At 56.6% G+C, this 94049-nt stretch carries 76 protein-coding genes and 1 pseudogene (1 of these 77 cut by a window edge); 50 read left to right on the plus strand and 27 right to left on the minus strand.

Annotated elements, in window-relative coordinates:
• Positions 1-664, minus strand: partial view of a branched-chain amino acid ABC transporter permease gene (locus LARV_RS19405; protein WP_075075459.1) — the 5' portion only. Its footprint begins 212 nt before the window's first position; the window shows 664 of its 876 coding nt (coding positions 1-664); its start codon is at positions 662-664; its stop codon lies off the left edge, out of view.
• Between the two features lie 213 nt (positions 665-877).
• Complete coding sequence (locus tag LARV_RS19410; protein WP_075075460.1) at positions 878-2047, minus strand: ABC transporter substrate-binding protein; 1170 nt, start codon at positions 2045-2047, stop codon at positions 878-880.
• Positions 2048-2398: 351 nt separating this feature from the next.
• Here LARV_RS19410 and LARV_RS19415 point away from each other — a divergent pair, with 351 nt between their 5' ends.
• Positions 2399-3052 carry a DNA alkylation repair protein gene (locus LARV_RS19415; RefSeq protein WP_075075461.1) on the plus strand — a complete coding sequence of 218 codons (654 nt, stop codon included), beginning with the start codon at positions 2399-2401 and terminating at the stop codon, positions 3050-3052.
• A gap of 207 nt (positions 3053-3259) precedes the next feature.
• Positions 3260-3895, plus strand: coding sequence for a cytidylate kinase-like family protein (locus tag LARV_RS19420; RefSeq protein WP_075075462.1), 636 nt, complete (start codon positions 3260-3262; stop codon positions 3893-3895).
• A gap of 88 nt (positions 3896-3983) precedes the next feature.
• Here LARV_RS19420 and LARV_RS19425 read toward each other — a convergent pair whose 3' ends face one another.
• The 5 genes from LARV_RS19425 to LARV_RS19445 all read right to left on the minus strand — a co-directional run bounded on the left by LARV_RS19425 (position 3984) and on the right by LARV_RS19445 (position 7579).
• Positions 3984-4844 (minus strand): DnaA N-terminal domain-containing protein, encoded by an 861-nt coding sequence (locus LARV_RS19425; RefSeq protein ID WP_075075463.1) that lies wholly within the window; start codon positions 4842-4844, stop codon positions 3984-3986.
• Between the two features lie 39 nt (positions 4845-4883).
• The gene (locus tag LARV_RS19430) at positions 4884-5735 is read right to left on the minus strand and encodes a phage antirepressor N-terminal domain-containing protein (protein ID WP_075075464.1); all 852 of its coding nucleotides are present in this window, start codon (positions 5733-5735) and stop codon (positions 4884-4886) included.
• A 14-nt stretch (positions 5736-5749) separates the two neighbouring features.
• Positions 5750-6199 (minus strand): HNH endonuclease, encoded by a 450-nt coding sequence (locus tag LARV_RS19435; RefSeq protein ID WP_075075465.1) that lies wholly within the window; start codon positions 6197-6199, stop codon positions 5750-5752.
• Positions 6200-6425: 226 nt separating this feature from the next.
• Complete coding sequence (locus LARV_RS19440) at positions 6426-6758, minus strand: hypothetical protein (protein WP_075075466.1); 333 nt, start codon at positions 6756-6758, stop codon at positions 6426-6428.
• On the minus strand, positions 6755-7579 hold the full coding sequence (locus tag LARV_RS19445; protein WP_075075467.1) for an ExeA family protein: 825 nt from the start codon (positions 7577-7579) through the stop codon (positions 6755-6757). The genes LARV_RS19440 and LARV_RS19445 overlap by 4 nt, the downstream gene beginning before the upstream one ends.
• A 216-nt stretch (positions 7580-7795) precedes the next feature.
• On the opposite strand from LARV_RS19445, the gene LARV_RS19450 reads away from it, so the two are divergent.
• The 9 genes from LARV_RS19450 (at position 7796) to LARV_RS19490 (ending at position 16271) form a co-directional block, all read left to right on the plus strand.
• Positions 7796-8650 carry a ParA family protein gene (locus LARV_RS19450; RefSeq protein ID WP_075075468.1) on the plus strand — a complete coding sequence of 285 codons (855 nt, stop codon included), beginning with the start codon at positions 7796-7798 and terminating at the stop codon, positions 8648-8650.
• Positions 8640-9773: a hypothetical protein gene (locus LARV_RS19455; protein WP_075075469.1), complete on the plus strand. Its 1134-nt coding sequence runs from the start codon at positions 8640-8642 to the stop codon at positions 9771-9773. Before LARV_RS19450 ends, LARV_RS19455 begins: the two co-directional genes overlap by 11 nt.
• A gap of 391 nt (positions 9774-10164) precedes the next feature.
• A complete protein-coding gene (locus tag LARV_RS19460; RefSeq protein ID WP_075075470.1) occupies positions 10165-10530 on the plus strand; it encodes a hypothetical protein in 366 nt (121 codons plus the stop codon).
• A gap of 760 nt (positions 10531-11290) precedes the next feature.
• Positions 11291-11680, plus strand: a complete 390-nt coding sequence (locus tag LARV_RS19470; protein WP_075075472.1) for a hypothetical protein — start codon at positions 11291-11293, stop codon at positions 11678-11680.
• Positions 11665-11802, plus strand: coding sequence for a hypothetical protein (locus LARV_RS20490; protein WP_172797953.1), 138 nt, complete (start codon positions 11665-11667; stop codon positions 11800-11802). The genes LARV_RS19470 and LARV_RS20490 overlap by 16 nt, the downstream gene beginning before the upstream one ends.
• Before the next feature lies 1 nt (position 11803).
• Entirely contained in the window at positions 11804-13288 is a 1485-nt protein-coding gene (locus LARV_RS19475) for an MBOAT family O-acyltransferase (protein WP_075075473.1), read from the plus strand.
• Between the two features lie 12 nt (positions 13289-13300).
• Positions 13301-14401: a hypothetical protein gene (locus LARV_RS19480; protein ID WP_075075474.1), complete on the plus strand. Its 1101-nt coding sequence runs from the start codon at positions 13301-13303 to the stop codon at positions 14399-14401.
• Between the two features lie 153 nt (positions 14402-14554).
• A complete protein-coding gene (locus tag LARV_RS19485; RefSeq protein WP_075075475.1) occupies positions 14555-15523 on the plus strand; it encodes an SGNH/GDSL hydrolase family protein in 969 nt (322 codons plus the stop codon).
• Between the two features lie 187 nt (positions 15524-15710).
• Positions 15711-16271 carry a transposase gene (locus LARV_RS19490; protein ID WP_075075476.1) on the plus strand — a complete coding sequence of 187 codons (561 nt, stop codon included), beginning with the start codon at positions 15711-15713 and terminating at the stop codon, positions 16269-16271.
• A 351-nt stretch (positions 16272-16622) separates the two neighbouring features.
• On the opposite strand, the gene LARV_RS19495 is transcribed toward LARV_RS19490, so the two are convergent.
• Positions 16623-17834, minus strand: a complete 1212-nt coding sequence (locus LARV_RS19495; RefSeq protein ID WP_075075477.1) for a hypothetical protein — start codon at positions 17832-17834, stop codon at positions 16623-16625.
• A 792-nt stretch (positions 17835-18626) separates the two neighbouring features.
• Between LARV_RS19495 and LARV_RS19500 the strand changes: the two genes are divergently transcribed.
• From LARV_RS19500 to LARV_RS19520, 5 genes are all read left to right on the plus strand, one after another.
• Positions 18627-18872, plus strand: coding sequence for an acyl carrier protein (locus tag LARV_RS19500; RefSeq protein WP_075075478.1), 246 nt, complete (start codon positions 18627-18629; stop codon positions 18870-18872).
• Position 18873: 1 nt separating this feature from the next.
• Positions 18874-20571: an AMP-binding protein gene (locus LARV_RS19505; RefSeq protein ID WP_075075479.1), complete on the plus strand. Its 1698-nt coding sequence runs from the start codon at positions 18874-18876 to the stop codon at positions 20569-20571.
• A gap of 362 nt (positions 20572-20933) precedes the next feature.
• Positions 20934-21884 (plus strand): IS110 family RNA-guided transposase, encoded by a 951-nt coding sequence (locus tag LARV_RS19510; RefSeq protein WP_075071883.1) that lies wholly within the window; start codon positions 20934-20936, stop codon positions 21882-21884.
• 119 nt (positions 21885-22003) lie between these two features.
• Positions 22004-22369 (plus strand): GxxExxY protein, encoded by a 366-nt coding sequence (locus LARV_RS19515; protein WP_075075480.1) that lies wholly within the window; start codon positions 22004-22006, stop codon positions 22367-22369.
• A gap of 133 nt (positions 22370-22502) precedes the next feature.
• The gene (locus LARV_RS19520) at positions 22503-23222 is read left to right on the plus strand and encodes a histidine phosphatase family protein (RefSeq protein ID WP_075075481.1); all 720 of its coding nucleotides are present in this window, start codon (positions 22503-22505) and stop codon (positions 23220-23222) included.
• Between the two features lie 154 nt (positions 23223-23376).
• Here LARV_RS19520 and LARV_RS19525 read toward each other — a convergent pair whose 3' ends face one another.
• Positions 23377-24399 carry a hypothetical protein gene (locus LARV_RS19525; RefSeq protein WP_152031890.1) on the minus strand — a complete coding sequence of 341 codons (1023 nt, stop codon included), beginning with the start codon at positions 24397-24399 and terminating at the stop codon, positions 23377-23379.
• 347 nt (positions 24400-24746) lie between these two features.
• Positions 24747-25334, minus strand: a complete 588-nt coding sequence (locus LARV_RS19530; protein ID WP_075075483.1) for a DoxX family protein — start codon at positions 25332-25334, stop codon at positions 24747-24749.
• Positions 25335-25662: 328 nt separating this feature from the next.
• Here LARV_RS19530 and LARV_RS19535 point away from each other — a divergent pair, with 328 nt between their 5' ends.
• From LARV_RS19535 to LARV_RS19585, 11 genes are all read left to right on the plus strand, one after another.
• Positions 25663-26412 (plus strand): SH3 domain-containing protein, encoded by a 750-nt coding sequence (locus LARV_RS19535; RefSeq protein WP_152031891.1) that lies wholly within the window; start codon positions 25663-25665, stop codon positions 26410-26412.
• 467 nt (positions 26413-26879) lie between these two features.
• Complete coding sequence (locus LARV_RS19540) at positions 26880-34028, plus strand: RHS repeat-associated core domain-containing protein (protein WP_075075485.1); 7149 nt, start codon at positions 26880-26882, stop codon at positions 34026-34028.
• Positions 34025-34567: a HEAT repeat domain-containing protein gene (locus LARV_RS19545; protein WP_075075486.1), complete on the plus strand. Its 543-nt coding sequence runs from the start codon at positions 34025-34027 to the stop codon at positions 34565-34567. The genes LARV_RS19540 and LARV_RS19545 overlap by 4 nt, the downstream gene beginning before the upstream one ends.
• Positions 34568-34797: 230 nt before the next feature.
• Positions 34798-35910, plus strand: a complete 1113-nt coding sequence (locus LARV_RS19550; RefSeq protein WP_152031892.1) for a peptidoglycan DD-metalloendopeptidase family protein — start codon at positions 34798-34800, stop codon at positions 35908-35910.
• A 2-nt stretch (positions 35911-35912) separates the two neighbouring features.
• Entirely contained in the window at positions 35913-37193 is a 1281-nt protein-coding gene (locus tag LARV_RS19555; protein ID WP_075075488.1) for a hypothetical protein, read from the plus strand.
• 277 nt (positions 37194-37470) lie between these two features.
• Positions 37471-38415, plus strand: a complete 945-nt coding sequence (locus LARV_RS19560) for a hypothetical protein (RefSeq protein ID WP_075075489.1) — start codon at positions 37471-37473, stop codon at positions 38413-38415.
• Positions 38416-38671: 256 nt separating this feature from the next.
• Positions 38672-39385, plus strand: a complete 714-nt coding sequence (locus tag LARV_RS19565) for a HEAT repeat domain-containing protein (RefSeq protein WP_075075490.1) — start codon at positions 38672-38674, stop codon at positions 39383-39385.
• A 330-nt stretch (positions 39386-39715) separates the two neighbouring features.
• Complete coding sequence (locus LARV_RS19570) at positions 39716-40651, plus strand: ABC transporter ATP-binding protein (RefSeq protein WP_075075491.1); 936 nt, start codon at positions 39716-39718, stop codon at positions 40649-40651.
• Positions 40648-41442, plus strand: coding sequence for an ABC transporter permease subunit (locus LARV_RS19575; protein WP_075075492.1), 795 nt, complete (start codon positions 40648-40650; stop codon positions 41440-41442). The genes LARV_RS19570 and LARV_RS19575 overlap by 4 nt, the downstream gene beginning before the upstream one ends.
• A gap of 139 nt (positions 41443-41581) precedes the next feature.
• On the plus strand, positions 41582-42343 hold the full coding sequence (locus LARV_RS19580) for an Ig-like domain-containing protein (protein WP_075075493.1): 762 nt from the start codon (positions 41582-41584) through the stop codon (positions 42341-42343).
• Positions 42344-42514: 171 nt separating this feature from the next.
• A complete protein-coding gene (locus LARV_RS19585; protein ID WP_075075494.1) occupies positions 42515-43285 on the plus strand; it encodes an Ig-like domain-containing protein in 771 nt (256 codons plus the stop codon).
• A 457-nt stretch (positions 43286-43742) separates the two neighbouring features.
• Here the strand turns inward: LARV_RS19585 and LARV_RS19590 are convergent, their stop codons facing one another.
• From LARV_RS19590 to LARV_RS19610, 5 genes are all read right to left on the minus strand, one after another.
• Positions 43743-44117, minus strand: a complete 375-nt coding sequence (locus LARV_RS19590; RefSeq protein ID WP_075075495.1) for an HsmA family protein — start codon at positions 44115-44117, stop codon at positions 43743-43745.
• 123 nt (positions 44118-44240) lie between these two features.
• Positions 44241-44816 carry a TetR/AcrR family transcriptional regulator gene (locus LARV_RS19595; protein WP_075075496.1) on the minus strand — a complete coding sequence of 192 codons (576 nt, stop codon included), beginning with the start codon at positions 44814-44816 and terminating at the stop codon, positions 44241-44243.
• Positions 44817-45151: 335 nt separating this feature from the next.
• Complete coding sequence (locus LARV_RS19600; RefSeq protein WP_075075497.1) at positions 45152-46828, minus strand: hypothetical protein; 1677 nt, start codon at positions 46826-46828, stop codon at positions 45152-45154.
• 266 nt (positions 46829-47094) lie between these two features.
• Entirely contained in the window at positions 47095-47511 is a 417-nt protein-coding gene (locus LARV_RS19605; RefSeq protein ID WP_075075541.1) for a thioesterase family protein, read from the minus strand.
• 113 nt (positions 47512-47624) lie between these two features.
• On the minus strand, positions 47625-48209 hold the full coding sequence (locus LARV_RS19610; RefSeq protein ID WP_075075498.1) for a GNAT family N-acetyltransferase: 585 nt from the start codon (positions 48207-48209) through the stop codon (positions 47625-47627).
• A 220-nt stretch (positions 48210-48429) separates the two neighbouring features.
• Here LARV_RS19610 and LARV_RS19615 point away from each other — a divergent pair, with 220 nt between their 5' ends.
• Positions 48430-48813: a nuclear transport factor 2 family protein gene (locus LARV_RS19615; protein ID WP_075075499.1), complete on the plus strand. Its 384-nt coding sequence runs from the start codon at positions 48430-48432 to the stop codon at positions 48811-48813.
• 100 nt (positions 48814-48913) lie between these two features.
• Here LARV_RS19615 and LARV_RS19620 read toward each other — a convergent pair whose 3' ends face one another.
• Positions 48914-49798, minus strand: a complete 885-nt coding sequence (locus LARV_RS19620) for a radical SAM protein (RefSeq protein WP_075075500.1) — start codon at positions 49796-49798, stop codon at positions 48914-48916.
• 149 nt (positions 49799-49947) lie between these two features.
• On the opposite strand from LARV_RS19620, the gene LARV_RS19625 reads away from it, so the two are divergent.
• Positions 49948-50784 carry a hypothetical protein gene (locus LARV_RS19625; protein WP_075075501.1) on the plus strand — a complete coding sequence of 279 codons (837 nt, stop codon included), beginning with the start codon at positions 49948-49950 and terminating at the stop codon, positions 50782-50784.
• A 186-nt stretch (positions 50785-50970) separates the two neighbouring features.
• A complete protein-coding gene (locus tag LARV_RS19630; protein WP_075075502.1) occupies positions 50971-51555 on the plus strand; it encodes a YdeI/OmpD-associated family protein in 585 nt (194 codons plus the stop codon).
• 774 nt (positions 51556-52329) lie between these two features.
• On the opposite strand, the gene LARV_RS19635 is transcribed toward LARV_RS19630, so the two are convergent.
• A complete protein-coding gene (locus LARV_RS19635) occupies positions 52330-53409 on the minus strand; it encodes a hypothetical protein (RefSeq protein WP_075075503.1) in 1080 nt (359 codons plus the stop codon).
• A 225-nt stretch (positions 53410-53634) separates the two neighbouring features.
• Here LARV_RS19635 and LARV_RS19640 point away from each other — a divergent pair, with 225 nt between their 5' ends.
• The 9 genes from LARV_RS19640 (at position 53635) to LARV_RS19680 (ending at position 67496) form a co-directional block, all read left to right on the plus strand.
• Complete coding sequence (locus LARV_RS19640; protein ID WP_075075504.1) at positions 53635-55197, plus strand: PTS sugar transporter; 1563 nt, start codon at positions 53635-53637, stop codon at positions 55195-55197.
• Positions 55198-55224: 27 nt separating this feature from the next.
• Positions 55225-56064, plus strand: a complete 840-nt coding sequence (locus LARV_RS19645; RefSeq protein ID WP_075075505.1) for a histidine biosynthesis protein — start codon at positions 55225-55227, stop codon at positions 56062-56064.
• A 199-nt stretch (positions 56065-56263) separates the two neighbouring features.
• Positions 56264-56875 carry a hypothetical protein gene (locus LARV_RS19650; RefSeq protein ID WP_075075506.1) on the plus strand — a complete coding sequence of 204 codons (612 nt, stop codon included), beginning with the start codon at positions 56264-56266 and terminating at the stop codon, positions 56873-56875.
• Positions 56859-57194 (plus strand): transcriptional regulator, encoded by a 336-nt coding sequence (locus LARV_RS19655; RefSeq protein ID WP_075075507.1) that lies wholly within the window; start codon positions 56859-56861, stop codon positions 57192-57194. Before LARV_RS19650 ends, LARV_RS19655 begins: the two co-directional genes overlap by 17 nt.
• Before the next feature lie 146 nt (positions 57195-57340).
• Entirely contained in the window at positions 57341-57982 is a 642-nt protein-coding gene (locus LARV_RS19660) for a NapC/NirT family cytochrome c (RefSeq protein WP_075075508.1), read from the plus strand.
• A gap of 93 nt (positions 57983-58075) precedes the next feature.
• Positions 58076-58669 (plus strand): YdeI/OmpD-associated family protein, encoded by a 594-nt coding sequence (locus LARV_RS19665; protein ID WP_075075509.1) that lies wholly within the window; start codon positions 58076-58078, stop codon positions 58667-58669.
• A 691-nt stretch (positions 58670-59360) separates the two neighbouring features.
• On the plus strand, positions 59361-59972 hold the full coding sequence (locus LARV_RS19670; protein WP_075075510.1) for a class I SAM-dependent methyltransferase: 612 nt from the start codon (positions 59361-59363) through the stop codon (positions 59970-59972).
• Between the two features lie 319 nt (positions 59973-60291).
• On the plus strand, positions 60292-63600 hold the full coding sequence (locus LARV_RS19675; RefSeq protein ID WP_201785964.1) for a helicase-related protein: 3309 nt from the start codon (positions 60292-60294) through the stop codon (positions 63598-63600).
• A complete protein-coding gene (locus tag LARV_RS19680) occupies positions 63597-67496 on the plus strand; it encodes an Eco57I restriction-modification methylase domain-containing protein (protein ID WP_075075511.1) in 3900 nt (1299 codons plus the stop codon). The genes LARV_RS19675 and LARV_RS19680 overlap by 4 nt, the downstream gene beginning before the upstream one ends.
• Positions 67497-67532: 36 nt before the next feature.
• Here the strand turns inward: LARV_RS19680 and LARV_RS19685 are convergent, their stop codons facing one another.
• On the minus strand, positions 67533-68480 hold the full coding sequence (locus LARV_RS19685; protein WP_201785965.1) for a TaqI-like C-terminal specificity domain-containing protein: 948 nt from the start codon (positions 68478-68480) through the stop codon (positions 67533-67535).
• A 65-nt stretch (positions 68481-68545) separates the two neighbouring features.
• Here LARV_RS19685 and LARV_RS19690 point away from each other — a divergent pair, with 65 nt between their 5' ends.
• The gene (locus tag LARV_RS19690; protein ID WP_075075513.1) at positions 68546-69154 is read left to right on the plus strand and encodes a master DNA invertase Mpi family serine-type recombinase; all 609 of its coding nucleotides are present in this window, start codon (positions 68546-68548) and stop codon (positions 69152-69154) included.
• 146 nt (positions 69155-69300) lie between these two features.
• On the opposite strand, the gene LARV_RS19695 is transcribed toward LARV_RS19690, so the two are convergent.
• From LARV_RS19695 to LARV_RS19705, 3 genes are all read right to left on the minus strand, one after another.
• On the minus strand, positions 69301-71118 hold the full coding sequence (locus tag LARV_RS19695) for an ABC transporter ATP-binding protein (protein ID WP_075075543.1): 1818 nt from the start codon (positions 71116-71118) through the stop codon (positions 69301-69303).
• A 104-nt stretch (positions 71119-71222) separates the two neighbouring features.
• Complete coding sequence (locus LARV_RS19700; protein ID WP_075075514.1) at positions 71223-73463, minus strand: ABC transporter ATP-binding protein; 2241 nt, start codon at positions 73461-73463, stop codon at positions 71223-71225.
• A 6-nt stretch (positions 73464-73469) separates the two neighbouring features.
• On the minus strand, positions 73470-74063 hold the full coding sequence (locus LARV_RS19705; protein ID WP_075075515.1) for a MarR family winged helix-turn-helix transcriptional regulator: 594 nt from the start codon (positions 74061-74063) through the stop codon (positions 73470-73472).
• A 321-nt stretch (positions 74064-74384) separates the two neighbouring features.
• Between LARV_RS19705 and LARV_RS19710 the strand changes: the two genes are divergently transcribed.
• The 7 genes from LARV_RS19710 to LARV_RS19740 all read left to right on the plus strand — a co-directional run bounded on the left by LARV_RS19710 (position 74385) and on the right by LARV_RS19740 (position 84073).
• Entirely contained in the window at positions 74385-74993 is a 609-nt protein-coding gene (locus LARV_RS19710) for a Chromate resistance protein ChrB (protein ID WP_075075516.1), read from the plus strand.
• Positions 74994-75029: 36 nt separating this feature from the next.
• Positions 75030-76316 (plus strand): MFS transporter, encoded by a 1287-nt coding sequence (locus LARV_RS19715; protein ID WP_083522794.1) that lies wholly within the window; start codon positions 75030-75032, stop codon positions 76314-76316.
• A 111-nt stretch (positions 76317-76427) separates the two neighbouring features.
• Positions 76428-77222: a helix-turn-helix transcriptional regulator gene (locus tag LARV_RS20885; RefSeq protein WP_075075517.1), complete on the plus strand. Its 795-nt coding sequence runs from the start codon at positions 76428-76430 to the stop codon at positions 77220-77222.
• Between the two features lie 135 nt (positions 77223-77357).
• Entirely contained in the window at positions 77358-78230 is an 873-nt protein-coding gene (locus tag LARV_RS19725; RefSeq protein ID WP_075075518.1) for an SDR family oxidoreductase, read from the plus strand.
• 2 nt (positions 78231-78232) lie between these two features.
• Positions 78233-79072, plus strand: a complete 840-nt coding sequence (locus tag LARV_RS19730) for an SDR family NAD(P)-dependent oxidoreductase (RefSeq protein ID WP_201785966.1) — start codon at positions 78233-78235, stop codon at positions 79070-79072.
• 905 nt (positions 79073-79977) lie between these two features.
• The gene (locus LARV_RS19735) at positions 79978-80538 is read left to right on the plus strand and encodes a sigma-70 family RNA polymerase sigma factor (RefSeq protein ID WP_075075519.1); all 561 of its coding nucleotides are present in this window, start codon (positions 79978-79980) and stop codon (positions 80536-80538) included.
• Positions 80528-84073 carry a TolB family protein gene (locus LARV_RS19740; RefSeq protein WP_075075520.1) on the plus strand — a complete coding sequence of 1182 codons (3546 nt, stop codon included), beginning with the start codon at positions 80528-80530 and terminating at the stop codon, positions 84071-84073. Before LARV_RS19735 ends, LARV_RS19740 begins: the two co-directional genes overlap by 11 nt.
• A gap of 73 nt (positions 84074-84146) precedes the next feature.
• Here LARV_RS19740 and LARV_RS19745 read toward each other — a convergent pair whose 3' ends face one another.
• On the minus strand, positions 84147-84668 hold the full coding sequence (locus tag LARV_RS19745) for a flavin reductase family protein (protein WP_075075521.1): 522 nt from the start codon (positions 84666-84668) through the stop codon (positions 84147-84149).
• A 706-nt stretch (positions 84669-85374) separates the two neighbouring features.
• Positions 85375-86571: an NAD(P)/FAD-dependent oxidoreductase gene (locus LARV_RS19750; protein WP_075075522.1), complete on the minus strand. Its 1197-nt coding sequence runs from the start codon at positions 86569-86571 to the stop codon at positions 85375-85377.
• A 259-nt stretch (positions 86572-86830) separates the two neighbouring features.
• Between LARV_RS19750 and LARV_RS19755 the strand changes: the two genes are divergently transcribed.
• Positions 86831-87328 (plus strand): arsinothricin resistance N-acetyltransferase ArsN1 family B, encoded by a 498-nt coding sequence (locus tag LARV_RS19755; RefSeq protein WP_075075523.1) that lies wholly within the window; start codon positions 86831-86833, stop codon positions 87326-87328.
• 206 nt (positions 87329-87534) lie between these two features.
• Here LARV_RS19755 and LARV_RS19760 read toward each other — a convergent pair whose 3' ends face one another.
• The gene (locus tag LARV_RS19760; RefSeq protein ID WP_075075524.1) at positions 87535-88287 is read right to left on the minus strand and encodes a zinc ribbon domain-containing protein; all 753 of its coding nucleotides are present in this window, start codon (positions 88285-88287) and stop codon (positions 87535-87537) included.
• Positions 88288-88489: 202 nt separating this feature from the next.
• Here LARV_RS19760 and LARV_RS19765 point away from each other — a divergent pair, with 202 nt between their 5' ends.
• Complete coding sequence (locus LARV_RS19765) at positions 88490-89236, plus strand: class I SAM-dependent methyltransferase (RefSeq protein WP_075075525.1); 747 nt, start codon at positions 88490-88492, stop codon at positions 89234-89236.
• A 124-nt stretch (positions 89237-89360) separates the two neighbouring features.
• Positions 89361-89690, plus strand: a complete 330-nt coding sequence (locus tag LARV_RS19770) for a winged helix-turn-helix transcriptional regulator (protein WP_075075526.1) — start codon at positions 89361-89363, stop codon at positions 89688-89690.
• A 79-nt stretch (positions 89691-89769) separates the two neighbouring features.
• Here the strand turns inward: LARV_RS19770 and LARV_RS19775 are convergent, their stop codons facing one another.
• From LARV_RS19775 to LARV_RS20510, 3 genes and pseudogenes are all read right to left on the minus strand, one after another.
• The gene (locus LARV_RS19775) at positions 89770-90786 is read right to left on the minus strand and encodes a DUF3466 family protein (RefSeq protein WP_083522796.1); all 1017 of its coding nucleotides are present in this window, start codon (positions 90784-90786) and stop codon (positions 89770-89772) included.
• Between the two features lie 422 nt (positions 90787-91208).
• The gene (locus tag LARV_RS19780; protein ID WP_075075527.1) at positions 91209-92714 is read right to left on the minus strand and encodes a carboxypeptidase M32; all 1506 of its coding nucleotides are present in this window, start codon (positions 92712-92714) and stop codon (positions 91209-91211) included.
• 184 nt (positions 92715-92898) lie between these two features.
• Positions 92899-94049 (minus strand): annotated as a pseudogene (locus LARV_RS20510) (hypothetical protein); the annotation flags it as partial.

Below are 94049 nucleotides of genomic sequence, written 5' to 3' on the forward strand. Positions count from 1 at the left end.
CGATCAAAATGCCCATGTAGGGATCGATGACCGGAAATGCCAGCGCATACATCACCCCGGCTGCTCCACCCAGGCTGGTGCCCAACGCGAAAGTAGCCGAAATGATCAGGTCCACCGGCACGCCCATGAGCGGAACAATCGACTTGTCCCACGAGATGGCGCGCATGGCCATGCCCACCATCGTTTTCTGCACGATGAAGTCCAGAATGATCATCAACACAACCGACAGCGCGATGATCAATACCTGCAAGAATGATACGGTAACGCCGCCCAGATTCCAGGTGATTTCGGGCAGCAGTTGAGGCACCGATTGGGGATAAGGATAGAAAACCAGCGTGAAGTTCTCCAGGAACAGGCCCACGCCCAATGCGGTGATGATAGCCGAAACCCGCGGCGCCTGGCGCAGCGGCTTATAAGCAACGCGCTCGATGGCCACGCCCAATAACGCAACTCCGATCATCGATATCAACAGGGTTGGTATGAACGACAGGTGGAGAAAAGTGGCCACCAGAAAGCAAAAGAACGCACCGACCATAAACAAGTCGCCATGGGCAAAGTTGATCATGGTCAAAATCCCGTAGACCATGGTATAGCCCAGCGCAATCAGCGCGTAGATGCTCCCTAATTGCAGCGCGTTGAGCGATTGTTGGAGGAAGTAGATCATACGTCAGCACCTCCTGGGAGCGAACGGTTATCACTCTCCGCCGGCAGATTCGCCCGGGGAGAGGAAAGATACAAATGGGGGAACAGTAACTTGGAGAGAGTTAATCCGCCGGCAATGATCATGTGAATTCACAGGCGGGCAGCCGTGAAGACTGCGTTCAAGGGAAAAGGGATGGGGCGCGAAGCGGCCGCGCCCCATTGAAAGGAGTTCGATCTATGGATTGGCGTTGGCGTACCACACGAAGGCGCCGTTCTTGATCTGCAGGATCACAGCGCTCTTGATTGGATCGCCGGAGCCTTCCTGGAATTTCATGGTGCCGGTCACACCCTCGTAATTCGGGATGGTGGCCAGCGCGTTGCGGATGGATTCGCGGTCGGTCTTGCCGCCATTCTTCAACGCGGTCCACAACAGGCCAAAGGCATCGTAGGTCAGGGCGGCCACATCATCCGGCGTCTGGCCGTAAGTGGCTTTGTAACTTGCGATGAACTTGGTCGCCACGGGGGTGGCTGCATCCGGCGCATAGTGGGTGCTGAAGTAATACCCTTCGCACTCGGTGCCGCAGAGTTTGATCAGTTCGGCCGAGCCCCACGAATCGCTGCCCAGGAACGGCACTTCGATGCCCAGGCGGTGGGCCTGCTGGATCTGCAGCGGGACTTCGGAATAATAATTCGGCAGGAAGATCACTTCCGGAGCAGCGTCTTTAATCTTGGTCAACTGCGCCGAAAAGTCCTTGTCGCCGGTGGTGTAGGTTTCAAAGGCGACGACTGTGCCGCCATTTTCTTCATAAGTCTGCTTGAAGAACTCGGCGATGCCCTTGTTATAGTCAGAAGCCACATCGTACAGCACGGCGGCCTTGGTGGTCTTCAATTGCTCTAAAGCAAACTTGGCCACTACACGCCCCTGGAACGGGTCGATGAAGCAGGCGCGGAAGACATATCTCTTGGGCAGGCCGGTTTTGGCGTCCAGGGTTGTTTTGGGGTTGGTGGACCAGGGCGTAATCAGGGGAACCTTCGAGCTTTCGGCCACTTCGGCAGCCGGAATGGCGTAGCGGCTGGCGTTGGGGCCGATGATGGCAACCACATTCTGCTGGGTGATCAATTTCTGCGCCGCTGAGGCCGATTGGTCAGCCTTGCCGGCGTTATCTTCGATGAACAGCTCGATGGTGTATTTCTTGCCACCGACATCCAGCCCACCTGCATCATTGACCTCTTTGACAGCCATCTCGGCGGCGTTCTTGCAGGAAGCGCCAACGGCCGGAATATCACCCGTCAGTTCTGCGATCACACCGACTTTGATTGTATTGGCGCTCGCTGCCGTACCGCAAGCCGAAAGCAGCAGACTGCCAAGGATGAGCAGGCTGAGCAATAGCGAAACTCTTTTCATGGTCTCCTCCATAAACGATTGGGTTGTAACTGTGTGGGAGTCAACAAGAGAAAAACTGCTGACGAATCCAGATGCATCCCCCGATGGCACCACCTCCTTCGTAGAAGGAATATTCACGATGTAGGCATTGTTGGTGTATCTAATAATTATATAAAAGATATCCTGGATGGCAAGCATAAACCGGGTATCAGAAATAATGGAAATCACATATTTGTGGTCTGAATATCGGAAGCAAACCGCCCTGAGAACAGGTTTCTCGGCTGCCATCCCGTTGCACCATTTTCAGGTCCCATCCTCTCATAATTTTCTTCTTTGTGAGATAATAATAGAAAATAATTTCGAGGAAAATTCATGGTTGCAGAAATCGCGAATGCCATCCAGGAGATCCAGCAGCTTACCAATGCAAAAGCTCTGGATGCATACTATCGAAAAGGGTATGCGAAGATGCCAGCGGACCCGGAGTCATTTGTCGCAGCCTGCGACGAACTGGTTTCGAGTGGAAACTGGCGTGCGTTCTGGCTGGTCACACTGTGGATCAAGCGCAGGCAAAGCGCCTATGAGCTCGCCTATTTTGACGTCTATCAGAAATGGCTGCTCGAGCACATCCGTTCCTGGGGCGCCTGCGATGTCTTCTGCTATCGCGTCCTCAACCCCATGATCGAGAAATTTCCGCAGCTTTTCGATGCCGCGCTCACCTGGGCGCATTCCGAAAAGGTCTACGTCCGCCGGGCCTCCGCCGTTTGCCTGATCCAATCCACCCGGGCCTCCTTCCGGGTGAACGCGGAATTCAATCGGGTCGAGACGATCTGCGACCTTTTGAAAGACGACCCGCACATCCACATTCAAAAGGCGGTCGGGTGGCTCTTGAAATATGCGTACCTGACTCACCCCGGGGAAGTCGAAGGATACCTGCGCGCCAATCTTTCGACGCTCAGCCGCACCACCTTCCGCTACGCGCTCGAAAAGATGCCGCCCGCCACCCGCGTCGATTTCATGCGCTTGTAGAAGATCGGATTTACAGGATCAACAGGATATTAAGGATATCCAGGAAAAGAGATAGGACAGGGAATCAATCCAATTCCACAATTAATATAAACAAGATCAGTATCGTTTTTCTCGATGTACAATGTATACAAGCCAGTTGCTAATCGCTAATTGCCAATCGCCAATCGCCAATTGCCGGCAACCAACGGCTCCCCCGGAGGGATTCCCATGTCAGAGCAGCTTTTCGCCATCACCATTAGCCACCAGTTATGCAGCGGTGGATCGTTCCTCGGCCAGCGGCTCGCCGATCACCTGGGCGTGCCCTTCGTCAATCGCCAGATCCTGCAATACATTTCCGAAAAGCTGCATGTGGCCGAAAGTGTCGTCGAGCAGCGCGAGGAGCGCCTGAGCAGTTTTTGGGAGTCCTTCAGCCGCCTGGCCGTCTACACCAATCCATCCGAATGCCTGTCGATGGAAAACTACCTTCCCACCGACCGGGAGCTATTCGACCTCGAATCGACGATCATCGCGCGCATCGCCGAGAAAAAGGCGGCCGTATTTCTGGGACGCTGCGGCCGTTATATTCTGCGCAACCACCCGCGCTGTTTCAACATTCTGGTGCACGCCGACCTGCCCGAACGCATCGCGAGCGCGCAAAAACTGTATTGCGTCGAAGCCGCCGAGGCACGCAAATTGCTCGAGACCAACGACCGCGAACGCAGCGCCTACGTCTCGACCTTCACCCATCAGGATCCGTGGGACGCGCGCGGTTACGACCTTATTATCAATATGAGTAAGGTGGGAAGAGAAGCCGCAGTGGAAATTACACTGCAGGCGGTGAAGAGAATGTTGAATGAAGGATGAAAAAAGGTATGAGTGATGAGGAATGAGTTGCTGTGGTATGAGGAGGATGGCAACTTCCTCCTCCGCTTCACTCTTCACCTTTCACCCTTCACTCTTCTTCCTCATCCTCTTCCGGCCCAAAATCGGGTGTATACCAGTTTTCAGACTCGGATATATCGTGCGTCTTTTGGTCATCCGGGGTCAGCGGATCGTCCATGCGCACCAGCAGGGTGATGCCGGCCGTGCGCACACCATTCTGAGTCATCATGCGGCGCACTTTGTAGCGCAGGAAGTAATGCTGCACGGTTTCGTTGGCCAGAATATCCTTGACGGTCCGCACGCTCATCGCCGCGCGTTCGGCCAGCTCGCCCATCTCGGTATCGATCACGTTGCGCAGTTCGCCGTTGAGCGGATTCCAGTAGCACATGCTGCGCGCCGTCATGATCAGATGCACCGCTGAATGGCCCAACAGCGGCGTCCAGCGGCTCATGAAATAGTGCGTCACCACGATGGCGCGTTCGGGCTGGATGACCGCGGCGCGCTTGTCGCCGTAAGCCCGCGCCAGGGCCAGCTTGCGGGGTGAAGCGGCCGCCGTTTTGCGGTTTTCCTTCACGCGCGGCGGTTTTTCCACGTCCGTCTCTGGCGGCGCGTCGATCACCCCGGCTTCCGCTTTCACTTTCGCAGGTCCGGTCACCACCAGGTCCAGCTTGACCGGATTGCCGTACACGCCGCTGAGCTGCCTTGAAATGGTGGCGCCGAAACGCGACTCGGCCAGATCGCGGGCATAACTGGATGCGGCTGCCAGCGTGTAAGTGCCGTTCGTAAAGGCCACCGGCTGCAGCGGCTCGAGCCAGGTGCGGTAGCTTGCCCGCTCCACCTGTCCCTGAAGCTGCCCCAGCACAACCTGCCAGGCCTCCTCGGGAGAAGGCGCCTGCAAGTTCATTTGCCTGGCTTGAACGGCTGATTCCATTCGGTGTCCTGCCGGAGCAACGCCCCCGGCGGCGGTTCCCTACGAACCTGAAGTCTGCGTTGAGCTCGAGGCCGGCGCCGACTTGCGGGTCAGCGCGCGCACCTGGCCTTCCAGAAAGTCGACCACCATCTGAAAGTCTTCCTGGCGGATGTCCTCCGATCGGCTGACGCCCGACAATCGGGTGATATCCATGTAAATCCCCGGATAGGGTTTGGGGATGCCCTGTTCCTGCATCAGGGTCCCCAGCGTGGCAACAGCCTGGCGGAGCTGGCCCAACTGCTCGGGGTTGAGACGGACCTTCGGCCCGGCCACTGCCTCGATCTGGGTCACCTGCTTGCGCAAATCGCCAAAGGCGCCGCGAATTTGCTGCACCTTTTCGTCGTGCGACTTACGCAGCTCGGCCAGCTCCGCCTCGACTTTTTTTGAGAGTTCCTCTTCGAAGGTTTCCTGCTCGGCCACCATGCGGCCGACCGATTCGCGCAGAAACTGGAGCTCGCCGCGTTCGCTGATGCCGAAGTGCTCGGCCAGCACGGTGTGGGCTTCATCCAGAAAGGCGGTCAGCAGTTCGCGCGCCTGCTCATCCTGCACGCGTTCCAGTTCGACGCCGGTCAGGAAGAGCGGCACGGCCGAAGCCATCAGGCACAGCGCGGGTTGGGCGCCGCCCGGGGTGTTCAAAAGAATGGTGGCCGTGTAGGGCGCAAAATAGCCCTGCTGGCGTGAGAGGCGCTTGCGCTGCGCGCGTGAATCCAACCCAAAGGCCTCGCACAGCGAGCGCAGCGAAACATAACCCTTGCCGTCGGCCAGATCGGCCGTGGCAATTTGCTTGCCGCGGAATTCCAAGCTGCGTTCGGACCTGGGTTTGAAAACTGGAGCTTCGAAGGGATTTTCCAAAGGTACCTCCATTCTCAACGCACCGGAAGGACGGCAGCGTTTGCGCCGTACTTCCAGGCGGCATATTCTTCGGCCAGTTCGCGGCTGTCGAAGGCCGCGTGAATTTCTCCGCCCGGCAGGCTTACCCCCCACCCCAGCCGCAGGCGCAGGCGCTGCCTGGAGGGCCGTTGCTCGACCGCGCTCCGCACCGCCAGATTGGTGGCCGCGTTGTTGCGCGGGTTTCCGTCGCGGTGCGTGATGACCTTGCCGGCCTGCAGCGCGACTTCACCGAAGGCAGCATAGGCAATGATGCGGTGTACGGGCAGGTGATTGCGCGCCAGGCTGACGGTGCTGTAACCGGATCGGTCGATCCGTGTTTTCAGAACCTTGCCCCGCAGGCCGAACACCTCGCCGGTCTCCAGGTTCACTTTAACCTGTCGGCTGTCAACGAGCTGTTGGATGAGAAGCGAAGTGCGGGTCAGCATGGCGTCCCTGTTGGCCAGAGGGGGGCTGGTCCATCATGATCACCCCCTTTAATGAACGAATTCGATGAAGAATAACAGAACATATTTTCTATTTATCATACATCGAAAATCGGAATAATCAAGCCCTCGTCCGGAGGAGTCTCGAGAGGAAGTCAAAGTTGGGTTGGTTATGCGAAATATCCTCATCGTTATTTCTTCCCTAAATAGGGCTCGTTTCGGGTAGAAATTACTCGTTCCCGCCGGCCATGCGTTCGACGAGCTGCAGCAGGTTGTCCACATTGGCCTCATCACCCATGCGCGCCAGGCGGCCGCTGCAAATGCGGGTGAGAATCCCCACCGTTTCTCCAACCGAGACCTTGCGGCCGATCAGATTGGAAAACCGGTCCTGCCATTCTTCCAGTTCGTTGACTTCTCCCTGTGACAGGGTAATGCCGACCTTGTGGCGCGGGATGGGCGCGGGCGGGCGGCCTGGCGGGCGGGTTTCCGGTTCAGAAAGGACTCGCCGGGCTTCGTACAGTTGAACCCAGGCGCTGCGATTAGAGGAATGTGAAGAGGTCATTGTTTCGACACCTCGCGAGCAATATCGATATTGATGGCGGTGGCATCGCTTGCCAGGAGCAAATCGGTGGCCAGTGCGCACAGGCGGATCATTTCACGCGGCACGCCCTGCGAGGCTTCGTAAAGCATCTCGAAGGCGTCGTCGTCGATGAGCGGGCTGTTGCGGCCGGCAACACGCAAGCGGAAGAGCACCATCTGCAAAGAGGAGGAAAGGGTGAGCGGCGGCAGCGCCAGTCGTACGAACACGCGCGCGTTGACCGCTTTATTGGTCTCGAAAACCGCCGACATTTCAAGCTGCCCAAACGCGATCACCTGGGCCACCTTGGCGTCGTAATCGAAATTGTACAGGCGGTGAATCACTTCCAAGGCGTCCGGATCCATCAATTGGGCGTCATCGAGTAAAATGATGACATTGCGGTGAGCCGTGTAGGCGTCCGCCATCAGGCGTTCGAGGCCTTCCATCTGGCGCTGAAAGCTGCGCTGCGGGGGTACGTTGAGCGCCATCGAGATCTGGCGGGCAGCGTCCATGGCGGACTTGAAGGCGGCGGTGTGAATGTAGCAAATCAGTACGTTCTCTTCGGCGGCATAGACGTCATACAGGCGACGGGCGAGGGAGCTTTTCCCCATGCCCATATCTCCCGAAATGAGCGCCAGGCCGCGCCGCCGCGAAATGACGCCCTGCGCCTGGCGGTAGACGGCCAGGTGCTCGGGGCCGAGAAAGAGAAAGCGGGGGTCTGCCGACAGCTTAAAGGGATCTTCCTTGAGCCCCAAGCGATCCAGCCGCGCCACTTTCCATTCTTCATCGCTCGCAGTATTAAACATAAATCCTCCACTCCTTGGATTATTAAAGCACAATTGGAGGCAAATTACAAGAAGTTAACGTAACTTGTTGGGTTTGGAACATGATTTAGCGTAATTTATTGAATCTCAGGTCGTTTTATGCTAAACTATCACTGTCCGATCATTATATAGCAGAAAAACAGAAATCGAAGCGTGATGTAGCATTAATCAGGGATTTTTAGGCTTAAGAAGGTGCAAATGGCGCTCACCATCACAGTTGCGAATGAAAAGGGCGGGGTAGGCAAGACCACCACAGCGGTCAATCTGGCAGCCGGTTTGGCGTTGCGTCTTGCCGATCGTCCCGGCCCGGCCGGACGGGTGTTGCTGGTGGATATGGATCCGCAGGGGCACGCGTTGCTGGCGACCGCATTTGGGCAGCCTCCCGTGCAACCCGCCGACTCGCTGGCCAGTTTGCTCACAGAGACTCCCCCACCCTCCGTGCAACGCCTGATCCAGCGCTCCACCCATCATGATAACCTGTTTTACATCCCCAGTCACCGGGCTTCCATGGTGGAAGCGGCGCGGGTGCTGCCGACGTTGATGGCCAATGAAACCCGCCTGGCTCGCGCGCTGTCCCCGGTGGCTCACCAGTTCGCCTACGTCATCATCGATACTCCCCCCAACACCGGCGATCTGCTGGTCAATGCCCTGGTGGCCGGAGATGCAGTCATCATCCCGGTCGAGACCAGCTACCTGGGCGTCTCCGGTCTGCGTGAACTGGAACGCACCATCGAACAGATCCGCATGTTGTTTCGCCCTGAATTGAAGATCCTGGGCTATCTGCCAACGCTGCTCGAGGAGCAGCGCGGCGAGGCGCAGGAAATATTGGTCGAGCTGGAAAAGCGTTACCGCGGTTACATTTTGCCGCCCATCCACCGCTCCTCCGATCTGGCCTACGCGCATTCCAGCCACGTGGATGTGTTTACCTACCGCCCGCCGCGCCAGCGCCGCGGGGAGCAGATCGCCTCCAGTTCGAGGCCCACCCAGGAATATGCTCAGTTGGTCGACCTGGTCTTGCAGCGCACGAATTCGGGAGGCACTTATGCCGCGTAAACGCTTCAACGCCTTCGAAGATTTCCCTGCCGAGACGGATGAACCCAAGATCGATCTCAAGCCGGCTCAGTCCGCCCAACCCGCTGAAGCCAGCACCGTCGAACGCATCGAACGCCTCAAGCCGTCCCAAATGCTGCCGGACCGATTTCAACCCCGCCGCCTGCTGCCCACGCCGCTGCGCCGGGATTTCTTTACCGGAAAGTCGGATTGTTATCAGAGTGCCGAAGCCTGGCTGGCGCTGGCCCACACCGAACCCGCCTACCGGGCCGAACTCGATCGCCTGCTGGCCATGGGATCTTCCTTCGAAGAACACGGCCAGATCAAACCGATCACCGGCACCTGGGCGCCCGCAACCGATGGCCGTTACATCTTCCTGATCGAAACCGGCGAGCGCCGCTTCTGGGCGGCCTGTCTGCAGAAGGTCCAGCATCATCTGACGGACGAACCCCGTCTGCGTGTCGAAGTGATCAGCCGCCCGACCCGCCAGCGCCAGGTGCTGGAGAACCGTCACGCCGAACCGCCCTCCGCGGTGGGGCAGGCCTGCGAAGTCGCCTCGCTCATCCTGGCGGAACTGGGTATCCAGCCCGATGCGGCCCTGAACGATGATTTCGAGTATTTCCGCCAGGCTCGTTCGCAGCGCATGCCGGCCGGGTTGTGGGATCGCATCATGCCGGTCATGCAGTTGACCCGCCCGCGCATGGTCCAGCTTCTCAACATCCTGCAACTGCCCACGCCGCTGCTCGAGCTGGCCGACCGCCACCGCCTGCCGGAACGCGTGCTGCGCGAAGTGCTCGCGCTGGCCCCGGCGCAGTGGGAACGCATGCTGCGCGTCAGCATTCAGAATCAATTGACCTCGGATGAAGTGGTCGAAGCCGCGGCGGCCCAGACGGCCACCTCGCCGGCCGTCAAGAACGATCCACCCGCGCAGCCCGACCCGGTCTACAAAGCCGCCAGCGGGCTGCGCCGGTTTGCCAATACCATCAACGCGCTGGACGAGTTTTCGCAGACGCAGGCGCTGGACGAAATCGCCGACAAACTGGTCGTCACCGGTCAGGCGGAAGGGTTGCTGGTTTACCTGGACGAGCTCTCCCGACTGATCACAGCGCGTCTATCGCGCCGCTGAAACCGTCCTTCCTTTCGAAAAGCCGCACAAACCTGTGCGGCTTTTCTTTTTCTCAAGAGGGATTCGTAACCGTGGTAACAGATCAGGACCGGCGCTTTCGGGGGATCACGGCTTCCCTCAAATAGGGGGGGAGCAGCCCGGTCCTAACTTTACCGATTCCTCGGTTTACAGACGGAATTTGGCCCGTCGGAAGGTTCATTTTTGGGAATGAATGGTCCAAAAAGAATTCTTTCAATCCGACGAATGAAACCCCCCGGATCCGCCAAAAGCTGAATTTTCAAACGTTGTAAACCTCCAAGGGGCGACGCTATGATTATTTGAGTGTCGCCCCTTGTATATTTTGGCATTTCGATCTATGATTTTAAGTATCCTTGACGGATGGAAAACACCCATGACCGACCTGAACCTGAAACTCGAGGCGCTGGAACGGATCCAGGCCCAGGCGCATCTCACCCCGCGCGAACAGGCCCGCCGCCGCAGGGAACGCGAACACACCCGCGCCCGGCGCGAGCAGCGCGTAACCTACGATCTGCCGCCCGTGCTGCGCCGGCGTTTGCAGGCCCTGGGCGAGGAGTTGCGCATCCCGGCCAGCCAGCTGGCCGCCCTGGCCATCGGCCGCTTCCTCAACGATTACACCGCCGGGGCTGTGGACCTGGGCGCCTACAAGCAGCCCTCGCGTTCCCCGCGCTATGATTGGAACCTGCACCTGCCGAATGAGATCATCCGCGGACGGAGGAAGAAAGCTGTTAGCGATTAGCTGTTGGCGGTTAGCACTTGGCTGTAGAATAAGATCGTAAATCAACCTTTGCAAGTGTTCCCGATCTCGACTCATCACTCATCTCCGAATACCGAATCAACGAATACCGAATACCCTTCTTCTCCTTCCTCGTAATAAGTCGTTAATTAAGAGTCGTTAATATGAATCACGTGCAATTTTTGCACGCAGGTGAAGTGCAGATTTTGCACCCTCCCGGCGTGCATTTTTTGCACGTTCGGCGGCCTTGAGGCAAAGATTTCCGGCAGGCCTGAATGCAGAATTTGCAGCCTGGCCAGAGTGTAAAAATGATCCTCAGGCCTGCGGGTATTTTTCGCCTTCTGGCCTGAATGCAATCTTTGCATTCAGGGTAACATCGTCTTTGAAAACTGCGTATAGCTTAATGGTTCTTGGAATCCTTTAACAAATGCACTGCTTGAACTTTCCCTGTAATATGCTAGAATAAATCATCCAGATCGTTATTGTTGATTACCATTTGTGGGGAATTTCACGGTTGCCGCTCTGGATTTCGCATCGTATCTACATTTTTCCATAGCCAATCGAACGTTTTCTGTTTTTGACGTTTGCGTCCTGAAAAATTTAATACCGGACTTGGGGTGGGATTGCTTCCCCTGGCAGTCTCACCCCGTTTTTTAAGTAAACCTGGATTTGATCCCGCTGACCGCCAGGGTGGGGGATGCCTTCTCAGGTATAATTGCGGATGCAACTTGCTTAAATCCCCTTTATGAATATCGAGGTGAGTATGCGCCGTTTTGTCCTCCTGCTGCTTTCGCTGACCCTCGCGCTGCTCCTGCTGACCGCCTGTTCGGGCGGCAAGGACGACGCGGCTCAAACCGTCGCTGCCTACCTGCAGGCCCTGATCGCCAGGCAGTCCGACCAGCTCTCCACCCTCTCCTGCGCCGATTGGGAAGCCAGCGCGCTCACCGAAATGGATGCCTTCCAGAACGTCGAAGCCCAGCTCGTGGGGCCGGACTGCGCCACGACCGGCCAGGACGGCGACACCACCCTGGTGATGTGCAGCGGCAAGATCACCGCCAGCTACAACGGCGAGCTCCAGGAATTTCCACTCGGCGACCGCGTCTTCAAGGTGGCCACTGAGGGCGGCGAGCTGCGCGTATGCGGCTACCGCTAAACGTTCTGCGCCGCGTTTTCTCGAAGGAGAACCTGCTGGCGCTGCTGGTCTGCCTGATTCTCATCGCGCTGGTGATCTTCACCGCCGATTCGGCCCCGCTGTGGATTTACCAGGGCTTCTAGTATGGGCCTGACCCACATCCTGGCCTTCGGCGCGGCGATTCTGCTGGCCCGGCTGATCTTTCACCTGCGGCCGGCCGCCTACCCGCGCGCCTGGGGCTGGCTGCTGCTGGTCGCTTCGGCCCTGGCCATCTTCTGGCTGCAGCCGGCCGTTCCCATTCGCAACTTCGACTTCTACTTCCCCGTCGCCACGCTCGCCCTGGCGACGCTGTGCTGGGCCGTGACCGCGCCGCCCGAAACCCGCCGTGAACGCGAGAACTGGATCGCCGGCGTTGCCCTGGCCGGGACGGTGCTGCTGGTGGCCCTCACCCGCTACCTTTCCCAGACCGGCCTGCTGACGCCCTCGCGCCCGCCGCAGACCCTGCCGGTGCTGGTCGTGCTGGCCGCTGCCGCCCTGCTGACCCTGCTGCTGGTGCGCTTCACCCGGCCCACCCCGCGCATCCTGACCGCCGGCATACTCGTACTCGTCCTGGTGTTCGTGCTGCTCAAGACGCCCGCCCTGGCCCAGTGGAGCGCGGCCGGGCTGCGCGCCCTGATGGGGCAGGAAGCTGCCCTGGCCCAATCGACCGACCTGCGCTGGCTGGGCTTCTCCTACGTAGCCTTCCGCCTCATCCACACCCTGCGCGACCGCGCCACCCGTCGCCTGCCGGCCGTGACCTTGCGCGAATATCTCACCTACGCCATCTTCTTCCCGGCCTTCACCGCCGGGCCCATCGACCGCCTGGAGCGCTTCATCAAGGACCTGCGCGCCCCGGCGCCGCTCGCATCCGCCGACCTGGCCAACGCCGGCCGCCGCCTGCTGACCGGCCTGTTCCAGAAGTTCGTGCTGGCCGACGCCCTGGCGCTGGTCGCGCTCAGCCCGACCGCAGCCGCCCAATCGACCGCGCCGGGCTGGCTGTGGCTGATGCTGCTGGCCTATTCGCTGCAGATCTATTTCGACTTCGCCGGCTACACCGACATCGCCATCGGGCTGGGACTGCTGCTGGGCATCCGCCTGCCCGAAAACTTCAACCATCCCTACCGCAAGCCCAGCCTGACCCAGTTCTGGAACAACTGGCACATGACGCTCACCCAGTGGTTCCGCGCCTACGCCTTTAACCCGCTCACCCGCGCCCTGCGATCGAACGGCCGTCTGCCGGTGTGGAGCATCGTCCTCATCACCCAGCTCGCCACCATGACCCTGATCGGCCTGTGGCACGGGGTGACGCCCGGCTTCGTGATCTGGGGTGTGTGGCACGGGCTGGGACTGTTCGCCAACAACCGCTGGAGCGACTGGATCAAATCGCGCGCCTGCGGCCGTCCTGCGGTTGCCGCCGCGCTGAATGCTTCACCCATACCTGCGACCGTCCAGCGGTTGCTGGCCGCGGCGCTGCCGCCAATGACCACCGCTCTGACCTTCGTCTACGTCAGCCTGGGCTGGGTGTGGTTTGCCCTGCCCGATCCGGCGCTGGCCGGGCGGACGCTTATGCGCCTGTTCGGGTTGGGGTAGGGGAGGGGGACCATGGACCGTCCGACGCGCACCCTGTTCAATGCCCTGTGGAAGGGCGTGCTGCTCTTCGTCATCCTCGATTTGCTGGTGGCGTTGATCCCGCCGGGCGCCTTCAGCCGACTCAGCCTCTACAACAGTGTCTTCCCCGGCCGCCAGCGCCTGCCCTTCGGCGAGAACATCCAGCGCTCGGATAACCTCTCGCTCTACGACCTGGACGCCATGTTCGCGTCCCTGGCCCTGCCCGCCGCCAAGCCCGCCGGCGAGTACCGCGTGCTGGTGGTCGGCGATTCGTCCGTCTGGGGCACGCTGCTGCGCCCGGGCGAGACCCTGGCCGGACAGCTCAACGCCCTCGATCTACCGAGCCGCGACGGCCGGCGCGTGGTGGCCTACAACCTGGGCTACCCGACCATGTCGCTGACCAAGGACCTGCTGCTGCTCGAGCGCGCCGCGCAGTACCAACCTGACCTGATCCTGTGGCCGGTCACGCTGCAATCGCTGCCGCGTTCGGCCCAGTTGAGCTCGCCGATCGTGGCCAACAACGCCGCCGGCGTGCGCAGCCTGATCCAGCGCTATGGGCTCGACCTGGACGCCGCCGCGCTCTCCGAACCGACCTTCTGGGGACGCACCCTGATCGGGCAGCGCCGCGCCCTGGCCGACTTTTTCCGCCTGCAATTGCTTGGTTTGCCCTGGGCGGCCACCGGCATCGACCAGGACTACCCGGCCGATTACACCCCGGCCGCGCGCGACCTGGAAGCCGACGTCACCTTTGCCGGACTGAGCGGCCCCGACCTGCCCGCGGACGCCCTGGCCTGGGACGCCCTGCGCGCCGGGATGCAGATGGCCGGCGACACGCCCGTCCTGCTGGTCAACGAACCGATATTAATCAGCAACGGTAAGAATTCAGACCTGCGCTATAATTTCTTTTACCCGCGCTGGGCCTACGACGCCTACCGCGCCCAACTCGCCGGCCTGGCGGCCGCCAACAATTGGCGTTACCTGGACCTGTGGGACGCTGTCCCCGAAACCCACTTCACCAACTCGGCCGTGCACCTGGACCCGAGCGGGGAAGCGGCGCTGGCGCGGAAAATTGGGGCAGAGATCGGTAATCGTTGATGCGGTAATCGGGATTCGCTAATTCGGTATTCGTTGCTTAGGCCGGATACCCGCATACCACATACCGCATTCCTAATACCGAATACCTAATACCGAATACCTGACACCGTCTTCTTCTCATTCAGCATTCTACATTCAGCATTCAGCATTCCCATGAAACCTTATCGCTTTTTCATTCTCCTCATCCTGTCCATCCTGTTGTTCTCTCTTCTCCTCTCGGCCTGCTCCCCGGCCGTGACGCCGTCCACCGCCGTCGCCCCGGTTACCTCGCCGACCGCTGCTTTGATGCCGAGCGACACCCCGACCGCGACCGACACGGCCCAGCCCCAGCCCGGCGACACGGCCGCCCCATCGGCCACCGCGCCCAAACCCACCCTGGGCCCCGACGACTGGAAGAGCCTGCCGGTCATCCCGGCCGTCAGCGACACGGCCCGCGCCATCTACCAGAAGGGGCTCGCGCTGGGCAACGACCCGGCCCGCTTCTCCAGGATCGGCGACTGCCAGAACATCTCTACCTACTTCCTGGCCGGCTTCGACCAGCCCGGCGCCTACCAGCTCGGCGAGTACACCGACCTGCAAGGCGTCATCGACCATTTCGCGGGCTCATTCGGGCGCACCAGCCTGGCCGTCAAAGGCGGATTCAACGTCGCCGCTATCCTCTCGCCCCTGCACGCCGACCGCAGCCAGTGCGAATCGACCGAATCGCCGCTGGCTTGCGAGCTGCGCGCCAACAAACCCGCCATCGCCATCCTCAGCTTCGAGACCTGGTGGTCGCAAAAGCCGGCCGAGGTCTACGAGAGCTACCTGCGCCAGGTCATCGACTACACCATCGCCCAGGGCGTGGTGCCCATCCTGGCCACCAAGGCCGACAACCTGGAGGGCGACAACTCGATCAACCAGGCCATCGCCCGCGTCGCCGCCGATTACGACATCCCGCTGTGGAACTACTGGGCCGCTGCGCAGCCCCTGCCCAACCACGGCCTGACCGCAGACGGCTTTCACCTGACCCACGCCGACTTCTACGACTTCTCCTCGGCCGAGAACCTGACCACGGGTTGGGCCTGGCGCAACCTGACCGCGCTGCAGGCATTGGATGCGGTGTGGAAGGGGCTGGAAAAATGATGAATATAGAATGCTGAATGAAAGAAGCAAATTCATTTGGTGCCGTAATACGGCTTCATAGGCTTGGTACGGGCGGGTCCCGGACCCGCCCGTACAAGAGCTGTCCGTAAAATTTATTATTCCTTCTGGCATTCCTCTTCATCCTTCGGAATTGTAGAATCATTGTAAAATGATCCGGGGGGTGAGTATGGACAATTCCGCAAACCGGCAGTATCCCAATCGCCATTCCATCCGGCTTAAGGGTTACGATTATTCGCAGCCCGGGGCTTATTTTGTGACGATTTGCACCCACCATAACGAATGCCTGTTTGGCGAGGTGGTGAACGGCGACATGGTTTTGAACGCCCTGGGGGAGCAGGTGCGGTTTACCTGGTTCGACCTGGTGAACCACGTCCCCAACATCGAATTAGGGCCATTCGGGATCATGCCCAATCATGTGCATGGCGTGATTGAAATTGTTGATGGTTCGGTAGTAGGGGCAGGTTCAGGACCCGCGATGGTACGGGCAGGTTCTGAACCTGCCCGTACCGAACCCGCCCGTACGCCGATCCCATTGTCCGAAATCGTGCGTCAATTCAAGACATTTTCGGCGCGGCGGGTGAATGCGTTGCGCGGCTTGTCGGGGGTGCCGGTGTGGCATCGAAATTACTGGGAGCATATCATCCGCAACGAAGAATCTTACGAAAAAATCGCAATGTACATCACCCACAACCCGCTTCAATGGGAAATGGACCGCTTTCATCGATAGCTAGGCGCCGGATGGCGCCACCATGGATTATGCTGCGTATAGCTAAATTTTCTGATTCGGAAGGCCCCCGGAAATGGCGCCTGCACCCGGCATGGGCGCCTGCACCCGGACGGGCGCCTGCACCCGGCACGGGCTCAGCTTGGCCGTCGCCGGTTGATAGGTGTTCTAATTCCCCGCTGCGCCCTTACATCGTTGTGGAATCTGATCGGAGACCAGGAGGAAGACGCGCGCGGTCACAGACCGGCAAGGGTACCTACACCCGAATCGGCGAACATCGTCGCTCCGGTAAATCAGCAATCAGAAATCAGCAATTTTTTTCATTCAGAATCGCCCTCGAAGAGGGTTCAGCATTCAGCATTCAGCATTTCTTCTCATCCTCTTCATCATCTTCGTCCATGTTTTCTTCCCCGCCTCCGCCAGCGCGCTCAGCCCCTCGGACGCCGAAAGGCACATCGGCGCCACCACCAGCACGGCGTACTGCGGCCATTTGGTGTTCCAGATCAGCAGGAAGGCAAGGCCGATCGCCAGCCAGGCGAAAAACACGGGCTGCTGTTTGAACAGGCGCGGCAGGCCCAGGATGGCCAGCAGGAAGATGAACGTGTCCAGCAGGAAGATGAATTCGGGGCCGCGTTCGGGCATGGGCTGGTTCTCGATCGGCGTGGCGAAGGCCGTGACCGGGCGCGAGAGCCAGATCAGCGGCTGGTGGAAGGGGTAACCCGCCGCCCGGACCGCTTCGCCGTTCTGATAATCCAGGCTGAACGCCAGCGAGTTCGCCAGCCGCCCCGCCGGATCGGGGTAGAGGTACGGGTCCGCGCCGACGAAGGCCGCTGCCGCCAGCGCGGCCAGGCCGATCAACAGACCCCAGCGGGTCCAATCGGCCCGCCGTGCCGGGATCACCGTGATGAGATAGGTTGCCCCGACGGCCAGGGCCACGATCCCGTACTGGTATTTGGCCGCCGCCGCAGCGCCCAGGCACACCGCCGAACCGGCCAGGCACAGCAGCTCCCGGGTGTGATTCCGGAGCGACAGCTTCTCCTTTTGCCTGAGCCACGCGTGCGCCTTGCCGAACAGGAAAACCGCCAGCATGCACAGGCTGGCCGGCAGGGCCTCGAGGTAGATGACGCTGGTGTACTTGATCGACATCGAGTCGACGGCCAGGATCAGCCCGGCCAGGGGCGAGATCAGGGTCAGCACGCCGGTTTCGAGCGCGCCGAAGAGCACGGATACCATGCGCAGGGCGAACACTTTTTCGGGGTGGACCGCGGCCGTGATAGGGGTGTTGTTGCTGAAGAACTGCCACACATCGCCCCAGTAGTGCCCGTCGGATGGGAAGAACGAGAGCACGGCGCCGTAGACCAGCTTGGCCAGGACCGGATGCTCGTAGTTAAACGCGATGCGCGGGATTTCCGCCAGGCGGTCGTTCTGGATCAGGTTGGCGTAGAAACGGGCCGCGGTGTAATAGACGGGCTCGTCGTAATCGATGGGCAGGGTGGCGGCCGCGTAGGCGCGCAGGACCAGGGCGGTCAGAATGATGGCGGCGATGAGAAGGCAACGTCTCTTCATGGGGGATCCTGTCTGGCGGGGTGAGCGCTGAAATGGGGGGATGATTGCGTGGGCACTAACTTTATTCGCTGAAAGAACAAACAATATTATAAGGCGGAAGCCCGGTAAATGCAATTGGCGATTGGCTTTTAGCAATTAGCGGTTGGCGATTAGCTTTTAGCAGTTAGCGATTGGCAATTGGCTGTTAGCCGTTATTACGGGGAAATCAGCAATCAGAAATCAGCAATTCTTCTCGTTCATCATCGCCCTCGAAGAGGGGTCAGCATTCTACATTCAGCATTCATCATTCAGCATTCTCTTCATCCTCCCCATCCTCTTCATCCCTGTTTTCTTCCTCACGGCACGGGCGCCTGCACCCGGCACGGGCGCCTGCACCCGGCACGGGCGCCTGCACCCGGCACGGGCGCAGCTTGACCATTGCCGGTTGAGGGGTCTTCGAATTCCCCGCTGGGCCCTTACGCCGTTGTGGAATCTGGTCGGGCGACCCGGGAGAAGACACGCGCAGCTTGACCGTCGCTGGTTGAAAGGTTATCGAATTCCCCGCTGCGCCCTTACGCCGTTGTGGAATCTGGTCGGGGGACTCAGGGATAAGATGCGCGTAACCTGCACCCGACACGGATAGCATCGTTATTACGGGAAATCAAAAATCAGCAATCAGCAATTAGAAATCAGCAATTCTTCTCATTCATCATCGCCCTCGCAGAGGGTTCATCATTCAGCATTCTCTTCATCCCAGTTTTCTTCCTCTTCTGGTATCATTTACCTATCCCTCTTTTTACCCCTCAAACCATCATGGATGACACGTTCACAACCCTCTCGCGGCACATTGCCGCCCACATCCTCAAGCAGCCCAACCGCAGCCTGCGCGCCGACGAAGCGCTCATCTCCTCGGGGCTCATCGATTCCTTCAACCTGGTCGACCTGGCGCTGTACGTCGAAGATTCCTTCAACGTGCGCATCGACGACTCCGAGCTCAACGCCGATACCTTCGACACGCTCGGCGAGCTGGTCGAGCTGATCGACGCGCGGCGCGCCTGACATGGCCACCTTCACGCGCCTGCTGGTGGACCGGCTGCGCTCGCAGCCGGATTCGACCGCGCTGGTGCTGCAAACTGCCCGCCAGCCGGACTGGACCCTGAGCGTTTCGGACCTGATACGCGCCGCCGCGGGCTGGCAGTCGGTCCTGGCCGGACACGGCGTATGCCCTGGTGAGGCGGTGCTGCTCATCCTGCAGCACGGCTCCGACCTGGTGCAGGCCTACTTCGGCTGCGTGCTCAACGGCAGCATCCCGGCTGTCATGCCTTTCCTGACCGAAAAACTGCTCCCCGAGCGCTACCGGGCCGAGCTGAGCGCCCTGCTGGGCGTCACCCGGCCGGCCGCGGTGATCACCTACGCCGACTTCGAGGGCGAGGTGCTGGCTGCCGGTGGGGGAGGGGATGCCCCGGCGGTGATCGTAGCCGAACGGGTGCGCGCAGAAGCCGCGCCCGAGCCGGACTGGGAGCAACTGCCCGGCCTGCGCCGCGATCCGGACGACATCGCCCTCCTGCAGCACTCGTCTGGCACCACCGGCCTGCAAAAGGGCGTGGCCCTCTCGCACCGCGCCGTGCTGCGGCAGCTCGAGGTCTACTCGCGCGCACTGCGGCTCGACCCCGCGCGGGATACGATCGTCTCGTGGCTGCCGCTCTATCACGACATGGGGCTGATCGCCAGCTTCCTCATGCCGCTGCTGCTGGGCGTGCCACTCGTGTTGATGTCGCCTTTCGACTGGGTGCGCGCGCCCTACCGGCTCCTGCAGAGCATCTCGGCCTACCGCGGCACGCTCACCTGGCTGCCCAACTTTGCCTACAATTTTTGCGCCCAGAAGATCCGCGACCGCGATTTGCAAGGTGTGGACCTCTCCAGCCTGCGCGGCGTCATCAACTGCTCTGAACCGTGCCGCCCCGAGAGCCACGCCGCCTTTACCGCGCGCTTCGCCGGCTTTGGGCTGAACCCCGCCGCCCTGATGACGTGTTACGCCATGGCCGAAAACGTGTTCGCCGTGACGCAGGCCGGGTTGGACGGCCCGGTCAGCGAAGACGTGATCGACCGCGACGCCCTGCAGGTGGAGCGGGTGGCCCGGCCGGTCCCCGCGGACGACGGGCGCGCCGTGGTGCGCATGCTCTCGAACGGCCGGCCGTTACCCAACGTGGCACTGCGCGTCGTCGACGCGAATGGCGCCGATTTGCCCGAACGGGCCGTCGGCGAGATCGTCCTGCGCTCGGACTGCATGTTGAGCGAGTATTACCGCCGCCCGGAAGTCACCCGCAAGGCCTTTTTACCCGGCGGCTGGTATCTGACCGGCGACCTGGGCTACCTGGCCGGCGGCGAACTGTTCGTCTCGGGGCGCAAGAAGGACCTGATCATCGTCGGCGGCAAGAATATCTACCCGCAGGATATCGAAACGGCCGCGTCCCAGGTGCCGGGCGTGCACCCCGGCCGAGTGGTCGCCTTTGGTCTGTTCGACGAAGCGGCCGGCACCGAGGAAGTGGCCCTGGTGGCCGAGGTCGACCCCGCCGGCCCGGCCGAGCGCGAGGCCCTGGCCGACGCGATCCGCCAGGCGGTCACCCGCGGCACCGCCGTGACCCTGCGCCGCGTGCACCTGGTCGGCGCGGGCTGGATCATCAAGACCAGTTCGGGGAAGACGGCACGCGGGGCGAATAAGGAGCGGTTCCTGAAGGAATTAGCCACAGAGGGATAAGAGAAGAAAGCCACAGAGGTCACAGAGAACACAGAGAGATAAGAAAAAAAGAGGAGAAGAGAGATTAATGGAAAGAAAAAGGAGAAACGAAAATTTGGAAACGATGGATAATTGTCGTAGGTTTCGTCCTAAAAAAGGCTTAATCTCTTAATTCTCTGCGATCTCTGTGGGCTAGTATGATGAAAATGATGAGTGATACCATACAATGGGACCCGGCAGGCCGATCGGGTATAGGTCATAAGAGGCCGTCACAGAGCAGGGTCGCCGGGTCCGTCGTGTATGTTGCCCGAACAGTTGTGGGGTCCAAGAGACCGTATTCTGCTAGAACGGGCACATCCATTATACAAACAGACGAGGGCAGAATGGAGCAGCAAATCTCAGTAAGTGTGGTCGGGATTGATGTTTCAAAGAACCGGCTGGATGTCTCAATCGCGGGCCAGGATTGGGCAGAAAGCAACGATATCATCGGGATCGAGGCCTTCATTGATAAGCTGAAACCTCTAGCGCCTGGATTGATCGTAGTGGAAGCCACGGGAGGACTGGAACGAGCGGTGGTCTCGTTATTATCCCTGGACGGCTTTCGGGTGGCGGTGGTCAATCCTCGCCGAGTCCGCGAATTTGCCCGCTCGATTGGCCTGCTGGCCAAGACCGACAAAGTCGATGCACGCTTACTGGTTCGGTTTGGAGAAGCCATCCAGCCCGAGCCGACCCGCTTACCCAGTGAAGAAGAACAGCAGCTCACAGCATTGATGACCCGACGTCGCCAGGTGATTGAAATGCTAACCATGGAGAAAAACCACCTGTGCAGCGCCCATCCGAGCATGCAGACCAGCATCCAGAAGATCATGCAAGCCCTGCAGCAGGAGTTGGTTGAGCTCAACCATCAGATTGATGACTTGATTGGGCATACGCCTGACTTTCAGGAAAAGAATGACATTCTTCGTTCCGCGCCTGGGGTGGGCCAAGTTACGGCTGCCATTCTGCTCTCAGATCTGCCTGAGTTGGGAGCCCTGGGCCGCAAGGAGATTGCTGGCTTGGTCGGCGTAGCTCCCTATAACAATGACAGTGGCCGTCATCGGGGGAAGCGTCGGATCAAAGGCGGACGGCCTTGTGTCCGCACGGTTCTGTACATGGCTACCCTGAGTGCCACGAAATATAACCCTATCATTCATTCTTTCTATCATCACCTCCTGGCCATGGGAAAGGAGAAAAAAGTGGCGTTGGTCGCCTGTATGCGGAAGTTCTTGGTGATCCTTAACGCTATGGTTCGTGATCGGCGTCCCTGGCAGCCTTTTCCCTCAGTTTTAGCCTGATTTTCTTTCTTGACATTCTACACAGTTGCTCTGTGGCAGTCTTTCTCTTTTCTTAACCCTCTTCTCTTCTTCTCTCTGAGCTCTCTGTGATCTCTGTGGCTATTTCTTCGGGGGTGAATATGACCGATCCACTCACACACGCGATCATCGGCGCAGCCATTGAGGTGCATCGCGTGCTGGGCCCCGGGTTGCTCGAATCGATCTACGAAGAAGCGCTGTGTATCGAGTTCGACCGCCGTGGTATCAATTACCAACGCCAGGTGGCGGTGGATGTGTGGTATAAAGACCAGGTCATCAAAGGCCAGCGTCTGGATATCCTGGTTGGTGGTGAAGTGGTGGTGGAATTGAAATCGATGAGTGCCATGCCGGATTTTGTTACCGCTCAAGCGCTTTCTTATCTAAAGGCAACCGGTCTGAAGCGGGCATTGATTATCAACTTTGGACAGAAGATTTTGGTCGATGGGGTTCGAAGGATCTCTTTGTGAAGAATGAAGAATTAACCACAGCGCTCTTCGTGCCTATTAATTTACCATGTCTTATAATTCAGAAGCCTCTTTATACTTCTTCCTAATTCTCTGAGGTCTCTGTGACCTCTGTGGCTTCTTAAAGGATTTACTTATGCAATTATTTTTAATCCGTCACGCACAATCCGCCAACAACCGCCTCTGGGACCTCACCGGTGACAACAAGGGCCGCAGCCACGATCCCGAACTGACCGGGCTGGGCCTCAAGCAGGCCACGAGCGTCGCCGGGCAATTGCGGGATGGCGACCCGCTGGATAACGGGCAGACCCCCGGCGCCCGTCCCGAGCGCGGTTTTGGCATCACCCACGTCTACTGCTCGCTCATGCTGCGCGCCGTGCAGACCGGCAACGCCGTCGCCGAAGCCCTCGACCTGCCGCTCATCGGCTGGCCCGAGGTGCACGAGGCCGGCGGCATCTACCTCGACGATGAGGAAACCGGCCTGCCGATCGGCCTGGCGGGCAATCCGCGCTCGTTCTTCGAGCAGAATTTTCCGCGCCTGGTGCTGCCGGATTGGCTGAATGAAAGCGGCTGGTGGAACCGCGATTTCGAGTCCGACGAAGATCGCCTGCCGCGCGGTTACCGCGCCCTGGCGCAACTGATCGAGCGTCACGCCGGCAGCGACGACCGCGTGGCGGTCATCACCCACGGCGGGTTCTATAACTACATTCTGGCGGCCATCCTCGAGCTGCCCAGGCGCCCCGAGTTGTGGCTGCTGATGAACAACACCGGCATCTCACGCGTCGGCTTCGAGAAGCGGCCTGTGTTGTACTATCACAACCGCACCGATCACCTGCCGCGCGAATGGGTCACATAGCGGAAAGCGGTTAGCAATTAGCCATTAGCCATTGGCTTTCAGCCTTTAGCTAACAACCGACAGCCATCGGTAACCGTCAACCGCTAACCGCCAATAGCCAACAGCTAAAAAGCCAACAGCTAACAGCTAAAAGCTAACAGCTAACAGCTAACAGCTATTCCTCCTCCGGCTCGGACAAGGTGAAAAGGATGCCGCTGATCTCATCCAGGCACATGTCCTGATCGGCCAACGGGATGGCGGCCCGAAAAATCACCAGCTGCTGCGGATCGAGCCCATCCAAACCGCTGATGGCCTGATAATCCCGGTAGCCCATGCCCTGCTCCGATTCCAGCCATCCGTAAATATCGAATGTCGTCTGGCCGATCTCCAATTCGCTCTTGAGTTTCCCATCGGGCTGGTCGGGGGCGCGCTCGCTGATCTGGCATTTTTCGTTTTTCAGGTTGGTCAAAATGAATTCCCCCGATTCGCCGGGCTCCATTTTCCAGATATCCGATTTATAAACGATGGCATAAGGGTGCCACTTGAGGCTCACGCTCTCCTCGGTCAACGGCATGGGATTCGTCAGGACAAGGTTTTCGATCTTCGCAATGTTATCCCAATCCCAAAATGTGAGCGATGTGATGCCTGGTTTCGGTTCTGGAAAGAGGAACCAACCGGTTAAAAGAGTATTTCCCCAAAAAGTCGTGGCATTGCTGTCTCCGCCCCCACCGATGAGATCATACCGATTTCCAAGGTTATCCATCATAAACATATTCGGATTGTTAACATCGCCGGATTTTTTCACGCTCTTCCCGATGGCTTCGGCGTTATACTCCACATTCCAGGAAACAGTCACGCACATCGTGCCGTCTCTAAAGATTTCGATGAACCAGACACAGAACTTCACCTCCGCCGAATAATTGGCGGTGAGGTAGGGAGAGTAATTTACGCAGTCGCTGGTGTTGTATTTTCCGGGGATATAGCCGTTGGCGGTCCGGAACGGGGTTGGGGTGTGCGTGAAGATGGCCGTTTGGGTGGGCGCCGGTGTGGGCGTAAGCGTGGGCGGGGCGGGGGCTGTCGCCGCAGTGTCCTGAGGCGCCTGCGTACCAGCTGGAGCGGATCCGGTGCAGCCGCTCATCACCATACAACCGATGCAGAAAACCAACAAAGCGAGTCTTCGAATGGATAGATTTGGCATGATCGTTATCCTAAAATTATTATGGTTTCCGGCCTGATCCGGCCGGCGAACTCCCCACTTGGTTGTCATACAGTAAATTATTGGATTGCAACCGGTTTATAAATTCTATTTCTACTGAAAATCGTAATAGAGGAGTTGAATCCTGTCAAACGCCGGCGTGGTATTAATTTGCGAGCAGTTGGTGGCAAAAACAAGCCGCCGGCAGGGATCTCCTGCCGGCAAGAATTTGCCAAAGGTGCTCGTCTTTGGTCGGCGGCGAAGGGCCAACCGCCAATCGCTAACCGCCAATCGCTAACAGCTAACCGCTAACTGCCAATCGCTAACAGCTAACCGCTAACTGCCAATCGCTAGACACTACTCTCGTCCCCTTTCTTAAAAACCCGCCCGGGCTGCCAGGGCGTGCCAAATGCGGGCAGCAGGAAGCGGTCCAGGCCCCACCAGCCGGCCACCTTCCAGGCCAGGATGAGGAAAATGGCGATGGTAAAGAGCAGCGGGTTCGAGCTGGCCGAGCCCGCCATCATGAAATTCCAGTTCATGAAGCCGCCGAAGAAGGCGGCGATGCCGGTGAAGGCGCCCAACACAAGCGCAACGCCGATCAAGAGCTCGCCGGCCACCACCACCTTGGAAAACCAGGTGTACGAACCGGCATCCAACATGCTCTGGATGAAGGCGCGGTACCAGTCGAAGGTGATCGCAGGGCGGGCCGGGGCGGTTGGGATGGCCACCGCGTTGGTCCAGAAGCCCTTGAGGATTGCGCCGGTCTGCGTCCAGCCCGGGTTGCCGAGCTTGCCCCAGCCGGATACGAGCCAGGTGTAGCCCAGATACATGCGCAGAATCACCCAGATCCAGGCCCAGCGGGTATTACCGAATAATTTTTGCGCCAGTGGGGGATCTGAAATCTGATATCCCTTCGTGGCTGCAGTGGTTGTTGACATGCTCACCTCCTGATAAGGATGTAATCTGACATTAATTATCCAGATTATATGTCAGCCTGCGCAGAATGTCAATCATTTTTTCACACCCGCCGGATTTCAGAAGCGGCCGGGGCGAAAAACAAACCGACTGCATTCGTGTTATGATCGGGGAATGCCGGGATTGGTGGATGGATCGCCGGGTTGCGCCTGTATCGGGGCCTGCCTGCGCTTCCGCCGTTCGAAACCGAACCATCTACCCGGGCATGACCATTTTTGCGAGGAGTGAAGTATGAACTGCTGGCTTGAAAAACCGGGTTCCACCCGGCCGGGCCGCAGGGGGAGGTCTTTGGTGAGAATTCTGGCATGCGGGGCGTTGATTGCCCTGCTGTTGAGCGCCTGCGCGGCGCCTGCGGGGACGCAGCCGGCCGCGAACGCGCAGCAAACCGCGCCGGGTGAGACCGGGAAGCCCACGCGCACACCCTTCCCGACCCGCCGGCCGCCGGCCGGTACGCGCACCCCCACCGTCGACCCATCCGCCCAGCCGACCGAAGGCGCCACTCAGGTCGCGGGCACCGGGACGCCCGGCGCACCGGCTTCGGGGACGGCCGCCGCGGGTGCGGTGACCCTGACCTTCGGTGGGGCGTTGAATGTGCGGCGCGGGCCGGGCCTGGCCTACGATACCGTGGCCGCGTTCGAAACTGGCCAAACCGTGGCAGCCAAGGCCCAGGACGGCAAGGGCGAATGGCTGCAGGTGGAGGTGCCCAATTCGACCGGCGTTTTCGGCTGGGTTTATTCCAAGGCGCCGACTGTGAACGTCAGCGGCGATCCGCTTTCGCTGCCCGATGCCACCTTTACGGACGCCGTGCCGGCCTACGTGCGCAACTGCACCTCGCACCAGATTTCCCTGCGCCCGGGCGAGATCGTCCTCGAGCCGCTGGCCCAGCAGCCGGCCAACCGGCAGCAGGTCAACCCCGGCTTCTACGAAGTGGTTGACCTGACCCTGAACGCCGCCTCGGTAACGACCATGTCGGTGACCGAGGGCAGCGAACTGATCGTCACCCAGGACGGGAATGGGGTGAACTACACCTGCCCAAGGTGAGAAGAATGAAGAATGCTGAAGGAAAAAAGACCGCTCGGTGAAAATGCCGGGCGGTTGTTTTATTTTGACCACGAATTACACGAAACACAAGAAAAGAGACTGTGCGGATAGATCCGATCGTCTCCCTTTCAGATGCCCGTCAACGGTTTTGCCCATTCGAAAAATACCGGTATCCTAGGGTGAGCAGGTCTAAACCGATTCGTATTCTATCGGCAGGCACGGATGCGGCCGGCGCCCAGATGGGGCCATAGACCCAGAAGGGCAGGACCGGTTGTTAAGAAAAGCGTCCCTTTTTTTTCGAAGAAAAGATTGACAATTCAATTGCAATATATATAATTTGTATGTTCGTAATATTACTTGTAAACAATCAAAATTATTTGTTAAGTTATTGCATCTTCTAGAGTCTGAAATCCATTTTGCACTGAATAAATTTCAAGCGACAATCCAATAACACATCGAGGGGTACCATGCAGCGCATCGTTTTCATTGCTTTATCCATTGCCCTTGCTTTTGCAAATGTTTTCCCTCTGGGATCCTTTGCGAATTCTGCGAATATTTCTTCTTCGCTTCAGCAGGTCGAGACGATAACTCCATCGCCAACCGATCAGCTTTCCACCGAAACCCCGACCCCCGAAATTACCCCAACCGCAACGGATGAGGTCACTGCAACCCCTACTTCTGAAACCACTGAAACCGAGACTCCCACACTCGAACCAACCCTGACCGAAACAGCCACACCCGAGGAAACGGCGGTTATCGAAGAAGAACCGGTGGATGATCTCCAGGCCTACTTTGATGTAAAAGTGAGCCCGCGTTTCCTTCGGCCAGGCGGAAGCATCAACCTCCACTACCAATTGGGCGTCGATCCAAATGAAAGCGGTAATAATTACTCGTTACGCATCCAGGCGCCACCTTACCTCGTTGTTTCTGAAGGGGAGCCGTTCGCGCTCAACGCAGATGGAATTATCGAGAGCGTGAATCCGCTCGATAAAGCCAATGGCAAAGTACATCTGGATGTTCTGGACGAAGCCATTGGAGGTGAGGCAGCAACGATTTTGGTTCAGTTATTCAAAGACGACGAATTGCTCTCCGAACAAGAATTGACCATGGTGGTTGCCCAGCACGTATCCAAAGCGCAGGGGGGCGAGGTGAGCGGCGCAATGGGAAACAGCGCCAAGGTGATCTTCCCGCCGGATGCACTGCCGGAAGATGCGGATGTGGTGGTGATGGACCTGGGTTGGGAAGATGACTCGATAACTATCAATTCTTCGGGAAAGCCATGGCATCCTTTTAAGATCGAAGCTTATGCCAAAAACGGTGAGGCAATTAAGCATTTCGATCAGGAAATCACGATCGAATATGCCTATGATCCGGAAGAATACGCTGGTAATGAATCGGTGCTATACCTTTCGTATTTCGATGAAGATGCTCAAACCTGGGAACCGCTTCCTGGAAGTGTGGACATGGTTAACAAGCGGATTATTGCACGGTCGGATCATCTGACAGTGTTGAATCCGAATTATAACAATTGGCAGGCAGCCATGCTTCCCAGTATGGCAGGCTGGCAGGTATCCACCTTTACCGGCGCAGCAACTTATTCAGTTCCGCTCACGCTCCCAGCCGGTCCAGGCGGTTTCCAGCCATCTTTGGAATTGAGCTATAACAGTCAGGAAATCGATAATGCGGGTATTTCTTCCCAGGCTTCCTGGGTGGGAATGGGGTGGTCGCTGGATTTGCCTTACATCCAACGGGATAACGGAGGAACCTGGGATAATGTCAATGACGATTCATTCTATATTCATATGAACGGCGTTTCCGGTTTATTGATTAAAGGCAGCGATGGTTACTGGCATACGGAAGACATCAGTTTTCCAAGGATCGAGGTCCATGGCACATTATATAACGGAGGAGCTTGGTGGGAAGTCTGGCTTCAAGATGGGACTCGTTATCAATTTGGCCAGGTAGATGGGAACAATCAGCCAACTGCCGGTTATCCATTCTGCTGGTCGGATACCAACGGAGGAACGATTTATAAATTGACCTGGCGTTGGGCGGTCAGCCATATTATTGATCCTAACGGAAAAATAATCCGATACAGATACCAAAGGGATCAGCACTATATCACTGGTTATAGCTGTTATTCCAATTCTTCCCAACAAACGACGGAGTACTGGCTTTACCCAAAGGAGATCCTTTACCCCAATAACGCATATCGGGTCGTCTTCAATTGGGGGGACAGGCGTGATTATTATCATTCCTGGAGTCTCTATAATTACTCCAGTTCGCGTACTGCGTACATGGAATCTCGGCTGAACAATATCGAAATTCAGCATAATCCCGATAGTGATGCAGCTTTCGTCGATACAGAACCCATTCGACGGTACCTCTTTACCTATTCAAACGATTATGATTTAGGATCAGGAAACACCATCATTTGGCCGGGACATCGGTGGAACGAAACGGCTTTATCCGGTTATCCAAACACCAATATGACCCTGACCCTGAAACTATTCCAGGAACAAACATGGGGAGAGAATAGCCAGTGGAACGGTCTGCCGCCGTATACTTTTAATTACGGTACAGGCGTAACTGCCGATGGCGTTACCTACCCTGATGGCGATGGATTACATTTACATTGGGCGGAGAACGGATATGGTGGGCGGGTCGAATTTACCTATTCTCCTTGGGCGTGTAATGTTAATGACGATAATGGGGATGGCGCAACGGATTGTAGTTACGCGTGGAATTCGAGTTTGCAAAACGATCCCTGGAAGAAAATGTATGGTAATTTCGGAGGTAACGCAGGGGATTTAGGTACAACCGTGAATGATTACAAATATTGGTATAGTTGGTACGATAAATCAATGGCCCACCCTGGGGCTGCATATGAATTGCATATGATGGTAGAGCGCAGGTATGGCAGCGGAACCGTTCCTTTACAGGTTTTTGTCGATAACGGCGCGGGATTGCAACGTACTTATCTCAATACAACCATTACGACCAATTCGGGATGGCATGAATTCGATATCAAGTACTTTCTGGATGGCAATTCGAATACAAATTTAGCAATGGTTGATACCCATTGTGGAACGGGTGAAATCGGCTGCCATCTTTTCCAATATCAATTTCGCTACCTACCGACATTCTACCGTGTTACAGAAATGAAGACCATCGACCAGCAATCCGGGACGACTTATTCATCCACGTATCGTTATTCAGGTGGAAAGATGAATGAGACCCTGGTTGGTCAATATAAGAATTGGATGCGTAACCCACCCTTCACGGAATTTCGTGGTTTCAACCAGGTCATTGAAACGGCGCCAGACGGTCATAAATCGATTTATTCCTACTGGCAGGGCGAAGAAAGAGATACGCAGGGAAATTGGATTGGAAAACATCTTCAGGGCCGGTTGAAAGAACTCAGGGTCACGGCTGCAAATGAAGCACAAGTATTCCAGCGAACTGTTTACACCTATGAACCGATCTATTTCGATAACGTACTAATTCCATATACGAAGGCCGGAGGCTTTTGGACGCCAATCGAGGTCGAGTTTTACTGGATTCGCTTAATTTCGAAAGAGGATTATACCCATGCAGGCGATATCAATAATTTTATCGGGCAGAAAACAGTATATGACTACGATGTGACCTTGCAGGGAGGCCAACAATTTGGCAATATCACCAAACAGGTGGAGTTCGAATGGAAAAATAGTGCCTGGCAGCCGGTACGCTCCATACGAACTTACTATTATCCGAATGTCTCCAGCAGCCTGTATCTGACCGGCTTGCAGGCCTTTACGCAGACGTTTACCTGCTCCACCACGCCCTGTGTGTACGATGGTACGACCCTGCAGGGCGAGATCATGTATCTTTACGATTCGAGTACCAGTTATTCTACACCACCGACGCAGGGAATCGTTACTTATCAACGTACACGGATCGCGCAAGATCAATATTCGGATGTGCGATTCACCTATGACGCCTGGGGCAACCGAATCACATCCACCAGTTATACCAAGCCTGGTACCTTTAGCACGCCGGCTACCGAGGGCGCGCAGACCACCACCTTCTGCTACGGCGGCGGCCAACCCTCCGGCTGCCCGTACGACGGCCACGCCACCTACCTGTTGTGGACGCAGGACGCCATCCCTTCGCATCCGCATGTTTCCAATACCTACGATCTGCGCACCGGCAACCTGCTTTCACAGACTGACATGAACGGCCAGGTCAGCGCTGCTTACTATGATGACTTCGGTCGGCTGGCAAAGGTGATTCGCCCGGGTGACAGCGTGGATTCGCCGACATTTCGCGTGGAATACATTTACCAATCGCCGGTCTGGACTACCGGATCTTACGGCTTCTCCACCCGGGTTTATCAGAAGATCGATGCCAGCACCAGCACCGTGTTGCAAAAGTATTACAACGGGCTGGGCCAGCTCTTGCAGACCCGCGTCATCGATGCCTCGGTCAACGGCGCAACACGGGACATCATCGTCGATTATGCCTATGATAATTTGGGGCGGTTGTGGAAACAATCCATGCCGCGCGACGTGGCCACCGGCGGGGACATGGCCGTGCAGGATTTTGGCACGGTGGTGACAACCAGCTATGACGCCATCGGCCGGACGACGACGGTTAGGCAGCCGGACAACACTGCCACGAATTACGCCTACTCGATATCCGGCAATACACTTGCCACAACCATCACCGATGCAAAAGCCAATGCCACTGTACAAAAAACGGATGTTTTTGGTCGGTTGTTGAGTGTGCTGCCGGCGGGCTACCCGGCCAATCCTGGGGTGAGCTATGCCTACGACTCGCTCGACCGGATGACGAGCGCCACTTACAGCAGTTGGACCACCACGATTCATTATGATTGGGCCGGGCGGAAGACGTCCATGACGGATCCGGACACGGGCACATGGCTCTATGTCTACGATGGTGCAAGCAACCTGACCCGCCAGACGGATGCGAAAGGTCAGCGAACTTGCCTGTATTATGACTCTCTAAATCGACTGATAGGCAAGCATTATCGTGGAGACGATAATTGCCCATCCTCACCTAATTTTAATGTAAGTTATACATACGATTTTGGCGCCAACAATATCGGTTACCGCACCGGCATGCATGATGCTACAGGGATCACCTCCTGGAATTATAATGAGCGCGGATTGATGATCGATCAGACAAAGCAAAGTAGCGAATATGGGTATTTCCTGACGCAATGGACGTATTACTCCAATGATGCTGTTAAGTCCATGATTTACCCTGGAGGAAACAACGGTCAGCCGGGTGAAACCGTCAATTACACTTACAATCCACAGGCAGCCTTGGAGAGTATGACCAGCTCTACCGAGGGCTACGTAAATGAAATTGTTTACGATGCTGCCGGGCGAGTGGGAGAAATGGCCATGGGGAATGGAGCCACTCCGACATCTTCGGTAATTGAAAAGGCGTATACCTATTATCCATGGACTTCGCAAGGGGGGCGTTTGAAAGTGAGTTCTTCGGCTTTACAGTCATTGACTTATACCTATGATGCCGATGGAAATATCACTCAGATGATCGATGCACGTTCGACGGGCTCTGAAACGTTGGACTATACCTATGACAGTTTGAACCGGCTCGAGACAGTCACGAATGCTTATTCGGAAAGTATTTTTTATGACACGAACGGTAGAATTTCGGATCGGGTTATGCCTGATGGTATTTCAGGTTCGAGTTTCGCGGAAAATTTCAGCACCAAGAATACCGCAGATTGGAAATGGACCAGTAGTGCGACTGCACCATACACGATCGAGAACGAGCAGGTTGCCATATCTCAAGGGAATTCAGACCCCGATTCATCTGGGGTAAAGCGATCTGCGACGATTACCGAATCAACTACAATTCAGGTTCGTTTTAAATTAAGTCAAACTGGGACAGATGCTCGTTTCTTCTTTGGCTTATCTCCGACGCTCCCTGATCCAGGATGCAATCCCGAAGAACATTGTTATATGAGTTTTTCATCGAATGATGCGGTAAGGTTGCAATCCGATTATGGATTAATCTTTACACCTCAACCGACCAGAACATATACCTCAATATATACCTTTTATAACCAGGCAGGATTGAAAGAAGAAAACGGTACCTTTTATTATTTCCAGGGTCACACAAATGGTGTTGAAACCCAGACGACATTGCTAACCAACGTGCAGGCAAATACCTGGTACAACTTGACCATTAATCGTGGAAGTGGCAGCGTATCGGGGCCATTGACCATCACAATTACCCAGGAAAATGACCTTACCAAAACGGGCACATTGACGCAAACTGTCAGCAACATCGACTGGCATTTTCGTCACACCATTCGATCAGGCACGGCATATATCGATGATTACCGTGAAACATGTGGTACGCTCACTTATCTCTATGGCAGCCACCCCCATGCGGTTACTGCGATCTATGACGCCAGCCAACTCATCCGTCAGTATTCGTATGATCAAAATGGAAATATGACCGAACGGATCGAAGGAAGCGATACTTATACCTTTAGTTATGATCCTGAAAACCATCTGATTTCTGCTTCGAAAAATGGTCTTGTTCTGGCGACCTATACTTACGACGGTGATGGGAACAGGGTAATCGCCGTGGAGAACGGCGTCACTACTGTATACATTGGCGACTCCTACGAATGGCGATCAGATTCCTCAACCACAACCGAGGTGAAGTATTATTCAGCGGTTGGACAGCGCATTGCCATGCGCACCAACGGCGTGCTCACCTGGCTGCTGGGCGATCACCTGGGCAGCACTACGATAACGGCTAACGCGAATGGAACCCTCGCCAGCGAGCAAAAGTATACCGCCTGGGGGCAAACCCGCAGCGGATCGGTGGGCAATGACCGGCAGTACACCGGGCAGATCAGCGAATCGCAGCTTGGATTATATTTCTACAACGCCAGATTCTACGATCCGTACCTTAGCCGCTGGATCCAACCTGATTCGATTATTCCCAATGTGTATTATCCCCAGGATTGGGATCGGTTCTCTTATGTGAAGGGCAATCCAATCAAATATAATGACCCTTCTGGTCATTGTGTATGGGATGGATGTGTTCTTGAAACTGCTGCTGTCGGTGGATCTATTGTAATTGGGCCTGTCCTTGTGGTAGGGACATTTGCGCTTCTTGCGGTTGGGGCAGTTGTCTACATAACAAATCCAACAGTGCAAGAAAATGTAAATCAAGCAATCTCGGGCTTTGCAGAAAATATTGAAAATTCTGTTAGTGATGCGACAGCAAAACTCAGGGATCTAGCAAAGACTACAAGACCTAAGCCTCTAACTTCGGATGAACAAGAAAAAATCGATCACCTTAACAATGATCTTGAGGATTTTCTTAATGAACATCCTGATTTAGCAGAAGAGGCAAAAAGAAATGCAGACGGAGAGAAATTACAGTATGATCATCTTGGAGAAGCTGAGCAATTTATGAAGGGAGTTGAAAATGATATTCAACACTTACAACAAGTTCGGCGGTCACGCGATGCGGCTGGACAAAAGGCCATCGATGAAGCAATAAACACCGCTCAAGATTGGGTAAATCGTGTGAACAAATTACTACATGGTGACAAATGAAAAAAGAACTAGAGTTGCACAATTTGCTTGAAGAAGTTGTGGCTATCGCAAACGATCCAGGAGGAAAATTTTATGGAGCTGGATTATGGAAAAAATGCCATAAATTAGTCGAGGCGCATTACTTACCTGCCAAAGATTTTTTCATCCAAGAATTAGATGATCCCAGATGGAATTGGCGAAGAGAGAGTGTGAGTTTACTTGGATATCATTATAAGTTGGATCAAAAAGTGATCAACAAAATTCAAGGTCTCCTTCTACATGATCCGGATTCCGGAGTCAGAATTGCATGCGCTTCCGTTTTAGGGAATCAATCTAAGCTTCCTGATATTGCTTTATTAGAAGCATTGGAGCATGATGCAAATGCTTTAGTTAAAGAATCTGCCTTTACGGCTATTCTGGACCTAGCTGGTGTCCCTTTTAAAATCCGAGAGTATTATCTTCAAAAATTACGAGTTGGGGATTTATCGCCGACAGTAGACCAAATAAAAGAGATATTGGTCATAGAAAATATCAATACGAATGATATATTCGATAAGTAGGTAAGTTGCATATGGATCTACCGCTTATTTTCCCACCATGACAGCGCGTGTCCATGCGACAGGGTGCTTCGTGAGGTTGGTCACAGACGGCGGCGACGCGGCCTGCCCGAAGGTGTGCAAGGACCGAGCGCGACCTGTGCGACGGTCGGAGACTCGGGGGAAAAAGACACGTGCGGTCAGCGGCCTTCCGCGTCCAGGGCGTCGACCGGGTTGGAAATGCCGGTGCCTGGTTGGAAACGACAACGACCACAACCTATGCCGTGACCAAATATTATTCCCTGGCCGGGCAGCGCGTGGCCATGCGAAAGGGCGGAAGCGTATATTACCTCTACGGCGATCACCTTCCCTTACAGGGTGCTTCGCGAGGTTCGACCAGCCTGATCACGGACGCCAATGGTTCGTCGGTCTCAGAAACACGATACGAGCCCTACGGGCAGGTCTACTGGCAGTGGGGCGCGACGCAGACGGACTTCGGATATACGGGTCAGCGCTTGGACGGCTTCGGGTTGATGGATTACAACGCCAGATTCTACGATCCGTATTTAGCGCGCTTCATCCAGGCAGATACGATCATTCCGCAGCCGGGCAATCCACAGGCGTGGGATCGATATAGTTATACGTACAATAATCCGGTCAATTATACAGATTCTACCGGCCATTCAGTTTGTGATGAATATGGTAACTGCTACATGAAATATGGAGAAAGAATTCCAAATAAGAGTAAAACCATGCCAAACATTAATATTATCTATTCTGGGGTACCATTTATTGATGTGATTAGATACCCGACAAATGGTGGAAATGTTACAACTAATTTTGGTTCACATAACACGTGTGATTATGGTAACTACAAGAATATTGGTAAAGGGGGATATTCAAAGGAAGACTACTTAGCTGATTGGGGTATTCATCCTGGTGTGGATATCGGGAAACCAGAGAACGACACCAATATATATTCGATATATCCCGGGATTGTTGTTTTTGTGGGTGAGGATGATAAAAATGGTGGGAATAAGGTAGTGATACGTCATTTTTATAATGGTAAATCGTATTATTCAATGTATTATCATCTGGCTAGTTCTGCGGTTGAAGTTGGGGATATGGTAAATAGAGGATATGTAGTTGGAGTAATGGGAAACACAGGAACTAGTGATCTCCATCTCCATTTTGAGGTGAGGACTCAATCAGGTGTTGGCTCACAAAATAATAGTAGTGTGTTTGTTTTTCCTGGGGCTGCGAGTCAATGGTGGGCAAATAGTGCATCTGAACTACAATCTAATTGGATTGATATTTCTCCTCGGTTTGGCGGTTATGATGACTTCATGCCAGTAGAATGGAGATAAGAATGATCAAAACAATTCATAACCGAAAAGTAGAGTATCTTGTATTATTATTGTTGGTCATCAGTGGATGTAACTATTCTTCATTACAGGATAATCAAATACCTGCAGATACAAATGATAAAATAGCCCCGAGCTCTTCAATAGGACCGTTATCCACAAGGCAAACTGTGGATCGATCCACGATTTCAACAGAGCAGCAAATTCAAAGGAAGATTGCTTTAACAATGACACGGACCGATTCTATTTTTGACGCAATGTTCTTTTTTGATCATGATTTAAATTTGGTAAATTCAATCGATACTGAAACTTATCCATATCTTTCCTCGATGGGTTGTCAGGTGATCAATATTTCCGACGATCAAAGGGGATTTGTTATTACAACCAGAGATTTCAATGGGAATATTCTCAAGAGAGCAGTGGCGCTGGAAAAACGGAATAAAGATGATCGGATTTTTGGTTATTCCATATCTCCATCTGAACAGTGGATCGCTTATCTGGTTATCACCGGCGATTGGGGTATGTCGTACGACGAGGCTGAGATTCAAGATGTAAGGCTTCTCAAAATTGATGCGGGAATACCCCAAACCGCAAAACTCCTGACAATTCACGGTGGCGCAAGAGCTAACCTGGTGATTTGGTCCCCAGACAATCATTACCTTGCCTATACGGATTTCGATGAAAACAAAAGCGTACAAGCCTTCATGTATGATTTGTTGACTGGCGAAAGCCTTCAAATTTCTCACTTTGGAAATGAAAAGGAAACCGAACAAATCATTGACCTTAAATGGTCAATTGATTCGAAGTACCTGGCAATTGCGACATCCGTGAATGTGGGAAAAAAGGATGGAAAGAGTAATACCGGAGCGGTACATTTATTCAGGGTTTCAGATAATAATCTTCAAACGCTGAATCTGAAAATGAAGGATGTCAGAAATGCGGAAATACAGTGGGGGGATGCACATCGTTTATTAGTGCTATTAATAACACAGAAAAATATCCAAACCAATCCGGACTTTGCGTTAATATGGTTTGATGTAGAGAAGAACGCAATATCACGAAAACTAACCCAGATGGAATTGGGAATAAATCAGGTGTTTTCGGCTTTGCCACTGACCGATGATCTTAATCAAACGTTAATAGAAGGTTCTTCGGCTCCTTATTTATTCATTTACAATTATGAAAAAGGTGAGTTGATCAATAAGGAGCAGAAATTGATGGATGGACTTTATCAATTCGTCGAGACTTCCAGCGGTTTTCTACGATCACCCGGATGTAAAGAATGATGTGCAGTGAGTAGGGTGCATTCGGTTTTTGAATGCATCCATTCTTTTTTCGTTCTATAATTTCTTATGCAATCAATGATAGCCGCTTCGATTATCGTTTCACCGTGGCAGCCGGCGCATTGCCATGCGCACCAATGAAGCGCTCACCTGGCTGCTGGGTGATCACAGGCCTTGAAAGGATGCTTCGTGAGGTTGGTCACAGACGCCAGTGGCGCGGCCTGCCCGGAGGGTGCAAAGATCGAGCGCAACCTGAGCGACGGTCGGAGACTCGGGGGAAATGACGCGCACGGTCGGAGACCGGCGCGAGCGAGACCGGGCGACCCTGATGAAGGAGGTCATAAAAGTGAAAAAGGTGTCCTTGAATATTTACCTTATCATCGTAGCTTTATTTACATCGAGTTGCAGCTCTGCGGCATCAACAGTGCAGCCTGCATCGACAGCAGCAAATCCGGTCCAGTCTGCGACCGCGCCTCTGACGCCAACTAGCACCAGCTCCCCTGTGCCAACGACGACGCCAACCATTGAGGCCACGTTGGAATCGATGGCTACCAGGGAGACGATTGCAGCTTATATCGATAAGGGTGAAAATTGTGAAACTCCCTGTTTCCTCGGCATTTATCCTGGAAAGACCACCCTTCGTGAAATGACAGGGATTCTTACACATCTTGGCCTTCCCATTTCGAAAATAAGCGATAAAGGCGTAGATTATTATGGGATCGACTATGAACTGGATAATCGTTTATCGATGAATGTGACGTTCATTGTTCAGGACCAACAGGTGAAGAATGTAAAAATGGATATTAGTATGGATACTTCAGAGGTTAGTGACGCGCGAAATTGGCCGGCTTTCTCACCGGAGACATTGATTGATCGGTATGGGACGCCGTCGGAGGTGACTCTTGCCACAGATTGGGGACCGCGTTCATATTTCGAGATGAATATCTATTTTGCTTCAGTGGATCTAATCGTTGAATATAATGGGTATAACTTAATATCAAGGCCTAGTAATTCAATGGTTATTTGTCCTCTGCGAACTCCGTTTGAATATTTACGAATTTGGATGGGAAAAGATCCTCAATATCCGCCAATGGAGGCTGTTTCATTTGAAAAAGCGACCTCATTGACTATGGAAGATTTTGCGGAGTTAATGACCGGAGACCCCGATCAGGCTTGCTTCACAATGAATGAAGAAGTCATTCCAAAGCTCAGAGAAAACCCCTGAAAAATAATGAGGTAACCGTAGATTGCAGCAAGATTTTGGAATTATTCCATCATTCGTGGATGCATTGTATCGGCAACGGTGTGCTCACCTGCTGTTGGGCGACCACCGGCCCTGACAGGATGCTTCGCGAGCCTGGTCACAGACGCCAGCGCGCGGCCAGCCCGGAGGGGTGCAAGGATCGAGCGCGACCTGTGTGACGGTCGGAGACTCGGGAGAGAGAGGACACGCTCGAAAACCGGCGCGAGCAAGGACGCTCATGAACAACGATCTCGGTCAACACATACTTTCGGCTATTGAGAAAACCGCCCCCGAAATCCGCGATCGGATCGAGCGGCAGATCGACGAAACCCGCGGTCAGGGACTGGATGCTTTTGAAGCCCTCCTGAAAGCAGCCCAAACCCAGGGTGGGGATGCGGACCTGCGTGCGGTCGTCTGTTGGATCCTCGGGCAGCTTGGCAAAAAAAAGGCTGCTTCTGCCCTCATCGCGGCCCTCGACAGCCCGGCGACGAACGTCGTCCAAGAGGCCGCCAGGTCTCTGGGATTGATCCGAACTAAAAAAGCCTTGCAGCCACTGATTGCCGTGTTGCAGCGGTCAGAAAATCCCGATCAGCAAGAGGCCGCCGCCTATGGATTGGGGATCCTGGGAGACAAGCGGGTCGTCGGAACTTTGGTCCGAACCTTGGAAAACCCGGAAGTAAGCCCGCGGGTACGCGGGTATTGCGCCGAGGCATTAGCCAACCTGGGGGATCCGATGGCATCTTTCACACTTCTGGCTATGCTCGACGATCCTGCGGTGGAAGTACGCTTCTGGTCTGCATACGCCCTGGGTGAACTGAAGGAGCAGCGGGCGATCCCCAGGCTTGAGCACCTGGCGAAGACGGACCAGGCCGAACTGCCGGGTTGGGGGACAGTCAGCGCAGAAGCTGCGGAATCATTGGCCCTGATCAGATCCAGTTCACCTCTTGGATAAGTTTATTAGGGCTATGCTGAGGTTATGAAGAATGGGAATACAACTGGCACACTCGAATCCCCACGCGAGCGAGGCCGCCCGTTCTCTTCCCCGCCTCTCTTCTCATCCTCTTCATCCTCCCCATCCCTCTCTCTTCTCTTCCCTCTTGACATCCCGCCCCGTCTGCTATACAATTCATTCAATGATACATTGATACAATTCTTAACGCCAGGATTTCCCCTATCCGTTCGACCAGGGCCGATTTAGCCCGGCGGTGGATGCAACGGGGACAAATGCGAAGTATAAATTCCCCTGGCGTTGAATTGCGCCAAAGTTCACAAAGAGGAATTCATGATTCAAACTGAAGGACTGACCAAACGTTTTATCAAATCCAAAAAGGACGCGCCCATCACCGCGGTCGATGACCTGACCCTGAGCGTGGCCGAGGGCGAGGTGTTCGGCTTTTTGGGACCCAACGGCGCCGGCAAGACGACCACGGTGCGCATGCTCACCAGCCTGATCGCGCCCACCAGTGGCCGCGCTTTCATCGACAAGCTCGAAATTGGCAGGGACGATCAGAAGATCCGCGGGCGGGTGGGCATTCTCACCGAGACGCCCGGCATGTACGAGCGCCTGAGCGCCGAACGCAACCTGACCATCTTCGCCCGCCTGTACGGCGTCAAGGACGTCTCCGGGCAGGTGGAGAAGTACCTGCGCATGCTGGGGCTGTGGGACCGGCGCTTCGACGAGGTGGGCAGTTTCTCGAAGGGCATGCGCCAGAAGCTGGCCATTGCCCGCGCGCTGCTGCACGAACCGCGCATCGTCTTCCTGGACGAACCCACCAGCGGCCTCGACCCCGAAGCCGCCAAGCTGGTGCGCGATTTTGTCGAAGAGCTCAAGACCGAGGGACGCACCATCTTCATCTGCACGCACAACCTGGACGAAGCCGACCGGCTGTGCGACCGGATCGGCATCTTCAAGACCCGCCTGATCACGACCGATTCGCCGGAGAATTTGCGCGAAAAGCTGTTCGGGCGCAAGGTGGTCTTTCACCTGCAGTCCATGCTGCCCGGACTGAGCGATCGCGTGCGCAATTTGCGGGGTATCAAGGACGTGCAGGCCGTGGAGAACCGCCTGCTGGTATCGCTGGACGATCCGGAAGCCCAGAACCCGGCCATCGTGAAGACGCTGGTCGAAGCCGGGGCGGGGGTGCAGTTCGTGGGTGAGCTGCGCCATTCGCTGGAAGATATCTATCTGGAGATGATCCGGCAGGAGGAAGTGAAATGACAGACCGAATTCGCACGATCATGGGCAAGGAATGGACGGAAGTCTTCAAGAACAAGATGGTGCTGTTCACCGTCCTGTTCATGCCGTTGCTGTTCACCGCGCTGCCGCTGATCATGCTGGGTACGATGAGCGGGTCGGTGAGCGCCGATGGCGCGGATATGACGGATATGCCGGCCCAGTTTGCACGAGCCTGCGCGGGCCTGAGCTCGGGCGATTGCATGCAGGCTTACCTGATGAATGAGTTCATGCTGCTGTTCATGATGATGCCGCTGATCATCCCGATCACCATCGCGGCTTATTCGGTGGTGGGCGAAAAGGCCACCCGCAGCCTCGAACCGCTGCTGGCGACACCGATCACCACTGAAGAGCTGCTGGCGGGCAAGGGCCTGGCGGCGGTCATCCCCGGCGTGCTGGCCACCTGGCTGTGCTTCGGCATCTTCCTGCTGCTGCTGCCGGTGGTGGGTGTGAGCGCGCGTCTGTTCGCCTACATCACCGGGCCGACCTGGCTGCTGGCGGTGCTGGTGGCGGGCCCGCTGATGGCGGTCATGGCGGTCAACTTCGCGCTGATCGTGTCTTCGCGCGTCAACGACCCGCGCGTGGCCGAGCAGCTCTCGACGATCATCATCCTGCCGCTGCTGGCGGTGCTGTTCGGGTCGCTGGCCGGGATCATCATCCTGAACGTGACCAACATGCTGATCGGCATTCTGATCATCGTGGTTGTCGACGTGGCCCTGATCTGGGTTGGCGCGCGACTGTTCCAGCGCGAAGTGATTTTGACACGTTGGAAATAAAGAGGGGAAGAGGTATGAGGTATGCGCTCAGTTTTCCGGAAATAATTTATGGCCGTCCAGGAAAAGCACCTTTACCCCGCTGACCACAGAACTCATCACTCATCACCCCTCACTCATTGACTTTTGGGAGAAATTTTGAATGAAGAAGACGCTTTTTTCGATGCTGCTGGCCGCTTTTTTGCTGCTGGCGATGGTTTTGCCGGCGGCAGCCCAGGCGGATGAAGAATACCAGCTCAAGGTCAACCGGATGGTGGGCAGTGAATTTGGCAACCAGATCACCGGGACCTATAAGCTGACCCTTTCCGGCGATTTGAGCGCCGTGCAATCCGTCGAATTTCGCATTGACGGCCAGTCCATCGGGACGGATAATGAGAGTCCCTTCAGCCTGGTGTTCGATACTTCGGCATACGACAGCGGGGCACATCAACTGAGCGCCGCGGTGAGCACCAGCGACGGCCGCACGCTCGAAACGGCGGCGCGGAACTTCGATTTCATGTCGGGTGAAGAAACCGGCGCGATGCTTGGCAAGGTCCTGCTGCCCATTCTGGGCATTGTGGCTCTGATGATGCTGGTGCAGTTTGCGATGGTCCGCAAGCAGCCCCTGACGCACATTGCGCCGGGAACTCCGCGGGAGTACGGTCTGAAGGGCGGTGCGATCTGTTCGCACTGCGGGCGGCCGTTCGCCATCCACTTCTGGGCGATGAATTTGCTGCCCACCATGCGCCTTGACCGCTGCGACTTCTGCGGCAAGTGGGGCGTGCAGCACACCCTCTCGCTGCGTGAACTGCGCGCAGCCGAACAGCGCGAGGTCGCGCAGGCAGCCCCCGAAGCTCCCATCGCCGGGAAAACCGAGGCAGAAAAGATGAAAGAGATGATGGAGAAGACGCGGTACAATTCATAGGAACGTAAACGGGATGCGTGATGCGTGAAGTGGAAGATACAGGTTGGGTTGAGCGGCGTAAACCCCTGCTTTCATCGGCTGACGCCGGAACGAAACCCAACCTGGAGGCGCTGATCTTTCCTGTGAATTTTATGAACGGCGTTGAGAAAAAACGGTAGGAGAGATGAATTCATGAAGAAGCGATGGTTTTCGATCCTGCTGGCCGGCATGTTGCTGCTGGCGTTCGTTTTGCCGGCGGCGGCCCAAACGGATGCAGAATACCTGCTCAAGGTCAACAAGATCATGGGCACCAATATGGGCAGCCAGATCAACGGGACCTTCAAGCTGGGCATCGACGGCGACCTGAGCGTGGTGAAGTCGGTCGAATTTCGCATCGACGGCCAGGCGATCGGCACGGCCGATACGGCGCCGTTCACGCTGGTGTTCAAGACGACATCCTTCTCCGGCGGCGCCCACAAATTGAGCGCCGCGGTGAGCACAACCGACGGCCGCACGCTCGAAACACCGGCGCGAACCTTCGATTTCATCTCCGGCGAGCAGGCCGGCGAGTTGTTCAGCCGGGTCATCCTGCCGGTGATGGGTATCATCTTTGGCGTGATCGCCGTGATGATGGTGCTGCAGTTCGTCGTGTTCCGCAATCGCCCGCTGGCTCACATCGAGCCGGGCGCTCCGCGCAACTACGGCCTGAAGGGCGGCGCGATCTGTTCGCACTGCGGCCGCCCGTTTGCCATCCACTTCTGGGCCATCAATTTGCTGCCAACGATGCGCTACGATCGCTGCGATTATTGCGGCAAATGGGGCGTGCAGCACATCGTCTCGTTGAGCGCATTGCGCGCGGCCGAGCAGCGTGAAATCGCCGCGGCCCGGCCCGAAGTTCCCATCCCCGAAAAGAGTGAGGAAGAGAAGCTGAAGGAAATGATGGATAAGGCGAAGTATGAGTAGGAAGTGAAGAGTAATACGGTATTCGTTGATTCGGTATTCGTTGATTCGATACTCGATCGTCGGTAAAAATAAACAGGAAGGAGCGGGCCTTGAATGGACTCGCTCCTTTTTTTATCAATAATTTTTAAATTTCCATCCTCTTCATCCCTGTGCATCCTGCCATCCTGTGAGTTCTTATCCCTTTGTTGTCCTGTTATCCGTTCTCTTCTCTCCAAAAATCCTCTTCATCCTCTTTATCCCTGTGCATCCTGCCCATCCTGTGAATTCTTATCCCTTTGTCGTCCTGTTATCCGTTCTCTTCTCTCCAAAAATCCTCTTCATCCTCTTCATCCCTGTGCATCCTGCCCATCCTGTGAATTCTTATCCCTCTGTCGTCTTGGTATCCATCCTCTTTTCTCTAAAAATCCTCTTTATCCTCTTCATCCCTGTGAATCTTGTCCATCCTGTGAATTCCTCCCTACGCCAGCATGGCGCCGGCCAGGCCGGTCATGAAGGGCACCAGCCAGACCAACCAGACGACCAGGCTGAATTTGTGAAAGCTGTGGATCGCTTTTTCGTCGCGCCGGACCAGGACGATGGTCGCCCAGACGGCGTGCCCCAGCATCAACAGGATCGCCAGCAGGCCGGTGAAGCCGTGCACGTCGAAGGCCATACCCCCGGCGATTTTGCTCATCAAAGTGGTGCCGGTGGTGTCGAACACCAAGCCGATCCAGAACAGGATCAGGTGCAGCGGCTTGAGCCGGCCGGCGAAGCGTTCGCTCCACACGCCGAGGGTGTAAAAAAGCAGGGCCGAGCTGATGGCGGCGATCGCCAATCCTAATAACGTGGTCATAATTAACTCCTTAAGTAATTCGAATTCAGATTTCAAGCAGCATGAAACCAGCCGCCGGCCGGTTTTGGGTTCCGGTGGTTGAATGCGTGCTATTCGGTTGGCGGACGGATCGGGCGGGGGTGGTTATGGCCGGTTGCGCGATCCCTCGATGTAATAATCGGTCAGTTTTCCGGCCAGGGAAGGATTGTCGGTGTGCAGGTCGGCGGCCTTGCCGATGAAGTTATTGACGCTGCCCATGAAAATGAGCGCCAGCAGGGTCGGGTCGTCGCGGCGCAGTTCGCCGGCGTCGATGCCGGCCTGCATCAGGGCGATCATCGGTCCGAAGAGTTCGTTGTGAAAGGCATCCCGGATGCGGACCAGGTTTTCGGGCCGTTTGAGGTGCTCGCGGTCGCGCAGCAGGCTGGAATAATCGGTCTGAAAACTGTCGAGGATTTCGGCGGCGATGGCCTGCAGGCGCTCGCGCAGGCTGCCGGGGCGTTCGATGATCTCGCGAAATCCGTGCAGCTTGTATTGGAGGATCTGGACGAACAGGTTTTCCTTATCCTGGAAGTAATAATACAGGGTTGGCTTGCTCAGCTTGCAGCGCAGGCAGAGTTCGTCGATGCTCACCCCGCGATAGCCCTTCTGCTGGAAGAGCTGCCAGCCTTCCTCGAGGATGCAGCGCGCGGTCTCGTGTTCGTCCAACCGGTTCGATTCCATGCTGTGTGCCTTTCACGTTATATATACTAAACAGTATATAGTATACTAAATAGTATAGAGACTGTCAAGGGGAAATGGGGAATCGATATTCGTTGAAACGGTATTCGGTATTCGTCAATTCGGTATTCGGTTATGCGGTGAAGAGTTCTGAGTTCTGAGGCAAAAAAATATCGATTGCCGGATGCCAATTTGACTCTTTTTCGTGTTTTTCGTGGTCAACACCATCGTAGTCTTCCAGGACAGAAATCCTTGGATTCTTCCGATTCATTCCTCCGAATACCGAATCAACGAATACCGAGTACCGAATACCGAGTACCGAATCAACGCCTCACACTTCACCTTCTTCTAAAAATCAACATCCCATCCGAGCCGTAAATATCCGTGGGGATCTTCTTAATCAGTTCGTATTGCGCCTGGAACTGCGGGTTGGGCAGCAGACCGTTGCGCCCGTAGACTTCGAGCAGGACGATCCAGTCCGGCTGCTGGTCGAGGATCAGGCCGGGAGCGATGGCGTAATTGATGACGTAGTAACTTTTATCCAGCGGGTAATAATCGAGGGCTTCGGGCGAGTTGAGCCCGACCGTATCCAGAATGCGCGCCGGGGTGTAGTAGCCCAGCACACCCACGTCGCCGGCGGCCAGGACGGTATTCGAGCTCATCTGCGGGGCGGCGAAATCGGCCGCCTGGCGGTAGAGCAGCTCGAGCTTGTACCAGGCCATCTCCGGCGCGGGCCGGTCGGCGCCGTGATCGGGGTGCAGGCGCCATTCGGAGAGGGAAAGAAGGGTGGGGAGGAGGAGAAGGGCGAGAAGAAGAACGATGCGGAGAAGAGGGGAGGGAATGCTGAATGAGGAATGCTGAATGCTGAATGAAGAAGAGGAAAGTTCAGCGGTATTCGTTGATTCGATATTCGTTGATTCGGTATTCGGTGATTCGGATACCGGATACCGAGTACCGGATACCGCATACCTTCTTCCCATCACCAGCGTCTCCACCCCCGTCAGGATGCCCAGCATGTAGACCGGCAGCGGCGGGGTCAGATACCAGCGGAAGATGAGCGGGTTGGGCAGGGCAAAGGCCAGGAAGTACAGCCCGGGGTAAACCAGCCAGCCCAGCAGGCGGGGTTCGCTTTTATAGATGCGCCGCGCGCCGATGACATACAGAAAGGGATACAACACCAGCCCCAGGCCCACGGCCAGCGCCGAGCCGATCAGGTTTTGCTCCATGAAGGGTGTGGCGTAATGCTGGATCAGGCGGATCAAAGCCGCGTAATCGTCGAGGCGGTAAGCGCCGAGCTTGGCCTGCACCGAGTGCGGCACGGGCGAACCGAACGTCAGAGTGGCAAAGAGCACCCAGCCCAGGGTGGGGATGAGAAACGCACCCAGTTCGCGCGCGCTGAGGGGCTCGTCGGTCTTGCGGACGGCGCGCACCAGCCGGTCGAGAATCAGCACGCCAACCAGCAGGACGGCGTCCGGGCGGGTGAGGATGGCCAGCGCGCCGAGCAGCCCGGTCAGCGCGCGGCGGCGTTTCGCATACGCCAGCGCCAGCCCGGTCAGCAGCAGCACGTAGAGCGATGTCTCGAGCCCGCCGATCGAAAAGGTGACGCTGTAAGGCGCGATCGACCAGACCAACGCGACCGCGTAACCCGCCCAGCCGGGGCCGCGGCGCCGCCCCGCAACGGGCTCGGCGATGAATTTCCCCAGCCGAATGAGCAGGTAGCAGGTGAGCGCGTCGGCCAGCGCGTTGAACAGCCAGGCGTTGACCGGAAAATCCGCGTTCACCCCGCCGGTCAACAGGCCGAGGCCGGCCATGATGAAGGTGTACAGCGGCGTGGTGGTGCCCTGGATGGGCTGCCCGGGATTGTAGACGAAACCCTCTCCGGCCAGCAGATTGCGCGCGTAGCGGAAGGTGATGTACGAATCGTCGATGGTCCGCGGGCCGGGGATCAGGCGGGCGGCGAGGGCGATCAGCAGGATGGAAATGGAAAGAATGGTGGTAAGTTGGGGTTTACGCATGAGAATGATGAATGGCGAATGCTGAACCCTCTTCGAGGGCGATGCTGAATGAGAAGAATTGCTGATTGCTGATGTCTGATTGTTGATTGAAGAAGAGAAGGCGAAGCGTGACGGGTGAAGCGGAAAGAGGGGGCGACGGCCTGCATGTCGGTTCTGCGGGGGGTGGAAAGTCTGCCCCGCGGCTTTAGCCAACAGCCTCCTTCAAACCGGCCTACAAGCTCCTCTCTCTCTGTGACCTCTGTGGCTCGTTTTTTTCTTTATCTTCCCTACGAATTCTTCTCCGTGTCTCCGTGGTGAATCTTCTCTTCCAACCGCTGGTTGAAGCGCCCGATGTCGATGATGAAGCGCTCGTGTTCGCCCTCGGCGATTTTCTCGACCGCGTCCCAGGCCTCCACCTTGAAGCGCAGACGGCGGCGGTCGACCTCGATCAGCTCGCTGTGGAAGCGCACTTCCAGCCCGACCGGCGTGGCGGCCAGGTGCTTGACGTTCACCCACGTCCCAACCGTGGTCTGGCCGGCATCCAGGTAGGGCAGCACCGCCAGGTGCGAGGTGCGTTCGAGCATGCCGATGAGGCGCGGCGTGGAGAGCACGGGCGGCAGCGTCTCGCCGCCGGAGTGGCGCGCCGTGTCGCTTTCCTGCACGGTCAGGGTCAATTCATGGGTCAGGCCAGGCTCGAGAGACATTGGGACTCCGAAAAGGGAAATTTTCATCAATTGTATCGTATTGTGCGGAAAATACTGAATCTCGTTCACCTTCTTCATCCCGATATCCTGTCCATTCTGTCCTCTTTGCCCCCTTATCCCTTGCGCAGTAAAAAATGGTCGATGTACGTTCCCGGCAGGCGCTGGCGGGCGACGACCGTGAAACCAAGATGCGCATAGATATCCAAATTGCGCCGGTTGTGCGTTTCCAGGTAGATCCACTGCCCGGCGTCGCGCGCCAGACGGACCACCGGGTCGATCAACTGGCGGGCCAGGCCGCGTCCCTGAAAGGCCGGGTCGACCACCAGGCTGTCGAGATACCAGTAGGGCTCGTGGGCGGTCACGGCGCGCAGGCTTTCAGCCCAGCGCAGGTAGCTCACCATCCGGGTCAACGGCGCGCGGCCGACCTGCTTCACCATCCGCAGCCCGGGCACCAGGTCGAGGATCGAAGGGAAAGAGTTATGCCGGTGAGGCGCCTGCCAGATGGCCAGGCCTTCGAGGGCGTTCGTTTTGAACGAATTGGAAAGCTGCGACCGCAGACGAAACCGGTACAGCGCCTCGATCTGGGCGCGGCGCTCCGAAATTTCTGGGAAGAAATGCCGAAACAGCGGGTCGTCGAAGAACGCCCGGGCAAACACGCCGGCGGCGAGCTGAATTTCGCTGGCAGTGAGTTTTTCCATAAGAGGAAGTGAAGTGTGAGGAGTGAACCGGAAGAGGATTGCCCGGTGGATTTTCTTTCTTCCATACTATTATTGCACTTTTTTGCCGTTTGTCGGTTCACATTTCACCACTCACGGTTTTCGATCTGTGGATTCACTTTTTACGTTTTCCCGCATTCCCCATCAACTCATCGACCCATAACCTTCCTCGCTTGCTACAATCAAATCAGCGAGGTGCCCCATGAATACCGATCCCAACCTTTCCGCGGTTCTGGCATTCAATGATGCCCTCAACGCTGCCAATGTGGATGCCATGCTGGCGTGCATGACGGAAGACTGCGTCTTCGAGAACACCTACCCGCCTCCGGACGGCGAACGTTTCGAGGGGCGGGCGGCGGTGCGCGGGTTCTGGAAGTTCTTTTTCAGCAGTTCGCGCTCGGCGCATATCGAAATCGAGGAGATTTTCAGCGCCGGCGAGCCCTCTACCGAGGGCGAGCGGGTGGTGATGCGTTGGCGGTATAGCTGGACGGACGAACACGGGCAGGCGGGTCACGTCCGCGGCCTGGACCTGTACCGGATGGAAAACCGGCTGATCGCCGAGAAACTGTCGTATGTGAAGGGATAGTCTTTGCGCGAGTGAGGTGAACCGGACAGCGGATGACAGCCGTATTCCGGGGTCTGTCGAGTCGGGATTCACCCCATTATGGTGGACCGCGCCGCGCGATTCACAGGAAGATGCGCAGGCCGGCCAGGATGGCTTGCAGATTCCCGCGGCAGGCCAGCGAGATTTCGGTGTGAGGGGAAAATCCGCAGCGGCTGCAGTCGATGTCCGCCCGGCCCTTCAGGTAGCAGCCCTGTGAGATCCGCCCATCCGGGTTGGCGTTGTCGATCAGGCTGTCCCGGCAGGTCCAGCGGTTGTGTTTGAGCGCCTGCAGCGCAGCCGTCGAGTTCTGGATAGGCAGGCCGGCGTGTTTGAGCCGGATGACCTCGTCCAGCAGGCGTTCACGCCGCTCGAAATCCAGGAACAGGTCATCCCGGCCGTTGTAGGGGTAGTAGAACTGCAGGGTGATGCCGCGAAAGAGTCCGGCGAGGTATTCGAGCAGGCGCGGAATTTCCGCGGCGTTGACCGAATTGACCGTGACGTGGACCAGGAGGCGCGGATGCCGGCTGGCGCGCACGTTGGCGATGACCGGATCGAAGATGGGGGCGCCGCGCAGGGCGTTGTGCGTATCGCGCAGGCCGTCGATGCTGACCCACACAACATCGGACGGCACGTCCAGGGGCAGGGTGCCGTTGCTGGTCACGCCGGTGCTGAAAAAGGATCGCCGGGCGTAGGTGATCAGGTCGTGAATCCGGTAAGGTCCATCCCGCCACAGGAACGGTTCGCCGCCCTCGAAGATCAGGATGCGATCTCCTCTTGCGTATAGCCGATCGATAATAGCGATTGCCTGGCCAAAGGTCAGGTCGGGCGCCGGGAGGGAATAGAAGGGGCACTGCCGGCAGCGCAGGTTGCAGCGGTAGGTCAGCTTCAGGCTGGCCAGGAAGGGTTTGCGGCGGTCGAGAACGTACGTACGTAGGATGTAAGCCAATTGGGTGGCGGAGAGGGGCATGGACTCATTGTAGCATGCGGGTGTCGCCGTTCATCGCCCGGCCGGCCCGGATTCGATCGCCGGCGGGCGGCGACCCCGGGATCAAATCCTGTAAAATAAAGGCAGGACAATGTCGATCCGTAGGGTTTCCGGAGGAAAACAGGCATCCCATGAAAACGCCTAAAGCCCCTTCCGCGTTTGAGAAATATATCCAGGAGACCATCGACGAAGGCATCCACTACCTGCGCTCGCACGGCTGGCTGGACGAGACGAGCGGGGCGCCGGATATCGCAAAGATCCCCGGGTTAGAGGAAGCGCCCGACGTTCATTTGTCGGTGGAAGCTTGGGCTGCCGTGCATCGCACGTGGTGGAACGCGCCGGCGCACGAGTACCGCGGCAACCGGACCGCCGCGTCGATCTGGTACGAACTGGGACAATACGAATGGCGCGGCGGCAGGACTTTCCCCAGTATAACTGCCGAGATTCCGGAGCTGGGGCAACGCGAAGCAGCCGCTGTCTCGCAGCTTCCGGCGGCGATTTGCGCCGACCGGGTGGGCAACACGCAGCGCGCCCGCGATCTATACGGCTGGGCGGCCGGCAACTACCTGCTGACCGAAGAAGAGATCCGCTGGTTCGCCGACACGCACCAACTCCAGGCAATCTGGGAGGCTCTGCCCATGCGGGCGTACGCGTTCGTCTGCCTGGAAGCCTGGGTGGAGGCTCTGGCGGCGGCCGAGACGGCCGAATATTGGGCTAATAAACACCGACGCGCGCAGACCAGCGAAGCCTACCAGGTGCAGCTCCAGTTGATCCCGGCGCTGCTGGCGCTGGCGCGCTTCAAGCTCGAGCCCACGGCCGAAAATCGCCAGGCGGCCCAGGCGAAGCTCTCGCTGAAGGCGATCGGCGGGCGTAACTATTCGGAGCGGCTGATCTGCTATTTCTACTGGTACAACCTGCGGGCGAAATTCGGCCCGGAACTGCTGGCGGAGGACCAAGACCGGGAATAGCAGAAGGAGTCCTGGAATGAAACACTCCTACTGGTGTAAAGTGTGGGGATGGATTGTTCGCCCGATCCGCTGGCAGGGAACGCTGGCCTGCCTGGCTGGGTGGTATCCAAAACTAGCGCGCCCCCGGGATAGGGACTCAACCCATAGGTAGGGTGCTGTCGCCAGTCTGTTGAAAGGATATGATCCATGCAACCTGTCTTTTTCCCAACTTCCGCTGACTTTCGCGCCTGGCTTGCGGAGAACCACGCCACAGCCGCCGAATTGGTGGTTGGTTTTTATAAAGTGGGCTCGGGTGTGGCGAGCATCACCTGGCCCGAGTCGGTCGATGAGGCGCTGTGCTTCGGTTGGATCGATGGCGTGCGCACGCGCATCGACGATGCCAGCTACCAGATCCGCTTTTCACCGCGCCGGCCCGGCAGCACCTGGAGCGCGGTCAACATCGCCCACGCGCAGCGGCTGATCGTCGAGGGCCGCATGACCCCGGCTGGTCTGAAAGCCTTCGAGACGCGGGTGGAAAACAAATCGGGCATCTATTCCTACGAGCAACGCCGCGCCGAGCTGGAAGAACCGTACAATGGGCTGTTGCGCCAGAACGAGGCTGCCTGGACCTTCTTTCAGTCCCAACCGCCGTCGTACCGCAAGGGGGTGAGTTGGTTCATCCTCAGCGCCAGGCAGGAGGCCACGCGCCTGAAACGCCTGGCGAAGCTGATCGAATACTCCGCCAGAGGGGAAAGATTGCCGGAGTTTGAGATCGGGAGAAAGGTGAAGTAAGGCGAGTCGTGGACTGGTGAAGAAGTGACGTGTGAAGTCAAATAAAGCGGCAAATACTTGAAAACCGAATAAAATTTCTTCATCCTCTTGATCCCGGTTCTCTTTCTCTTCAGCGGCTGGATGCACCGGCGCGCCGGCCGCGATGCAAAATTGTCCCTCATCCCGACCCGCCGATCTGGCCTTCCTCTTCCATTCAGCATTCACCATTCAGCATTCTCTTCATCCTCCTCATCCTGTTCTTTTTCTCTTCAGCGGTTGGGTGCACCGGCGCGCCGGCCGCGATGCAAAATTGTCCCTCATTCCGACCCGCCGATCTGGCCTTCCTCTTCCATTCATCATTCAGCATTCACCATTCAGCATTCTCTTCCTCTTTCTTTCGCCCCTGATTAACCCCAAACGCTGGCGGGGTACCGGCCCGTCAGCGTTTTTTGGAGGAGGAGAAATTTCCGTCGCCTCGGCTGCCCGCTGTTTTCGCAGCCTGATCGACGGTCGAAGTTTGTAAGTTGTTGATAAGCAGAAGGATATCGAATAATTGTTAAGAAGTGATCAAGGAATGATATATAAATCGTGTAGATTGTCCGATTCGAGATTTCAGAGCCGGGAAAGGCCCGTCCTGGATTGTGATGCGGTCCCGCAGTACGGATGCGGCAGCGCGGCGCGGCAAAATTGTGCCTCATCCCGACTCGCCGATCGATTCTTCATCTTCCATTCAGCATTCAACATTCATCATTCAGCAATCCTCCCCATCTTCTTGATCCCTGTTCTCTTCTTCTCCTACTCCACGCCCAACGCGAAACGCTGTTCGGGGGTGAAGTACTGGCTGAATTCTTCGATGAAGAAGGCTTTGCGGCTGAAACGGCCGGATTGGTCGGCCTTGCGCCGGATTTCACCCTGGTATTCGGCGGCGTCTTCGTTCAACGGCACCCAGACGATGAGCGTGTAATCGGGGGTGTTGGGGATCATGGTGCTGACTTCGAGCATCCACAGCAGCGTGCCGTCCTGGCGGAAAAAGGGCACCGGGATGCCGATGGACTGCGAGACGGTCGGGGATTGTTTCTGCGACGCCATCCACAGCTCGTGGAAGCGCGGGGTGGAATCGAGCAGTTTCAGCAGGGCCTGGTAGCGCGGATCGCCTTCCTTTTGCAGCGGTTCGGTGGCCGCGCAAAAGCGTTCGAGCTGCTGGCGGTAGTAGACCTCGGCGTAAGGGCCGCGCAGCGAATAGCGCGGGCTGTTGGTGACGTATTTTGGCGTGCCCTGGCTGCTGCCGGTCAGGCGGTGCCACCAGCCCCAGTGCTTCATATCCTCTTCGGAATACCCTGCCAGCGCCATCTCGTAGCTGGTGGAGGCGCGGATGGTCCAATACGGGTCGAGCACGAAGCAGAACACCGGCCAGTCGGCCAGCCGGCCTTTCCAATCGTTGGCAAAGGAAAAATCCGCCTCGCGCTCGCCGGATTGCACTTCCAGGTCATGCAAAATGCGGCGGAACTGCAGGCGGTTCTTGACCGGCAGGTCTTCGTACAGGCCCATCAGGCGGCGCAGCTCGGTGGTGTTCATCACCGGGCGCGAGCGGTGGGCGTGCTCGTGGACAAACCAGCGCACCAGCGCGATCAGGCGGTCGCCGCGCAGTTCGGGGGTGGCGCCGCTCACCCGGCGCGCCGATTCGCCGTCGCTAGTCCACTGTTTGAAGGATTTTTCGCCAATCTCGCCGATCGATTCGCCAAAATCGTTCATCTCCTCCAGGATGGTCTTGCGCTCCACGCCGCAGCGCCGCAGCCACTCGGCAATGATATGCCCGCTCTCGCGGTCGGCGTCCTGGAAATCCGGTGTTCCAAAATTGGAATTGGTAGTGTTCATATTTATTCGTTTCCGATTGCCAAAATTGAAGATTGACCGTTATTCGGTTTCGTTTGTATAGTAAAGCTGCATTGGTTTGGACATTATATCAGGTATCCATTTCCCATTTTATCCGTAGAATTCCATATTCATTTCCATGGAGGAGGCGCTCGTCAGACCTACTGGTCCGGGTATCAACCCGGTGTTATTTGCTGGCTCGTTATCCATCATTCAAGGAGATTCAGGATGAAAAAGATCGCGCTCATTGGTAGTTCTGGGGGTCATTTGTATGTGCTGGGCGGAAAAGACCCGCACGCGCTGCTCGACGAAGTGGTGCGTCAGGCCACCGCGGCCGGGTTCGAGGTCAGCCACATCGCCTTCGTGGCCGCATCGACCACGATGGATCACATCACCGATAAGACGACCGCCGCCCTGTGGACGATGACCCCGGATGGTCCGGCGGCCGGCCCCGAAGCCACGCTCGAAGAAGCCAACCGGCAGGCGCTCGCCGAATCGGCGCGCCTGGCGGCGGCAATTCGCGCCGGCGAAGTGGACGCCCTGGTCATGGTCAGCGCCGATCCGAAGGGCACCAACAAAGAGGTCATCGCCGCAGCGGCCGAGAAGAAGATCCCCGTGGCCGGGACGGGCGGCACCTCGATGGCGGATGCGCGCTCAGCCGGCGCCAATGTCGTTTCGGCGTCCGGCACCACCGGCACCACCAACCGCACCCGCGCGGTCGGTTATATTTCCGCCTTCGCCAGCACCTGGAAGTCAAAATACACCCCGGTGATCGGTAAAGCCACCGAGGTGGAAACCGGCAACATCTGGAAGCGCATCAATTTCCGCAGCATCATGATGGGCTCGCTGCCCGGTTTCATCGCCATGGCCCTCGTTCTGGCCATCGGCAAGCTGCCCTTCCTCAAGGATACCGTCGGCCCTCTGTTCGATGTGTTGATCGCCGCGCTGCCGGTCATCGTTGCGGTGGTGGCTGCCAAGCAGGTTTCGGGTCTGGAAGAAGTCGGCATCGTGGCCGGTGTTGTGGCCGGCACGCTTTCGGTCAAGGGCGGCATTCTGGGCGGCATCGTCGGCGGTATTGGCGCCGGCATCCTGTCGAGCTATCTGCTGAACTGGTCGTTCCGCATGCGCTTCCCCACCACCACGGCCAGCCTGATCGCCGGCGCCATAGGCGGCCTGGTCTCGGGTCTGGTGGTCTACTTCGTTCTGGCGCCCATCACGTTATGGGCTGGCAACGGCGTGCGCACGCTGATCCAGACCGCGCTGGACTTCAACGCCGTCCTGGCGGGCGCAGTGGCCGGTTTGCTGATCTGGCCGGCGATCATTGGCGGCGTCTATCATGCCGCCATCCTGCCCATCGTTCTGTTGGAAATGGAAACCACCGGCAACAGCTTCCTGGGCGCCATCGACATGACCGGCCTGGTAATGGTCTCGGCTGGCATCACGCTGGCGAACATCATCTCGCCGCGCCAGAAGAGCGAGGCTTCGATCGCTGCACCGGGTTTCCTGGTCAACATCGGTTTTGGCACCTTCGTGGAAGCCGCCTACCCGTTCATGTTCGCGGATAAGCGCATCTTCGGCACGGCGCTATTCTCGGCCATGGTTTCGGGCGCGTTCTGCGGGTTCTTCAACGCGCGCGGGACGGCTTACGTGCCCTCGATTGTGGCCCCGACCCTTTCGAACAATCCGATCGGTTTCCTGATTTCGATGCTGGTGGCCATGGGATTGGCCTGTGTCTTGACGATCATTTTCAACCGCACCGCCAAGAAAAAAGAAGTTGTCGCTGAAGCATAGCATTTTCAATCTACTTTGGAGGTAAGAATGATTATTGGAGATATGCAAAGGAAGTGTGGTTTTGGTTTGAAGAAGGTCATGGATGCGATCGAGGCCCACGGCGGCACCACGCTGCTGGCGACCGGCATCACCGGTGACGACGCCCGCCTGGCCCTGGCGGCCGTGCAGGCCGGAGCGCGCCTGCTGGAGCCCAACCATCCGGCGGTGGCCCTGGCCCGCGGACACAAGGGCGTCAAGAGCATGCACAACGCCGAAGCCATCCGCCATGAGATCCCGTTCGAGGAAATGTGCAAGGTCGTGGCGGGCGTGCGCGCCGTGGTCGGCCCCGAGATCTACATCACCGTGGGCGCCCCGGGTACCTTCACCGAGACCATGCCGATGCCCTTCACCGATGAACACGCTTACGCGCTCGCGAGCGCCGGCGCCGACGGCGTGCACTGCCACAAATCGACCTACGCCGACCTGAAGGACATGGTCGACCTGTGCCACAAGTACGGCATGCTGGTCGACGCCTACGTGGCTCACCCGAGTGACCGGCATTTGTTCGGCATCCCCGCCGAGACCCCCGCGCAGGTGGCCGAGACGGCCAAGAAGATGCAGGACCTGGGCGCGGACCTGATCGGCCTGATGACCGGCATGAGCTACGAAGGTGTGGCCGCCGGCGAGATCGCCAAACCCGTCCGCGAACGCCTCGAAGCCATGCTCAAAGTGGTCACTGTGCCCACGCTGGCCGAGGGCGGCATCAACGCCGTCAACTTCAAGGCCTTCCGGGGCACTGGCGTCAACATCCTGGTGGTCGGCACAGCCTTCGACGACATCGCCCGCAAGGCGGTGGCCGATACGGTGGGTGTTTTCTTACAGCGCTAACCCGTGTACTTAATGGTATGCATGCCCCCGGCAGGTCGGACCTGGCCGGGGGCGTTGCTTTTAAGGCGGGGGCGTGGGATGGATTACCCGCCTATTCTTCGACCCTTTAGTTTGTGATACAAACTAACTATTTACACAAACTAAATAATGCTATATACTAATTTACAGCAAGAAAATTCTTCGGAGGATGCAGTCCATCATGAATACGAACGAAATTCGCAAGATCACGACCCATTTTAACAATCTGCAGGGCCTGAAGAGCCTGCCGATTGGGGTCTATTTTCTCCTCCTGGCGGCCATTAATCTCGGCTGGTTGGGTCCCCTCAAAGACAGGGGTCTGCTCATGGCCATTCTGGCGCTGGCGCTCTTGTGCAGCGTCCTGATCCAGGCGGTCTACAACCGTCGCCACGGCAAAGTGGTCCAAACCCGGCGCTATCACGTGCGTGAGATTGTCTTCGTGTTGGCTGCCGTGATTTTGATCTTCCTGACAATCCTGCTGGATTCCATTTTGACCTACAATTTTGGTCTGAAGTTGAGTTTGCAGGGATTGGCGTGGGCCATTTTCTTCTTCTCCTTCGCCTGGTGGATCAAGCGCGTCCATTTCGCCATCTACGGCATGCTGTTCGTGGCGCTTTCCTTCCTGCCGCTTCTGGGCGGGGTGGACAAAGCCTGGTTGTTCGATTATACCCAGGGCTACATCGGGTGGATCCTGCTGGGATTATCCATGATCGTGGGTGGGGTGGTGGATCACCTGTACCTCGTGAACAATCTGCGGGCGGATGCTGAGGTGAAAGATGGCGCAAGTATTTGAGGAACTGGCCGGGCTGGACAAGGTCATTCACGAGCCGGCACGCCTGGCGATCCTGACGGCGCTTTCGGCCTGCGTCAGCGCGGACTTCACCTTCCTGCAGCACCTGACCGGGCTGACCCAGGGCAACCTGTCGGGGCACCTGGCCAAACTGGAGGAAGCCGGGCTGGTGAAACTGGAAAAGACCTTCGTCGACCGCCGGCCGAACACCATGGTCTCGCTGACCGGGCCGGGCAAAACGGCCATCGAGCACCACTGGCAGCAGTTGGAGCAGCTGCGCAAATCGGCGCAGGCGTGGAACGCAAAGGATAATCCGGAATGACCGGCAAACCGGGCGGTTCAAGCGCCCGGTTTGTTCTTAATTAAGGATCGAGGCTGGATTCTGATGGGTCCGTTTTCGTTGCCCGCGCGGCCATCCTGATTGTATAATAAATCCGATCGATAATCTTCGAATCCGGAGGAAAACCCATGCCTGCCAGACGCAAACCCACCCCGAAAAAATCTTCTGCGTTGATCCCGGTGCTGGCCGGGCTGCTGGCGCTGGGACTGATTCTGGCGATCGCCGGTTTTGGCTTTGCCGCCGCCCAGGAATCGCACGATTCCTTCTGCGCCTCCTGTCACACCCAGCCCGAGAGCACCTACTACGAGCGTTCGACCGCTGCCGCTGGCGTCGACCTGGCTTCGTTTCACACCGGCCAGAAGACGCGCTGCATCGATTGCCACGCCGGGTCGGGCCTGAGCGGAAGACTCGCCGCCGAGCTGATGGGCGCCCAAAACGCGCTGCGCTGGTACACAAAGAATGCCGTCCAGCCGGCGCCGCTGACCCACCCGATCGGGGACGGCAACTGCCTCAAGTGCCACCAGGCCGTGACCCAGGAGGGCTACCAGTTGAAGGCCCCGGCGCTGCCCGGCAGCCAGATGGAGGAAGGCCGCGCGGGTCACTGGCACCAGTTCCTGGCGCGCTGGCAGGGCCTCGACAAGAGCGCGGCCACCTGCGTGAGCTGCCACGCCGGCCATGCGACGGGTTCCACGGCCGACAATGGATTTATGGACATCCAATCCGTGCAATCCGTGTGCGAAGCCTGTCACCGGGTGGCGGGCGAGGGTTAACAAATCCGGCCCGGGCCGGGCGGAAATCTGCGCCGCGCCGCATCCGGCTGAAAGGGAACGTTCCGCTGACGGGAGATCCGGGGAGCGCATGCCATGACAACCCATCCGACCCATCCGAAAGTCGATCAATATATCCAAAATGCCAATAAGTGGCGCGAAGCATTGGAGACCTTGCGGCCGATCCTGCTCGACAGTCCGTTGACCGAGGAGTTCAAGTGGGGCGTTCCGTGTTACACGATCGATCGTGCCAATGTGGTTTTGATGCATGTTTTTAAAGAGTACTGCGCGCTTTTATTTTTCAAGGGCGCCCTGTTGAAGGACAGCCTGGGGATCCTGGTCCAGCAAACCCAAAATGTGCAGGCCAGCCGCCAGATCCGCTTCACCGCGGCCGAGCAGATCGCCGAGCTGGAGCCGGTCCTCAAAGCCTACATTCAGGAAGCCATCGATGTGGAAAAAGCCGGGCTGAAGGTGAATTTCAAAGCGACCGCCGAATTTTCCATGCCGGACGAACTGCGCGTGAAATTCGCGGCCGATCCGGCCTTCGAAGCCGCCTTCCAGGCCCTGACGCCCGGCCGCCAGCGAGCCTACCTGCTCTACTTTTCCGCGCCCAAACAATCCCAAACCCGCTCATCCCGCATCGAAAAATGCCTGCCGCAGATCCTCGCCGGGAAGGGCCTTAATGATTAGCAATTAGCGGTTAGCCGTTAGCGATTAGCTATTAGCGGTTAGCCGTTAGCAATTGGCTTTTGGCACTTTCCTCATCCTCCTCATCCTCCTGATCCCTGTTTTCTTCATCTTTGTTCTCTTTATCCTTGTTTTCTTTATCCTGCTAATCCTGTCTATCCTGTTTTCTTCCTCTTCATCTTCATCCCTGTTCTCTTCCTCCCGCCGCTTGTGCATTGGCGCAATCGATGCTATTCTATGATTCGTACCCAATTCAACCCACGCACCAGGAGGAGAACCGATGGCGAAAGGCATGGACAAAGGCAAAGGCAAGGACAAGGAAAAAATGAAGAAGAAGAAGGTGAAAAAGGACGACAAGAAGGGCAAAACGACGCTTTGATCGCGTTGAGCCTTCATTCGCCCGGCAGAGGCCTCAGGGAACCCGCCAAGTCCCTGGGGTCTCTTGTTAGCGATTGGCTTTTAGCAGTTGACCGTTAGCTGTTAGCTGTTAATGATTCGGTTTTGGCTCCGCGTCCCTGCAACCCACCAACCCGGGCGACCCTTGTAGGGGCAATTCATGAATTGCCCTTACAAGGGCCGCCGGTCGTGCCTCCTGCCGGGCCAGGATTTCAGACGGATGAGCGCCCCGGCAGGTATAATCGAGAAATCCGAACCGCATGGATTGCACAAACCTCGATCTTTAAAGGAAATATTCATGGACATTCACGAAGAACGTTCGATGAAAAGCTATAACCAAAAAGCGGACAATTACGATGACACGCCGGATGGAAAATTCACCTATCGCTTCAAAGAGCAGTTGGTGAAGATCATCCGTATCCCGGAAGGGGGCAGCGTGCTCGACATTGCCTGTGGAAACGGCAGACTCTTGCAGATGCTGTCGCGGGGTCATCATTTTTCGGGCTACGGCGTCGACATCTCGGAAAAAATGGTCGAGAATGCCAGACGGATCGACCCGGGCATGGTTTTCGAAACCGCGCGGTGCAACCAGCTGCCCTTCGAAGCTGCCTTTTTCGATGTCGTCACGGTATGCGCCGCGTTTCACCACTTCCCGGATATCGCCGGCTTCGCAAAGGAAGCTTTTCGGGTGGTAAAGCCCAATGGAATGCTTTACATCGCTGAGGTCTATTATCCGGCCTTCTTCAGAACGATTTTCAACCCATTCATCCGCTTCATGCAGGAGGGGGATGTGAAGCTCTACGCGCCCGAAGAGATCACGCGCCTTCTTCAAAGGACCGGTTTTACGAATGAGGTTTTGAGGATCGAGGACAATATTCAGGTCATCGGCGCAAGGCGCAGGGCGGGTTGATGGGCTCGGATACAGCGCCCGGAAAGGGAGATGGCCTCCGGTTGACATCGATCTTCCCCGTAACGCTGTCAGTGATTGGCCGTTCGCGATTAGCGGCCTGCTCTGGTAGGGTGCACCCGGCCTGTGCCATGTTGTGGCATTATGAGCGTTTCTTCGATGAGGTCTGAGGTCAGTGGAGGATTGTTGCGGGATTTGCAAAAAAAGGATGATATTGTATTTGTAGAGAGATTCCTGGCGTGTTGTAACTCTTTTAACTATTCACTGTATAATCATGGGTAATTATCTTCACCAGGTAGCCTTCATAATTCTGGAGCATTCAGTGACACTCATTCCACCGGCTATACAAGATTCAGGTATTCGTGACAACTTTTCACGTGGTTCTGTAGCGGCCTTCTTACAGGAAAAAATCCGAGAAGGCTCTGAGTTATCCATCGTTTCTGCGTATTTTACAATCTATGCTTATGAAGCCTTAAAAGGCAATCTGGATCAGATTGCGCATTTGCGTTTCTTATTTGGCGAACCGAGCTTTATTCGGGCTCTGGACCCCAATAAGACTGAAAAAAAAGCTTATGGTATTCGAGATAATGGACTGAAGTTAATAAACCAATTATCTCAACGCAAGGCCGCCAAGGAATGCGCGGAATGGATCGCACAAAAAGTAGAAATCCGGTCCGTCAAGCAATCTAACCTTTTACATGGCAAAATGTATCACATCGCAAATGGTGGGGTGGAAGATGCGATTTTGGGCAGCTCGAACTTCACTGTCAGTGGGTTGGGGCTGGGAGACCACAATAATAATTTTGAACTTAACCTGGTGGTGGACAGCAACCGAGATCGCCGGGAACTGAAAAAATGGTTTGAAGAGCTTTGGAATGACCCGGATAGGGTTGAGGACGTCCGGGATGAAGTGCTGAGCTATCTCGAACAACTCTATCAGGATAATGCGCCTGAGTTTATTTACTTTAAAACCTTATTTCATATATTTGAGGCCAGCTTATCTGATGAAAGTAAAGATGGCATTGCAAATTTACAACCTCAAATTGTGGATACCGAAATCTGGAAAATGCTATTTGAGTTCCAGAAGGACGGCATGAGAGGCGCGATCAATAAGATCAATACTTATGGCGGGTGTATTCTGGCTGATAGCGTTGGGCTGGGCAAAACCTTCGTGGCGCTGGCAGTGATCAAGCATTTTGAACTGCGTAACCAGCGCGTTTTGGTGCTGTGTCCGAAGAAACTGCGAGAGAATTGGACAATTTACCAGGCGCAAAATAACAGCGAGCTTAATCCGCTGCTGCGCGATCGCTTCAGCTATACCGTGCTTTGTCACACTGACCTGAGCCGGGATGGAGGTCATTCAGGGGATATCGACCTGGACAATTTTAACTGGGGCAATTTCGACCTGGTGGTGATTGATGAATCGCATAATTTCCGCAATAACACGCCGGGCCGCAGAGATGATAACGGTAACGTAATTCGCATGAGCCGGTACGAACGACTGATGGAAGATATCATCCGATCGGGCATCAAAACAAAAGTATTATTGCTTTCGGCCACTCCGGTTAATAACAACCTGAAAGACCTGCGCAATCAGATTTATTTCATCACTGAGAACAAGGATGATGTCTTCAAGGAATCATTGGGGCTTGCATCGATTGCAGAAACGCTGCGCGCAGCACAAGTGACGTTTAGTGATTGGGCAAAGAAAGACCAGGAACGAAATACTGGCGTGTTGCTTGAACGTTTGAGTTCGGCATTCTTTAAGTTGCTGGATGCTTTAACGATAGCCCGTTCAAGAAACCATATAAAACGGTTTTATAAAGACTCGATCGATAAATTAGGCGGTTTTCCAAAACGCGAGAAACCCGAATCGATATACTCAGAAATTGATCTGGAAGGTAAGTTCTATACTTATGACCTCCTGAACGTTGAAATCGACAATTATAAATTATCCTTATTCAATCCCTCTTTTTATCTAAAGCCCGAATTCGTGAATCTCTACGATAAATCGACCGTAAAAGCCTTCACCCAGGCCAAGCGCGAAAATTATTTGATTGGTATGATGAAGGTGAACTTCCTCAAACGCCTTGAAAGTTCGGTGCATTCCTTCGACCTCACGTTGCAACGCACAATAAATAAGATCGACGAACTTTCAGCGCGCATTCGGCGTTTCCAGCAGTACCAGGTAGAAAACCCGGATGTCGATTGGGATGACTTGAAAATCGAGGATGTGGACGACGAGGAATTGCAAGAAGCCTTTGCAGTCAGCAAGGCCAAAATTAAAATGGCCCACCTAGACCTAACCGAGTGGCTGAAAGATTTAAAACGGGATCGTGATAAATTGTTCATGTTGCAATTGGTTGCCAACCAGGTGGGAGCGGACCGGGATGCCAAACTGGCCAGACTTAAAGAAATCATCTCGAAAAAGGTGATGAGCCCCACTTTAACCAAGTCGGGCGTCCCCAATCGCAAGGTGCTGGTGTTCACGGCTTTCGCCGATACAGCGACATACCTTTATGAAAACCTTAAAGACTGGGCGCGGCAGGAACTCGGCATTCATATTGCGGTCGTTTCGGGTGGATCTTCTGAGAATAAAACGACCTTAGGAAAGAGCGATTTCAATCAGATTTTGACCAACTTCTCACCCATCGCGAAGCACCGTGATCGAATGCACTCGATGCCGCAGGAAGAAGAGATCGACCTGCTAATTGCCACCGACTGTATCAGTGAGGGCCAAAATCTGCAAGACTGCGATACGCTCATCAATTACGATATTCACTGGAATCCGGTGCGGGTCATCCAGCGTTTTGGGCGAATCGACCGAATTGGAAGCATCAATCCGTCGGTGTACTTGATCAACTTCTGGCCAACGCAGGATTTGGACAAGTACATCACGCTGAAATCGCGGGTTGAGGCGCGCATGGCGCTGGTGGACCTGACCGCTACCGCTGACGATAATCTGCTGAATGAAGCGATTGAAGACCTGATTAAAGAAGATTTACGCTATCGCGATAAGCAACTGAAAAAATTGAAAGAAGAAATCCTCGACCTTGAGGATGTGGATGACGGGATTTCCCTCACGGAATTCACCCTGGATGACTTCCGCGCCGACCTGAACCGCTATATCGAAGCCAACCGGAAGCTGTTGGAAGATGCGCCATTGGGATTGTACGCGATCGTACCGGGAACCGCGACAAACATGATCGTTCAACCGGGGGTGATTTATTGCCTGAAGCAAAAGGGGGAAGCAAAACATGGTGCGACAGTGAACCCCTTGCAGCCATATTTCCTGGTATATGTCCGGAAAGATGGAGTGGTGCGCTATAATTTCACGCACCCCAAACAAATTTTGACGATCTTCCGGGAACTATGTGATGGCAAAACATCTGCTTATGAGGACTTATGCCAGTGCTTTAATGAGCAGACCCATAACGGTAGTGAGATGCAGGTATATAACGATTTGCTCCAAAAAGGCCTGGATGAGATCAGCAAGGCTTATCGAAAACGGGCAATTGGTGCGCTGACCGCGGGGCGGGGCGGGGTCCTTCCGTCCGAAAATGAGCAGGTCAATTCGCAAACCGAGTTTGAACTGGTCACCTGGTTAATCATCGAAAAAGAAGCCGCATGAAAACCGACAAAGAACTCAAAACCGCCATCCAGTCTGCAATCCATGAATTCGAGAAACGACCCCTGCGCGAAGCGGCGCTTGGGCTGCTGAATACGCTGGGATACCGAAGCGAAAAAAGAATCACCCTGGAACCCAATTCTGCGGATCAATTCCGCCTGGAGTTTGACTCTGCTGGAAAGCTGAGCCTTGAAAAAGCACTGGTTGAGGATTGGAAAACGGTCGATTTTCTGTTCCAGATCACGGATGAAGAAGTCATGGACAGCCTGGGGGCACAAGCCAGCCTGTTCAGAAATCAGCGCGTGGACCAAACACTGATCGATTCTTACCTGTTTTTCGCGATTGAATTACAACAGGCCAAATATACGCGCACGCAACTGGCGGGAATCACGCGCGAGATTAATAAGGTTTTTTCGATGCCGGTGATGGTGTTGTTTAAGCACGATGAATGCCTTTCAATCTCCATTATTGCCCGGCGAATGAATAAACGGGATGCCAGCAAAGATGTGCTTGAAAAGGTGACACTGATCAAGGATATCCACCTGCAAGCGACAAAACGAGCGCATGTTGAGATTCTGGCAGATCTTTCATTCGATATGCTGTACCAACGCCAGCACTTTAGCAATTTTGTAGAATTGCAAAAAGCCTGGGAAAAGACGCTGGATATTTCTGAATTGAACAAAAAGTTTTTTCGAGAGGTTGCAGACTGGTATTTCTGGGCGGTTAAAAAGGTGCGCTTTCCGGACGATGACGGGAAAAACAGCGAAACCAAGCGGGCTACAGCAGTCATTCGACTAATCACGCGCCTGATCTTCGTGTGGTTCATCAAAGAAAAAGGGTTGGTACCGGAAGAACTATTCAATGAACAAGAGCTGAAGAAGGTACTGAAGCCGGCAGACAGCAAGCAGAGTGTGTATTTTAAAGCCATCCTGCAAAACCTGTTTTTTGCCACGCTGAACACAGAAATGGGACCGTTGCGCCGTTGGCGCAACGAAAATGACAAACCGGGCGGGCGGGACGGACATTACGGAATCTCAACGGTTTACCGATTTCGAGATGCTTTTAACGACCCGGACGGCGCACTGCGGCTTTTTTCGGGGATTCCGTTTTTAAATGGCGGTCTATTCGAATGCCTGGATAAACGGGATGTGAAACCTGAGGTGATCATCGACGGATTTTCAGAAATCACCAAAAATCAACCGGTTGTGCCGGATGAGCTTTTCTTTGGCAAGGAACACGCGGTAGACCTGAGCGAGGAATATGGCGACGAACGGCGCAATAGCGAACGCGTTCGCGGCTTGATTCACATCTTCGAGAACTATAAATTCACCATCGAAGAGAACACGCCGGTGGAAGAGGAAATTGCGCTCGACCCGGAATTGCTGGGTAAGGTGTTTGAAAATCTGCTGGCGGCCTATAACCCCGAAACGGGCACCACCGCCCGCAAGCAGACCGGATCCTTTTACACGCCGCGTGAGATCGTCAATTACATGGTTGACGAATCGCTGATTGCCTACCTGGAAACCAAGTTGAACGGCGGGGATGAAACGCAAGTACGCCTGCGCCAGTTAATGTCTTACGAGCAGGAACCAACTGCTTTTGACGAGGCCGAATCGCAAGCTTTGATCGAGGCGATTGACGCGGTTAAGGTGCTGGATCCGGCATGCGGCTCGGGGGCTTTTCCGATGGGCGTGCTGCATAAATTGGTGTTCATCCTGGGAAAATTGGACCCGGATAATTCCAAATGGCGGGAAGTGCAACGGCAGAAAGCCATTCGCGAGACAGAGGAAGCCTATGGAATCGGAAATCAAGCAGAACGCCAGCAGCGATTGATCGACATCGACGAAGCTTTTGAGAACAATTCCGGAGACTATGGACGCAAGTTGTATTTGATTGAAAACTGCATCTACGGCGTGGATATCCAGGCGATCGCGGTGCAAATTGCCAAACTGCGCTTCTTTATTTCACTGGTGGTGGAACAAAGGGTTGACCCCCAAAAGAAAAACCTGGGGATTCTGCCGCTGCCTAACCTGGAGACCAAATTCGTAGCGGCGAATTCATTGATTGGGATTGAACGGCCGGTTGAAAGTCAGAAGCCAAAAGAAAATGTGCCAGAGGTTCCGCCCGAAGTGGAGGAAAAGGCCGATTTGGTGCTGAATGATTTCAGGCAGTATTTACAGATGCGTAACCCGGAGCTGAAAGATTCATATTTGCAGAGCGCAAAAAAGCTGGGCGATGAGATCAATCAGGTCATGACCAGGTTTCCGGATTGGGCGCCATTGCAGGTGGAGTGGATATTCACAACGCACACCAAATTGGAAGAATTACGAACGCTATTGCCTTTGAAAAAACCTCAGAAGGGAACTGCGCAACAACTTACTTCCATGGAAGTTTTACAACTGGAAGCAGAGCTTAAGGAGGTACGATCGAAAATATTCCGGGCGCGCAGCCATGAAACTAAAAAAAATTATCGCCAAGCCGATAAACAGATTAGGACTAAAATTGCTGAACTGCTGGTAAAGCAGGGTTTGGAAAGCGACAACGCGGAAAAATTAGCGGGATGGGATCCCTTTGATCAGAATGCCAGCGCCGGATTCTTCGATCCTGAATGGATGTTTGGAATCATGGATGGTTTTGATATAACGATCGGAAATCCGCCTTATGTACAACTTCAGTCATTAGGTGAAAGCGCTGATGTATTAAAAAGGATGGGGTATGAAACTTTTGCAAGGATGGGTGATTTATATTGCCTGTTTTATGAAAAAGGGTTTCAATTGCTACGGCCAAAAGGCATTTTGGCATATATAACCAGCAATAAATGGATGCGAGCAGGTTATGGTGAAGCTTTAAGAAAATACTTTGCGGACCATACCAATCCACTATTACTTATTGATTTTTCAGGTCAGAAGATTTTTGAATCGGCCACTGTGGATGTGAATATCTTAATATCAGAAAAATCGAGTAATCTAAATCAAACGATAGGGTGTTCGATTCTTGATAAAGGTAGCCTAAATAATTTGAGCCTTTTTATCGAGCAGCATTCAACAGTGAACAATTTTTCCATTAGCAAAAGTTGGAGTATCCTTTCGGATATTGAGCAGCGAATTAAAGCCAAAATTGAAGAAGTTGGGGTACCACTGAAGGATTGGGATATTCAGATTAATTATGGGATTAAGACCGGCCTAAATGAAGCTTTTATTATCTCAGGTGAAAAGAGAAAAGAAATTGTCGCGGCAGATCCAAAATCTGCTGAAATAATTCGACCCATTTTAAGAGGCAGAGATATCAAAAGGTATAGGTATGAATTTTGTGACTTATGGCTGATCAATACTCATAACGGATTACCCAATGAGAACATACCCCGGATTGATCAAAATTGTTTCCCTGCGATAAAAGCGCATCTTGATAGTTTTCGTGATTCATTGATTAAAAGATCTGACATGGGAGATACTCCTTATAACTTAAGAAGCTGTGTTTATTTGGACGATTTTTATAAGCAGAAAATCATTTGGGGCGAAATTTCTGACGAACCAAAATTTGCCTTTGATTTATCGGGATCATTATTTTTATCCAATACGGTTTTCTTTATGACCGGAGATTCTTTGCCTTATCTTCTAGGACTCTTGAACTCGAAATTTTCAAGATACTTTTTTTCAAAAATTGGTACAACAACAGGGATGGGAACAGTTCGCTGGTTAAAGTATAAAATAGAAACACTTCCAATACCAAAACTTTCCTCTCAAGAACAAATCCCGTTTACACAGTTAATAGAGAGCATTTTAGACACTAAGAAGGATAGTGGAAATACTAAAGATATAGAAAATTTACTAGACAACAAAATATACAGCTTATTTGGTTTCACACAAGATGAAATAAATGTTATTGAAGGGGGGGGGTAAATTATGCCTAATAATCATCCAATCTTTTTTGTGTCATTATCGACTCATTGATCTTAGCTCAGATGAAATCTTTTCAATATGAGCAATTTCGTCTCGGGTAAAACCATACAAGTTGTAGATAATAGAGTCTACTTCGTCTTCGAGATTATAGCTATTCAACGACCTTCTTCGTTCTTCAAAGATTTGGACACAAAGTGTCTCTAATTTATTGCGATTTTCCCCAGAGACAGGCGGTATTGGTAATCGGTCGATATAAATTTTCTGCATTAAAAATCCACCTGTATCTAAAACAGCAATATTGTTACGAATGAAAAAGCACATTAATTTGGAGTTCAATATAGGTAAAATATATAACAAATTGTCGCCAGTAATCATGAAACACGTCTTATCTAGGAAAATCCCTTCTTCTGAATAAGAGAAACGTGGAAAACGATCACTATCTGTTTTCTTATGAACGCGCATAGTCTCTGCATACACAATTTTCTGCTTATAAAAATCGTCCGAATAATTAGCGCCCCACCGCTGGAGAGAATACCATTCATATCGTATTCCTGTTTCAGCTCTATTTCGAGCTAATAACTGATCTTTATACAATAACAGATGATTATAGGCTGAAGGGAATTGTTCCTTAAACTGAAATTCCGCGATTTCCGAAGCACCTATTATTGATGCATCATTATGTAAAGGAAAGTGCCAAGGTATGTGAAGTAGCCATAGATCGGAAAATTTATATTCATAACGTTTAATATCTCTGCCTCTTAAAATGGGTCGAATTATTTCAGCAGATTTTGGATCTGCCGCGACAATTTCTTTTCTCTTTTCACCTGAGATAATAAAAGCTTCATTTAGGCCGGTCTTAATCCCATAATTAATCTGAATATCCCAATCCTTCAATGGTACCCCAACTTCTTCAATTTTGGCTTTAATTCGCTGCTCAATATCCGAAAGGATACTCCAACTTTTGCTAATGGAAAAATTGTTCACTGTTGAATGCTGCTCGATAAAAAGGCTCCTATTATTTTACAATCATAAAAAAGGGAGAGGTCCAAATGAACTTCGGATATATCAGGGTCAGCAGCGATAAACAGACAGTTGAAAATCAACGGTTTGAGATCAGTAATTTCGCGCAAAAGAATAACCTTCTTATCGATAGTTGGATAGAAGAAACGATAAGCGGTACCAAGGGGTACGATAAACGTGCCTTAGGAAAATTACTCAGGGAGGTGGAAAAAGATGATTTGATAATTTGTGCAGAATTATCACGACTGGGCCGCAATCTTTTCATGATCATGGAGATCTTGTATATCTGTATGAATAAAGAGTGCAAAGTATGGACCATAAAAGATAATTATCGGTTGGGAAACGATATACAGAGTAAAGTTTTGGCCTTTGCATTTGGTTTATCAGCAGAAATTGAAAGAGATTTAATAAGCCAACGCACTAAGGAAGCCCTTGCACGAAAAAAAGCTGAGGGAGTCATTTTAGGCAGGCCGAAGGGGAAAAAAACGGAAAAACTGAAGTTGTCTGGTAACGAAATTGCGATTAGAGATATGTTATCCAAAGGTGTTTCCAAAAGCGAAATAGCAAGAATATTCAATGTAAATAGAATGACTGTTGCCACTTTTATTATTCGAAGAACACTTATTCCAAAAGAATAAGCGCTTAGAATAATATAAATGCCATCCAAAGCGCGTTTATTTCAGGGCACCCAGGTCCGCCGCTACCTGAGAAATAAAAAGCGGGGTCAATTTCGACCCCGCCCGTACACATTCCTCAGAACTCAGAACTCATTACTCTTCACTCCTCAGGCCGCCACCACCACCTCCGCCTCTCTTTCGAACTGCGAGTTATACAGCTCGGCGTAGAAGCCGTTGGCGGCCAGCAGCTCTTCGTGCGTGCCCTGCTCCACGATATCCCCGTCGCGCATGACCAAAATCAGGTCGGCGTCGCGGATGGTCGACAGGCGGTGGGCGATGATGAAGCTGGTGCGGCCCTTCATCAGGGTGTTCATGGCGCGCTGGATCAGCACTTCGGTGCGCGTGTCGACCGAGCTGGTGGCCTCGTCCAGGATCAGGATCTTGGGATCGGCCAGGATGGCGCGCGCGATGGTCAGAAGCTGCTTCTGGCCGGACGAGACGTTGCTGGCCTCTTCGTTCAGCACCATGTTATAGCCGTCCGGCAGGGTGCGCACGAAGTGGTCCACGTGGGCGGCCTTGGCGGCCCGGATGACCTCTTCGTCGGTCGCATCCGTGCGCCCGTAGCGGATATTGTCCAGGATGCTGCCGTTGTACAGCCAGGTATCCTGCAGCACCATGCCGAACAGCTTGCGCAGGTCGGCGCGGGAGAGGCTGCGGATGTCGTGCCCGTCGACGCGAATGCTGCCGCTGTTGACGTCGTAGAACCGCATCAGCAGCTTGACCATGGTGGTCTTGCCGGCGCCAGTGGGCCCCACGATGGCCACGCGCTGACCGCAGCAGGCCTTGGCCGAAAAGTCGTTGATGATGATCTTGTCGGGGCTGTAGCCGAAGTGCACGTGGTCGAACTCGACCTCGCCGCGCACGCTCTCGAGCTGCACCGCGCCGGCCGGATCGGGCGATTCCTCTTCCTCATCCAGGAACTTGAAGACGCGTTCGGCCGCGGCGGCGGTTTGCTGCAGCACGTTGGAGATGTTGGCCAACTGCGTCAGGGGCTGCTGGAAGGAGCGCACGTATTGGATGAAGGCCTGGATGTCGCCGACCGTGATCAGATTGCGCACGGCCAGCCAGCCGCCCAGGATGGCGACGCCCACGTAGCCCAGGTTGCCGATGAAGCCCATCACCGGCATCATCAGGCCGGAGAGGAACTGGGATTTCCAGGCCGAGGAATACAGGGTGGAGTTGTAGACTTCGAAGCCCACCACGCTCTTTTCCTCGCCGTTGAAAGCCTTCATCACCTGGTGCCCGCCGTACATCTCTTCGATGTGCCCGTTGACGTGGCCCAGGTAATCCTGCTGCTGCTTGAAATACTTCTGCGAGCGGCTGACGATGAAGGCAATGAAGATCAGCGAGAGCGGGATGACCAGCAGGGTGATCAGGGTCATGGTCAGGCTGATGGTCAGCATCATGATCAGGATGCCCACCACGGTGACGGCCGAGGTGATGATCTGCGACAGGGACTGGTTGAGGGTCTGGCTGACGGTATCGACATCGTTGGTGATGCGCGAGAGCACTTCGCCCTGGTTGGTGCCGTCGAAATAGCGCAGCGGCAGGCGGTTGATCTTGGAGGCGATGTCCTTGCGGAACTGGTAGGTCACCTTGGCCGACACGCCCGACATGATCCAGCCCTGAATGAAGCTGAACACGCCCGCCAGCAGGTAGAGGATGGCCATGGTGATGAGGATGTTGCCGATGTAGACAAAGTCGATGCCCTGGCCGGTGCCCGAGATCTGGCCCATGACGCCTTCGAACAGTTTGGTGGTGGCCTTGCCGAGCACCTTGGGTCCGAAGATGGTGAAGATGGTGGATGCAATGGCAAAAACCGTGACGATGACGAAGGGTACGATGAACGGGCGCAGATACTGGATCAGGCGCTTCATGGTGCCCTTGAAGTCGCGTGGTTTTTCGCCGCGCATCATCATGCCCATCGGGCCGTGGCCGCCCGGGCCGCCGGGTCCGCGGCGTGGACCGAAGGGGCCGGCCCCCGCGGGCGTGTTGCGAGGGGGATTATTGGGATTACCGGTAGGCTGCGTCATTGCAGTTCCTCCATGCTCAACTGCGACAGCGCAATCTCGCGATACGTTTCGCAGGTATTCATCAATTCGGAATGGGTGCCCATCCCGACGATCTTGCCTTCGTCGAGGACGACAATCTGTTCAGCGTTCTTGACGGTCGAAACGCGCTGGGTGACGATCAGCAGAGTGCTGTCGGCCGTATCCTTCTTGAGCGCGCGGCGCAGGGCGGCGTCGGTCTTGAAATCCAGCGCCGAGAAGGAGTCGTCGAAGATGTAGATGGGCGCGCGTTTGACCAGGGCGCGGGCGATGGAGAGGCGCTGTTTTTGCCCGCCCGAGACGTTCATGCCGCCCTGGGAGATTTCCTGGTCCATGCCCTGTTCGTTGCCGTCGATCAACTCAGTCACCTGGGCGGTTTCGATCGCCGCGCGCAGCGAGGTCTGGCTGGCGTCTTCGTCGGCGTAGCGCAGGTTGCTGTCGATGGTGCCGGTAAAGAGGGTCGCCTTCTGGGGGATGTAACCGATCTTCCCGCGCAGGTCGTGCTGGGTGACTTCGCGCACATCCTCACCGTCGATGAGGATCGCGCCGTCCGTCACGTCGTAGAAGCGCGGGATGAGGTTGACGACGGTGGATTTGCCCGAACCGGTGGAACCGATGATGGCGGTGGTCTGTCCGGGGCGGGCGGTGAAGCTGATGTCGTGGAGCACATCCTCATCGGCGCCGGGGTAGCGGAAGGAGACGTTGCGGAACTCGACCGTGCCCTTGAAAGGCGCCGGGAATGCGCGCGGTTCGGGATTGTCGCGGATCGAGGGCTGGGTCTCGAGGACCTCGGCGATACGCCCGGCCGAAACCGAGGCGCGCGGCAGGAAGATGAACATCAGGGACATCATCAGGAAGGAGAAGACGATCTGGATGGCGTACTGCATGAAGGCCATCATGTCGCCCACCTGCATCCGGGCCTGGGCCACTTCGTGCGAGCCGATCCAGATGATCAGCAGCGACAGGCCGTTCATGATCACCATCATGCTGGGGAACATGCCGCTCATCACGCGGTTGACGAACAGGGTGGTGCCGGTCAGGTTCTGGTTGGCGGCGTCGAAGCGCTGTTCCTCGAAGGCCTGGCGGTTGAAGGCGCGGATGACCAGCAGGCCGGATAGGTTCTCGCGCACCACCAGGTTGAGGCGGTCGATGAGGGTCTGCATGATCTTGAATTTGGGCAGCGAGAGCGAGAAGATGACGATCACCAGGCTGAGCAGCATGACCACGGCGATGGCGATCAACCACCACATCGAAGACGCCTTGTTGAGAGCGCGCACGATGCCGCCCACGCCGACGATGGGCGCGTACAGGACCATGCGCAGCATCAGAATCACCACCATCTGCACCTGGGTGATGTCGTTGGTGGTGCGGGTGATCAATGAGGCCGTGGAGAAGTGGTCGAATTCGGCGTTCGAGAAGGATTCGACCTTCTTGAACACGTTGCTGCGCAGGTCGCGGGCCAGGCCCGATCCGGCGCGCGCCGAGAGGAAGCCGACCGCGATGGTGCACAGCACCGAAACGAGTGAGACGGCCAGCATGAGCAGCCCGGTATGCAGAATGTAGGTGGTCTGGATGCTGCCGGTGTTCATGCCCAGGGCGGCATATTCAGCCTTGACCGCGACCACGGCCGCCTGCTTCACGGCGCTATCGCCCAGGGCGGCAAACTGAGTCTGCATATCCGCGGCGATCTTTTCGCGCATGGCGGTGGAGAGCTGGGCAAGCATTCCGAACAGGTCGGTGCCGGCCGGCAGTTGGGCCAGGTTGAAACCGGAGGCTTTGCCGATCTCGGCGATCTTCGTGGGGTCTGCCTGGGCCTGTTCAATGATCGACACGGCCAGCAGGGCCTGCGCCATGGGCTTCTCGAGGGCGGTCTTCTGTTCGGTCGTCAGCGTGTTGAGGGTGTAGACCGGCTCCTTGGCCAGGCCAGGCACGTCTTTCAGCACCTGGGCGTAATTTTCCGAGCTGGAATCGACCAGGGTGTAGGCCGCCAGGATCTGGTCGCGATCGGATGCGCTGAGGAAAAGCACGGCGCGATCCATCTGCGACTTGCGGATCACGGTGGGCAGCGAATCGACGATGCCACCCTGTTGGATACCGTTATTGACGATTTTGGACAGGTAATCCGGCAACGCCAGGTCGGCGTTGGCCTGCACAAACAGCAGCGCGACGGTCAACAGAATTTGCCAGAGGTAAGGCTTAAAATACTTGGTAAGGCGTAACATCGATATTCACTCCTCGGTCGGTTGCGGGTGAGCATGGCCGGCGGGTTGGGGATGGATGGGACAGTCAGCATCTTCCACCTGACTGACCAGAAAAGCGTGCAGTATGTTCAACAAGCGGGTCAGTTCATCATATTCGTCGGGTTCGAGCACGTCCAGCATGCGGTTGATCGCGTCCAGGCGCCGGGGGGCGTTGGTGCGCAGATAATCGCGACCGGCCGGGGTGAGCTGAATGCGGAAGGCGCGCAGATCGTTCGCGTCGAGCGCGCGCTGGATGAGACCCTGCGATTCGAGCCCGCGCAGCAGCGAGCTGATGGTGTTTTTGGTCACGCGTTGCGAGCGGCTGAGGTCGGTGGGGGTCAGGCCGCCGGTGATGCCGGCCTGTTCCTCCATAAAAAGGCGCAGAAGCAGGCGCCAACGCGGCCCGGAGAGCTCCATGTCCTCGCCGAGCTGGTTGTCGAGCAGCCGGCTCAGGTGGGCCACGCGCTGCAGGAGGATGAACAGTTCGATGCCGGCCGTATTATCGGCGCCGAACGCGTTTCGGAAATTCTGGCGAATTTCGATACGAACTTGATCCCAGTCCGGATTGGTTTGGATTTGCATTTGCCCTCAAAATTCGTAACATATCGAACTATACGACGTGGGAATATACACCCGCATGGGAGGGCGCGTCAAGGAAATTGGATTAGAGCTGTATTAGAGAATGCGTTGCGCGCTGCGCGAGCAGTCTGCCAGGCGGTGGTTCGGGCGGTGATGCGGCGTCGAGGGGGTGAAACAGAAATCGAAACTGCGTGTAGCTATAGATAATCTTTACGAATTACGAGTTCTGTAACAGGTGTTGCATTTTTCTCAAAACCAGGTATAATGCTGCAACATCTGTTACATGTAACGGGTGTTACTCCAGCTCGATTCAGGTGGTGAAATATGCAATGGCTGCTTTTCCTTTCTCAACTGCCGGCCAACCCCTCGGGGCTGCGCGTTTCGGTGTGGCGAAAACTGCGTGCGCAGGGGGCGCTGGGCCTGCAAAACGGGGTCTGGATTTTACCCGACCGGCCCGAACAGCTTGCTTTCTTCAACGAGTTGAGCGAGATGGTTCAAAAGCAGGGCGCCGGCAGCCAGGTCTTCACCGTCAATTCGCTGAGCGAGGCGGTGGAACAGGATATCCTTCAAAAATTCAAGGACAACCGCGCCGAGGATTACGCCGAGGTCAAGGAGCAGTGCGCTGACTTTCTTCTCGGGCTGGAAAAGGAGATTCAACGCCGCAATTTTAGTTTTGCTGAATACGAGGAGAACGAACAGGATCTGAACAAACTCGAGAATTGGATCGAAAAGGTCAAACAGCGTGATTTTTGGGGCGGCTCGCCCGTGCGCGAGGCGGAAGAATGGCTGGAGGAATGCCGCCAGAAATTCCAGGAGTTCACAGTGCTGGTGTTCGCGAATGAGGACGAAGACCACGCCCGCAAGATGAAGTACGACCCCGGCCCACTCAACCCGGCCAACGCAAGCCGCCCGGCGGAAGATGGGGAAGAATGACTGCAAAATACAATTTGAGCATCAGGAAAAGAACAGATGAGTGAACATGCCGAAGTGCTGAATGTGAAAAAAACGGAAGGGCCGCAAGCACGCGCGCGAATCAAGGATTTACCGCGCAACGTGTGGGCGGTTGGCCTGACCAGTTTCTTTATGGATATCTCCAGCGAAATGGTGTTGAACATCGTTCCGCTGTTCCTCTCCAACGTGCTGGGCGTGCAGACCAGCATCATCGGCCTGATCGATGGGATTGCGGAAGCCATCGCCAGCATCCTGAAGTTGTTTTCGGGCTGGCTGTCGGATAAGACAGGTGGGCGCAAATGGCTGGCGGTCGCCGGCTATGCCCTCTCGGCGCTTTCCAAGCCCTTCTTCTATTTTGCCAGCAGTTGGGAGCTGATCGGCGGGGTGCGCTGGGCCGACCGGGTGGGCAAGGGCATCCGTACCGCGCCGCGAGACGCGCTGGTGGCCGATTCGGTGACGCCGAAGACGCGCGGGCTGGCCTTCGGTTTCAACCGCGCCATGGACAAGGCCGGGGCGGTGCTGGGTATCCTGATCGCCGCGCTGGCCGTATGGCTGACGCAGAAGAGCAGCATCCAGCTCACCAAACCCACCTTCCAGATGATCGTGCTGATCAGCCTGGTGCCGGCCTTTTTGGCGGTTCTTTCGCTGATGATCGGCGCCCGGGATGTGGTGGTGAAAGGGCAACGCGCCGCCCCCAAATTCTCGCTGCGCGGCATGGGCAAGCCGTTCAACACCTTCCTGGTCATTGTGGGCATCTTCACCCTGGGAAACTCGGCCGATTCCTTCCTGGTGCTGCGCGCGCAGGACCTGCACGTCTCGGTGATCGGCATTCTGGTCATGCTGGCCATGTACAACCTGATCATCACACTGGTGGCCACGCCGGCCGGCTCGCTCTCTGATCGGATTGGCAGACGCAAGCTGATCATCGGCGGCTGGCTGGTGTACGCGCTGATCTATTTCGGTTTTGCATTCGCCAGCCAGGGCTGGCAGGTCTGGCTGCTGTACGTGACCTACGGCCTGTACTTCGGCCTGGCATTCGGCACCACCAACGCCATGGTGGCCGACCTGGTGCCCGAGAATTTACGCGGCACAGCTTACGGCACCTACAACGCCACCGTAGGCCTGCTGGCCTTCCCGGCGTCCTTCATCGCCGGCATCCTGTGGCAGGGCATTGGCAGTTGGAACGGGTTAGGTCCATCCGCGCCGTTCCTGTTCGGCGGTATGCTGGCCTTGATCGCGGCGCTGCTGATGGCTTTCTGGATGCCGAAGAAGGGCGCGCTCAAGGGTGAAGCCTCCACGGACTGAGCGACCCGACCAATCTTCGCCGCGCCTTGCGAAACACCGCAGCGCCAAATGGATGGGGCTTTGCGAAACATGCCGGTATAATTAGCAGGAGAATTTTCGCAGGAGCGCGGCATGAACAAAACCCATCTGCCCATTCGCATCGCCAGCCTGGCCCTGATGATCGTCGGGGCCGGGCTGCTGGCGTTGAGCATCCTCTCTGACGGCAGATATAACATCGCGCTTCCGCTGGTGTTTCTGGTGCTGGGCGGCGCTTTCTTCATCGTGGTGTTCAGCCTGCGCGAGAAAGTCGCCTGGGCGGTCTTCCTGTACATCCCGGCGGCGCTGCTGATCGCCTTTGGCGTCATCTTCCTGCTCAACGTGATCACCGGGGATTGGAATGCCTGGGCGTATGCCTGGCTGTTTCTGGTGACGGGCATCGGAGTCGGGCTCCTGCTGGCCGCCCGCGAACGCCCCATGCATCCGGCTTTCAACTCGGTGGGCTGGGGTTTGACCCTGGGGGGAATCACCTTCTTCGCCGTCTTCGGGGCCATCACCGGCGGGCTGGTCATCCAAATCATGGCGCCCATTCTGCTGGTGACGGCCGGCCTGTCGCTGCGTTGGCTGCATATCGAGACCCTCCTGCCCGAAGACCTTCGCCGAAAGCTGGGCTTTGCCGCCCGTGGGGTGGATGGATCGAGTTATCCGCCGGAAGAGGTCGAGACTCTGGTGGAACCCTTGAGCAGCCGCGAACTGGAAGTGCTACGCCTGATCGATCTTGGAATGTCGAACCAGCAAATTGCCGAGAAATTGACCGTGGCGCCCAGCACGGTCAAGACCCACATCAACAACCTGTACGGCAAACTGGGTGTTCAAACCCGCGTCCAGGCCGTCAACCGGGCCCACGCGCTGCACCTTCTGGGAGATTGATCTCCCTTTTTGGCTTTTTCCGGCTTCTCCACCCCCCTCTCCACCCCCTTTTCCACTCTTTCGCCGATGTATTTCCATCCCCGGGCATGTTATTTTGCCAGGGTCAGACAAAACCTTTCGAGGATGGAAATCTAAATGGACTCACAAAACAAGACCATCGTAGTTACCGGCGCCACGACCGGCATTGGTAGGGCAACCGCTGAAATGCTGGCCCGCGCCAGGGTTGACGTGATCGGTGTGGGGCGCTCGGCGGAACTGTGCCGGCAGGTCGAAGCCAGCCTGGGCGGCAGGTATCCCAATGCGCGCGTGCACTACCTGACGGCGGATCTGAGCCAGCAGTCCGAAGTGCGCCGCCTGGCGCGCGAGATCGGCGCCTGCCTGGCAGCGGATGGAAAGACCGCCCTGGACGGACTGGTCAACAATGCCGGAACCTTTGCGTACTGGTTCAGCCAGACCCCGGATGGGGTGGAGACCCAGTGGGCCGTCAATCACCTGGCCGGCTTCCTGCTGACACAGGAGCTGCTGCCCGTGCTGCGGGCCGCGCCGAGCGCCCGGGTGGTGAACGTCAGTTCCGACTCGCATTACAGCGGGCGCATCCAATGGGACGATCCGCAGCTTCGCCGGCGGTACAACGGACTGTCAGCTTACGGGAATACCAAACTGGCCAACATCCTGTTCGCGCTGGAACTGAACCGCCGGCTGGGAAACGATTCCAACGTTCACGCTTACGCCGTGGACCCCGGGCTGGTCAAGACAGACATCGGCATGAAGGGAACGCCGGCGCTGGCGGGCTGGGTATGGAAGGTCCGCCGGATGGGCGGCACCTCCATCGAAGTGCCGGCGCGCTGCATCGTGTATTTGTTGACCGAGCCGTCCGTCCAGCATTCGACCGAGCTGTACTGGAAGAACTGTCAACCCAAACGCGCCAGCCGGCGCGCGCTGGATGAAGAATCGGCCGCGCGCCTGTGGACGCTTTCCGAAAACCTATGCGGCCTGACGGAGAGGTAAATATGAGAACCCAAACGAAATTTTCATCCCGGCATATGACGGTTGCCATCACCGGAGCGGCCGGCGGGTTGGGCAAGGCTTTCGCGGTGGAATGCGCCAGCCGGGGCTGGAATTTGTTTTTGACCGACGCGCGCGGCGCCGCGCTGGAAACGCTGGCCGGCAGCCTGCGCAGCGCTTACGGCGTGGAGGTCGCCTGCCTGGCGTGCGACCTATCGAATCCGGACGAACGCACCCGCCTGTTCGAGCAGTTGAAAGCTGGCGGGCTGCGCTTCAGCATGCTGATCAACGTGGCCGGCGTGGATTTCGAGGGACCATTCTACGAACGCAGCGACGAACAGATCCGCACCATCATCCGCCTGAACATCGAGGGTACGCTGGCCATGACCCATGGTATGCTGGCCTTCCGCGATCCACTGTCGGCTTTCCGCATCATCAATGTCGCCAGCCTGGCGGCCTTCTATCCCATGCCGGTCAAGGCGACCTACGCGGCCTCCAAGCGCTTCCTACTGGATTTCTCGCTGGCGCTGCGCGAGGAGATCCGCAGCCAGAATGCCAGCGTGACCGTGCTGTGCCCGGCGGGCATGCCCACCAACGAGGAATGCATCCGGGCCATCGAGGCCCAGGGACTGGCCGGGCTGCTCACCACCCTGGATGTGGGCCGCGTGGCCAACCAGACCATCGACGGCGCGCTGGCCGGTCGGGCGGTGGTCATTCCCGGGGCGTTCAACCGGGCGCTGCAGGCGCTGGGTTCGCTGGCGCCGGCCGGGCTGGTGGCGAGCCTGATCGGCAGCCGCTGGTTGGCGGTGCGCCACAAGCGCGAGGTCGAGGCAAACCCGGCGTGAGGACCCACACCCCGGATTGCATTGAACGCGCGCGTGAGGACCCTCACCCCGGATTGCGTTGAACGCTCGCATGAGCCTGGCGCCCCTCTCCCGTTGCGGGAGAGGGGCTGGGGGTGAGGGTGGATCCTGGGCGAAAACAGGCCGTTCGGCGGGATAAAATCGAAGTGGATGGACCCTCACCCCAGATTGCGTTGAACGCTCACGCGGGCATTTCGCCCCTCTCCCGCCGCAGGAGAGGGGACGGGGGTGAGGGTGGATCTTGGGCGAACACTGGGCGAGCCGGCGGGATAAAATCGAAGTGGATGGACCCTCACCCCGGATTGCGTTGAACGCTCGCGCGGGCATTTCGCCCCTCTCCCGCGACGGGAGAGGGGACGGGGGTGAGGGTGGATCCTGGGCGAAAACAGGCCGACCGGTGGGACGAAATCGCTGCGGATGGACCCTCACCCCGGATTGGGTTGAACGCTCGCGCGGGCATTTCGCCCCTCTCCCGCGGCGGGAGAGGGGACGGGGGTGAGGGTGGATCTCGAGCGAAATCGGGCCGTTCGGCGGGACGGAATCGCTGCGGATGGACCCTCACCCCGGGTTACGTTGAATTCTCGCGTGGGCACAGCGCCCCTCTCCCGCCGCGGGAGAGGGGACAGGGGTGAGGGTGGATCCCGGAAATTGAAATTCGCCCCCCACCATTCACGAGAATAATGACAAAACCGCGATAGAATTAACAAATTGTGAGGTTCTCACATCTGTATCGTTCATAAAATATTCCTATCGCTTTAGCTATTAAATTTCACTTGTCGAATCAACGAATCCCATATCCCAGCTTCTGTCATACTCTGCCCGGTCATGCGTTTTAACCTCTAGAACGGCATCAAACCCAGGATTCGAGCAAAGGAGCCGCGCAAATCATGATCCTGACCACTCCACGGCTGGTCGAGCAGGCCGCTACCGATCCGGCGGCTTTCGCCGAGTTATACCAGGCCTGCTTTCCGGCGGTATTCCAGTACATTCAATTCCGCTGCGACAGCGAAGCGTCTGTCCAGGATCTGACCGCCCAGGTTTTCGAGAAAGTGCTGCAACGCCTGCCGGATTTTCACTCGAATGGAGCGCCTTTCGAGGCCTGGCTGTTTGCGATCGCGCGCAACACGGTCACCGACTGGCAGCGCCGGCAACGCCTGCGCCGGGGGCTACCATGGGAAGTTCTATCGACAATACACTCGGCCGATCCGGCGCCGGAGGAGGCCGCCCTGCAGGTGGAAGAACGCCGGCAACTGGTGGCCGCGCTGGCGCAATTGAGCGGGCGCGAGCGGGATCTGCTGGGGCTGCGCTTCGCTTCGGGATTGAAAAACTGCGAGATTGCCCGGGTGGTCGGGTTGGACGAAAACCACGTGGCGGTGTTGATCTACCGCGCGCTGCGCAAACTGCGCGGATTGCTGCGCGCCATAGCGGAGGTGCAGGATGAACGCTGAACGGGAAATGGCCTTGCAACTGGCGGATTTGTTGGACGGCTTTCGGTCCGAGACAGATCCATTATCGGCCGAGGAGCGCGAGTTCCTCAAGCTGGGCAAACGCCTGCGCGCGTTGAGACCCACTCCTGCCGAACGACGTGCGCTGTTGGAACACCCGCCACATGCCGAACCTGCACGCCGCGGCGCGCATAGCCTGCGCCAGATCCTGGCGCCCGCACTGGCTCTGATCCTGCTGGCGGCAGCGATTCTGGTCATCCCGCAGTTGATCGGCGGCGCGCTGAATCCGGCAGGGCCCGCTCAAACCGGCCCGTCGGCGCTGGCGTTGGCGCCGGACGTGTGCGATCCCGGCCAGAGTGAACCGTCGGCCCTGGGCGGTGGGGAGGTGACCGGCGGCGATTTCGACTTCAGGCTGGGGCTGGTTTGCGATCCGCGCTACCACCGGGAGGCGGCGGACTCGGCTCATTTCAGCGAAATCGACGGGCTGGCTGTGGCGGCGAACTGGCGCTACACCGGCGTCGAGTTGGCGGGGCGCCTGACCCTGGCGGCCGGCATCGAACCGTATGTGAACGAAATTGAATCCGATATCCGGAAGGAAGCGATCGTCCCTCAACTGACGAATGAAAGTCTTTCCGGACTAAAATTACCGGCCGGGGTGTTCCCGGACTGGAAGGCGGTGGATGCGCGCCTGCGCTATGTGCTGAAGGTTCAGTTACCTGACGGCACCATTCAGGGCGCGGCGCTGGTTTTCACGCTGCTGCGCGAAGCGGACGGCTTCCGGCCGGCGGACGTGACCGTGGAGCCGTTGACGGAGGCCGAACGGGCCAGCCTGGATGGCAGCGCGGTAACGGAACCGCCTTTCCCACTGCTGAACACTGCCGAGGTTTATCCCGAAGTCAGCAAACTGCAAGATTTGCTGGCGCGCCGGCTGGCTGAATTCGCCAGTCCGGCGGGGTGGATCCACCAGCGCTGGCAAAGCGCCGTTGTGCCCGAGAGCATCCCGGGTTCCATCGCCGAAGGGTCCGCGGAGCAAGGGTGGTGGAAGAACGCTTCCAGCCTGGACCGCTGGTCGCTGATCGATTCAGAGGGAACCGTGCTGGCTCAGGTCGATCTCACCTCGGGTGAGGGTGGGGGCGTGTACGATTGGTCGGTGCTGCAAAATGGCACGTACCGCACCCAAAAGGGGCAGAGTTATCGCAGGGAGAACGTCGCTTACGACGGCGCAGACCAACTGGGTCTCTGGATGTGGAAGATCCTGGACGGCGGGGCGTACGAGTACAGCCAGGAGATCATCGACGGTCGCACGGCCTGGGTCTTTACCTTCCACGACCCGATCGATCCGCCGCGCGACTTGGATGATGGGCTTGTAACCAGTGAACAGATTACCATCAAAGCAATCGATGCCCAAAGCGGAGCCTACCGGTACACCGATACCTATCGCGTGGCGGATGACGGCAGGCGGACGCCGACGTGGCGAATGCGCCTGGTGGCAGAGGAGCATATTGACGAGCCGCCGGAGGCAGCCATGGCGTTATTCAAAAAGCCGTGGCCCACGGTCGATGGTCTCAACGGCGGTTCTTCCGGTTATGATTCGATCCCGCTCGCGCTCGTCCCGGATGTCTGCATGCCGGAATCGGTCACGCCGTTTACCGAAGACATGAAGCGCCGCAAGCAGTTCGCGGGGGAGGAATTGAGCGGCGGGTTGTTGGGCGGCGGCGAGCTGCAAAGTGGCGCTTTCACCTTCGACCTGCATCTGGCCTGCGATCCGCTCTTCCGGCGCGCCTTGGATGGCGGCGACGACTACAGCGAGCTCGACGGCCTGGGCCTGGCGCTGGAATGGACGTATCAGGGAACCCAGCAGGACGGCCGCCTGACGACTTATGCCGGTGTGGAGCCCTACGTGGTCGAATCCAGCGGCGTCGAACCCGTGAACGCCTCGACTTCCGACGCCAGCCTGATCGGGTTGACCCTGCCGGCGGGCGTGATCCCGGACTGGCGGGCCGGCGACGTCGAACTGCGCTACGTGGTGAAGGCCCAGCCGCCGGACGGCAGCATCGCGGGCGCGGCGCTGGTCTTCAAGCTGCAGCGCGAGGCGCAGGGATTCAGGCCGGTGGATATCCGGGTGGAAGCCCTGAGCGCGGCCGAAATGGAAAGCCAGACGGCCGCGGCGGTGAGCGAGGCGCCCTTCCCGACCCTGTCGGCGCAGGAGGTTTACCCGGAATTGGGCGAAATTCAGAGCCTGCTGGCGAAGCGTGGAAAAGAAATCGCAGCCGGCGCGGGCTGGATTCATTTTGTGGTGCACAATTACGACGCTGGCGGGACGGTTTTTGCCCCGCAAATGCAAGATACCGACTCCGAAAGCTGGTACCAGCTCGATTATCAGGGCAAGGTGATTGCCCAGATCACCCATCAAACGGCCAGCGACGGCCGATTGCTGCAGCAGGTGGTGACGAAGGACGGCCAGACGGAAAACCGCACGACCGGCGAGATATATCCCTACCAACCGTACGCCTACAGCCCGGATTGGGGCCTGCTCGATTTGCTGTTCGACCGGGCGCGCAGTGGAGAGACGATCGAACCCTGGCTGGAGACGATCGACGGGCGGACGGCCTGGGTGTACAGCTTCGCGGATACGTTCGATCCGCCGCTGGATTTTGGCGATGTCGACCTTGTGGCCAGGATCGAAACGCGCGAGGCTGTGGACGCCGAAAGCGGCGCTTTTCTATTCAGCGAATCGGTCCGGACTTACGCGGACGGCAGCCAGAAGCTGGATTCCCGGCAGACGGTGACGATGGAAGAGCGCGTGGATCTGCCGCCGGACGATGCGCTGGCCGTGTTTGGCCTGCCGTCCGGCGGATATAGGCCCGCCGAACCCTACGGCACCCCGGCCGCGCAGGGTAGTGATTTTTCGGGCAGCGACCTGACGCTGGTTTCACAGCCGGGCGACGATTTCAGTATGCCGTCCTTCTGGTACGGAGATATCCACACCGGGGAGACTTTCTTGGGGCGCGTGGATTTTGGAGCGACCCCGGGCGGCTGGTGCGCTCGTTCGACGGGCGGCGATCGGCTGGCTTTTGAGTACGAGGTCGATGACAACGGCTCGACCAGCGCAACGCTGCGCTGGTTCCAACTGGAGGATGTGAATCAGGTTTACAACCCGGCGCCGCAACTGCGGGTGGCTTCGCAACTGGCCTGGTCGCCGACAGCCGATGAACTGGCTTTCTCAGCCTGTCAGGGGAATAACGAGGACTGCGGCCTATACCTGCTGGACGCCAAAACCAACACCGTGAAGCGGCTGGCCGCGCTGGAAGCCTCATTCTGGGAGCCGCTGTGGAAACCGGACGGAAGCCAGGTGGCCGTGATCGGTTCGGGTTCCGGAATGGTGTTTGTGGTGGACGCGCAGACGGGTGAAAGAGTCTATACGGGGAAATTCGATCTGGACGCCTGGCAGCCGGCAGAGGAGTCGGCGCTGGCCGGGTGGGGGGTGAGTTTCGCGCGGAGCTGGGACGGCGGCAATTGCTTTACGGAGAGCAAGTAACCACCCCGGAACCGGTTTACGCACGGCGCGGCTTCCGTGAAAGTCGCGCCGTATTGCGATTGAATCAATCTCGCTAGTCTGCCGCCAGGGTGGTGACGGCCAGGATTTCACCGTAATAGATGCGGTGGTAATCGTTCTGGAGATAGCCCTGGAGAATAGCCGCGTCCAGGAAATGGGTGGGGTCCAGGTCCTGCCAGTACATCTTGCGGCATTCCAGTGCGATGGAGGCCTCGGCGTAAATCGGGGCATCGCAGGCGGTGGCGGCAATGGGGGTCAGGCCGCTGGCGGCGATTTTATCGCCGTCCCTGCCGGAAGCGCTGCCCAGCAGGTTGAGGGCCTTGCGATATTCGGCCGGGAAGGCGCAAAGGGTGAAGGTGGGGTACTGCTCGAGGAACTGGAAGGTAAAGCGCTGCGGGCGCACGACGATCTGCGCGAAGGGTTTGTGCCACATGACGCCCAGGCTGCCCCAGGAGACGGTCATGGCGTTGAAGTTGCCAGCGTTGAAGTCGCCGGAAGTCAGCAGCAGCCATCCCGGCTCGAAGAGTCCGATGGGTTGAGAGGTCCATTGGTCTGGCGGAACGGATTGGCGGTTCATGGGGATGGCCTTTCGTTTTCAGGGATGGATAATTCAGGGAATTATACAATATGCGCGGCAAGTAAGAGCGAATCACCACAGAGACATTATGCCCGTAAGGGTACGGAGGACACGGAGAAGAGTTGTGGGAAGAGGAGAAGAGGGAATCACCACGGAGACATTATGCCCGTAAGGGTACGGAGGACACGGAGAAGAGAGTAGTGGAAAGTGGAGAAGAGAGAATGGTTTCGATTCAGACGTTTCGGTCAAAGATCTCAGCAATCAAAAATTAAGCAGATGCGTAGTGGAGGGTTCGGGTTGGAAACGGCCTGGATCCATCGCTCAACCAAACCCTCCACGGTGAACGCGAAGGATGTGGATGGTTGGACCAAGCCGTTGCCAAAAACGGGCGGAGTTATGACTGCGTAGTGGAGGGTTCGGGTTGGAAACGGCCTGGATCCATCGCTCAACCAAACCTTCCACGGTGAAAACGGGCGGAGTTTGGCAGATGCCCGATGGTGGAGTTTATTAATTCCCCACTCCGCCCTTACGTAAATAAAAGGCCACATATCCTGGATCGCGTCGGTCTGTGATCCCCGATCGGGTGCAGGCCGAGCGCGTCTTTCTTTTACGGTCTCCGACCGTCTTGATCCGAAATTGTGTTGGATGGCGATACGCAGGCTCACCCTTTTCTAGGGTCTGGCCTGCCATATCAACCAACCCATTGTCACGCTTCTGGCAAATAGCCCTTCAACTGCGCCGGAGTGAGCGGTTGGGCGGCGGCGATCAGGCGGCGGGCCGGGTCGAGCTGGCCCCAGGTATTCCACAGCAGCACGCCGCGCACCAGGCCGTCCTTGAGGTAGTAGATCACCCCCTGGCGGTAGGGATCGACCCAATCGGCGTAGGTGTCGAGGCGCGGATCGAGTTCGCCGACCGCTTCGTAGCCCAGGTCGAAAAGATCCGAGTAGAAGAACGATTGGTGGGTATAAGCCTGTTCGCTGCCGGCCATGGCCGCCCCGGCGGCCTGGCCCATGCTGAGGGCGTTGTCTTCGTGCTCGACACGCGTCCAGCGCTTGAGGACCGGATTGTAGAAGGAGGCCACATCCCCGGCGGCGTAAATGTTCGGCAAATTGGTGCGCAGGTGCTCGTCGACCTGGATACCGCCGCCGTTCTGCGAATCGGCGATGGTGACGCCGGCTGCTTCGGCCAGGGAGGTGTTGGGACGAATTCCGATGCCGGCGATGATGTGATCGACCATCACCTCCTGACCGTCCTTCGCCACCATGACAAAGCCGTCCTTGCGGCGGTCGATGGACTGGATTTCGAGCCCGGCCAGCACCTCCACGCCCTTCTGGCGGTAATACTCGTTGAGGTGGGTCGCCAGGTCGGTCGGGAAGAGGCGCGCGCCGATGCCCACCTCGGGGAAGACCATGACGACTTTTTCGCCGGTGAGGGTCAGCGCGGCGGTGATCTCGGAGCCAATGAAGCCGCCGCCGATGACGCCGAAGCGCTTACCCTGGCCTGTCCAACGCCGCAGGGTGTGATAGTCATCCAGCGTGCGGAAGTAAACCACCTCGTCTGGCGCGAAGGGCAGTTTGCGCGGCACGCCGCCGGTTGCCAGCAACAGCTTGTGATAGTGCAGGGTGTTTCCGCCGGCGGTCAGCACCTGGCTGCGGGCCGGGTCGAGCGCGGCCGCCCGGTCACTGAGCAAAAGAGTCAGCCCTTTATCCGGCAGCTTGCGCCAGACCTTGTCTTCGCTCTTGCCCAACCATAGCTTTTTGGAGAGATCGGGACGGTCGTAAGGCGGGTGCGGTTCGTCGCCGAGCAGGGCAATGCTGCCCCCGGCATCCAACTCGCGAATGCCCAGCGCAGCCGCGGCCGCGGTCATTCCGCCGCCGATGATGAGATAATCGAAAGAGTCCATTGCGACCTCCGTAGAAATAAAGACTGTTTCATTAAATATAATGTGAAATGATCAAAATTGTATTAATAAAAAGGATGAAGATGGAAAAGAGATGAGTTAAGAGTTATGCGGGATGAGTGACGCGGGATGAAGTTGTTGCATGTTCTGTAATTGTGCCTCAGAACCCATCACTCTTCACCCATAACTCAGTCCCTTGGGTGTAAAATCCGATTCACGTTTCACGAATCCCGAATCGCGTCCTTTCCCCACGAGGTATTTAATGATCCGGCAGGCAAATCTGAACGACTCTGCGGCGATGGCCCAGATTTACAACCCTTTTATCTTGGATACCTGTATTACTTTCGAAGTCGATCCGGTGGACGCGGCCGAGATGACGCGCCGCATGGGCGATGTGGCGGCGGCGAGTCTGCCCTGGCTGGTGGTGGAGCAGGATGGAAAGATGGCGGGTTACTGCTATGCCCATCCCTGGATGGAACGGGCCGCCTACCAGCACACCGTGGAAAGCACAATCTACCTGGCGCCGGAGTTTCAGCGCCGCGGATTGGGCCGGCAATTGTACCGCGCCCTGCTGGCCGAGCTGAAGAAGCGGCCAGTGCACGCGGTGATTTCGATTATCGCTTTGCCCAATCCAGCCAGCGTGGGCTTGCACGAGAGCCTGGGGTTCGAAAAGGTGGCTCATTTTCGCGAAGTGGGTCGCAAGTTCGAGGGCTGGATCGATGTGGGCTACTGGCAGTTGATGATGGAGGAATGGTCTTAAGCCAACAAGGTGATGTAGATCCCGAAACACACGAAACGCACGAAAAAAGAAAAATACCCTGAGTCAGCGGAGAGGACTGCCTGACTCAGGGATTGTGTAGAAACGAAGAGAGCGCGTGCCAAGGCGAACTCTTTTATGCGAAATGATGAAAAACCTCCTCCGGGATGTGAACTGGAGGAGGTTACGTTTACGAGAACAATTCTTTATTATATCTTCGTGCCGCACTCGGGGCAGAATTTGGCGCCCTTGACCGGCGCGCCGCAGTTGGGGCAGTTGGTCGGCGCGGCGGCCTCCATCTTGTTGCCGCAATTCGGACAGAATTTGGCGCCGCCGGTTTCGGTGCCACACTTGGGGCAGACGGTGGAGGGTGGCTGGACCATGGGCGTGCCGCATTCGGGGCAGAATTTGGTGCCGGGCGCGGCCAGGGTGCCATCCTTGGGGCAGCGCGCCAGGGCGCCCTCGCCGCGCGAGGCGGCGTCGGCGGCTTTGGCGACGTTGTCGAGCGCGCCGCCCAGCCCAAAGGCGGCCGCGAAACCCTTGATGGCCGCGCCGGCCTGCGCGCCGCGCGCTTCGGCGATCTCACCGGTGCGCGGCGAATCTTCCTGGCAGAAGCCGGATTGCGTGTCAAAGTCGGAAAGGCAGACGATGCGCTGGCAGGTGGGGCACTCGCGGAAATGAACCTGCACCTGCTGCCAGGCGGCGTCGATCTGGGCCGGAGTCATCTTATAGGAATAGCGCGGGTCCTCGCCCACCACGTTGTCGGCCACGCTGTTGCCCACCAGCGGCACCTTGCGCAGCAGGCCGCTGACCGCGCTGCGCCCCAGGTCCTGCTTGATGCTGCCGGCAATATCGGGCTGGGAGCGGAATTCACGCCCGCACACATCGCAGTAGAAGACGCCGTAGGGCCCGGCGCCGTCGTTGCGGATGTCGTAATTCGGCATGTGGCTAAAATTGGTCATGGAATACATCCTCCGGTGGATCGGTATTATTGAATTGTGGATTGCATTATTCTCATATTGAATGGAAACGGCGTCAAGTGAGAGAGGCGGAGGAGTTGGCGATTGAATTGAGGGTAAAATGCATTCAGCTTTCGAAAGGCCATCGAATATAATCACGAATCCTCAAAATTCACCAACCATCACCGCTTTAGCAGGAGCTTCGATGTCATCGACCCATTTCTATTCTTCCAAGGCTGAAAGCTATGCGCGCTACCGCTGGCACTACGCGCCTGCGGCGGTGGATGCATTGTGCGAGATCGCCGGACTGAACGCCGCCAGCCGCGTATCCGATATCGGCGCCGGCACCGGCATACTGACGCGCTGCCTGGCGGGCCGCGCCGGGTATGTGCTGGGGGTGGAGCCGGATTTACAGATGCTGCGCGCGGCGCAAATGCCAGCCGACCACGCCTGCGGCCTGGCGGCCGGCTGCGCCGAGGCGCTGCCGCTCGCGGACGGCTGGGCGGACGTCCTCACGGCAGCCCAGGCAGTGCACTGGTTCCAGCCGCTGCCGGCGCGCGCCGAGTTCACTCGCGTGCTGCGGCCGGGCGGCTGGCTGGCCCTGCTGCGCAACCGCAGCATCGACTCCGAACAGGATCAAGCGCTGGCCGGGCTGTCCAGGCCGGAATACGGTTACCGGGCCGTTTCAGCCAGCCAACCTGCGTTGAACGTGCCGTCGGAATTCTGGTTCGGCGCGAGAGCGGTGCAGCGCCATACATTCGCCTTTTCCTTCCGGCAATCCTGGGAGGGCTATCTGGGCGCACTGTGTTCCGCTTCCTATATGCCCGAGGAAGAGGATCCATTATTTCCACGTCTCGAGCAGGCGGCGTGGGCGGTCTTCGAACGTTTTGCGGTGGACGGGCAGGTCGAAGTGCGCGGCGAGACCGAACTGCTGATCGGACAACCTGCCTGACGCAGTGAAGGCCGGTTCTTAACGGCCCGGGTTAGCAAATATTAATATTTTCTTATACTTACCTATTGTAAGTTATTCGTCTTACTCGTATAATGTTTATAAGGTTAGTATAAGGAAAAAGATTATGGAAATTCCAATCAATGCCGAACCCTGCCCTGTGGAAGCCGTGGCCGGAATTATCGGCCGCAAGTGGGTGTCGCTGATCATTCGGGATCTGGCCAGCGGCCAAAAACGCTTCGGCGAGCTGCAGCACTCGATTGGGGTCAGCGCGCGGATTCTGTCGCTGCGCCTGCATGAATTGGAGGAAGATGGGCTGGTGCACCGTAAAGTGTTTCCCGAGATTCCGCCGCATACCGAATATACGCTGACCCCGCGCGGGTACCTTCTGGTGCCGGTCATCGATGCGATGCGCGCAGTGGGCGGGAATTTCATCACGGGCGTGGAAAAAATCTAGAACGACTCTGCCATCGAGCAGATAACGAAAAAGGCTGCTCTTTTTTGAGCAGCCTTTTTTAAATTCCGAGGTCTTCGAATCATCTCTGAGTCCAAAGGACAGCGTGCGAATGCCCGGTTGTTGGGCTGCTGTCGCCTACCACCTGCCCACGGTTATTAATGCTTTTTGCCATGCTGTAGGTATCGCCGAGCATACCCAGATCGACCATACCGCCTTTCTCAGTCCAAATGAATGCGTGGACCCATCCCGCAGGCGTTGTCTCGCTGTATCCGACGACCTGTCCTCGGTTATTTACATCCGAAGCATGACTCCGTAATCCACTTCCCAGCGTTCCGAGATCCTGTAATCCACTTTTCTGTGACCAGAGGAAAGCATGCCATTCGTAATAGCCTTCCGGAATTACACTAGAACCAGCGATCTGACCTTGATCATTGATTCCGTAGGCGATACTCTGGCCGCCAAAGGTTCCCAATCCGATCATGCCCGTCTTCTCACTCCAGTAGAAGGCTTGTTCGGTTGCCGGGGCTCCATTGTACCCTGAGACCTGGCCACTTTCGTTGATCCCATAGGCATAGCTGGTATAGAAAGGCTCACTAATCAAACCCAGGTCGAGAATTTCACCTTTTTTCTGCCACAAAATGGCATGTTGCCCATCCGTTGTGTAGCCATATCCAACAATAACGCTGGAGTTGTTGATGGCGCAAGCGTGACTCCAATCGCCAACGGATACGCCTATATCCACCATTCCTTCCTCTTCGGACCAGATAAAAGCGCGGTCAGGCCCTGCGGCCGTACTACTATATCCAACAACCTCTCCGAGGTTGTTAATCCCGTAGGCGTGACTGTTTTGCCCGCCCAACGTGCCCAGGTCGCGCATGCCACCCTTTTCCGTCCAAAGGAAAGCATGCTGGCTGCCATCCGGCAGATCGCTGAATCCTACGACTTGTCCTAGGTCGTTGACATCGGTTGCATAACTGGTCTCACCACCCAACGTACCCAAATCTTTAATCGTCCATTGAGGCAGCGGGGTAGCCGCGTAACTTGATCCGATCAGCAATATTGCAATCATCGCGATGATGAAGCTTGTTTTTTTCATTTCACCATTCTCCTTCCATCAGCTATAAAATCTGAGGCGTCGTCCGGTGAGGAAGCTTTGTCTCCTGCGCCCTGCAAACCAATCCTTCGAGATTGTAAACAAACATATTGATATCCCGCTCACATCCAAAAACTATAAAAAAACCTCAATCTCTCACGATCAGGAGATTGAGGTTTCGCCAGAAAGTAATGACGATCTACCAAGCTAGCTTGATGATTCCGCAGAGAGGGACGAACCACACCTCCTGCACAGCCATAGACATCATAGCACGTCTGTTGGGCTATTACAAATAAGTCTCTTCCAGTCCGGTGGGATGAAGTTGAAAAAAACACCGCGAAGGATCAAGGATCCCTTCGCGGCGTTGAAAATGCGTTCGCTCTTCAACAGCCAACGGCTAAAAGCGAAACGCTAAGGGCTAATCCCTACAGCTCGTACAGTGCGCCGTATTTATTCTTCAGATAGCGCATGTACGGCGCGATCTCGAGATCCTTGCCGGTGACGCGCCGGACGAGTTCGGTGGGGAAGAATTTGCGCCCCTGCGAATAAATCTTCTCGGTCAACCAGCCGCGCAGAACATCGAAGCGGCCGGCGGCGATCTCTTCCGGAATCTCGGGATGAATCTTCAGGGCGCTTTCCATGAACTGCGCGCTCATGATATTTCCGAGCGTGTAGCCCTGGAAGCCGCCGCCGACGAATCCGCCGAACCAGTGCACGTCCTGCATGCAGCCCATGCGGTCGTCGGGCGGGGTGATGCCCAGGTCGGAGCGGTAGCGTTCATTCCAGGCCTCGGGCAGGTCGCGCAGCGCCAGTTTGCCCTCCAGCATGGCCAGTTCGAGGTCGAAGCGGATCATGATGTGCAGGTTGTAGGTGACTTCGTCCGATTCGGTGCGCACCAGGGAGGGTTCGACCTTGTTGATGGCCCGGTAGAAGGTTTCCAGCGAGACGGTGTCGAATTTTCCCGGGAAGTTGGCCTTCAGTTCGGGATAGAAGTGCATCCAGAAGGGCAGGCTGCGCCCGACGATATTCTCCCAGGTGCGGGACTGACTCTCGTGCACGCCGGAGGAAGCGCCGCGGGCCAGGGGCAGACCCTCGAGCGCGGGGTTGACGCCCTGTTCATAGAGGGCATGGCCGCTTTCGTGGATGACGGAGAAAAGCGATTCGCCCAGGTCATTTTCGTTGATGCGGGTGGTGATGCGCACATCGCCGATGGAGAAACGCGTGGTGAAGGGGTGCGGCGAAAGATCCATGCGGCCGCGGTTGAAGTCATAACCGATGGCCGCGGCGGCGCGCTTGCCCAGGGCCAACTGCTGATCGGCCGGGAAGTGCTGCTTGAGGCAGGCATCGTCGGCGAGGGGTTGGGAGGTGATGGCCTTGACGATGGGCACCAGTTCGGCGCGCAGTTCGGCGAACAGACGCTGCAATTCGGCGGCCTTCATGCCCGGATCTGAGTCTTCGATGAGCGGATCGGCGACGTGCTCGACGTTGGGATAATAACTGGCGAGCTCGCGCGACAGCTCGAGGTTCTTTTCCAACTCGGGCATGACCTTGGCGTAATTGTTCTCGGGGCGCGCCTCGGTCCACACCTGGTAGGTGCGCGCGATCTGTTCGTACGCCCGGCCGACGAATTCGGGCGGGACGTGGATCATCTTATCGAAATCGTATTTGGCCATGCGGATCAGGCAGGCGTCGTCCGAATCGGCGGGCAGCGTTTCGGCGTAAGGCAGCAGGTCGCCGATCAACTTGCCGAGGGCGGGATCGATGGACTTTTCGGTGGCGATGCGGGCCAGCACGGATTGCTGATATCCGTTGGCCTCGGCGCCGCCGGGCGGCATGATGGTGAGCTGATCCCAGTTGAGCAGGGCGGCGGCATTTTGCAGCGCGGAGATTTCGCGCAGGCGAGATTTGAGTTCGTCGAGTTGAGGGTTCAAGTGCGGGCTCCTGTGGAAGGTGAAGAGTGAGGTGTGAAGAGTGATGCGTTGAAATTGCTGATTTCGGATTGCAGATTGAAGGGGAACCAATAATGGTTTTTATTGATTTGCCTGCCAAATGCTTATCGCTAATCGCTGGTTGCCAATCGCTAACCGCTAACCGCTAACCGCTAATTGCTAACCGCTAACGCCTATCCACCCATAATCCCAATTGTCCTTCACTTTCGGCAGCCAGCCACAGGCGGCCGCCGGAATCGAAGGCGGCGGCAATGACGCTAAGCCCCTCCAGGGGGGTGAAGCTGCCGTCTTCGGCCAGGGGACCGATCGAATCGGGGGTCAGCAGCCAGGCCTGGCCGGTGGCATCGAAGAGCAGACGCTGTTGGGGCGGTTCCTGCGAAAGGCCGGTGGCCTGAAGGTTGCCGTTTTCGTCCAGATGGAAGCGCGTTACCTGCTGGCCGCAGCCGGAAGCGGTGCACAACTCAACCAGCGGCCAGGGATTGCCGTCGCGGTCGAGGGGCAGTTCCAGAAAATTCGTGTAATACGTGCGATCCGGCGGCAGGGGCAGGGCCAGCGGTCCACTCCAGGTTTGGGCAGCGGTGTCGAAATGCCACAGGGTGCCGCCGTAGAGCCCGACCCACACTGAGCCGTCCGGCGCGGCCGTCAGCGCGGTGATGCAGGCGGGCAAAGCCGGCAGTCCGGCATCCATCCAGCGGTCGTTTTGAAGGCGGCGCAGCCCGCCCTGGCCGGTCGGCTCACCGCCTGCGCGGTCGCACGATCCGACCCAGGTTGAATCGGGGCCCAGGGCCAGCACCAGGTCGGTGCTGACGCCGGCTTTCCAGGGCAGAGTGATGCCCATTTCATACGGCGTGAAAACGCGCCAGCGCTGACCGTCGAAGCGGCGCACGTCCGCAGCGGTGACCAGCCAGACATTTCCGCTGGCATCGGATCGAAATTCGAGCGGCGCCTGCGTGACGGTCGCTGGCGTCCAGCCCAGGCCTTCGGCATAATCGGTCCAGTCCTCGCCGTCCCAGGCGGAGACGTAGCTGCCGTTCTCAGCAAGCTCCCAGGCGCGGCTGCCGGAATCGACGCCCAGCGGCGGCCGGCTGAAGCGAACGCGGGCGGCATCGCCGGTGGCCGGGTCGAGCAAAACGGCGTCGTTGGGCCCCGACAGCCAGAAACGACCCTTTCCGTCCGAGGTGAGCGTGGTCAACAGGCCGGGGATGAGCTGTGAATCGAAACCACGCACCAGTTTGAAGGGGCCGGTGGAAGGCGGCAGGGGCGTGCGGCTGGGAGCGAGCGTGAAGGTGGGCGCCGGCGCGACAGTGGAAGTGGGGG

It is taken from the genome of Longilinea arvoryzae (assembly GCF_001050235.1).
In the GTDB taxonomy this organism is placed as follows: Bacteria; Chloroflexota; Anaerolineae; order Anaerolineales; family Anaerolineaceae; genus Longilinea; species Longilinea arvoryzae.

Bases quoted from the DNA above. Each gene is read 5' to 3' on its own strand.
- LARV_RS19610 (WP_075075498.1), bottom strand. From the start codon at position 48,209: ATGGAAAAACTCACTGCCAGCGAAATTCAGCTCGCCGCCGGCGTGTTT.
- LARV_RS19555 (WP_075075488.1), top strand. From the start codon at position 35,913: ATGATCAAAACAATTCATAACCGAAAAGTAGAGTATCTTGTATTATTA.
- LARV_RS19470 (WP_075075472.1), top strand. From the start codon at position 11,291: ATGCGCCGTTTTGTCCTCCTGCTGCTTTCGCTGACCCTCGCGCTGCTC.
- LARV_RS19660 (WP_075075508.1), top strand. From the start codon at position 57,341: ATGCCTGCCAGACGCAAACCCACCCCGAAAAAATCTTCTGCGTTGATC.
- LARV_RS19710 (WP_075075516.1), top strand. From the start codon at position 74,385: ATGCAATGGCTGCTTTTCCTTTCTCAACTGCCGGCCAACCCCTCGGGG.
- LARV_RS19545 (WP_075075486.1), top strand. From the start codon at position 34,025: ATGAAAAAAGAACTAGAGTTGCACAATTTGCTTGAAGAAGTTGTGGCT.
- LARV_RS19625 (WP_075075501.1), top strand. From the start codon at position 49,948: ATGAAAACGCCTAAAGCCCCTTCCGCGTTTGAGAAATATATCCAGGAG.
- LARV_RS19615 (WP_075075499.1), top strand. From the start codon at position 48,430: ATGAATACCGATCCCAACCTTTCCGCGGTTCTGGCATTCAATGATGCC.
- LARV_RS19590 (WP_075075495.1), bottom strand. From the start codon at position 44,117: ATGACCACGTTATTAGGATTGGCGATCGCCGCCATCAGCTCGGCCCTG.
- LARV_RS19750 (WP_075075522.1), bottom strand. From the start codon at position 86,571: ATGGACTCTTTCGATTATCTCATCATCGGCGGCGGAATGACCGCGGCC.
- LARV_RS19735 (WP_075075519.1), top strand. From the start codon at position 79,978: ATGATCCTGACCACTCCACGGCTGGTCGAGCAGGCCGCTACCGATCCG.
- LARV_RS19420 (WP_075075462.1), top strand. From the start codon at position 3,260: ATGTCAGAGCAGCTTTTCGCCATCACCATTAGCCACCAGTTATGCAGC.
- LARV_RS19695 (WP_075075543.1), bottom strand. From the start codon at position 71,118: ATGGGCATGATGATGCGCGGCGAAAAACCACGCGACTTCAAGGGCACC.
- LARV_RS19505 (WP_075075479.1), top strand. From the start codon at position 18,874: ATGGCCACCTTCACGCGCCTGCTGGTGGACCGGCTGCGCTCGCAGCCG.
- LARV_RS20885 (WP_075075517.1), top strand. From the start codon at position 76,428: ATGAACAAAACCCATCTGCCCATTCGCATCGCCAGCCTGGCCCTGATG.
- LARV_RS19540 (WP_075075485.1), top strand. From the start codon at position 26,880: ATGCAGCGCATCGTTTTCATTGCTTTATCCATTGCCCTTGCTTTTGCA.
- LARV_RS19490 (WP_075075476.1), top strand. From the start codon at position 15,711: ATGGACAATTCCGCAAACCGGCAGTATCCCAATCGCCATTCCATCCGG.
- LARV_RS19480 (WP_075075474.1), top strand. From the start codon at position 13,301: ATGGACCGTCCGACGCGCACCCTGTTCAATGCCCTGTGGAAGGGCGTG.
- LARV_RS19730 (WP_201785966.1), top strand. From the start codon at position 78,233: ATGAGAACCCAAACGAAATTTTCATCCCGGCATATGACGGTTGCCATC.
- LARV_RS19495 (WP_075075477.1), bottom strand. From the start codon at position 17,834: ATGAAGAGACGTTGCCTTCTCATCGCCGCCATCATTCTGACCGCCCTG.
- LARV_RS20490 (WP_172797953.1), top strand. From the start codon at position 11,665: ATGCGGCTACCGCTAAACGTTCTGCGCCGCGTTTTCTCGAAGGAGAAC.
- LARV_RS19565 (WP_075075490.1), top strand. From the start codon at position 38,672: ATGAACAACGATCTCGGTCAACACATACTTTCGGCTATTGAGAAAACC.
- LARV_RS19755 (WP_075075523.1), top strand. From the start codon at position 86,831: ATGATCCGGCAGGCAAATCTGAACGACTCTGCGGCGATGGCCCAGATT.
- LARV_RS19560 (WP_075075489.1), top strand. From the start codon at position 37,471: ATGACGCGCACGGTCGGAGACCGGCGCGAGCGAGACCGGGCGACCCTG.
- LARV_RS19635 (WP_075075503.1), bottom strand. From the start codon at position 53,409: ATGAACACTACCAATTCCAATTTTGGAACACCGGATTTCCAGGACGCC.
- LARV_RS19630 (WP_075075502.1), top strand. From the start codon at position 50,971: ATGCAACCTGTCTTTTTCCCAACTTCCGCTGACTTTCGCGCCTGGCTT.
- LARV_RS19650 (WP_075075506.1), top strand. From the start codon at position 56,264: ATGAATACGAACGAAATTCGCAAGATCACGACCCATTTTAACAATCTG.
- LARV_RS19655 (WP_075075507.1), top strand. From the start codon at position 56,859: ATGGCGCAAGTATTTGAGGAACTGGCCGGGCTGGACAAGGTCATTCAC.
- LARV_RS19570 (WP_075075491.1), top strand. From the start codon at position 39,716: ATGATTCAAACTGAAGGACTGACCAAACGTTTTATCAAATCCAAAAAG.
- LARV_RS19700 (WP_075075514.1), bottom strand. From the start codon at position 73,463: ATGTTACGCCTTACCAAGTATTTTAAGCCTTACCTCTGGCAAATTCTG.
- LARV_RS19410 (WP_075075460.1), bottom strand. From the start codon at position 2,047: ATGAAAAGAGTTTCGCTATTGCTCAGCCTGCTCATCCTTGGCAGTCTG.
- LARV_RS19440 (WP_075075466.1), bottom strand. From the start codon at position 6,758: ATGACCTCTTCACATTCCTCTAATCGCAGCGCCTGGGTTCAACTGTAC.
- LARV_RS19740 (WP_075075520.1), top strand. From the start codon at position 80,528: ATGAACGCTGAACGGGAAATGGCCTTGCAACTGGCGGATTTGTTGGAC.
- LARV_RS19645 (WP_075075505.1), top strand. From the start codon at position 55,225: ATGATTATTGGAGATATGCAAAGGAAGTGTGGTTTTGGTTTGAAGAAG.
- LARV_RS19770 (WP_075075526.1), top strand. From the start codon at position 89,361: ATGGAAATTCCAATCAATGCCGAACCCTGCCCTGTGGAAGCCGTGGCC.
- LARV_RS19690 (WP_075075513.1), top strand. From the start codon at position 68,546: ATGAACTTCGGATATATCAGGGTCAGCAGCGATAAACAGACAGTTGAA.
- LARV_RS19530 (WP_075075483.1), bottom strand. From the start codon at position 25,334: ATGTCAACAACCACTGCAGCCACGAAGGGATATCAGATTTCAGATCCC.
- LARV_RS19670 (WP_075075510.1), top strand. From the start codon at position 59,361: ATGGACATTCACGAAGAACGTTCGATGAAAAGCTATAACCAAAAAGCG.
- LARV_RS19520 (WP_075075481.1), top strand. From the start codon at position 22,503: ATGCAATTATTTTTAATCCGTCACGCACAATCCGCCAACAACCGCCTC.
- LARV_RS19445 (WP_075075467.1), bottom strand. From the start codon at position 7,579: ATGTTTAATACTGCGAGCGATGAAGAATGGAAAGTGGCGCGGCTGGAT.
- LARV_RS19510 (WP_075071883.1), top strand. From the start codon at position 20,934: ATGGAGCAGCAAATCTCAGTAAGTGTGGTCGGGATTGATGTTTCAAAG.
- LARV_RS19760 (WP_075075524.1), bottom strand. From the start codon at position 88,287: ATGACCAATTTTAGCCACATGCCGAATTACGACATCCGCAACGACGGC.
- LARV_RS19485 (WP_075075475.1), top strand. From the start codon at position 14,555: ATGAAACCTTATCGCTTTTTCATTCTCCTCATCCTGTCCATCCTGTTG.
- LARV_RS19725 (WP_075075518.1), top strand. From the start codon at position 77,358: ATGGACTCACAAAACAAGACCATCGTAGTTACCGGCGCCACGACCGGC.
- LARV_RS19455 (WP_075075469.1), top strand. From the start codon at position 8,640: ATGCCGCGTAAACGCTTCAACGCCTTCGAAGATTTCCCTGCCGAGACG.
- LARV_RS19500 (WP_075075478.1), top strand. From the start codon at position 18,627: ATGGATGACACGTTCACAACCCTCTCGCGGCACATTGCCGCCCACATC.
- LARV_RS19705 (WP_075075515.1), bottom strand. From the start codon at position 74,063: ATGCAAATCCAAACCAATCCGGACTGGGATCAAGTTCGTATCGAAATT.
- LARV_RS19425 (WP_075075463.1), bottom strand. From the start codon at position 4,844: ATGGAATCAGCCGTTCAAGCCAGGCAAATGAACTTGCAGGCGCCTTCT.
- LARV_RS19595 (WP_075075496.1), bottom strand. From the start codon at position 44,816: ATGGAATCGAACCGGTTGGACGAACACGAGACCGCGCGCTGCATCCTC.
- LARV_RS19415 (WP_075075461.1), top strand. From the start codon at position 2,399: ATGGTTGCAGAAATCGCGAATGCCATCCAGGAGATCCAGCAGCTTACC.
- LARV_RS19715 (WP_083522794.1), top strand. From the start codon at position 75,030: ATGAGTGAACATGCCGAAGTGCTGAATGTGAAAAAAACGGAAGGGCCG.
- LARV_RS19680 (WP_075075511.1), top strand. From the start codon at position 63,597: ATGAAAACCGACAAAGAACTCAAAACCGCCATCCAGTCTGCAATCCAT.
- LARV_RS19640 (WP_075075504.1), top strand. From the start codon at position 53,635: ATGAAAAAGATCGCGCTCATTGGTAGTTCTGGGGGTCATTTGTATGTG.
- LARV_RS19435 (WP_075075465.1), bottom strand. From the start codon at position 6,199: ATGCTGACCCGCACTTCGCTTCTCATCCAACAGCTCGTTGACAGCCGA.
- LARV_RS19460 (WP_075075470.1), top strand. From the start codon at position 10,165: ATGACCGACCTGAACCTGAAACTCGAGGCGCTGGAACGGATCCAGGCC.
- LARV_RS19525 (WP_152031890.1), bottom strand. From the start codon at position 24,399: ATGCCAAATCTATCCATTCGAAGACTCGCTTTGTTGGTTTTCTGCATC.
- LARV_RS19745 (WP_075075521.1), bottom strand. From the start codon at position 84,668: ATGAACCGCCAATCCGTTCCGCCAGACCAATGGACCTCTCAACCCATC.
- LARV_RS19600 (WP_075075497.1), bottom strand. From the start codon at position 46,828: ATGCGTAAACCCCAACTTACCACCATTCTTTCCATTTCCATCCTGCTG.
- LARV_RS19605 (WP_075075541.1), bottom strand. From the start codon at position 47,511: ATGTCTCTCGAGCCTGGCCTGACCCATGAATTGACCCTGACCGTGCAG.
- LARV_RS19580 (WP_075075493.1), top strand. From the start codon at position 41,582: ATGAAGAAGACGCTTTTTTCGATGCTGCTGGCCGCTTTTTTGCTGCTG.
- LARV_RS19765 (WP_075075525.1), top strand. From the start codon at position 88,490: ATGTCATCGACCCATTTCTATTCTTCCAAGGCTGAAAGCTATGCGCGC.
- LARV_RS19665 (WP_075075509.1), top strand. From the start codon at position 58,076: ATGACAACCCATCCGACCCATCCGAAAGTCGATCAATATATCCAAAAT.
- LARV_RS19475 (WP_075075473.1), top strand. From the start codon at position 11,804: ATGGGCCTGACCCACATCCTGGCCTTCGGCGCGGCGATTCTGCTGGCC.
- LARV_RS19585 (WP_075075494.1), top strand. From the start codon at position 42,515: ATGAAGAAGCGATGGTTTTCGATCCTGCTGGCCGGCATGTTGCTGCTG.
- LARV_RS19515 (WP_075075480.1), top strand. From the start codon at position 22,004: ATGACCGATCCACTCACACACGCGATCATCGGCGCAGCCATTGAGGTG.
- LARV_RS19575 (WP_075075492.1), top strand. From the start codon at position 40,648: ATGACAGACCGAATTCGCACGATCATGGGCAAGGAATGGACGGAAGTC.
- LARV_RS19775 (WP_083522796.1), bottom strand. From the start codon at position 90,786: ATGAAAAAAACAAGCTTCATCATCGCGATGATTGCAATATTGCTGATC.
- LARV_RS19450 (WP_075075468.1), top strand. From the start codon at position 7,796: ATGGCGCTCACCATCACAGTTGCGAATGAAAAGGGCGGGGTAGGCAAG.
- LARV_RS19620 (WP_075075500.1), bottom strand. From the start codon at position 49,798: ATGCCCCTCTCCGCCACCCAATTGGCTTACATCCTACGTACGTACGTT.